128 protein-coding genes and 1 tRNA gene (1 of these 129 running past the window's edge) are annotated in these 109,166 nt (G+C 57.2%); 46 read left to right on the top strand and 83 right to left on the bottom strand.

Annotated elements, in window-relative coordinates; genetic code table 11:
* Positions 1–30: the 3' end of a hypothetical protein gene (locus tag ACR0JN_RS17660; RefSeq protein WP_480887574.1), read on the top strand. Its footprint begins 111 nt before the window's first position; the window shows 30 of its 141 coding nt (coding positions 112–141); its start codon lies off the left edge, out of view; the stop codon is at positions 28–30.
* A gap of 202 nt (positions 31–232) precedes the next feature.
* On the opposite strand, the gene ACR0JN_RS17655 is transcribed toward ACR0JN_RS17660, so the two are convergent.
* The 3 genes from ACR0JN_RS17655 to ACR0JN_RS17645 all read right to left on the bottom strand — a co-directional run bounded on the left by ACR0JN_RS17655 (position 233) and on the right by ACR0JN_RS17645 (position 1,791).
* Positions 233–871 carry a hypothetical protein gene (locus tag ACR0JN_RS17655; protein WP_480887572.1) on the bottom strand — a complete coding sequence of 213 codons (639 nt, stop codon included), beginning with the start codon at positions 869–871 and terminating at the stop codon, positions 233–235.
* 338 nt (positions 872–1,209) lie between these two features.
* Complete coding sequence (locus tag ACR0JN_RS17650; RefSeq protein ID WP_480887571.1) at positions 1,210–1,464, bottom strand: hypothetical protein; 255 nt, start codon at positions 1,462–1,464, stop codon at positions 1,210–1,212.
* 111 nt (positions 1,465–1,575) lie between these two features.
* Complete coding sequence (locus tag ACR0JN_RS17645; protein ID WP_480887570.1) at positions 1,576–1,791, bottom strand: HGGxSTG domain-containing protein; 216 nt, start codon at positions 1,789–1,791, stop codon at positions 1,576–1,578.
* Between the two features lie 55 nt (positions 1,792–1,846).
* Here ACR0JN_RS17645 and ACR0JN_RS17640 point away from each other — a divergent pair, with 55 nt between their 5' ends.
* Positions 1,847–2,044, top strand: coding sequence for a hypothetical protein (locus ACR0JN_RS17640; RefSeq protein ID WP_480887567.1), 198 nt, complete (start codon positions 1,847–1,849; stop codon positions 2,042–2,044).
* On the opposite strand, the gene ACR0JN_RS17635 is transcribed toward ACR0JN_RS17640, so the two are convergent.
* The 4 genes from ACR0JN_RS17635 to ACR0JN_RS17620 all read right to left on the bottom strand — a co-directional run bounded on the left by ACR0JN_RS17635 (position 2,010) and on the right by ACR0JN_RS17620 (position 6,674).
* Complete coding sequence (locus ACR0JN_RS17635) at positions 2,010–4,301, bottom strand: hypothetical protein (protein WP_480887565.1); 2,292 nt, start codon at positions 4,299–4,301, stop codon at positions 2,010–2,012. The two genes, ACR0JN_RS17640 and ACR0JN_RS17635, sit on opposite strands and share 35 nt — an antisense overlap.
* Positions 4,301–5,572, bottom strand: coding sequence for a hypothetical protein (locus ACR0JN_RS17630; RefSeq protein WP_480887563.1), 1,272 nt, complete (start codon positions 5,570–5,572; stop codon positions 4,301–4,303). Before ACR0JN_RS17630 ends, ACR0JN_RS17635 begins: the two co-directional genes overlap by 1 nt.
* The gene (locus tag ACR0JN_RS17625) at positions 5,569–5,787 is read right to left on the bottom strand and encodes a hypothetical protein (protein WP_480887562.1); all 219 of its coding nucleotides are present in this window, start codon (positions 5,785–5,787) and stop codon (positions 5,569–5,571) included. Before ACR0JN_RS17625 ends, ACR0JN_RS17630 begins: the two co-directional genes overlap by 4 nt.
* Before the next feature lie 209 nt (positions 5,788–5,996).
* On the bottom strand, positions 5,997–6,674 hold the full coding sequence (locus ACR0JN_RS17620; protein ID WP_480887560.1) for a hypothetical protein: 678 nt from the start codon (positions 6,672–6,674) through the stop codon (positions 5,997–5,999).
* Positions 6,675–7,295: 621 nt separating this feature from the next.
* On the opposite strand from ACR0JN_RS17620, the gene ACR0JN_RS17615 reads away from it, so the two are divergent.
* The 3 genes from ACR0JN_RS17615 (at position 7,296) to ACR0JN_RS17605 (ending at position 9,270) form a co-directional block, all read left to right on the top strand.
* Positions 7,296–7,583: a hypothetical protein gene (locus tag ACR0JN_RS17615; protein ID WP_480887558.1), complete on the top strand. Its 288-nt coding sequence runs from the start codon at positions 7,296–7,298 to the stop codon at positions 7,581–7,583.
* Between the two features lie 75 nt (positions 7,584–7,658).
* Positions 7,659–7,955, top strand: coding sequence for a hypothetical protein (locus ACR0JN_RS17610; RefSeq protein WP_480887556.1), 297 nt, complete (start codon positions 7,659–7,661; stop codon positions 7,953–7,955).
* 892 nt (positions 7,956–8,847) lie between these two features.
* Entirely contained in the window at positions 8,848–9,270 is a 423-nt protein-coding gene (locus ACR0JN_RS17605; protein WP_480887555.1) for a CAP domain-containing protein, read from the top strand.
* 313 nt (positions 9,271–9,583) lie between these two features.
* On the opposite strand, the gene ACR0JN_RS17600 is transcribed toward ACR0JN_RS17605, so the two are convergent.
* The 10 genes from ACR0JN_RS17600 to ACR0JN_RS17555 all read right to left on the bottom strand — a co-directional run bounded on the left by ACR0JN_RS17600 (position 9,584) and on the right by ACR0JN_RS17555 (position 17,045).
* A complete protein-coding gene (locus ACR0JN_RS17600; protein ID WP_480887554.1) occupies positions 9,584–10,135 on the bottom strand; it encodes a hypothetical protein in 552 nt (183 codons plus the stop codon).
* A gap of 145 nt (positions 10,136–10,280) precedes the next feature.
* Positions 10,281–10,808, bottom strand: coding sequence for a hypothetical protein (locus ACR0JN_RS17595; protein ID WP_480887553.1), 528 nt, complete (start codon positions 10,806–10,808; stop codon positions 10,281–10,283).
* A gap of 325 nt (positions 10,809–11,133) precedes the next feature.
* Positions 11,134–11,511 carry a hypothetical protein gene (locus ACR0JN_RS17590; protein ID WP_480887551.1) on the bottom strand — a complete coding sequence of 126 codons (378 nt, stop codon included), beginning with the start codon at positions 11,509–11,511 and terminating at the stop codon, positions 11,134–11,136.
* A gap of 101 nt (positions 11,512–11,612) precedes the next feature.
* Positions 11,613–11,786, bottom strand: coding sequence for a helix-turn-helix transcriptional regulator (locus tag ACR0JN_RS17585; RefSeq protein WP_480887549.1), 174 nt, complete (start codon positions 11,784–11,786; stop codon positions 11,613–11,615).
* Positions 11,787–11,843: 57 nt separating this feature from the next.
* Positions 11,844–12,545 (bottom strand): hypothetical protein, encoded by a 702-nt coding sequence (locus ACR0JN_RS17580; protein WP_480887548.1) that lies wholly within the window; start codon positions 12,543–12,545, stop codon positions 11,844–11,846.
* Positions 12,538–13,734, bottom strand: a complete 1,197-nt coding sequence (locus ACR0JN_RS17575; RefSeq protein ID WP_480887546.1) for a tyrosine-type recombinase/integrase — start codon at positions 13,732–13,734, stop codon at positions 12,538–12,540. The genes ACR0JN_RS17580 and ACR0JN_RS17575 overlap by 8 nt, the downstream gene beginning before the upstream one ends.
* 802 nt (positions 13,735–14,536) lie before the next feature.
* The gene (locus tag ACR0JN_RS17570; protein WP_480887544.1) at positions 14,537–14,764 is read right to left on the bottom strand and encodes a hypothetical protein; all 228 of its coding nucleotides are present in this window, start codon (positions 14,762–14,764) and stop codon (positions 14,537–14,539) included.
* 228 nt (positions 14,765–14,992) lie between these two features.
* A complete protein-coding gene (locus tag ACR0JN_RS17565; protein WP_480887543.1) occupies positions 14,993–15,790 on the bottom strand; it encodes a metal ABC transporter permease in 798 nt (265 codons plus the stop codon).
* The gene (locus ACR0JN_RS17560) at positions 15,790–16,530 is read right to left on the bottom strand and encodes a metal ABC transporter ATP-binding protein (RefSeq protein ID WP_480887541.1); all 741 of its coding nucleotides are present in this window, start codon (positions 16,528–16,530) and stop codon (positions 15,790–15,792) included. Before ACR0JN_RS17560 ends, ACR0JN_RS17565 begins: the two co-directional genes overlap by 1 nt.
* A complete protein-coding gene (locus ACR0JN_RS17555; protein ID WP_480887539.1) occupies positions 16,527–17,045 on the bottom strand; it encodes a transcriptional repressor in 519 nt (172 codons plus the stop codon). The genes ACR0JN_RS17560 and ACR0JN_RS17555 overlap by 4 nt, the downstream gene beginning before the upstream one ends.
* A 56-nt stretch (positions 17,046–17,101) precedes the next feature.
* Here ACR0JN_RS17555 and ACR0JN_RS17550 point away from each other — a divergent pair, with 56 nt between their 5' ends.
* Entirely contained in the window at positions 17,102–18,271 is a 1,170-nt protein-coding gene (locus ACR0JN_RS17550) for a zinc ABC transporter substrate-binding protein (protein WP_480887537.1), read from the top strand.
* 37 nt (positions 18,272–18,308) lie between these two features.
* Here ACR0JN_RS17550 and ACR0JN_RS17545 read toward each other — a convergent pair whose 3' ends face one another.
* Positions 18,309–19,199: a LysR family transcriptional regulator gene (locus ACR0JN_RS17545; RefSeq protein WP_480887535.1), complete on the bottom strand. Its 891-nt coding sequence runs from the start codon at positions 19,197–19,199 to the stop codon at positions 18,309–18,311.
* A 96-nt stretch (positions 19,200–19,295) separates the two neighbouring features.
* On the opposite strand from ACR0JN_RS17545, the gene acdA reads away from it, so the two are divergent.
* Complete coding sequence (gene acdA, locus ACR0JN_RS17540) at positions 19,296–20,525, top strand: 3-sulfinopropanoyl-CoA desulfinase (protein ID WP_480887533.1); 1,230 nt, start codon at positions 19,296–19,298, stop codon at positions 20,523–20,525.
* 336 nt (positions 20,526–20,861) lie between these two features.
* Here the strand turns inward: acdA and ACR0JN_RS17535 are convergent, their stop codons facing one another.
* Positions 20,862–21,815 (bottom strand): LysR family transcriptional regulator, encoded by a 954-nt coding sequence (locus ACR0JN_RS17535; protein ID WP_480887531.1) that lies wholly within the window; start codon positions 21,813–21,815, stop codon positions 20,862–20,864.
* 3 nt (positions 21,816–21,818) lie between these two features.
* Between ACR0JN_RS17535 and ACR0JN_RS17530 the strand changes: the two genes are divergently transcribed.
* Complete coding sequence (locus ACR0JN_RS17530; RefSeq protein ID WP_480887529.1) at positions 21,819–22,106, top strand: transposase; 288 nt, start codon at positions 21,819–21,821, stop codon at positions 22,104–22,106.
* Positions 22,103–22,948: an IS3 family transposase gene (locus ACR0JN_RS17525; RefSeq protein WP_480887721.1), complete on the top strand. Its 846-nt coding sequence runs from the start codon at positions 22,103–22,105 to the stop codon at positions 22,946–22,948. The genes ACR0JN_RS17530 and ACR0JN_RS17525 overlap by 4 nt, the downstream gene beginning before the upstream one ends.
* Here the strand turns inward: ACR0JN_RS17525 and ACR0JN_RS17520 are convergent.
* On the bottom strand, positions 22,887–24,038 hold the full coding sequence (locus ACR0JN_RS17520; protein WP_480887527.1) for a YecA family protein: 1,152 nt from the start codon (positions 24,036–24,038) through the stop codon (positions 22,887–22,889). The genes ACR0JN_RS17525 and ACR0JN_RS17520 overlap by 62 nt on opposite strands.
* Positions 24,039–24,126: 88 nt before the next feature.
* The gene (locus tag ACR0JN_RS17515; protein WP_480887526.1) at positions 24,127–24,384 is read right to left on the bottom strand and encodes a hypothetical protein; all 258 of its coding nucleotides are present in this window, start codon (positions 24,382–24,384) and stop codon (positions 24,127–24,129) included.
* A gap of 1,174 nt (positions 24,385–25,558) precedes the next feature.
* Here ACR0JN_RS17515 and ACR0JN_RS17510 point away from each other — a divergent pair.
* From ACR0JN_RS17510 to ACR0JN_RS17465, 10 genes are all read left to right on the top strand, one after another.
* The gene (locus ACR0JN_RS17510; RefSeq protein WP_480887525.1) at positions 25,559–26,617 is read left to right on the top strand and encodes an alpha/beta fold hydrolase; all 1,059 of its coding nucleotides are present in this window, start codon (positions 25,559–25,561) and stop codon (positions 26,615–26,617) included.
* Between the two features lie 98 nt (positions 26,618–26,715).
* Positions 26,716–27,303 carry a nuclear transport factor 2 family protein gene (locus tag ACR0JN_RS17505; RefSeq protein ID WP_480887523.1) on the top strand — a complete coding sequence of 196 codons (588 nt, stop codon included), beginning with the start codon at positions 26,716–26,718 and terminating at the stop codon, positions 27,301–27,303.
* Between the two features lie 4 nt (positions 27,304–27,307).
* Positions 27,308–29,209 (top strand): carboxymuconolactone decarboxylase family protein, encoded by a 1,902-nt coding sequence (locus tag ACR0JN_RS17500; RefSeq protein WP_480887522.1) that lies wholly within the window; start codon positions 27,308–27,310, stop codon positions 29,207–29,209.
* Between the two features lie 112 nt (positions 29,210–29,321).
* Positions 29,322–30,422 (top strand): hypothetical protein, encoded by a 1,101-nt coding sequence (locus tag ACR0JN_RS17495; RefSeq protein WP_480887520.1) that lies wholly within the window; start codon positions 29,322–29,324, stop codon positions 30,420–30,422.
* A gap of 118 nt (positions 30,423–30,540) precedes the next feature.
* Positions 30,541–30,918 (top strand): DoxX family protein, encoded by a 378-nt coding sequence (locus ACR0JN_RS17490; protein WP_480887518.1) that lies wholly within the window; start codon positions 30,541–30,543, stop codon positions 30,916–30,918.
* Positions 30,919–30,924: 6 nt separating this feature from the next.
* The gene (locus ACR0JN_RS17485; protein WP_480887516.1) at positions 30,925–31,521 is read left to right on the top strand and encodes an NADPH-dependent FMN reductase; all 597 of its coding nucleotides are present in this window, start codon (positions 30,925–30,927) and stop codon (positions 31,519–31,521) included.
* A 31-nt stretch (positions 31,522–31,552) separates the two neighbouring features.
* Entirely contained in the window at positions 31,553–31,966 is a 414-nt protein-coding gene (locus ACR0JN_RS17480; protein WP_480887514.1) for a DUF6640 family protein, read from the top strand.
* On the top strand, positions 31,956–32,720 hold the full coding sequence (locus ACR0JN_RS17475; RefSeq protein WP_480887512.1) for an HXXEE domain-containing protein: 765 nt from the start codon (positions 31,956–31,958) through the stop codon (positions 32,718–32,720). The genes ACR0JN_RS17480 and ACR0JN_RS17475 overlap by 11 nt, the downstream gene beginning before the upstream one ends.
* Positions 32,721–32,788: 68 nt before the next feature.
* Positions 32,789–33,793 carry an alpha/beta hydrolase gene (locus ACR0JN_RS17470; protein ID WP_480887510.1) on the top strand — a complete coding sequence of 335 codons (1,005 nt, stop codon included), beginning with the start codon at positions 32,789–32,791 and terminating at the stop codon, positions 33,791–33,793.
* A gap of 198 nt (positions 33,794–33,991) precedes the next feature.
* Positions 33,992–34,942, top strand: a complete 951-nt coding sequence (locus ACR0JN_RS17465) for a LysR family transcriptional regulator (RefSeq protein WP_480887508.1) — start codon at positions 33,992–33,994, stop codon at positions 34,940–34,942.
* 591 nt (positions 34,943–35,533) lie between these two features.
* Here the strand turns inward: ACR0JN_RS17465 and ACR0JN_RS17460 are convergent.
* On the bottom strand, positions 35,534–36,754 hold the full coding sequence (locus ACR0JN_RS17460; RefSeq protein ID WP_480887507.1) for a M20 family metallo-hydrolase: 1,221 nt from the start codon (positions 36,752–36,754) through the stop codon (positions 35,534–35,536).
* 83 nt (positions 36,755–36,837) lie between these two features.
* Here ACR0JN_RS17460 and ACR0JN_RS17455 point away from each other — a divergent pair, with 83 nt between their 5' ends.
* A complete protein-coding gene (locus ACR0JN_RS17455) occupies positions 36,838–37,599 on the top strand; it encodes a FadR/GntR family transcriptional regulator (protein ID WP_480887505.1) in 762 nt (253 codons plus the stop codon).
* Positions 37,592–38,503 carry a glutaminase gene (locus ACR0JN_RS17450; RefSeq protein ID WP_480887719.1) on the top strand — a complete coding sequence of 304 codons (912 nt, stop codon included), beginning with the start codon at positions 37,592–37,594 and terminating at the stop codon, positions 38,501–38,503. Before ACR0JN_RS17455 ends, ACR0JN_RS17450 begins: the two co-directional genes overlap by 8 nt.
* On the opposite strand, the gene ACR0JN_RS17445 is transcribed toward ACR0JN_RS17450, so the two are convergent.
* A complete protein-coding gene (locus ACR0JN_RS17445) occupies positions 38,500–39,177 on the bottom strand; it encodes a DUF1028 domain-containing protein (protein WP_480887504.1) in 678 nt (225 codons plus the stop codon). The two genes, ACR0JN_RS17450 and ACR0JN_RS17445, sit on opposite strands and share 4 nt — an antisense overlap.
* Before the next feature lie 90 nt (positions 39,178–39,267).
* Here ACR0JN_RS17445 and ACR0JN_RS17440 point away from each other — a divergent pair, with 90 nt between their 5' ends.
* The 4 genes from ACR0JN_RS17440 (at position 39,268) to ACR0JN_RS17425 (ending at position 44,724) form a co-directional block, all read left to right on the top strand.
* Positions 39,268–40,842 (top strand): ABC transporter substrate-binding protein, encoded by a 1,575-nt coding sequence (locus ACR0JN_RS17440; RefSeq protein WP_480887502.1) that lies wholly within the window; start codon positions 39,268–39,270, stop codon positions 40,840–40,842.
* Between the two features lie 95 nt (positions 40,843–40,937).
* A complete protein-coding gene (locus ACR0JN_RS17435) occupies positions 40,938–41,885 on the top strand; it encodes an ABC transporter permease (RefSeq protein ID WP_480887501.1) in 948 nt (315 codons plus the stop codon).
* A complete protein-coding gene (locus tag ACR0JN_RS17430; protein ID WP_480887716.1) occupies positions 41,885–43,768 on the top strand; it encodes a dipeptide/oligopeptide/nickel ABC transporter permease/ATP-binding protein in 1,884 nt (627 codons plus the stop codon). The genes ACR0JN_RS17435 and ACR0JN_RS17430 overlap by 1 nt, the downstream gene beginning before the upstream one ends.
* Complete coding sequence (locus ACR0JN_RS17425; protein ID WP_480887499.1) at positions 43,765–44,724, top strand: ABC transporter ATP-binding protein; 960 nt, start codon at positions 43,765–43,767, stop codon at positions 44,722–44,724. The genes ACR0JN_RS17430 and ACR0JN_RS17425 overlap by 4 nt, the downstream gene beginning before the upstream one ends.
* Positions 44,725–44,895: 171 nt before the next feature.
* Here the strand turns inward: ACR0JN_RS17425 and ACR0JN_RS17420 are convergent, their stop codons facing one another.
* The gene (locus tag ACR0JN_RS17420; protein WP_480887497.1) at positions 44,896–45,126 is read right to left on the bottom strand and encodes a hypothetical protein; all 231 of its coding nucleotides are present in this window, start codon (positions 45,124–45,126) and stop codon (positions 44,896–44,898) included.
* Between the two features lie 97 nt (positions 45,127–45,223).
* Positions 45,224–46,816 carry a tetratricopeptide repeat protein gene (locus ACR0JN_RS17415; RefSeq protein WP_480887496.1) on the bottom strand — a complete coding sequence of 531 codons (1,593 nt, stop codon included), beginning with the start codon at positions 46,814–46,816 and terminating at the stop codon, positions 45,224–45,226.
* A 163-nt stretch (positions 46,817–46,979) separates the two neighbouring features.
* On the opposite strand from ACR0JN_RS17415, the gene ACR0JN_RS17410 reads away from it, so the two are divergent.
* Positions 46,980–47,291, top strand: coding sequence for a hypothetical protein (locus ACR0JN_RS17410; RefSeq protein WP_480887494.1), 312 nt, complete (start codon positions 46,980–46,982; stop codon positions 47,289–47,291).
* A 21-nt stretch (positions 47,292–47,312) separates the two neighbouring features.
* Positions 47,313–47,912 (top strand): HdeD family acid-resistance protein, encoded by a 600-nt coding sequence (locus ACR0JN_RS17405; protein WP_480887493.1) that lies wholly within the window; start codon positions 47,313–47,315, stop codon positions 47,910–47,912.
* 270 nt (positions 47,913–48,182) lie between these two features.
* On the opposite strand, the gene ACR0JN_RS17400 is transcribed toward ACR0JN_RS17405, so the two are convergent.
* The 7 genes from ACR0JN_RS17400 to ACR0JN_RS17370 form a co-directional block, all read right to left on the bottom strand.
* Positions 48,183–49,508, bottom strand: coding sequence for an amidase (locus tag ACR0JN_RS17400; RefSeq protein ID WP_480887491.1), 1,326 nt, complete (start codon positions 49,506–49,508; stop codon positions 48,183–48,185).
* A gap of 79 nt (positions 49,509–49,587) precedes the next feature.
* The gene (locus ACR0JN_RS17395) at positions 49,588–50,169 is read right to left on the bottom strand and encodes a disulfide bond formation protein B (protein ID WP_170687411.1); all 582 of its coding nucleotides are present in this window, start codon (positions 50,167–50,169) and stop codon (positions 49,588–49,590) included.
* A 9-nt stretch (positions 50,170–50,178) separates the two neighbouring features.
* Positions 50,179–50,334: a DUF5993 family protein gene (locus ACR0JN_RS17390; RefSeq protein ID WP_480480247.1), complete on the bottom strand. Its 156-nt coding sequence runs from the start codon at positions 50,332–50,334 to the stop codon at positions 50,179–50,181.
* 371 nt (positions 50,335–50,705) lie between these two features.
* A complete protein-coding gene (locus tag ACR0JN_RS17385) occupies positions 50,706–51,284 on the bottom strand; it encodes an HdeD family acid-resistance protein (protein ID WP_480887489.1) in 579 nt (192 codons plus the stop codon).
* A gap of 19 nt (positions 51,285–51,303) precedes the next feature.
* On the bottom strand, positions 51,304–51,645 hold the full coding sequence (locus ACR0JN_RS17380) for a PRC-barrel domain-containing protein (RefSeq protein WP_480887487.1): 342 nt from the start codon (positions 51,643–51,645) through the stop codon (positions 51,304–51,306).
* 34 nt (positions 51,646–51,679) lie between these two features.
* Positions 51,680–52,075, bottom strand: coding sequence for a PRC-barrel domain-containing protein (locus ACR0JN_RS17375; protein ID WP_480887485.1), 396 nt, complete (start codon positions 52,073–52,075; stop codon positions 51,680–51,682).
* Positions 52,076–52,121: 46 nt separating this feature from the next.
* On the bottom strand, positions 52,122–52,562 hold the full coding sequence (locus ACR0JN_RS17370; RefSeq protein WP_480887483.1) for a hypothetical protein: 441 nt from the start codon (positions 52,560–52,562) through the stop codon (positions 52,122–52,124).
* Between the two features lie 154 nt (positions 52,563–52,716).
* Between ACR0JN_RS17370 and ACR0JN_RS17365 the strand changes: the two genes are divergently transcribed.
* The 7 genes from ACR0JN_RS17365 to ACR0JN_RS17335 all read left to right on the top strand — a co-directional run bounded on the left by ACR0JN_RS17365 (position 52,717) and on the right by ACR0JN_RS17335 (position 59,321).
* On the top strand, positions 52,717–54,315 hold the full coding sequence (locus tag ACR0JN_RS17365) for a tetratricopeptide repeat protein (protein ID WP_480887482.1): 1,599 nt from the start codon (positions 52,717–52,719) through the stop codon (positions 54,313–54,315).
* 83 nt (positions 54,316–54,398) lie between these two features.
* Positions 54,399–54,983, top strand: coding sequence for a hypothetical protein (locus ACR0JN_RS17360; RefSeq protein WP_480887480.1), 585 nt, complete (start codon positions 54,399–54,401; stop codon positions 54,981–54,983).
* Positions 54,984–55,049: 66 nt separating this feature from the next.
* The gene (locus tag ACR0JN_RS17355) at positions 55,050–55,754 is read left to right on the top strand and encodes a TerC family protein (protein WP_480887478.1); all 705 of its coding nucleotides are present in this window, start codon (positions 55,050–55,052) and stop codon (positions 55,752–55,754) included.
* A gap of 145 nt (positions 55,755–55,899) precedes the next feature.
* Positions 55,900–56,970 (top strand): AI-2E family transporter, encoded by a 1,071-nt coding sequence (locus tag ACR0JN_RS17350; protein ID WP_480887476.1) that lies wholly within the window; start codon positions 55,900–55,902, stop codon positions 56,968–56,970.
* A gap of 25 nt (positions 56,971–56,995) precedes the next feature.
* Entirely contained in the window at positions 56,996–57,286 is a 291-nt protein-coding gene (locus ACR0JN_RS17345) for a hypothetical protein (protein WP_480887473.1), read from the top strand.
* 14 nt (positions 57,287–57,300) lie between these two features.
* Positions 57,301–57,741, top strand: a complete 441-nt coding sequence (locus ACR0JN_RS17340; protein WP_480887472.1) for a hypothetical protein — start codon at positions 57,301–57,303, stop codon at positions 57,739–57,741.
* A gap of 8 nt (positions 57,742–57,749) precedes the next feature.
* The gene (locus ACR0JN_RS17335) at positions 57,750–59,321 is read left to right on the top strand and encodes a mechanosensitive ion channel family protein (protein WP_480887470.1); all 1,572 of its coding nucleotides are present in this window, start codon (positions 57,750–57,752) and stop codon (positions 59,319–59,321) included.
* Positions 59,322–59,720: 399 nt separating this feature from the next.
* Here the strand turns inward: ACR0JN_RS17335 and ACR0JN_RS17330 are convergent.
* From ACR0JN_RS17330 to ACR0JN_RS17315, 4 genes are all read right to left on the bottom strand, one after another.
* Positions 59,721–59,797, bottom strand: a tRNA-Arg gene (locus ACR0JN_RS17330).
* A 64-nt stretch (positions 59,798–59,861) separates the two neighbouring features.
* Positions 59,862–61,244 (bottom strand): ATP-binding protein, encoded by a 1,383-nt coding sequence (locus ACR0JN_RS17325; RefSeq protein WP_480818343.1) that lies wholly within the window; start codon positions 61,242–61,244, stop codon positions 59,862–59,864.
* Between the two features lie 19 nt (positions 61,245–61,263).
* Positions 61,264–62,682 (bottom strand): dihydrolipoyl dehydrogenase family protein, encoded by a 1,419-nt coding sequence (locus tag ACR0JN_RS17320; RefSeq protein WP_480887468.1) that lies wholly within the window; start codon positions 62,680–62,682, stop codon positions 61,264–61,266.
* 3 nt (positions 62,683–62,685) lie between these two features.
* Positions 62,686–63,417, bottom strand: a complete 732-nt coding sequence (locus ACR0JN_RS17315; protein WP_480818345.1) for a TVP38/TMEM64 family protein — start codon at positions 63,415–63,417, stop codon at positions 62,686–62,688.
* A 297-nt stretch (positions 63,418–63,714) separates the two neighbouring features.
* Here ACR0JN_RS17315 and rpmH point away from each other — a divergent pair, with 297 nt between their 5' ends.
* Genes rpmH through yidD form a run of 3 tightly spaced genes read left to right on the top strand, consistent with a single transcriptional unit; the run spans position 63,715 to position 64,528 of the window.
* Positions 63,715–63,849 (top strand): 50S ribosomal protein L34, encoded by a 135-nt coding sequence (gene rpmH / locus ACR0JN_RS17310; RefSeq protein ID WP_005980833.1) that lies wholly within the window; start codon positions 63,715–63,717, stop codon positions 63,847–63,849.
* A 26-nt stretch (positions 63,850–63,875) separates the two neighbouring features.
* Entirely contained in the window at positions 63,876–64,301 is a 426-nt protein-coding gene (gene rnpA, locus ACR0JN_RS17305; protein WP_480887467.1) for a ribonuclease P protein component, read from the top strand.
* Entirely contained in the window at positions 64,298–64,528 is a 231-nt protein-coding gene (yidD, locus tag ACR0JN_RS17300; protein WP_480887465.1) for a membrane protein insertion efficiency factor YidD, read from the top strand. The genes rnpA and yidD overlap by 4 nt, the downstream gene beginning before the upstream one ends.
* A 6-nt stretch (positions 64,529–64,534) precedes the next feature.
* Here yidD and ACR0JN_RS17295 read toward each other — a convergent pair whose 3' ends face one another.
* Positions 64,535–65,470: an alpha/beta fold hydrolase gene (locus ACR0JN_RS17295; protein ID WP_480887463.1), complete on the bottom strand. Its 936-nt coding sequence runs from the start codon at positions 65,468–65,470 to the stop codon at positions 64,535–64,537.
* 107 nt (positions 65,471–65,577) lie between these two features.
* Between ACR0JN_RS17295 and ttcA the strand changes: the two genes are divergently transcribed.
* The 8 genes from ttcA (at position 65,578) to ACR0JN_RS17255 (ending at position 73,624) form a co-directional block, all read left to right on the top strand.
* Complete coding sequence (ttcA, locus tag ACR0JN_RS17290) at positions 65,578–66,459, top strand: tRNA 2-thiocytidine(32) synthetase TtcA (RefSeq protein ID WP_480887462.1); 882 nt, start codon at positions 65,578–65,580, stop codon at positions 66,457–66,459.
* Between the two features lie 64 nt (positions 66,460–66,523).
* Positions 66,524–68,059 carry a putative bifunctional diguanylate cyclase/phosphodiesterase gene (locus ACR0JN_RS17285; RefSeq protein WP_480887461.1) on the top strand — a complete coding sequence of 512 codons (1,536 nt, stop codon included), beginning with the start codon at positions 66,524–66,526 and terminating at the stop codon, positions 68,057–68,059.
* Between the two features lie 125 nt (positions 68,060–68,184).
* Positions 68,185–70,014 (top strand): membrane protein insertase YidC, encoded by a 1,830-nt coding sequence (gene yidC, locus ACR0JN_RS17280; RefSeq protein ID WP_480887459.1) that lies wholly within the window; start codon positions 68,185–68,187, stop codon positions 70,012–70,014.
* Entirely contained in the window at positions 70,011–70,748 is a 738-nt protein-coding gene (locus ACR0JN_RS17275; RefSeq protein ID WP_480887456.1) for an MOSC domain-containing protein, read from the top strand. The genes yidC and ACR0JN_RS17275 overlap by 4 nt, the downstream gene beginning before the upstream one ends.
* Entirely contained in the window at positions 70,745–71,398 is a 654-nt protein-coding gene (gene yihA, locus ACR0JN_RS17270) for a ribosome biogenesis GTP-binding protein YihA/YsxC (RefSeq protein WP_480887454.1), read from the top strand. Before ACR0JN_RS17275 ends, yihA begins: the two co-directional genes overlap by 4 nt.
* A 162-nt stretch (positions 71,399–71,560) precedes the next feature.
* A complete protein-coding gene (gene argB / locus ACR0JN_RS17265) occupies positions 71,561–72,424 on the top strand; it encodes an acetylglutamate kinase (protein WP_480887451.1) in 864 nt (287 codons plus the stop codon).
* Positions 72,425–72,443: 19 nt separating this feature from the next.
* The gene (locus ACR0JN_RS17260; RefSeq protein ID WP_480887450.1) at positions 72,444–73,130 is read left to right on the top strand and encodes a ferredoxin; all 687 of its coding nucleotides are present in this window, start codon (positions 72,444–72,446) and stop codon (positions 73,128–73,130) included.
* A complete protein-coding gene (locus tag ACR0JN_RS17255; protein ID WP_480887448.1) occupies positions 73,127–73,624 on the top strand; it encodes a SixA phosphatase family protein in 498 nt (165 codons plus the stop codon). The genes ACR0JN_RS17260 and ACR0JN_RS17255 overlap by 4 nt, the downstream gene beginning before the upstream one ends.
* A 45-nt stretch (positions 73,625–73,669) precedes the next feature.
* Here the strand turns inward: ACR0JN_RS17255 and ACR0JN_RS17250 are convergent, their stop codons facing one another.
* From ACR0JN_RS17250 to rpsJ, 45 genes are all read right to left on the bottom strand, one after another.
* Complete coding sequence (locus ACR0JN_RS17250; protein ID WP_480887446.1) at positions 73,670–74,461, bottom strand: amino acid ABC transporter ATP-binding protein; 792 nt, start codon at positions 74,459–74,461, stop codon at positions 73,670–73,672.
* 12 nt (positions 74,462–74,473) lie between these two features.
* Positions 74,474–75,772: an amino acid ABC transporter permease gene (locus ACR0JN_RS17245; protein ID WP_480818358.1), complete on the bottom strand. Its 1,299-nt coding sequence runs from the start codon at positions 75,770–75,772 to the stop codon at positions 74,474–74,476.
* Between the two features lie 3 nt (positions 75,773–75,775).
* Positions 75,776–77,008, bottom strand: a complete 1,233-nt coding sequence (locus tag ACR0JN_RS17240) for an amino acid ABC transporter permease (RefSeq protein WP_480887445.1) — start codon at positions 77,006–77,008, stop codon at positions 75,776–75,778.
* 125 nt (positions 77,009–77,133) lie between these two features.
* Complete coding sequence (locus ACR0JN_RS17235) at positions 77,134–78,150, bottom strand: amino acid ABC transporter substrate-binding protein (protein ID WP_480818360.1); 1,017 nt, start codon at positions 78,148–78,150, stop codon at positions 77,134–77,136.
* Positions 78,151–78,357: 207 nt separating this feature from the next.
* Complete coding sequence (locus ACR0JN_RS17230) at positions 78,358–79,065, bottom strand: ATP12 family chaperone protein (protein WP_480887444.1); 708 nt, start codon at positions 79,063–79,065, stop codon at positions 78,358–78,360.
* Positions 79,066–79,069: 4 nt separating this feature from the next.
* Positions 79,070–79,741 carry an HAD-IA family hydrolase gene (locus tag ACR0JN_RS17225; protein ID WP_480887442.1) on the bottom strand — a complete coding sequence of 224 codons (672 nt, stop codon included), beginning with the start codon at positions 79,739–79,741 and terminating at the stop codon, positions 79,070–79,072.
* On the bottom strand, positions 79,738–80,781 hold the full coding sequence (locus tag ACR0JN_RS17220; RefSeq protein WP_480818363.1) for an RluA family pseudouridine synthase: 1,044 nt from the start codon (positions 80,779–80,781) through the stop codon (positions 79,738–79,740). The genes ACR0JN_RS17225 and ACR0JN_RS17220 overlap by 4 nt, the downstream gene beginning before the upstream one ends.
* 109 nt (positions 80,782–80,890) lie before the next feature.
* A complete protein-coding gene (locus ACR0JN_RS17215) occupies positions 80,891–82,204 on the bottom strand; it encodes a replication-associated recombination protein A (protein ID WP_480887441.1) in 1,314 nt (437 codons plus the stop codon).
* Between the two features lie 4 nt (positions 82,205–82,208).
* Complete coding sequence (locus ACR0JN_RS17210) at positions 82,209–83,594, bottom strand: trypsin-like peptidase domain-containing protein (protein ID WP_480887439.1); 1,386 nt, start codon at positions 83,592–83,594, stop codon at positions 82,209–82,211.
* 64 nt (positions 83,595–83,658) lie between these two features.
* Positions 83,659–84,720 carry a TauD/TfdA family dioxygenase gene (locus ACR0JN_RS17205; RefSeq protein ID WP_480887438.1) on the bottom strand — a complete coding sequence of 354 codons (1,062 nt, stop codon included), beginning with the start codon at positions 84,718–84,720 and terminating at the stop codon, positions 83,659–83,661.
* Positions 84,721–84,851: 131 nt separating this feature from the next.
* Complete coding sequence (locus tag ACR0JN_RS17200; RefSeq protein ID WP_480887435.1) at positions 84,852–85,742, bottom strand: DUF2950 family protein; 891 nt, start codon at positions 85,740–85,742, stop codon at positions 84,852–84,854.
* A 1-nt stretch (position 85,743) separates the two neighbouring features.
* Positions 85,744–87,069, bottom strand: coding sequence for a DUF3300 domain-containing protein (locus ACR0JN_RS17195; protein ID WP_480887434.1), 1,326 nt, complete (start codon positions 87,067–87,069; stop codon positions 85,744–85,746).
* Between the two features lie 142 nt (positions 87,070–87,211).
* Positions 87,212–87,631, bottom strand: a complete 420-nt coding sequence (gene rplQ / locus ACR0JN_RS17190; protein WP_170805984.1) for a 50S ribosomal protein L17 — start codon at positions 87,629–87,631, stop codon at positions 87,212–87,214.
* Between the two features lie 118 nt (positions 87,632–87,749).
* Positions 87,750–88,766, bottom strand: a complete 1,017-nt coding sequence (locus ACR0JN_RS17185; protein WP_170377644.1) for a DNA-directed RNA polymerase subunit alpha — start codon at positions 88,764–88,766, stop codon at positions 87,750–87,752.
* Positions 88,767–88,880: 114 nt separating this feature from the next.
* Positions 88,881–89,270, bottom strand: a complete 390-nt coding sequence (gene rpsK / locus ACR0JN_RS17180; protein ID WP_008757289.1) for a 30S ribosomal protein S11 — start codon at positions 89,268–89,270, stop codon at positions 88,881–88,883.
* 16 nt (positions 89,271–89,286) lie between these two features.
* Positions 89,287–89,655 (bottom strand): 30S ribosomal protein S13, encoded by a 369-nt coding sequence (gene rpsM, locus ACR0JN_RS17175; protein WP_008757392.1) that lies wholly within the window; start codon positions 89,653–89,655, stop codon positions 89,287–89,289.
* A 211-nt stretch (positions 89,656–89,866) separates the two neighbouring features.
* Positions 89,867–90,538, bottom strand: coding sequence for an adenylate kinase (locus tag ACR0JN_RS17170; RefSeq protein ID WP_480887432.1), 672 nt, complete (start codon positions 90,536–90,538; stop codon positions 89,867–89,869).
* Complete coding sequence (gene secY / locus ACR0JN_RS17165) at positions 90,535–91,899, bottom strand: preprotein translocase subunit SecY (RefSeq protein ID WP_480818370.1); 1,365 nt, start codon at positions 91,897–91,899, stop codon at positions 90,535–90,537. Before secY ends, ACR0JN_RS17170 begins: the two co-directional genes overlap by 4 nt.
* Before the next feature lie 109 nt (positions 91,900–92,008).
* On the bottom strand, positions 92,009–92,482 hold the full coding sequence (rplO, locus tag ACR0JN_RS17160; protein ID WP_480819099.1) for a 50S ribosomal protein L15: 474 nt from the start codon (positions 92,480–92,482) through the stop codon (positions 92,009–92,011).
* A gap of 206 nt (positions 92,483–92,688) precedes the next feature.
* Entirely contained in the window at positions 92,689–92,904 is a 216-nt protein-coding gene (locus ACR0JN_RS17155) for a DUF1127 domain-containing protein (RefSeq protein WP_480887431.1), read from the bottom strand.
* Positions 92,905–93,129: 225 nt separating this feature from the next.
* Entirely contained in the window at positions 93,130–93,762 is a 633-nt protein-coding gene (locus ACR0JN_RS17150) for a tetratricopeptide repeat protein (protein WP_480887428.1), read from the bottom strand.
* Between the two features lie 264 nt (positions 93,763–94,026).
* The gene (rpmD, locus tag ACR0JN_RS17145; protein WP_008757946.1) at positions 94,027–94,215 is read right to left on the bottom strand and encodes a 50S ribosomal protein L30; all 189 of its coding nucleotides are present in this window, start codon (positions 94,213–94,215) and stop codon (positions 94,027–94,029) included.
* A 13-nt stretch (positions 94,216–94,228) separates the two neighbouring features.
* Positions 94,229–94,792, bottom strand: a complete 564-nt coding sequence (gene rpsE, locus ACR0JN_RS17140; RefSeq protein ID WP_170356677.1) for a 30S ribosomal protein S5 — start codon at positions 94,790–94,792, stop codon at positions 94,229–94,231.
* Positions 94,793–94,963: 171 nt separating this feature from the next.
* On the bottom strand, positions 94,964–95,323 hold the full coding sequence (rplR, locus tag ACR0JN_RS17135) for a 50S ribosomal protein L18 (protein ID WP_170356678.1): 360 nt from the start codon (positions 95,321–95,323) through the stop codon (positions 94,964–94,966).
* 11 nt (positions 95,324–95,334) lie between these two features.
* Complete coding sequence (gene rplF / locus ACR0JN_RS17130; RefSeq protein WP_170373361.1) at positions 95,335–95,868, bottom strand: 50S ribosomal protein L6; 534 nt, start codon at positions 95,866–95,868, stop codon at positions 95,335–95,337.
* An 11-nt stretch (positions 95,869–95,879) separates the two neighbouring features.
* On the bottom strand, positions 95,880–96,272 hold the full coding sequence (rpsH, locus tag ACR0JN_RS17125) for a 30S ribosomal protein S8 (protein ID WP_068340741.1): 393 nt from the start codon (positions 96,270–96,272) through the stop codon (positions 95,880–95,882).
* 13 nt (positions 96,273–96,285) lie between these two features.
* On the bottom strand, positions 96,286–96,591 hold the full coding sequence (gene rpsN, locus ACR0JN_RS17120; protein WP_068340744.1) for a 30S ribosomal protein S14: 306 nt from the start codon (positions 96,589–96,591) through the stop codon (positions 96,286–96,288).
* Between the two features lie 19 nt (positions 96,592–96,610).
* Positions 96,611–97,171 (bottom strand): 50S ribosomal protein L5, encoded by a 561-nt coding sequence (rplE, locus tag ACR0JN_RS17115; RefSeq protein ID WP_480818375.1) that lies wholly within the window; start codon positions 97,169–97,171, stop codon positions 96,611–96,613.
* Positions 97,164–97,475, bottom strand: coding sequence for a 50S ribosomal protein L24 (gene rplX / locus ACR0JN_RS17110; RefSeq protein WP_170440482.1), 312 nt, complete (start codon positions 97,473–97,475; stop codon positions 97,164–97,166). The genes rplE and rplX overlap by 8 nt, the downstream gene beginning before the upstream one ends.
* Before the next feature lie 2 nt (positions 97,476–97,477).
* Positions 97,478–97,846 (bottom strand): 50S ribosomal protein L14, encoded by a 369-nt coding sequence (gene rplN / locus ACR0JN_RS17105; protein ID WP_008757934.1) that lies wholly within the window; start codon positions 97,844–97,846, stop codon positions 97,478–97,480.
* A gap of 76 nt (positions 97,847–97,922) precedes the next feature.
* Entirely contained in the window at positions 97,923–98,153 is a 231-nt protein-coding gene (rpsQ, locus tag ACR0JN_RS17100) for a 30S ribosomal protein S17 (protein ID WP_152459158.1), read from the bottom strand.
* Between the two features lie 4 nt (positions 98,154–98,157).
* Positions 98,158–98,364 carry a 50S ribosomal protein L29 gene (rpmC, locus tag ACR0JN_RS17095; protein ID WP_039538276.1) on the bottom strand — a complete coding sequence of 69 codons (207 nt, stop codon included), beginning with the start codon at positions 98,362–98,364 and terminating at the stop codon, positions 98,158–98,160.
* Positions 98,365–98,542: 178 nt separating this feature from the next.
* Positions 98,543–99,190, bottom strand: coding sequence for a transglycosylase domain-containing protein (locus ACR0JN_RS17090; RefSeq protein ID WP_480887426.1), 648 nt, complete (start codon positions 99,188–99,190; stop codon positions 98,543–98,545).
* Between the two features lie 67 nt (positions 99,191–99,257).
* Positions 99,258–99,878, bottom strand: coding sequence for a 2OG-Fe(II) oxygenase family protein (locus ACR0JN_RS17085; RefSeq protein ID WP_480887424.1), 621 nt, complete (start codon positions 99,876–99,878; stop codon positions 99,258–99,260).
* A gap of 40 nt (positions 99,879–99,918) precedes the next feature.
* Positions 99,919–100,560, bottom strand: coding sequence for an amino acid synthesis family protein (locus ACR0JN_RS17080; protein ID WP_480887422.1), 642 nt, complete (start codon positions 100,558–100,560; stop codon positions 99,919–99,921).
* A 67-nt stretch (positions 100,561–100,627) separates the two neighbouring features.
* Positions 100,628–101,041 carry a 50S ribosomal protein L16 gene (gene rplP / locus ACR0JN_RS17075; protein WP_010437070.1) on the bottom strand — a complete coding sequence of 138 codons (414 nt, stop codon included), beginning with the start codon at positions 101,039–101,041 and terminating at the stop codon, positions 100,628–100,630.
* A gap of 12 nt (positions 101,042–101,053) precedes the next feature.
* Positions 101,054–101,764: a 30S ribosomal protein S3 gene (rpsC, locus tag ACR0JN_RS17070; protein ID WP_008758042.1), complete on the bottom strand. Its 711-nt coding sequence runs from the start codon at positions 101,762–101,764 to the stop codon at positions 101,054–101,056.
* Positions 101,764–102,144: a 50S ribosomal protein L22 gene (gene rplV / locus ACR0JN_RS17065; RefSeq protein ID WP_039538267.1), complete on the bottom strand. Its 381-nt coding sequence runs from the start codon at positions 102,142–102,144 to the stop codon at positions 101,764–101,766. Before rplV ends, rpsC begins: the two co-directional genes overlap by 1 nt.
* 3 nt (positions 102,145–102,147) lie before the next feature.
* Positions 102,148–102,426 (bottom strand): 30S ribosomal protein S19, encoded by a 279-nt coding sequence (gene rpsS, locus ACR0JN_RS17060; RefSeq protein WP_005980699.1) that lies wholly within the window; start codon positions 102,424–102,426, stop codon positions 102,148–102,150.
* A gap of 3 nt (positions 102,427–102,429) precedes the next feature.
* Positions 102,430–103,272, bottom strand: a complete 843-nt coding sequence (gene rplB / locus ACR0JN_RS17055) for a 50S ribosomal protein L2 (protein ID WP_008757664.1) — start codon at positions 103,270–103,272, stop codon at positions 102,430–102,432.
* Between the two features lie 1,018 nt (positions 103,273–104,290).
* A complete protein-coding gene (locus tag ACR0JN_RS17050) occupies positions 104,291–105,376 on the bottom strand; it encodes an acyltransferase family protein (protein ID WP_480887420.1) in 1,086 nt (361 codons plus the stop codon).
* 151 nt (positions 105,377–105,527) lie between these two features.
* Positions 105,528–105,824 (bottom strand): 50S ribosomal protein L23, encoded by a 297-nt coding sequence (locus ACR0JN_RS17045; RefSeq protein ID WP_008757532.1) that lies wholly within the window; start codon positions 105,822–105,824, stop codon positions 105,528–105,530.
* Positions 105,821–106,438 carry a 50S ribosomal protein L4 gene (gene rplD, locus ACR0JN_RS17040; protein WP_010437039.1) on the bottom strand — a complete coding sequence of 206 codons (618 nt, stop codon included), beginning with the start codon at positions 106,436–106,438 and terminating at the stop codon, positions 105,821–105,823. The genes ACR0JN_RS17045 and rplD overlap by 4 nt, the downstream gene beginning before the upstream one ends.
* Positions 106,435–107,160: a 50S ribosomal protein L3 gene (gene rplC / locus ACR0JN_RS17035; protein ID WP_008758167.1), complete on the bottom strand. Its 726-nt coding sequence runs from the start codon at positions 107,158–107,160 to the stop codon at positions 106,435–106,437. Before rplC ends, rplD begins: the two co-directional genes overlap by 4 nt.
* Positions 107,161–107,175: 15 nt before the next feature.
* Positions 107,176–107,490 carry a 30S ribosomal protein S10 gene (rpsJ, locus tag ACR0JN_RS17030; RefSeq protein WP_008756422.1) on the bottom strand — a complete coding sequence of 105 codons (315 nt, stop codon included), beginning with the start codon at positions 107,488–107,490 and terminating at the stop codon, positions 107,176–107,178.
* A 290-nt stretch (positions 107,491–107,780) separates the two neighbouring features.
* Here rpsJ and ACR0JN_RS17025 point away from each other — a divergent pair, with 290 nt between their 5' ends.
* The gene (locus tag ACR0JN_RS17025; RefSeq protein ID WP_480887417.1) at positions 107,781–108,458 is read left to right on the top strand and encodes a DUF3800 domain-containing protein; all 678 of its coding nucleotides are present in this window, start codon (positions 107,781–107,783) and stop codon (positions 108,456–108,458) included.
* Between the two features lie 235 nt (positions 108,459–108,693).
* Here the strand turns inward: ACR0JN_RS17025 and ACR0JN_RS17020 are convergent.
* Positions 108,694–109,166: EF-Tu C-terminal domain-related protein (locus ACR0JN_RS17020; RefSeq protein WP_480885002.1), on the bottom strand; the 473-nt coding region annotated here is incomplete at its 5' end.

Below are 109,166 nucleotides of genomic sequence, written 5' to 3'. Positions count from 1 at the left end.
GAAGCCACAACGACTACGGCGACGGATTAAGCAGCGCGCTAGACCACGCTTCCGACTTTCCCAGACTCAATACACGGCCCGCTGAGCCGGTCTAACGGGTTCTGACGGCTAGTGGCTGCGCTATAACGTGCTAAATGCGCCTGACGGGCATATTTGTGCCCCTATAGCTGTGTTTGATGAGGGTTTAGACGTGGTTTGAACCGCATACACCGCATCAAACCCATCGTTATTGCTAAAACCAGCCATCACTGCACTCTTGCATGAGTGCACGAACTGAACGCACCAGTTCTTTGGCGTCCGGTCCAACTAGTTTATGGGCTTTTGTGAACGGCCCGATATTCTTCCCGTATGGACAATACTCTGTTGCCCCAAGCGAATGAAATTCACTGACTTCGTACAAATTTGCATAGTTTTCGTTGGCCGCAATCACAGCTTCCTGTCCGCGTCCATATTTTTTTCTGGCAGCTTCAAGACGCGCTACAGCGTCTTTTCTGATTTCTTCAGTTTGAATCTTCCACTCGCCGATAGGCTTCCAATCTACAAAAATCGACCACATATCACCGACGGGTTTGCCCTTGCCAATAATTTCCGCCTCGTGATGGCGAAGGTCGATGTATGTGCTGAAGGCTTGTAGAGAAGACCCGTTCTCACATGCTTCGGTGTCCTTGCGATATATCCTGATTTCACATTGCTCTACCGAGACTTCGAAACGGTCAAACCTTGATCCCGCGTAGCTCTGCTCAAGCGCGTTAGCTACTTTAACACCCGAATCCCGCACCCAAACCGGCTGAACGTAGTTGAATAGCGCGACAATCATGAATGCAGTAAACAAAACTGCGAGCCAAAATTCGTGCTTTCCAAATCTTCCCAAGAACAATCTCCATCAGAACCAGAAGCAGCATCGTACACATCGGCCAGCGAACTGCAGTCAATGAATGGTCACTTACTACTGCCGCTCAACTTGGGCAGAATTTTGAACAAGCCTGTATTCTGACTAACTTCGCTACGGCAGAGACGAACGATTTGTGCCCCTATAGACCGCCTGAAAAAAAGCGTCAGACCTTTCCATGATAACGGCAAGCGGTTGTTGATTTCGTTTGAAATTTTTCAGCCTGTTTTTGCTGCTGAACCAGCACCCAGCCTTTCCTGCAGGCATGAAACGGTTGGGTAGCTTTCCTGCATTGAGAAAGGGCAATTGTCTATTTCGCTCTACTTTAGACGCCGTTTCCGCGCCGCCATCTTGCGGCAGCCCTCCTTGCAATACTCGGCGTCGATCCGTTTCCACTCCGGCATAAGCTCACCGCAATAAGCACAGTGCCAACCTCTGGAATAGTTCTGCGCCAGCTTTACTGACCTCTGTGCAATCCGGTGTGCGTTCTGCCACGGGTGTGACGTGTAACCCATCCGCACATAGGGTGGGTCCAGTTCCTCAATCCAGATTGTCGCGTAGTCTCGGTCCGTCATTTTCTGGTGTACCTTATCCGGGAACAGGCGTTGAAATCATTGGATTTTCGGATTTAACTACCCTCGCGCGCGTATTGCGCAGAAACCCCTCTTTTTACGGTGTCCGAAAACTCAGGTTGCGGCCTGCTCCATTTCCCGCGCCAGCGCCATCAGGCGGTGAGGTTCTGCCCATAGTGCCTTAGCCCCTTCGGACTGGCGTTTCCGGCCCTCGGCAGTCTTTGCGCCTGTAGATAGCCCCCCATGCAGGCGACAGCGGGTCTTGCCCTCAACTGGTGAGTTCATGCACACGCCGTCCTTGGTCCTGGCTCCGCAAATATTGGCTTTCATGTCTAACCTCCTTGGATAACTGGACGTTGCGCGCCGGGGCGCTTAGATTGTTGCCATGAACCCAGCCGAACCCCCGTTAGCTTTAGAAGTGGCCGCAGGCATTCTGATTGCCTATCTGGTTGTGTTCTTCGCCAAGTCTGCAATTGCCCATTGGAACCGGGGCGACGGCAACATGGCGGTGATGATTGGTTTTGCCGTTGCATTCGTTGGCGGCACCCTCATTCTTGCTGGTATGGGTACAATAGGCTGGTAGCAGTATCCCCTGCGAACACGCCCGCTGCAGCGCCGGGGATTGCCCCTGTAGTCACCGGCCCAACTGGTTTACGCCCCTTGACCCTCTGACCAATCTTTGCGGCCTGTAGCCAGCCTGCACCCCTCTCTGTACCTTTAGCTGCTGCACGGCCTGCCACAGCACCCGCTGGGCCACCGGTCTTGTAGCCAATCAGGGTCAATGCACCTTCCCATGCCTTCTGGGCAATTCTGGCGTTTTCGTAACCCGTGCCCGAGTGGTTAACTGCGCCCCGTGGCGGAACCATGCGGTTAAGAGCCGTTGAAAGCCGGATCATTTGACCACGTTCCTTCGGGGTGAACAGGACATTCGCCAGAGGCTTTGTCTGCGGGCTGTTGAAGAAAGTGCGGATGTTCTCGGATACCTTCTGCGGTCCCCACGGGATCGGCCCGGTAGCGCCGGGTGTTTCAGTTCCTGGCTTTTGTGTCAGGTGACGAAACGCAGCCTGACGAACCAAGTTCCACTCATCCGAGTCCTTGCCAAGAGTGTTGCGCAGCTTCGCGGCAAGTGGCGCATTCATCCTGCCATTGCCCAGCTTCGACGCCCCGAACATCCAACGCATGACCTGATCCGGGCTGGCATCTGCGTCCATCATCTCTTGAAGGAACTTTGACCCTGCATCCTTCCCACGATATTTGGCGGAGTATTGCGCCCACAGCCTGCGGGCTTCTTTCAGATCCCCGAACCCGGCCTCGTCGCCGTCAAACAGCTTGGCAGTGACTACATCATCAACCCAGGCGTCATACTCGGATTTGATGATGGAAAGGGCGCGCTTGTCTTCTGGCTTTGCCTTGGACAATGAGGCGTTCAGGTCCTTGCGGAATGTCTCAATCAATCGAAGGGATACCCCGCCTTCACCCTCTCCGCGCTTTTCCAGGCGAGACATGTACGCACGGGCGTTCGCGTAGATATCACTGGTCAGGTCAATCTCTTCATCCGCCAAGCGACTCTGTACGCGTTGCACAATGCCCTTAGCGACATTTCCGGGCACTGACACCCCGGCGTCGTCTGCGGCCCTGTACGCGGCCTGTGCGGCGGCTTTCTCGGCCTCACTCAATCCCTGCAGTCGGTCCCTGACGGCCTGTGACGCATCTAGCTGATCCGCCCTGACACCATCGCTCAATTCTGTTGCTACATCATCCACGCCGCGCCGAACGGCCAGTTCCTGCTGATCCCCCAAGCGCTGAGCCTTCGCAACCACCGCATCCGGTCCAACGCCACGGCGGGCGCGCTCGAAATTAGCGAAGTCGTTCACGTCACCTGTGACGTTGTGTTTGAATGCCGGAATACCGAATTCTTCTATTTCGGCGGCACGGGCGGCAAGTTGCGGATCAACGCCTTCGTCAATGCCCTTGGAGAACTCGCGGGCAAAGGCATCGCTCAACTCATCTGCGTTATAGCCAAGCTGCCTCAGCGCATCCCGGCCAGCAGGTGTTATCCCGCCCTCCGGTGTGTAGTAGCGCCGATCCGACAATAGACGGGCTACGGGCTTTCCTACCTTCTGCGCAGCCCAACCCACGACTTTCGTAAGCGGCACGGCAACCGCGCCACCAATAGCTCCACCGATAAGACCGCCGGGGACGTTCTTCAATCGCCCTTTGGCCGTCTCGCCTTCTGCCGCTGCGTACACAGTCCCTGTGACCGCCCCGGTTCTGGCACCCTGCTTGACGGCCTCTCCAGTCGATGAAGCGTATGCGCCGCCCGTCGTTGTCCCCGCCACCGCAGCCTGTCCTGCCATTGGTGCGCGGGTCGCGTTGCTGAGAATAGTTGCCGGGATGGCCAAGCCCCCAGCCGCTTCTGAAGTTATGGACGTGACGGGGTATTCCCGGCGGTTTGCGTCAATCCTGGCCCGTTCATTCTCAAGCGCGAAGTTGGCCGCATCCTTACCCCGAACCAGCGACCCCAAAGCAACGGCCTCGTCGGAAAGCCCTAGGGTTGCCCCGTGTGGGGCCATGCGGGCAACGGCACCAATCCTGTCACCCGTCTGGCGGTGATGCTCGGTCAGCAACTCGCGGGACGTCATCTGTCCGGTGTCCGGGTTCGCAATCATACCTTCCGGCGGCGTTCCATAGGTGCCGTCCGGGTTCCGTTCACCCCCCTGTGGCTGGGCTTGCGGTTTAGGCGCGATGCCGAATAATTCGGACGCGTAGTCCGTCAGAGGAACCTTTGCGGTCGCCTTTTTTGTCCCGAAAATCTCGGATGCGTAGTCATATCCAGCCATCAGAAACCCACCTCTTTGCGAAGCTGCATTGAGACCTGGCGTTTAAGAACCTCCGGGTCTGTAATACCGCTGGCCTTGAGTTGGCCTTCAATCTCGGCACCACGCGCGTTTATCATCTGGTCCACGTCATCCAGCGAACCCATATCCCACGGCTTGCCCTGCCGTCCGGTTGCCAGCCACAGATTGTAGCGGGCGACGGCGCGTTGCTGCTGCACAATGGACTGCTCAAGCTTGGCTTGGAATTCTGCTGGGCTGTCCCCGTCAAAGATACCTGTTCCCACGCTCGGAAGCTGTTCAAGCAGGCGCTCCGCTTCCTGCGGTGTCACGGCGGCACCTGATAGCTCTTTCAAGCTGGTGTTGAGGTTGTTGAAAGCCTCGGTTTTGAACTGCGCAAAGTTAGCAACAAGCTCCTGTTGCTCAGGCGTTGCTTTACCAGCCTTGTCCATCCACTGACCAATCTTTGCGCCGATGCGAGTTTCGAATTCCAGATACTCCGGTTTGAACAAGGCCCGCGTGTCGTTCAGGCGACCAAGCATGGCACCCGAGTCTAGGATACGACCTTCGATTTCGTTAGTTGCCTTTTTCCCGAAGCCTGGGCCTTGCTGTCCGCCGCCATATGAAACAGTCGTTCCATCTGGAGTGGTGACACTAAAGCCCCCTCCTTTTTTGGCCTGTGCGTATTCAATCCGGCTTAGCGGAGTGCGGCCCGCCTCGGTTTCCTCCGCAACATACCGTTGATATTCGTCTGCCGGTTCGGGCGGTTGTTCCGCTTGCAAAATCTGCGCAAATTCCATGTAGCGCCTGGCGTGGGCTTGCTTGTTCTCGAACTCGCCTACAAGTTCCTGCGCTCCGAACTGGGTGACAATGGCATCCCACTGCTGGGGTGTTTGTGCGCCATACGCGGCCTTAAGGCCCGTCTGTACGCGTTCTGCTGTTGCCGCGCGCTCCGCTGCGTCCATCCTGGCAACATGTGCCTCGGCGCTTCTGCGTTCCTCTGCAGTCAGGCGAGCCTGCACTTGACGGCGCTGTGCTTGAATCTGGTGTTGCCCTTGAATTTGGACCGCTGCGCCGGGATCATGCCGGGCTAGCACATTCATCGCAGCCGGATCGCCGGCCATGATTTGCGGCCCGTGTGTCTGGTACATCTGCCGCAGTGCGTTCTGGCTTTGGTATTGGTCAGCCCGTGCGCGGGCCTCCTGGCCCTGGGCCAATGCGTTGATGATGTTTGGCTGACGGCCAGCCATGATTATCGATGCATCCATTCTGCTCATTGCATTGCCTCCGGCATGTTTTGGGTGGCAACTTGGTCCATGGCTGCGGCGGCGGCGTTGTCACCGAATTCGTCAGCCACCATGTCCACGAGGCGCGATTTCAGTTCAGGCGGCAGAGGTGTCGTTCGGTCGCCGTTCAGCCACTGATACACCTCCTGAGTATCTTGCTCAGCCTTCCGCATTGCGGCCATCATTTCCCGGATTTCTACGCTCATTTGGCTCGTCTCTGCCCGTCATCATTGCTTGCAGGACGGTAACATAATACCTCCCTTAATGCAAGAACAGGGCGTGAACATTCACCAGGAATGGAGGCGCAGATGCATCACGCACACAGCCGAAATTATCCATTGATTCCAGTGGTGGCTTTCCGTCATTGCGGAAAGGTCGATGCGTTTAATGTGAACGGTCAGGTTATTTCCGTCGCCTAAGTAAAGCGACGATACCCAAGCATTCCCAGCATAGCGCCCAAGAGCAACAACCCACTTGCAGGCAGGGGCACAGCGGCAACCTGCGACACGACAAAGTTATCCACCCTGTATTCTCCACACCAATCTAGGCACCAAACCTGACCCGGTGTGGTTATTCCAAAGTTGTCCCTCGGGGCACTTGCTGGCACCAGCAGAGAAAGCACCAGTTGATCGATTCCAGTGAATGCTGAACCAAAAGTAGTGGTTCCCCAATCTGTAGAGTACATGTTCGACGTTGAAACCAGTTGAGTTGCTACAACTTGATTTCCTATAACGCCTTGAAAGCTGAGCGCGAGCGGTGGCGCGACACCAGCGGTGTACCAGGAAGGGTCTGACTTTGGGCCGCTGCCCGTCGTGTAAATATTGCTGAATCCCAATAGATCAACGGATACTGGCGTGAAGGCATTACCATTCTGCTGGCTGATTGAAGTCGTGGTTATGCCGCCATCATCGTGAAGCGATAGATAGTTTCCAAATAGATACAAGTCGCTAAAAATATACGAGAAGCCGTTACTACTTCCGTTGTATGAACCAAAAACCGGGCCGGAGCTACCGTAGGTATGGTCAAAGGTAACGGTGGTTGCGTTGGCCGCACCAGCCAGACACACGGCTAAAGCCGATAGAAACAGTCTCATCACAATTCCCCCTCAAATTGAGTCGAGCGTAACCGGATTAAGGCGATTCTTGCAAATTCGCGATTGTAATCACCGTCTAGGCTCCGGGGAGCGGCGCGCTTTACGAAAGGAGAAGCCCGACCCAAAAGCCTTACAATCTGTCCCTCGACTTAGCCCGGCCCTAGTGGTCGGGCTTTTTTCGTTTTTTGGAGGGTTTTTCTAATCAATGAAGTTGTGCCAAGCCGTTCTTTTGATTTTTAGATCAAGGTCATACTTAGAGGAAAATGCCTTGAAGGAAGCGTAGATGTAGTTGGCGTCCAGTTTGTATATCTGTCCCTCCGTGCCCTTGGGTAAATCGTTCATCGCAACCGAGCTCAGTACCTTGATGTGCATGGTTCCGATGATCTTGATCTTTCGAGGAGTCTTAATTGTATCTTTGACTTTGGGCCCAGATGAGTTTTTTACCATAAATCTATCGCTTTCTGTAACATGTCAGTTTCGGGAGCGTATCCCACGCACCCTAATTGCATCAAGATTATCTGGAATTGCCGAGGAGGCGCTTGGTCGGAAACTATAGGCGGCAATGGTGGTATTGGGGTCATCCAGAATGGTTTTGAAGTATATTCACAATAAGGAGCAGGCATGACCCAGGACGGTTCAGTGCGCAAACAGAGATTTCAAGAAGCTCGGGAGGCGGGAAGGCTTTGGGCCAAAGATCAACTCGGTGATCCGGTGGACGAAACGAGGGTCAGCGACATTCACGATATGCAGGACTCTGCCATTGCCGCATTCATTGCGATCAAAACGGGCAGGTTGCCATCCTTAGTTTTTACTTCGATGTCAGATCATGAAGTAGATGTGGATTATGGATCGGGCTTTGCGGAAGGTGCTGCTGCGGTTCTGGAAGCCGTCGGCGAAGTTCACAATTAGCAGCGCGGTACTCCAGCGACGCTTGAGTATAACGAAACAGGAAATATGGTACACAAGCTTGCTTGATGACAGCATGTGAGCAACAAAGCGGCCATGAAAAGATGGCCCAACCGAATCCCCTTCGACCTTCACAATGAACTTGAATCCCGTCGGGTAGACGATTGGGAAGCCGCGTTGCGGGTGTGGGCAAAAGCGCATGGGCTCAGACTCAAACTGCAGTGGTGGCAACAATTGGAAATCACAATCGCGGACCTGCATTCACGCCGATACTCAGCAAAGCCGCAGGACTATTGGTCTGTCTTCAAGGAGTGGCTGGAGCGGCACTATGTTCCTGCGCCGGAAAAGCTTCCTGGGTGGCCGGAACAGAAATGACAGTGTTACTTAACGTCACCTCGACAATTAATTTGCCAGCTTATCTCCTCTTCCCCCAAAATAGTGAATGTACGCGGAGCGGCTAACAGGATGCACTTGCTCCACGCCGCCGGGGACAACCACAACTGCCTGTCACAAATGAATAGAAAGTGATGGGTGGTGTGAGGGGCTGGATGAGGGGGTCTTGGCCAGCCCCTCATAAAGTGGGGGTGTTACGGATTGGGTTAAGTGGTCCGTTGATAAAACCCTAACCTCTGATTCATGTTTCCGAAATTGGGGGTTTCCCTTAGACCCTCTATTTTCTTGTCCCAGACACAATTCCAACATTCTGCTCTGGTACCAAAGCGGTGCGGCGCGTCTTGAGGGGGTTAACGATTTCCAAGAGGGGGTATGAGTTTGGCGCGTCGCACCCCGGTCTGCCAAGAGTCAGCCATTTTTTGGCTTCATCTCAAACACCTAGTTTCCTTGGCTAACGTTTCCGCTGCTTTTGGCGTTCTTAGGCATATGGGAGCAAATTTCATCCAACCAACTCGCGTCTGCTGCTACGTTGTATGCCGTTTTGTCACCTCGCGCGAACTCTGCTCTGGTGGTGTACGTGAGGGCAACCGCGTGGCACCGCTTCTTATTCCAATATCCTTTAGGTTTTTTCGGTCCGGGCATGCAGCTTCTCCTGCGCGGATTGTGAAGGCGCAGGGTAAATTGGGATTGTGAAACTTTGCCAAATTGTTTGTTATTTTTGCCGCCCATGTCAGATTGACTGCCGAGCATGTCAGTCAAACCACCCCAATTCTGCAAACCATGTTGGCCTCTTGCCTGCTCCAAGGTGAGATGTTTCAAGTGTTCTAAACTCGCTTCGTGCTCGCCAATGAGCATTAAATTGAGAAAGAGAGAGATGGCACGCTTGTTAACTGCATTAGCGCTCCTGTTGCCCGCTCCCCTCGCGGCAAATCCCTTGGCAGAGGGCGAACTCAACACATTTCGCAATAGCCAAGGCCTTGCAGAGGTAAGCTACAATCAAAGACTGGAGAAAGCCGCCAAATCTCATGCTGAAGACATGGTGAAGGAGGGTTTCTTTTCGCATACCGGCTCCAATGGGTCTGATGTGGGCGAACGGGTTCGCAAGGCAGGCTATGAATGGTGTTTTGTGGCTGAAAACATCGCCCAAGGGCAGAACGGTCTGGACGCCGTGATGTCGGCTTGGGCGCAATCGCCTGGACACAGAGCCAACTTACTGTCACCGAAAGCCAAGGAGTTCGCGCTATCCGAGGCGGCGGGCAATACTTGGGTGATGGTAATAGCCGCCTCGTGCCGGTAGCCTTGTGCTGAGAATTAGCCAAACACGCATCAAGCACACTGCTACAACTCGCTATCGACAAGCCGTTCCAAAGCGCGAGCCAGACGCACATGCTCGTTGATATCTTTCCTCATCTCCTGAGCCTCTCGACTTCGCATGCCGTGCTTGTAAGCCGGGTTGGCCTTGCCGGGGCCGTGTCCGCCGCCTGCGCCATGCATCCGACAGACCTTCCAACCTTTCACCGCAGGATTTTTACAAGGAAGGCCTGTGCGCTTTGATTTAGCGGTGCATCGAGGGGCTTCGTGTGCCTTTTGCATGGGGTTGGAGGCACGTTTCATTTCTTGCTCCCCCCGGTCTGAACGTTGCCGACTATGGCCTGTCCGCCGCCCTCAACGTTCACGTGCTGGACCGTGACAGTCTGCTTGCCGCCATTTCGGTGCTTGCGAAGGGTTTCCACCTGAGCCGCGAATGTACGCGCGAGCTTGTTGAATCCCGTGTAGTGGAGTTGGGCTTGAGGGATTGTCTCCGTGGCACCAAGCCACCGGGCCGACCGAATTGTTGCAACATGCGTGGCCGCCATCTGGACCGCAAGCATTCTCTCAACAGCATCTCGTGGCGCAATGTCGTGGATGATGGAAATCATGAATGCCCGCTCATCGTTTACTTCGCCCGCGCTACCAGATTCCGCATTGTTCAGTGCTTTCAGGCAATGAGCCATCAAGGCACTAGCCAGTTCATCGCAGTCTGTTCCGAACACTGCCCTTAGCCCGTCGTGCTTGGTTAGCTCGACAATGTTACCTTCTTTGTTGCTGCCTTCGAATTTGACCCCGGTTTTGCTTGGCTCGCTTTTCTTGGGGGTGATGTCGCCTTTGGTGCTGTCAGTCATTGCTCATGCCTCGCTTGTTGGATTGTTGATGCAGAAGGTGTCCGTTTCCCCCAGACCCCCTGGTAGATTAAAGATGTCTTAAAAATTGAGACGTGCGAGTGCCGAAAATGGCCGTTTACGTCTTCAAAATTGCGACGTGCTGTCTTCATTTTTGAGACGTCCTTTCACGACACGTCTCAAAATCTAAGACGTCCCCGTCTTCAAAATTGAGACAGGGTTTTGTTTTCCCACCCCGGCCTTTGGGGTTGTGTGCAGCGGCTTTGTGGACGCTGAAATCATTGCCGGGTGCCCAATCGCGATACAGCCGTCTGCCGCCCCTGCAATCGCTGTGAGGAAGTTCAATTTCGGTCAATTCGTACTGCGGGGAGCGGGCCTCGCCACCAAGGCCAAGCTGAGCCGGTTTCGTGACCACCAGGAAGCCCTTAGCCTGTAGGTCATGGAAACCGCGCGCCGCTGTATTCAGTGCCACCCCCAGCACCTCTGCCGCCTGCCTGACGCTAAATTGTATCTTACCGTTGTTGTTGTTCTGTGCGCCTCGCCACTGAAGCTTGAGCCATGGATACAGTGCCTGTGCAGTGGCTGAGAGAGCCCGCCAAGCGGGCTCCTCCATTGTGTTACGGATCATCTTGGCGAAGTGCTCGCCGCGCTTCTCGTTACGCTTGTCACGCCCCATTTATTCGACCGTTGCTCTGTTGGACGCATCCAACAAAGCCCTCAGAACATATGGCAGTAACGAGGCCTCGAACATGACGCCGCGATTGGTACGGCGCAGACCTGCTTTCGTTTTGGACCAGACTCGGAAATCTACGATGTCCAATCCCGGATGGGGTTTTGCGTCTACAGGGGCGCGAGATATGCGGATTTCCTCGCGCCCGTTGCAGGGAACAACAACCATCATGACCGACACTCCCCGTAGTAGAGGGCGGCAATCAGCCGTGCAGCGGCCTCTGAGAGGCCGTGCTTGCGACGAAGGGTGTGGATTTGGAGGTCCCGGGTTCTCATGCCGCCACCTCGCGGGTCTCAATCAATTCCACTTTGCTGACGAGGAAATAGATGCCGAACTTCTGGCGTCCGGTGTCTGTATCGCCCCGATACATCTTGCATTCGATGTTCACGCCGTCATCGCGGCGCAGAGGCAGCACCTGATCCGAAAGGCGGCAGTAGCTGGCCGCGTAGAGTGGCGACCGCATCAGGCCTTCAAGAACCTGGCGCTTGTGCTTGGATGCGTAGATTTCGCGCGGTTCTTGACCCGGATCAGTGACCCGATACAGCGCTGGGGCCGTCAGGTTGGGAAGGTCTGCCCAGCGATACACGCGCAGTGCGTTTGACGGTGGGAGTTCGGTTTTGATTGTTTGGTTTTGCTCGAAAGTAACCATTTATTGTCCTTCTTTTGTTGAAAGACATCGGGCTTTCGGCTATTCTCTCAGTACCACCAAAAAGAATTCGCCTCCGCCCGTGCCTCGGGTGGGGGTTTCTTTTAGGCGGCAACCTGTTTTTCGATTGCAGCGTCGATATCGGCCTCGTTCCAATAGAGACGAGAACCGAACTTGATGGGTTCTGGGAGACGGCCCAGTTCAACGTCGCGGTAAACGCTAGAGCGGCTGCGACCGCCCAACTTGGCTTGCAGGTTTTGGAAGGAAAGTAGCTTCATGACTGTGCACCGTGTTGTTGCATTGCACGTCAAATTTGTACTTTCTGTAGCGGTGATTCATGACGGAGGTATTTTTACAAGTCCGACACCAAGCCATGATTTGGGAAACAGGTCGGCTGCAATTGGATCACGTTCAATTGCAATTCTAGTTGCTTCAACCCACTCCAAGAATTCTTGACGAAGTTCTTTGTTCTCGGGTCCGGTTCCAACACATAGTTCTTTTATTGATCGGTAGGATCGATGGTGACCGTTCATCTCCAGCCCCTGAACCAAAGCGTCACAGGCAGATTCCTGAATTTTCTGCTCGTCACCTCGGGTGAGCGTTAGTCCGAATTTTACGGCAGTAATTTTTGCCATCGTTAAAAGAAACATGTTTCGCAACCAGGTCACGCTTCGACGAGTAGTTTTGGGCCTCTTAATCAAATCCGTCATATAGAGCGCAGTGAACGTTCTAAGTGCTGGCAACAGTTCCTGTCCGCTTGCAAGTTGATGTGCAGAAATTTCTTTACACAAATCAAACGCTGAGGCGTCGTTCTCGCAAATGTTCAATAGTTTCTCGGCGGCATCATTGTCGCATACAAAAGTGCCCTCTGTTGAACTACTTACTTCAAGGTCATCAGGTACCCAGTGGATGCCAAGCTTGAGCATATGGATGTTTCTGTACGGCTCAGTTCTCGGCAAACAGATTTGGCCTTCTTTCACATACTCATTCGTCAAAATCTGCAACCAATTTACGGCGTTTTCGAATTCTCTAGACATTATGAACCTCAGCCGATGTTGGTTGAGTTCCTACTTTCAGCAATGTGCTCCACTTTTCCATCAATGCCCGCCGTTGTTCCAAGAAGTCAGTCCGTTTGTACGCCCGCTCTACGGAACCTCCGACGACGTGACCCAGACAAGTCTCAGCAACTTCGAACGAAACGCTCTGTGTCTCCGCTACCCAATCTCGGAACGATGACCGGAAGCCGTGCGGGCGCTCGACCAATCCACGCCGCTCCATGTATCTTCCCATCGTTGCATCGGAAATCACGCCCTTTCGAATGCTGGGAAAGAGAAACCCATCACGCTCAATAGGCTTAGCCTGCTCTATGACAGCAAGAGATTCATCGGACAACGGCACCCGGAAATCAGCGGTAGCATCCCTTCGACCCTTCATATTCGCCGCTGGGATCGTCCAGACATCACCGTTGATTTGTTCAATGCGCAGATTTCTCAACGGGAATGACCGCACAGCCGTAAGAATAAGAAGACGGAGCGCCAACTCAGTGACGGTGCCTTTGTTCAGGCTCTGGTAGAATTCTGGCACTTCCTGCCAAGGCACAGCCGGTATGTTCTCTGTCTTGTGTCGTTGCTTACCTAAAAGCGCCCTAGCCTTCTCCGTCGCCTGCAAGTCAACGTCCAGACCGAGCGCAGCCGCATGTCGCATGCAAATACCAAGTCTGCTAATCGCCTTCTTCGCCGTATGCGCTTTGTCATGCCAGATTGGCGCGAGGGTGTCTCGAATATCCCTCTGATCGATTTGAGAAACAGGGACTTTACCCAGTTTTGGTAGCACGTGGTTTTCCAAAGGCGAAAACCACCGCCCTGCCTCGCCATCGCCTTTGAGTTCCGCCTTGCGGCTTTCGAATGCGTCCAACGCTATGTCTTTGAGCAAATGCATGTTGAGCGCATCCTCGCGGCGTTGGCGTTCGCGTTCTTTTATAGGGTCGAGCCCTTTCCTAACCGATGCTCTCCATACGTCAGCCTGCTCTCTGGCCTCTTTGAGTGAGACGTCAGGAAATCGACCTAAACCCATTTCACGCCGTCTACCGTGGACATGAATGCGAAGAACCCACTGCGCGCCGCCATCCTGGCGTTTGTACAGCCACAGACCGCCACCATCTGAATACTTACCAGGCGGATGCGCCTTTGCAGCAGCAGCGGTCAGCTTGTTCAATGCACGGGCCAACCTGATCCCCTTTCCAATCCCCCTTCAACATATAGTATATGCTGGGGCATGATGGAACACCTTGGGACATGTTTTATAATGGCTTAGCCAAAAATCTGGAAAAACTGGAACGTGCTGAAACACCAAGATATAGTAGTTCAGTTCTCTCCAGCAGCACCATGATTTCCACATAAAACACAGAAACTTACGCCAGAACGACGCCCGACGCTCGTGGTGTTTCGCGCAACGGGTTCAGCCCTGCGTTGCCCGTACAAGATCCGACGGTTGTTCTGCTTCACCCGGCCAAACCTAACCGGGGCATCCCGTTCAGTGGGCGGGATAAACTGACGCTGCGCGCTTCTGGTCCGTAAGAAACTGCCCACAACGTGTGTATGAAATTGATGGGTGGTGTGAGGGGCTGGACGAGGGGGTATAGGCCAGCCCCTCAGTCGGAGGGGGTGTTACGGATTGGTTTAAGTGGTCCGTTGAATTCAGACTATGCGCTAAATCAAATCTCGGAAATTGGGGGTTTCCCTTAATTGGAACAAAACTTGTGAAACGCAGGGTTTCCGCAGTGGAAACGGTGAGTTTCACAATGAGTTGTGGACACATTTTCGCCATAATGCCACCTTTCTGACGTGGGCGACACGTTCGGATTTTAGCACGTACTGGTTTTCCAACTGGTTTTTGAGGGGGTTATGAGTGCAGCGTGTCGCCCCACGAATACACATCCAACAATGCGCAGCACCGATTCTGCCGCTCCTGCGGGGCCGCGCACGCGCCTCTCATACCGCTGACAGACGTCTTCTTCCCAATCTCGATATCATCCGCCAAGGTAGACGCCACTTTTGGGGCGATAGAAAATCTTCTGATCGTGGAGCCTGCCCAGAAGGTCATGCATCCGACGGACGGTGTCTTCGCGCTCGTGCATGTTAATTTTGGACTCGCCCGGCTGCTCAACCGCGTAAGAGGTCATGGCCTGACGCAGCGCTTTTTCGATCAGGTCCATATCCTCGACCGACAATTCAAACATGTCGTTGTACTGGGGCATTTCTGGTCCTCCTGCCCGATTGCACATGGGTCAGGGTGCATCGGATTTCAGGGATTTTCCACCGAAACCGTGTAAGGCGATGCTGGCCGCGTGTTATGGCGACCCGAGTTTGCGTTGAATGGCCTGGGGCCATCGCCTGCGCCGGGCTTTGGATCGAAACCCGAAATATTTTGCGGATATCGCTACGCGAGGACGCCATCGACTAAACGGGTTTGACCCGTCCTGCGATCACGTCCTGCGCTGACCGCCCCAGCCCAACAGGCTGAAACAGGCGAAAGTAGTAGCGGCCACGCAAACGATGGACGGCCCCGCTGGCGTGTCGAACACATAGGCCGCCCGCAACCCGGCGACGGCCGAGGCCGCGCCGATTGCCGCCGCGATCAACGCCATCGACTCTGGTGATCGTGCAAGACTGCGCGCGGCGGCCGCCGGGATGATCAGCATTGCCGCGATCAGCAGAACGCCAACTACCTTGATCGCAACCGCGACCGTCACCGCCAGTGATAGGGTCAGGATCAACTGCTCGCGCTTGGGATCGAAGCCGCTGGCATAAGCCAATTCCTCGTTCAGGGTGGCCGTCAGCAGTTGCGACCAGCGCCACGCGATCAGGCCGATGACCAGCGCCGCACCGCCCCAGATGACCGCCAGATCGGTGCGGGAGACGGCCAGAATATCGCCGAACAGATACGCCATCAGGTCGATGCGCACGCCGGACAGGAACGACACCGCGACCAGACCAAAGGCCAGCGCGGAATGGGCCAGAACGCCCAGCAATGTGTCCATCGCATAGCCGCGACCTGTCAGCAGTGTCACGGTGAGCGCCATTATCAATGCAACGGCCAGTGCACCGGGGAAAATCGACATCTGAAAGGTCAACGACAAAGCCACCCCCAGAATCGCCGCATGCGCGGTCGCATCCCCGAAATAGGCCATCCTCCGCCAGACCACGAAACATCCCAGCGGAGCGGCGGCAAACGCCACGCCCACGCCGGCCAAAGTCGCCCGGGTCATAAAATCATCTAGCATTACTCTGCCGCTTCCTGCGCGTTCGACCCGTGGTCGTGATGGTGGTCGTGATCATGGCGATACAGCGCCAGCGCCCCACCCGTGCCGGTCCCGAACAGGGCGCGGTATTCCGGGGCCGAGGCGACCACGGCGGGCGAGCCCTCGCAGCAGACATGGCCGTTTAGACAGATCACCCGGTCAGACGCGCTCATGACGACATGCAATTCGTGACTGATCATGATGATGGCGCAGCCGGTGTCGCGCCGCACCGTCTCGATCTGCTGGTAAAACGCGGCAGAGCCCGGCTGGTCCAGCCCCTGAGTCGCTTCGTCCAGCAGCAGTATATCGGGCCGGTTGATCAGCGCCCGAGCCAGCAGAACGCGCTGAAACTGCCCACCGGACAGTTGCGACATCTGGCGTTTCATAAGGTCCGGCACACCCGCAACCTTTAGCGCATCGGCGCAATCCTTGCGCGTCACCGGATGGGTCAGCCGCATGAACCGTTCGACGGTCATGGGCAGGGTCGGATCAATATGCAGCTTCTGCGGCACATAGCCGATTTTCAGTCCCGGCTTCCGCGTAACCCGCCCGGCCGATGGCGGCGTCGCGCCGATGATCGCACGCAGCAGGCTGGTTTTGCCCGAGCCGTTGGGGCCGACAATTGTCACGATCTCACCCGGCTCAACCGCCATGTCCACATGGCGCAGAACCGTGTTTGCGCCATAGCGCACGGTCAGGTCTTCGACACGGATCAGGGTCATTTCGACGCTTTCTGGGTGCAGGCAGGGCAGATGCCCTCGGCCTCGACCACGGTGCGCTCGATCTCGAACCCCACGGCGCGGGCCGCGGCCCCCAGCGCGCCTTTGGCAGGGGCGGATTGCGCCTCGGCCACCGCGTCGCATTTGCGGCAGATCATGAAGGCAGGCGAATGCGACGCGCCGGGATGCGCGCAGGCGACAAAGGCGTTCAAACGCTCGATCTTGTGCACAAAGCCGTTCTCGACTAGGAAATCCAGCGCCCGATAGGCCACCGGCGGCTGCGAACCAAACCCTTCGTCCCGCAAACGGTCGAGGATCGCATAGGCCCCCAGTGCCCGATGTTCCTGCAGCAGCAATTCCAACACCTTGCGCCGGACCGGGGTCAGGCGCAATCCTTCGTCGCGGCAGCGCGCCTCGGCCGTGGCAAGGGCGGTGCCGACGCAGGTGTCATGGTCATGTTTCTGAAACCCGATCAGGGCCGCATCGTCGGCGGGAACGGGGCGCGTTTCACTTGTCATATTATTACATATCATGTATGTGGCTGGCAATGTTATACAATCACATAGAGGGTCTGATGTCCAGAAAGCTTCTTCCGGTTTCGGTCACGGCGGTTTTGATGGGGGGCACTGCGTTGGCGGATGCCCCGAACGTGGCGGTTGATATCGCGCCGGTGCATTCGCTGGTCGCGCGCGTGATGGAGGGGGTCGGCACCCCGAAGCTGATTGTGCAGCCCGGTGCCTCGCCCCACGAATACAACCTGCGACCGTCCGAGGCCGCCGCGCTGCAGGACGCCGATCTGGTGTTCTGGCTGGGCGAAGATCTGACACCCTGGATGGAAGGCGCGATTGAAACCCTCGCCGATGGCGCAACCGTTACGACCTTGCTGGAATCCGATGGAACCGTCCTGCTGGATTTCCGTGAAGGCGCGTTGTTCGAAGCGCATGATCATGGCGATGAGGATGATCATGAGGACCATGCCGACGGGGACGGCCACGACGATCACGATCATGATGAGGATCATGCCAAGCATGACGAACACGGGCATGATGACGAGCATGATCATGATGAGCACGCGCATGATGACGACCACGATCATGAAGACCATGCGGACGACAAGGATCACGACGATCACGGGCACGACGACGAACACGCGCATGACGAGCATGCCGAAGACAAAGACCATGAAGATCACGCGGGTCACGATGACCACGGACACGAAGGGCACGATCACGGCGAGCACGACCCACATGCATGGCTGTCGCCTGCCAATGCCAGCACCTGGCTTAATCTGATCGCGGCACAGCTGTCCTCGGCTGATCCGGACAACGCAGGCGCTTACTTCGCCAATGCCGCTGCCGCGCGTGAAGAAATGGACGCGCTGTCCGCAGAGGTAACCGAGATGCTGAACCCCGTTCGCGGCGGCAGCTTCATCGTCTTCCATGATGCCTATCAGTATTTCGAGGATGCGTTCGAGTTTCCTGCCTCGGGTGCGATTTCCCTCAGCGACGCCTCTGACCCAAGCCCGGCTCGGGTCGCAGAAATCCAGGGGCGCATTCGCGACGAAGGCGTTGATTGCGTTCTGGCCGAACCACAATTCAATCAGGGCCTCGTCGATACTGTGATGGATGGGACAGACGCCAAAACAGGCGTAATCGATCCTCTCGGGGCCGACCTGGAGCCCGGCGCGGACCTGTATCCGCAGGTGATCCGCAACATGGCCAAAACTCTGGCTGAGTGCCTGTAGTTGCAACCCGGCTGACCCGCGCCAAATTGGCCTCGGGTCAGCCGTCTGGCCGGTCCACCTCGGGCAAGCTTTCTTTCAACAACTGTTTCAGTTCTGGCCGCCAAGACGCGGCCAACGCATCATCCCGCGTCACCAGCGAGAGGTTGCGGAACAACGGCTGCGGCCTGCAGGGCAAGATCTGAACCTGATCGCCGCCGTACCGCGCCACATCCGGGCGCGGCAAAAGCGCATACCCGATCCCGTTTCTGACGCATTGGACAATCGCTTCGATACTGTCCAGCACGATCACGTTTCCAGACGTAAGCTGCATGCGATCCCGATACCGCGCGATCAGCTTGCCAATCCCCGAGGTCGGGGCGAATTGCAGAAACGGCAGAGACGCATCTAGGTCGGCAAACCCACCGATGACGCTTGAGGACGGAACCGCGACAACCATCTCCTCTTGCCGGAGCGTTTCGCAGGCCAGTTCGACGGTGGCATCGTCGATCTCGGTCACAACGGCCGCGTCCAACTGGCCGTTTCTGACCTGATCACACAGGGCCTCCGACAGGGCCGTTGTGGCGTTGAATGCGGCCTTCGGGGCCTGCTGTGCGGCAACCCGCAAGAGCCTTGGCAGAATGCGGGCACTGGCTGACGGAACAAAGCCAATCCTGTAGGCTCCGGTCAGTTCGCTGGTCGACAGGCAGCGTGAGCGTAGCAGCGCGTAAGCTTCAACGATGGACCTCGCATCCTGCGCAACCCGTTTTCCCAGCGGCGTCAGCTTCGGTGGTCGGAACCTGCGGTCGAACAGCTCGGCCCCCAGTTCATCCTCCAACGACTTCATCTGCATGCTGACCGCAGACAGGGTCATATTGCGAATGTCCGCGGTGCGGGAGAATGAGCTGTGCTGTGCCACGGCAACCAGCGTTTCGAGGGAAGATATCTGCATTACTTCAACAAACTTCAATTTATCCATCAAGTAAATTCGTTTGTGAAAGAGATGCTCAATCTCACATAATGGTGAGAACACGAAAAGGACGGCTCAATGCTCGACCAAGGCACCAACAGCTATCAGGCAATTGCCCGCGACCTCGCCCCGGGCTTTGCAGATCGCGCCGGATATTGGGACGAAAACCGCACCTATTGCTGGGACAATGTGCGCACCCTGACCGACGCAGGCCTGATGGGCATGACGATCCCGACAAAGTTCGGAGGGTTGAGCGCTAGCTACAGCGACGTGGTTCTGGTGGTCGAGGAAATCGCCAAAGCCTGCGCCCTGACCGCCCGGATCGTGGTCGAGGCCAACATGGGCGGCATCAGCGCCATCATGGCCTATGGCACCGACGCGCAGCGCGCCTATGTCGCCCCCATCGTTCTGGCAGGGGATAAACCGGCCATTTGCATATCGGAACCCGACGCCGGCAGCGCCGCGACCGAGATGCAGACAACCGCCCGGCGTGTTGGCGACACCTACCTCATCAACGGCACCAAACACTGGATCACCGGGGGCGGTGTCTCCAAGCTATACCTCATCTTCGCGCGCGTTCTGGATGAAGACGGAACCGAACAGGGCATAACCGGCTTTCTGGTGCATTATGACCCGAGCAACGGGATCGCACCCAAAGGGTTCGAGGTCGTGCGCCACGAACGCACCATGGGCCTGTGCGGCATGCCCGAAGCCGAGCTGCGGTTTACCGATCTGCAAGTGGATGCGCGCTTCATGCTTGTCCCCCCGTCCGGGATCGGGCGCGGCTTTGCCGACCTGATGACCGCCTATAACAGCCAGCGTGTCGGCGCAGGCACGGTTGCCATGGGCATCGCCGCTGGCGCGCTGGACCATGCCAAAAGATACCTGCGCCAACGCCACCAGTTCGGCCGCCCCCTGCAAGAATTTCAGGGCTTGCAATGGATGTTCGCCGAGATGGATACAGCCGTCCATGCCTCACGCCTGATGCTGCACGAGGCGGCGGGGGCGCTTGGCCCGACCGGCTTTCCCGACATGTTGATGGCTGCGCGCGCAAAGGCCTTTGCCTCGGAACAAGCGGTGAAGGTCGTGAATGACGCGCTGCAGATGTTTGGGGCACGCGGCTACGGCGCGCAGGAACCGATTGAGCGCATGTACCGCGACGTCCGCATGTTCACCATCGGAGGCGGCACCGCCCAAGTCCTGAAAACGCAAGTCGCAGGCGCATTGCTGGGCATCAAAACGCCCCAGACACGGGACGGCTACGCGAAACTGGCAGAGGAAACCCAGGCGGCCCGGTCTACAGGCTGAAACACACGCCTGCGACGACGGCGCTGTTTTAGCGCGGAGTAAGCCATTTAAACTGCTGTAATTTAGGGGATTTTACTGTGGAACGTCACTGATATTTGACTCAATTGACACCCAAAACCTCAGCAAATCGGTAAATTCCGTCATTCAATTCTGACCCAAACGTCAAGCATTTCTGGCCCAATACCGATAGCCACCATTCAATGACACTGCGGCCAAGGTCTTGTGAGAGCCCATTTTGACCGATGCTGCACCATTCACCAATGCCAGCTTTAATGGAGAAAAGGCTTTCGGCCAGTCGAACTTCCAGAGAGGTGTCATGCAGGACCGAGCAGGTCGCTAGCCAACGACCTCTATTGTCGCGCTGGACCCCGCCAGCTTTTTCACATGGGATTTCAGTACGCCGACGAACTGGTCGCAAGCATCGCTTGGATCTGCCTGAACCGGGAATAGAAGCCCAAATGACATCCACCGTTCAGGCGTAATCGGAACGGTTCGAATGCGATCTTTGTCCACGTTGGCGGCCACAAGTTCATCCGCGATTGTTACGCCGCCTCCATCTGCGACCAAAGCACAAGCCAAAGAAGAAGAGGCGACTTCGCAAGTCTGCTTTGGGAGTAGCCCTGCTGATCGAAACATGTCATCCAGTTGATCGCGAAGGAGCAATCCGTGCATCAGCCTGACAATTGGAACGTCTGCCAGATCGTCGATGGAAATCTGCTTTAGATCGGCGAGTGGGTGATCGACAGGAACAACAGCCTGTGCTCTTACGCGCAGTAACAGCTCGGTTCGGATTTCCGGATGTTCGACGGGCAGTGCCCCAATACCGACATCATACTCGCGGCCGGCCAACCATTTTCCAGCCTCCCGTCGAGCGCGAACGTCCAGGCTAACACTGGTGTCAGGGTTGGCCCTAACAAATTGACCAACAGCAGGGGACGCGAGCGCACGGGCGATGCGGGGCATTGCAACGATCCGGAGGCTTTGTGTGCGGCCTGCCCGGATCTCAGCGGCGATGCCCGGGATTTCGTCGAGGTTGTCAAGAATACGCCCCGCTTCGCGATAAAAGGCAAGCCCCTCAGCTGTTGGCGTGAGGTTGCGACCACTTCGATCAAAGAGATCAAGTCGCAACTCGCCTTCGAGGCCCGAGATCAATCGGCTCACTGCCGGTTGGGACAGGTGCAATATGTTTGCTGCCGCTGCGAGCGATCCTTCGGACAGCGTCGCTCTGAACGCGCGTATGTCTTTGCCCCCTAAAATTGGGCCACTACTTTGGCCGAGAAGGGGGAACAAGGGATGGCTCGGAAGCGATACTCGGACGAAGACGTTCTGAAGCTGCTGCGTGAGATTGAACTGAAGCTGGCAGATGGCGATGATGTTCGGACAGCCTGTCGTGGTGTCGGTGTCAGCGATGCGACCTACTACCATTGGCGGCGTCGGTTCGGTGGCATGGGCAAGTCGCAACTGTCGGAGTTGCGCAGCCTGGAGAAAGAAAATGCCCGGCTGAAGAAGATCGTGGCCGAACTGGAGCTGGACAAGCTGATCCTCAAAGAAAGTCTGAACTACCTAAAACCGAGGGCCTGACGACGAGCCAACTTCGTCAGGCCGTCATTCATGCTCGCCAGAAGCTCGGCACATCAGAGCGTCGCACCTGCAAGGTGGTCGGCCTTGCACGCAGCTCCATGCAATACCAGGCCGTAGAGAAGAACGATGATGCTCTTCGACTGGCCATGATCCGTCTGGCCAAGAGCTACGGCCGGTATGGCTACCGTAAGGTGGCGCAGCTACTTCGGGTCGAGGGCTGGCGTGTCAATCACAAGAAGGTGGAACGGCTGTGGCGGGAGGAAGGTCTGCAACTCCCGCAGCGGCACAAGAAGAAGCGTCGCCTGTACCACAAGGACAGCTCGATCATTCGACTCCGACCGACGCATCCTAACCATGTCTGGAGCGTCGATTTCGTTCACGACAAGCTGAGCAATGGGCGGAGCTACAAGATGCTCACGGTTTTGGATGAATACACCCGCCAGGCGCTCGCAGTGGAAGTTCGGACCCGCATGGGTTCTGAAGATGTGCTGGAGGTTCTCTACGGGCTGTTCCTGCGCCACGGAAAGCCTGATTTCGTTCGAAGCGATAACGGCCCAGAGTTCTCTTCACGGGCAACCCAGAGTTGGCTCGAGAAGGTCGGTGTGAACCCGATCCGGATCTACCCGGGCTCTCCCTGGGAGAACGGATACAACGAGAGGTTCAATGGAACGCTCCGCCGCGAGGTTCTCAATTCCGAATGGTTCACAACGACCAAGCAGGCACAGATCGTGATCAATTGCTGGCTCAGGCAATACAACCACACCCGACCGCATCAGGCCCTCAACATGCGCCCACCAGTCCCCGAAACTCTAGTCCGAGATGGCCCAGAACACGGGGGCTAGACAGTTCATTGAGTTTGTCTAGCTGAACAGATTCAATCTGCAGTGCAGCTTTCTCAACCTGTTTTTGGTAAAGAAAACACTCCGCCAAGTGGACGCGGCAGATCAAGCTACCGTTCAAGCCAATGGCTTCTTCATAAGCACCAACGGCTAATTCCCACTCTTGGGCATAGCGGTAACAGTCGCCTATCTGGCGGTGTAAATCGGAACGCCCGAAGTCCGTCCATGTTTCATCCTGAAGCGATGCAGACAACTCAGATGCCGTCTGGCGAAGCAAGTGCTTGTCACCTGTAATTGCGCCAAGAGTTTCTTGAACACCAAATAGCTTTAGCCTCGCATAGGTCGATAAATCCGGAGCTTCTTCTGAAACCCCGTACTCATCCACAATACTCGATAATTGCGCCTTTGCTGCTCTTGCATCTCCATGAAGTAGGTAACCAATTGCTTTGCCGCCACGATATTGTATTTGGCTTTCTGCGGGTTCATCGAGTTCTAGTATACGGTCATAAAATGCAGTTCGTTCGGAGAATGAAGCATCGCGCAGCTCAAGGTCGACAAAGAGTTGTAGGACGTCAATATCCTCTTCAGCAGTTGTAATTGGGCCCAATTTGGCAAGCTCCTGTCTCGCCTTTGATCGGCTGCCTCCGGGCGCCAATTGAAGTAGCGCGCGATTATAAGTTATCTTCTTTGTCCACCACTCGTGATGAATATTCGCACTCAAACGCTCCAACGTTGCTGGCCAGTTTTTCCATTTACCAGTCCGAAAATACAGCCAAGAAAGCCGTTCTATGTACTCGGCAAGCGCATTAACATCGATCCGCAAAAGGGGCTCGATGCGTTCCCCGATGTGAAGCACTGGCGCAGTATTTGTTCTATGCCAAATCGTATACTGGGTCACGTCGGCACGCGCAGCGACAAGAGCGCGGCCAAATTTTTCTTCTTTGCAGGCAGCAGAATAGGCTTTTCCGATGTCGAAACCGGGGAGGCGATTCCAACAGCAATCCTTGAACTTCGCGCCTGAACCGCAGGGGCAAAGGTCGTTTTGCTTCGGTTTCCAGTACTTCCTGTGCGGTCTGCCCTGCGTCTCAACCATCGTCATTGTTCTCTTTGTTGCAGCCAATCATTTTGCACTCGAAGCTTTCTGGACCGCGTTCAGTCTGAACTCAGACCGATCAAATCGACTAGGGTTTGCCGTCGCGAACGCCTTGCAAATACGCCGCTCGCATCAGATTCACCAAGGTCGTTCGGCGTCGCCTTTGATTGTCTGTGTTGGTCGGGAACTGGTTGGCATAGTGAGCAAAGACATCTTTGTTTATCGGAATTTGAACTTCCTCGTCACCGACCGAAAGTGTGAAATCTCGTTTTTCTTCGCCTACAACCGCGATTTGTAAGGCTAGCAAATTGACCTGTACTTTGTTTATCTCGATTTTGTCCGCCATAATCTCCTCCAAGAGCATATTGCAGAGTATTTTTGCAGAACATCTTACATCAGCAATTCGGTTGCGCGAGAAGCTTTCGGTCAGAGAGCGTGCATCTGGTTGTCTTTGTTGACGGTTTTGACCAGAGAGGATGATCTGTCGACGTCCGCTTTGACAGGTCGCTTTGCGGCGAACTTGCCACTGTGTGAAAGTTGGCTTCGGGACAAACCCTCTTAACGAGAAGGATCAGATGGCACTGTCCGGCTTCATCGTCGCCAGTACCGGTCGCCCTGCGAAGTTGGGTTACTTAGAACTGTTAGACGCTTAGCAGATCTTTTTCCACCAAACGGAAAACTGTTCGCAAATGTTAAAGCAGCCTCTCGAGTGGAAAAGGTATAGGCCAAACCCGGATTTCCAGTTGTACTGAAACCGCCTTTTCGCCAGGTAGCGTAACTCCATCTGTCGTTGCCACGCCCGACAAGCCCTACCCAGGGATGCGTTTCATCGTGGTCTCGGGTTCCACCAAGCTGCTCTGGAAGTGGAAGTTGGCTGCTCATCTGGCTCACTTTTTCTTATTAGTCTAAATCTGTCTGTTCTCGGGAAATCAACTTAAATGTGGCCATCCTCATAGTGGAAGGCAAGGTATGCTCGTCCCCGCCAACCGAAAATTGGAGTGTCATCGGTCTTGCGTCTGCAGCAAATGTCTTCAAAGCGGGCTGCGACTGCAGCATACTGACTGGTCGACGAAAGGCAGCTTTGGGCCGTCCTTGGTGGTGGATTTGGTTGAGCAAGCGGTGATGCTGCGCCAGCCCCAACGACCGCGAAGAGCCCAAGGCGGTCATCGACTTTGCTCGCTGCGCGCGCTCGCAGCACGAAAATCGCTGCATCTGCTCTGTTCGTGATGCAGTGCGGCGCTTTGGAAACCGGTCACTGGAGCACGAAGCGCCGAAAACTGAGGGCTTTTGCGTTTGACCGTTGTTGTAACAGGGGTGCGATACGGTTCGGGCTGGTTGAATTGGGCTGCTCTCGCTGTACAACCACCCCACCTGCAGTCGATGCGTGTAAGACATACCTTTATGCGCTTATGAGGGGCCCATTCCTACCAACAATATCCAATATATGTAATATCCATTGGACCAATTGATTGTTTCAAACACTAATGGTGCGCGACCATGACTCGGCTAGGAGTTTTGAAATGTCGCACATAGAGCCATTCAAAAACAATCACTTAACGCTTACCCTCAAGCCAGCGAAGCGTATGCTCGCAGCATTTTTCGTGTGTTCGGGTAGTTTTGCAAACGCTGAAACAATTCGCGTACCTGCGGATTACGAACCGTATCCTTTGGCACAGATAACCGACGAGGTTCGCTATCCTGAAGCAACCCCACCAAAAGGCTCCGTTAGTCGTAACGGGGAGGTTGAATACCTCGGCCACAATGTTTTCGGATTGCATTGGTACGTAGAGGCCAATGATGCGGTATGGCATTTCGTGACGGCTGGCGACCCTAACGATGAAGTCATCCTCTTTGTCCACGGGCATCCAGATACTTGGTGGTCATGGCATGACGTTATGGCACGTCTCTCGGACGACTTTTATGTCATCGCAGTGGACACACTTGGCTACGGACAGTCTGACAAAAGACTGGATCTGGACCTCACCTATGGCGGCGTCGCCACAGGCGTGGCAAAGCTCATGACCAAGATAGGAGTCGAGGAGTTCAACCTCGTTGGCCACGATCGCGGGTCGGTTGTCGGTGACCACATGGTCGCACAAGACGACGTGAACCCGAGGATCCTTGCTTACCTGCGCATGCAGCAGTCAGCAGACCAACCGCACGGTTTTCCCAGGCCCAATCATGAGGCTATGAAGGACGTCAGCTTCCACACAACCCCGACCTTTATGCGTGATCTGTTCGAAAGTGACTATTTCTCAGTTGAGATGAGCGAAGATCACCTAGCCCGCGCGGCATGGGAATACGGGTTCGAAGGAACGGCGGAAGCGGCAGCCGTGCGCTATTCGGATGCCAGCTTTGACAAAGAGTTGGAATTTCGGTTGGCCGAGGTCTTTCCGCGCATGACAATGCCGGTGGTTTTCATGCAAGGTGCTGATGATCCAGGGCAGCGCCCCGAAGAATACTGGCGCACAGCGGAGATGGTTCCTGATGGCAAGGTTCTGATCGTGGACACCAACCACTTCATCCAGGCCGAGGACCCCGCAATTGTCGCAGAAGCTGCGCGCGACCTGTTCGATTAACACCTCCCAAAACGCAACTTTAGCCAAAGCTGACCTGATCGACCTTTGTCGAACTCAGATCGCACCAGTGTGCACACTGGCTACTGAATGAGGACCTTATGACACAAAAGCTTCTTCGGATTTGTACAGCATCTTTGCTTGCTGCCGTCCTTTCCTCTGGCATTGCCGCCCAAGAGCGAGATCCCTTTGCACCGCCGACGCGCTCGCAGGAACAGGGCTTCATCTACCGAAACTCGATACCGCAAGGGTTTGAAACCCACATATTGGTCAACAACGACGCCGATCGAGCGCGCGCTGAGCGGATTATCGAATTCTACGAGGTTCTCTCGACGCGTCCGACGATCGAGTCTGTCGGAGAGTACGTCTCAGACCAGTACATTCAACACAGCACGCAGTTGCCAAATGGGCGGCAACCGCTGGCCATGTTGTTCAAGGGTTCGGTCGATGAATACCCGGTCGCAATCGACGTTCACAAGGTGATCGTTGTCGGCGACTCGGCGATGGCCCACGTGAATTTCCGGAACCTCGACAACGATGACCCCAACGACATGGGTATGGCGGCTGTCGACATGTATCTTTTCGATGCAGAGGGGAAAATCACGGAACACTGGGACGTCCTGCAAACTGTCCCCAGCCACGCACCCAATCCGAACGGTATGTTCGTCACTTTGTTCGAGGGGGAGTAAACCAATGAAACTGAAGTCTTTGCTCGTGAGCACGGCAGTCGTCACAACTTGCTTGTTTCAGTTACCAGCTCTTGCGGAAACACCAGCTGCACCAGCTGGGGATATCAGCATCCCTTTTTACGACCGACACAAGATCGACATCAGCAACCTTCGTGACTTCTACAATGGTCTGCTGATGTCCGATGTGATGATTCACGCCGACGCAATGTTCGATGCGGAAACAAAATGGCGCCTCACATTGCGTCAAATGATTGGTGCCGGCAGCGGACATCATACTGCCCGGAGCGCATACCAACTCTCACGCATGGGCGTGTCAGTAGAAGATATCAAAGCCATCTTCGCGCCAGGCTACACGGAAACCTTGCAGGACCCACGGTTGCAGGCCGCTTTTACATTTGTGGATGTAGCGAGCAGTTATCCTAGCACGGCTTCGGCGGATCTTCATGCTCTGTTGCGCACGAACTATACGGACCGGCAAATCGCGGAACTTATGCAGCTTGTTGCGATCAACAACGCATCCGCAACGCATGATGCAGTTCTGCCGATTGCCACAGATCAGGAGACGGTGGACTGGGCCACCGCCAATCTGTCCGAGGTGGGCTGGACACTAGGGTCCAATGCGGCCAGTTCGCCAGAGGAACAACGTACAAACCCATTTGTCGGGGACGTCTTGCCTCAGGCTGTTGCAGAAATTGATGCAACCTGGCAGCGCGAAGACCTCGGAGCCGTTGATCCTGTCTTCGACACAGACTGGATAAATCACATTACTGGCTACGGTGTCCCAGTTGTCACCTTTGATGGGGACCGTGACGGCATTGAAGAACCGTATGACGCGGCACCAACGGCAGTGCTGGAGTGGGAAGCAGAGGGCCTACGGTCTGCAAACGTGCCGGGAGCGGACAGCAAGCCATTCGATGTTACCGCCTATGACTACGCTTACTTCCAAGCTACCCCTGTTTCCGAGAGCAGTGTTCCTTACAGCGACCGCAATCGCTTTGACACGTATTGGCCAAGGCAGGCCGCCTTTGGCACGCTGGCGATGGACGCCTACATTTTGCAAACCGAACGGACTTTTGATCATGACGAAGTATGGTCCATATTCTTCGTCTACCAATTGGCCAGCGGGTGCGTTCACTGCCAAGCGCATGGGGCGTTCGGTGTTTTCGATTATACCGAAGACGAATACTTCCAGGATGAAATTCCGCCAGAGGATCTGCCGGCTCTGATCCAGTACATCCAGTCTTTGATGGATTTTGAGCGATCAGAAGACGTTACACCAGCTATGAAAGCGGCGATGCGACTGGCGCGGGATGCAGCGCGCCTGCCGTCTCGCGTAACATCCGCGCATATTGAGGAGTTGCGTCGGCACTACACAAATCGTGAGATCCAAGAGATCATGGCGATCGTCGTAGTGAACGCGTGGCTGTCGAGCAGCATGCAGTCCATGGCGACAGTGACTGATCAACTTAGCATGTCCTGGGCCATACGTAATCTGGGACCGAAAGGCTGGAAACCCGGCGTTCACACCGGATTGCCCAGCGAGCAGCGTCCGTATCACATGAGTCAGTTTTTCGACAAACTCTTTGCGGATATGAACACGGGCAAAGTGCCCGATGCCGCATCAGATTGGACAGGTCTCGTCATTCCACTTGCAGTCGATCAAGACGGCGACGGTGTTGAAGATGCCTTTGATGGCTTTCCCAATGATGCCAGCCGTTGGGCTGACACCGATTTGGATGGCATCGAAGATCGTCTCGATGTCGACATTGACGGCGACGGTTTAGAAAACGCCCGTGAACTGGCGATGGGAACGTATCCGTACAAAGCTGACTCTGATGGCGACGGCGTGGATGACAAACGCGAGTTCGAAGCAGGAACAGCGCCGGTAGATCCACGCGACTTTTGACGCTTTGCCTTCAGGGCGGCGACGCCCCGGAGTGGCTGCCGACGATCACTTTGCATGCACGTAAAGAATGCATGCTTCACCAGTGCGAACGACCTCTGCGCAGATCAGGAACATGATGAACATGCTGCTGTCAAACCGCCTTTCAATTCCGCTTTGTGCTGCCATAGCTTGCCTGCCGGTTCGGGCTTTTGCGCAAGATACCGAGGCAAGCATTTTCCCGAATGTCACAGGCAACTTGATCACACGCCTTGGATACAATGGAGACTATGATCCCGAGGGCCCGATCGAAGCAACCAACGATGTCTTCCTTCAAGTCATTGCAAGCCCTGTCCTTCATTTTTCCGACCGGTTTCGGATCCGAAATGAGACACGCATCGAGACGGTTGCACCCCCAACAGCCAACCGCGCCTTCGATGACGAAGGACTGTTCGTGCGAATTTTGCGAGCGGAGTATTCGGTAACGGACACGCTCTCGTTTCACGCAGGTAAGATGACGCCGTCTTTTGCTTTGGCGTCTTTTGCGACGCCGGGCATGTTCGGAAATAGCTACAACAAAGAAATCGAACTGATCGATCGAGTTGGGGTTGGAGGCGCGTATGTTTTCGGCGGCGGCGCGAGTGGAAAACACACGCTCACATTTAACTCATTCTACAAGGACACGAGTTTTCTGTCGGATTCTTTTGGAACCAGCAGAGGTCGCACCACCTTAGAAGATGGTGGCGCAAGCAACACCGAAGGTTTGGATTCCTTCACGCTGTCTTTGGATGGCAGCGGCATGGATCGCTTCCCAGGCCTCACATACAAACTCGGATTGATTCATCAGAGCCGCGGTGTGGATGGTGTCGCGGATGAACATGGCGTGTCATTTTCCGTGGTTCAGACACGCAATACGGCGCGAGGTGATCAATGGACATTCCTTGGTGAGCTGGCCGCCTTTGAAAATTTCGAAGGAACCGCCGACGACATCGTCTATGCGAGCGCAGGCGTTGTATATCGAACGGGTCCGTGGACAGCGGTTCTGTCAGGAACTTATAGGCCCCGCGACTTAGCATCGGGTGGCAGATTCGACGACTACAGCCTCCAGACTTCCGTGGAATACAGCTTTAACAGCGGTATTTCCCTAGCGATTGCTCACGAGTTCCGCCGAGATGAGAATTTGAACAACAATCGGGTCGGTATTCGGCTGATCAAAACAATCGAGTTTGGCAAATGATGCCTCTAAGCGACCGACTAGGTTCCGCGCATCATGGGACTGTGGTGGGTACTATGGCCGTCCGCATGAACTCACATCTCCCCATAGTCGCAGCGTCACGACAGAAACAGGAGTCATAATGTTCAAGATCGATACTGTCTTTTTGGCTATCCGCCTTCTTTTGACTTTGGTTTTTGCGGCAGCAGGTGGCGCAAAGCTATTGGGCGTCGAAATGATGGTGGACTTCTTTCAAACGATCGGATGGGGGCAGTGGTTTCGCTACGTGACGGCCATCGTTGAATTGGGATCAGCGGTGCTGCTTTGGGTACCGGGAGTTCAAATTGTAGGATCAGTGTTGTTGATGATCACGATGGTATGTGGGGCGCCGTTTCACGTCTTTGTGCTCGGTCCGTCAGCGATGCCGGCCTTGGTGTTGGCGGCGCTCTCGGCGGTCGTCGCCTTTTCCTACCGAGATCAGGCGAAAGCGCTCCTGAATAACTCGACGACAAAGGAGTGAGACCCGATGAAGCAAAAAAAGAAGGTGCTCGCCTTTGGCGCAAGCAACAGCACCAGATCCATCAACAAGCAATTGAGTAGGCATGCTGCCGAAGTTCTGCGAGACGAGATGGGCGCAAATGTGGAAATCCTGACCCTGGATCTCAACGATTTCGATATGCCGATCTACAGTCCAGAACGCGAAGCCGCGGGTGTTCCCGAAGCAGCCCACAGGTTTTTTGCCATGCTTGGCAACGCTGACGGCATCATCATATCGTTTGCCGAATACAATGGGAACTATACAGCCGCTTATAAGAACGTCTTTGACTGGTGCAGCCGGATCCAAATGCGTGTCTATCAAGGCAAGCCTATGCTACTCCTTGCTACGTCCCCAGGAGAAGGGGGCGCTAAGAACGTGTTCAAGATTGCCTGCGATGCCGCGCCCTTTTTTGGTGGAAAACTCGCAGCGAGCTTCAATTTTGGGAACTATTCCAAACACGTCGACGCGAAAGGCAAGCTCGCAAACCCGACCTTAATGGGTCGATTGCGAGAGGCGCTCGTCGATTTCTACGATGCAATCGAAGTGGACACGTCGTCGGCTTTGCATTCGTCGGATGGTGCCTAGAAACATGCTGCGGCTGAGCTTGAGAGCGTACTTGAAGATTGCCATCACAGCTTTGACGTTGTTTTACGGATTGGTTCCTGCTCTCGCGGATCTCAACGAAACACATCTGTTGAACCCAATTTGGAGCGCGCATGCGCGCTTCCACACGGCATGGTTTCTTGCGTTCACAGCTGGCGTCGCTGCAACCGCATTGGCTTTGGTTTGGGCCAAAGATGAACTCATCGTTCCGACCATACTCGGGTTGTTCTTTGTGACTGGTTTTTGGGTCGCGACCCTATTTGGGCCTTCGTACGGTGGGGCGCTCGTTGATCCCAATGGCCATGTTCATACAGTTTTGGGTCTTGAGTCGAACATGTTTCTTTTTAGCGTTCTGAGCGTGCTTTTCTTCCTGCTACTCTGTCTGGCGCTTTTTGACTTAATGATGAGGTCGAAACATGAGCGATAGGCTTGCCATCCCGGCACTTATCCTTTTGTTCTCGCTGCTCTGGGTTCCAGCTGGCCAGCATCCGTTCCTGCTCGCAAACTGGGTGAAGATCGGCACAATGGCGATCCCTTTGTTGCTCTTAGCTGCATGGCGCATACGACCACAAAGAGCCGTTCTAGCAGATTCCCGCTTCGTTTCTTTGACCCTGTTGATCGCTTACAATATCCACCAGTTTGAGGAGCATTGGATTGATATTTTTGGGCGAAACTATGCGTTCAAACCTTACTTAAACACGTTCCTGTCGGACATCTCTGGCCAGGGCACTACCGCCGAGTTCATGACAGATGCATCGATTTTTGTCATCAACACATCGCTGGTTTGGCTCGTTGCAGCCTTAGCAATCTGGCAAGGCAACCGCCATATCTTCGCAACATTGTGCATGGTTGCGATTGTTGTCGAGAATGCGGTCAGCCATATCGCAGCAGGCGTCGCATCATGGACGTACAATCCCGGACTTGTCACGGCGGTGGCCATCTTTGTGCCTCTCGGCTTGGGCGCGTACGTTGTTCTCATCTACGATCAACTTGCGAGCCTGCGACTTGTTGTTGCCAGCCTCCTATGGGGATTGGTTGCACATGTGGTGATGATCTCCGGCATCTTGAGCCGGGCGTTTTTTGGTCATCCCTCAGAGCTAATCTACTTCGTGATCTTGATCACTTGGTCCGTTTTGCCAAGCTTGGTGTTTCAGTCCAAAACTGAGAAGCGACCAGTATGATGATCGGTATAAGATGGGCTGTTCTCGTCTTAACCACAGCGCTTTGTGCATGTGCGCCTCGGGGCGACTTGGAAACTGCTGACGCATTTGAAGAAGCGACGGTCAAGTCGGTTTTCGTCGCACAGTTTCGGCAGGAAACCGGACAGTTGAAGAGTTTTGGTGAGAGACGACCGAACCATCTCACCTTTCAAAGGATTGATGTGTCTATTCCTCCGACGCATGAGGTTGGCCAGATTGAATGGCCACGCGGGACACCGAATGCCGCAACGGATTTTGTGACCATCGGAGAAGAAGATTACCCAGATATAGAGAGTTTCATGAAAGCGGTGGCAGCCGCAGATCGCTCCATCGAGCAAGAGACTGTCATCCATGTACACGGCTACAACACCACTCACGGAGAGGCCGTTTACAGCGCTGCACAGGTTTCGGTTGATATGGATATTCCGGTGCCAATCGTTCTGTTTTCATGGCCTTCGGCGGCGCAAGCATCGGGCTATCTCTATGATCGTGACAGCGCTCTGATTTCACGCAGTATGCTTCACGACATAATCGTCGCATTTGCCGAACAACCTAACCGTGATGTGTTTCTGACCGGTCACTCCATGGGCGGCTACCTCTTGATGGAAACACTGCGTCAAATCGCGATCGAGGGAAGCCTTGGAGCCAGCCGAGACATCAACGGTGTCATGCTGCTGTCGCCGGACATCGATACCGAGCTGTTTCGGGAGCAGGCAGAACGGATCGGTGATCTACCTGATCCGTTTCTCATCATGGTTGCTGGCCAAGATCGTGCTTTGAGACTTTCGGGAAACTTGACAGGACGGGGCGTGCGGCTCGGGTCTCTCACCAATCCCGACGAACTCGACGGTCTTTCCGTCACTTTGGTGGACGTAAGCGCCCTGTCTGATGGCAAACGGTTCAGCCACAATGTTGCAACAACATCGCCTGCCGCGATAGCCGTTCTTAGATCTCTGAACGAGGTGACTTCCCCGGGAGATCTTCATGTGATCGACAGCATCGTTAGGGCGGACCAAGCGGAGGGCATTTTATCAAGATTGACACTAACGCCGTAGCAAGATCATGAGTGCCACAATCGTAATGTTGTCAGCGCTTTGACAAACCAAGTCGTGATGGGTCGGCATAGTTGGCATGCGGAGCATCTTGAGACGGTCGAATTCGTCCATATGCAAAAAACCAAGCTGGGCAAACAGTCAAATACATTGGTGCCGCTTCAGAGTTTGGACACATTCAAGTGAACACGTTGCTTATGATTGATCCTATTGATTTCCCGTATATCTCTCATTGCCATGAGGAATGTACGAAATACTGACCTGAACCTCCTTGTTGCGTTCGAAGCCCTGCTTTCAGAACGAAGTGTCACTGAGGCTGGCAAGCGTATTGGTCTTGCCCAACCGTCGATGAGCAATGCACTCACCCGGCTTCGCAACCTCTTTGATGATGAACTGTTTGTACGGACACCACATGGCATGATGCCCACGCAGACGGCACTCGATGCTGCAGAACATGTGCGGGCAGCGATCTTAGCTGCGGAAGAAGCCATCAATGTTGGGACGCAATTCGAGCCTCAAAATTATGAGGGCGAGGTCATCCTACTCACTCATGACTTAATCGAACTAACCGTGGTACCTAGTGTTGTGCGCGCCTTGGAACGCGCTGCACCGGGTCTTCGATTGACAACGCGTGCGATGTTGGGTGCGGACTTTGCCGAAGATTTGGATGCCGGTCGAGCCGATTTGGCCCTTTGTGTTGCCCGCAATGTGCCAAAGCGGTTTCATTACCAGTTGCTGTGTGATGAAACCTTTGCCGGGATCGCTCGCTTTGATCACCCTCTTGTACAAGGCGACGTGACACTTGATGGCTTTATGCGTGAAAAACATGCGCTTCTCACACAACGTGCGGCTGGCAAAGGGATAGTAGATCAAGTGCTCGAAAAGATGGGCCTCGTGCGCGATGTTGCAGTGAGTGTTTCCAATTTTGCCAGCTTGCCGCCCCTCGTTATTGAAACGAATGTGATTGCTGTTTTGCCGCGCCGTTTGGCTGCAAAGGCAGACAAAGAACTACCGGTGAAAATGTTTGAACTTCCCTTTGAAATGCCCACGGTCCAATCAAAACTCATTTGGGGGCGCGGTGCTGAGAGATCTCCGGTGTCTTCCTGGTTCAGGAACCTTTTGGCTGACATCGTGATGCAGGACACAAAGTAGCAGAGCGTTGTCCCGATCTGCGACCCGCCCAACCCAATGCGGTTCTCACTCAATGACAGGATTTCAAGCGAACATAACGATCGCTCCCCGTTCACCAAAGCTCACAAGCGTCGAAGGGTTGCCGAGATCCTGAGCGGATCGCAGGATTATGCGGGGGCGACTGCAAGTAACAGTTTGTGATGAGTTGGCGCTGTTAAAAGGCCGCTTCGGCGACTTGTCCTGCCTTCTGCCAACAAGTCCGCCGCATGTGCAAACAAATGCTGCGCCAGCAATAGCCGCAAATGCATTAGTCTGGTTTAGTCCGCATCTGTGAGTTCGCCCACCAACTGATTTTGCGGTTGCGGCGAATGTCGGCAATGCGGGCTGCGATCGCAGCATGGCCGAGGGTGGGTGAATGTCTGGTTAGGGCCGTCGGCGAGGCCAATCCGATTGGATAGATTTCAATCATGCCCTCTCGCAACGACGACTCGACGTCGACAATTTCTGTGGTACCGGGAAGCGCCTTGAAGTGCCGTGCGACACATGCGCGGGTCGCGATTCACCTAGCAGCGTTCTGGTTGAAAAACCGCAAATCAGCGAAGATGGTTTGCGCTACGATTTTTTGGACAATGCAATCAGTGTTTTGGCTAGAACTTCAATCGCCACGCCCATGTCTTTGGCGCTCGCATATTCCTCTGGTCGGTGACTCACCCCGTCTCGACACCTGACAAAGAGCATGGCTATGTCGCAGAGGTCAGCCATGGCGGAGGCGTCATGTGTTGCTCCAGACGGCAAAGTCATCGTTCCGTCATAGCCGGTTGCATTAATCGCCTCGGACAAAACGCCGCGCAATTCCGGTGCACACGGGACTGCAGGTTGCAGGTAGGTGCGTTCCATAGCATATCGCGCGCCGCGCCGGCGGGCACATGCCTCTGCTTTGCCGCGCATCTTTGCAGCAAAGCCTTCACGGACTGCGTCGGCCGGTGCACGGATTTCGAGGGTGAGTTCGGCTAGGTCTGGTATGCCGTTTGCCACTCCGGGACCAACGCGGCAAGCCCCTACCGTCGCACGAAGGTCGTCCACATTGAGGGCGGTATCGTGAACATCACTGATAAAGTCTGCGGCCGCAACCAATGCATCTGATCGGCCTTCCATGGGTACGGTCCCAGCATGTCCGGTTTCGCCGTAAAAGGTCACGATGTTGCGTTCGATCCCGCAGATGCCAGTGACGACGCCTACCGGTTTATCGAGCGCTTGAAGAACAGGTCCTTGTTCAATGTGCACTTCCAGATAGCAACGCACGTCGTTTGGATCGCGTTCAAGTGCCGTGACCGCATTGGCGGCGCCGCCAAATGCATCAATCGCCTCTCGAAGCAGCAACGCATCTGCATCCACCATATCGAGAACATCAGGGTCGAAAGTCCCAGCAAGGGCGCGTGGACCCAGAAGCGCTGTGGAGAAGCGCACGCCTTCTTCGTCGGCGAAGGCAAGCACTTCTACCGGGTACCCCAAAGTGACGCCCTCACTGCGCAGTTTCTCGAGCGCAAGGCAAGCAAGTGCAATGCCCATGATGCCATCATACTTTCCGGCATTCCGTACAGAGTCTTGATGAGATCCTATCATGACAGCGGCCCCTTCACCTGCTGATTGTCCAACCAGCGTACCTGCTGCATCTAGGTGCGTCTTGAGACCCGCGCCCTCCATCCAACTGCAGATAACATTCAGCGCGTCACGATGTTCGGGCGTAAATGGAAACCTCGTCACCCCCGCGCCAGGCAGACTGCAGGTTGCGATGTCTGCGAGTCGCTCTTGTGCAATCTGTCCCCAATCCATGTGTACTCCTATTTATCATGATAATTTTGTGCTACACAAAGCTCGTGGGGTTGTCTATCTCTTGGTTTGACGAAGAGGTGAGCATGGACGGCGGACAAGAGATCAAGGCCAAGCTAAAGCGCTCGCGCCCCGTACAGGTGGCGGATCAGATCAAGGCGTGGGTGGTAGAGCGAGATTTGCGCAGAGGCGACAAGCTGCCCAACGAGGCAGAGATGATTGCGCTTTTCAAAGTTTCAAAAGGGACAGTGCGGGAAGCCCTTCGCATTCTTGAGGCACAGGGGTTGATCGTCACACGGACTGGGCCCGGCGGCGGAAGCTTTGTCGGTGAGGTCTCGAAAGACCGGGCGCTGTCCTTGCTGGGGAACTACTTTTATTTCCAGGCTTTGTCGCTCGCGGATATCTATCAGATGCGCAAAGCTCTCGAACCGGAACTGGCCGCGACCCTAGCCGGACAACTTGATGCTGAGCAACTGGAAGAGTTGGCCACCCTCGTCAGCGCCCACGATACGCCCGCAAAGTCACCGGAAGAGGAAAAACAGGAACACATTGCTTCACTCGCGTTCCACGCTAAGCTCGCTGAGTTTGCGCAGAACCCGCTGATGGGTTTCATGATCGCCTTTATGGTTCGGATGCTGACCGAGATGACGGTTTATCGAAAACTGTATGATGTGCCGAACCACGAACTCTGGCGGCGTGGGAGACAGTATCAGCTGGAATTGATTGAAGCGTTGCGCATCGGCGATGGTCAGGCCGCGCGGAATACGATGGCCGCTCACATGGCATCAGCGGAGGGGTTGATGCAACATCAGGAGGCTCGGCTTGCCCGGCGGTTTTTAGCTGACTGACCTGCAAGACATCCTGGAGCGGATCGATTCCGATTTGAGGCAAGCCGCAGACTGGGGTCAGCCAGCCCAGTATATCCCTCAGCTCGCGCAGGTTGATCCTGAACAACTCGCCATTGCTGTATGTGGTGCTGACGGTCGTTGCCAAACAGCCGGTGATGCGGATGTTCGCTTTTCCATCCAAAGTGTCTCAAAGGTGTTTGCTTTGCTTGCCGCCTTGGGTCGGACGGGTGACCAGTTGTGGCGCCGAGTTGGGCGAGAGCCGTCAGGAACCTCGTTTGATTCCGTCGTTCTGCTAGAAAGCGAGAAAGGACACCCACGCAATCCATTTGTGAACGCCGGTGCTTTGGTCGTAACCGATGCTCTGTTGTCGGGGCGTGAACCCAAGATCGCGCTTGCTGAGATCTTGGGGTTGGTGCGGGCATTGGCGGAGGATGATGACATTCACATCGACGCAGATGTAGCAAGGTCAGAACAGGCGACTGGCGCACGAAACAAGGCGTTGGCGCACTACCTCGACAGCCATGGCAACTTGATGAGTGAGCCGGAGCTCGTGCTCGGCACGTATTTTCATCAATGCGCGATTGACATGACGGTCAGACAATTGGCGATGGCGGGGCGAACTCTGGCCGGTTTACCAGGTGCGCCACAGCTTGTTTCTCGTGAACGTGTGCGGCGCGTGAATGCTTTGATGATGACCTGCGGGCACTATGATGGTTCTGGCGAGTTTGCGTTTCGCGTCGGTTTGCCGGGCAAGTCAGGTGTTGGCGGCGGAATTCTAGCGATCGCTCCAGGGAAGGCTTCAATCGGGATTTGGTCTCCCGGGTTGGATCGTTACGGCAACTCTAAGGCTGGCACGGCTGCTGCCGCGCGCCTGAGCGCTGCGACAGGATGGTCTGTGTTTTAACTTTTCGCCAGGGTGCGTGGTGCCCGCGTTGGATCGGTTTTGACTGGAACTTCATCCAACCAGTCGGCATATGGGCGTGTTCTCGCGCGTTGCAGCAGGTTTTGTAAAGCGCTCAGCGGATCGTCATGATGATCAATACGAAGGTCGAGTGGCGGCACATTTGGTTCCAGAACCAGCAAGGCTGCTGACTGCAGCCCCCGCGAATCGCCTCCCGCTTCTTCAGCCCCGTTCAGGGCGGCCATGAGTCTATCCGCCATGTTTCCACTGCTTCCGATGAGTGCACTTTCCAGCGCTTGGAGAACCGGTTGACCTGCAATCATGTTGCCAGCGCAGGCGAAGGAAGGTGTCAATCTATGGCCTGCCCAAGAGACGCTCTCTGCGCCCGTGAACCCAGCCGTGGACCCATTTTGGTCCAAAGCAATGATCTGCCGGTGTGCGCGACCATCATCTAATGATACGATTGAATCTAAAGCCATTTCAGCGGATTTTCCTAGCTCCATCATCGCCAGCACCTCGTCGCGCCATAGTGTAGAAGGCGCGGTACCCTGGCTAGCGACGACCCCTGCATCGAGGCTGCCCCTCAACACCCATCCGCCAACACACAAGCTACCGGTTGCGGCAGCGGCGCCGAAAGTGCCCGTTTTTTTGTCATGTGCAAGAATCGAGAAGGTCATAACAGCCACCTTAAACATTTTTCTTGAATTTATAATGATAATTTGTCTGATTGTAATTAATCATGATAAATTAAACAGAGAGGACTGATCATGTCACTTCTTACTTTCACGCGCAGAACAGCGCTTGCGACAGGGGCGGCGATGGCGTTGGCTCTGTCAGCTGCCGGAGCAATTGCACAGACCCCTCCAGGTGTGTTGATCGTGGGGCAGATCGCTGAACCAAAGGCATTGGACCCTGCCGCAGTCACTGCAGTGAACGACTTCCGCATCTTGATGAACGTCTACGATGGCTTGGTTCGCTATAAGGACGGCACACTTGAAACCGAACCTGCGCTCGCAACCGATTGGACGATTAGTGATGACGGCACGATCTACACATTCAATCTGCGCGAGGGCGTAGCTTTTCACGATGGTAGCGCGTTCGACGCAGAAGCCGTGAAGTTCAACTTTGACCGGATGTTGGACGAAAGCCATCCTTACCATGATACCGGGCCATTCCCGCTCTCGTTCTTCTTTTCTGCGGTTGAAAGCGTAGATGTAATTGACCCGCTAACGGTTCAATTCACGCTGAACGCGCCCTACGCGCCGTTTTTATCGAACCTTGCATACCCAACAGGTTTGATTGTTTCACCCGCCGCTGTAATGGAGCATGGGGCCGACTTTGGGCGCAATCCATCGGGAACGGGCCCTTTCACCTTTGCCGAATGGCGCTCGAACGAGGCAGTGGTGGTCGAAGCCAACGCCAATTACTGGGACGGCGCGCCCGACTTGCAAGCTGTTGTGTTCCGCCCGATTACTGATGCGAACACCCGGACAGCCGAGATGCTAGCTGGAGGGATTGACCTGATGGTAGAGGTTCCTCCCGTGGCACTGAGCCAGTTCCAGGCGGATCCTTACACCGTGCACGAACAGGCTGGTCCGCACGTCTGGTTCCTGATCCTGAACGCCAAGGAAGGTCCGTTTGCGGACGTACGCGTACGTCAGGCCGCGAACTATGCGATCAATAAGGAAGCCATCGTAAACGATGTACTTGAAGGCACCGCTGAAGTGGCCGCAGGCCCAACTCCGCCCGCCTTTGCTTGGGCCTACAACCCGAACCTTGAGCCCTATCCCTACGACCCTGAGAAGGCGAAGGCCTTGATCGCCGAAGCGGGGGTCGAGGGTGCTGAACTGACCTTCTACGTCACTGAAGGTGGGTCCGGGATGCTGGATCCGGTTGCGATGGGCACTGCCATGCAAGCCGATCTTGAGGCTGTCGGTTTTGACGTGAAGATCGAAACCTATGAGTGGAACACGTTTCTTGGCAATGTGAACCCCGGCCTCGAAGGTAAGGCGGATATGGCGCAGATGGCATGGATGACGAACGATCCGGATACGTTGCCGTTCCTCGCCCTTCGCACCGCAGCCTTCCCGGATGAAGGGGGGTTTAACTCTGGCTACTATTCGAACCCAAAGGTTGACGAGCTACTCGAAGCTGCGCGAGCAGCAACAGATCAAGCAGAACGTGCCCGTCTCTATCAAGAGATGCAAACCATCGTGCAGGAAGACGCCCCGTGGGTCTTTGTGGCGAACTGGAAGCAGAACGCAGTTACATCTGACCGGGTCGAGAATTTTGCACTGCAACCCTCGTTTTTCCTGTTGCTCGACGACGTTGTGAAGAACTGATCTTTCCGGTCCCGGGCACGCCCGGGACTTGTCTGGAGGGGTATCACTAAGCACAACGCCCAGGATACTGCCCAAAGCGTGATAGGGGGCTGCTAATGGCTGGCTACATTCTCAAACGCCTGATTTCTGCGATCCCGGTCTTGTTTGGGATCTCGATCATCGTTTTTCTGATCATGGCCATGATCCCTGGCGATCCGGCAACCGCTATCCTGGGGTCTTTTGCGACGCCCGAGAATGTCGAGAAACTCAACCGAGATTTGGGCCTCGATCAAGGGTTGATACAGCGGTACTTCATATGGCTCAGTAACATGCTGCAAGGCGACTTTGGGCGGTCGTTTGCGTTGAACCGACCCGTGCTGGATGAGGTGGTAGAACGATTCAACGCAACGCTGATACTCGCGGGCACCGCCTTTGTCATTTGTTCGCTCTTGGGTGTCGCAGTAGGGGTCATTTCAGCTGCACGTCAGTATGGGTTTGCAGATAAGGCGATCACTTTTGCGGTGCTGCTTGGCATCTCCATACCGTCGTTCTTCCTGGGTATGATGATGATCCTGATCTTTTCAGTGAACCTGCGCTGGTTTCCGGTATCGGGCATGTGGCCGATTTATGGAGATCGAAACCTCGGGGCTTTGCTCGACCATTTGGTGTTGCCAGCATTGGCACTTGCTGTCGTGGCGACTGGGGTCATCGCTCGCCTCGCCCGTTCCGCGATGCTGGAGGTCCTCCGTCAGGATTTCATTCGGACCGCGCGCGCCAAAGGCGTGAAGGAAAGCCGCGTTATCTGGGGTCATGCGCTCCGCGCCGCCATGGTGTCGATCATCCCGGTTCTGGGCATCCAGGCTGGGTTTGTGCTGTCCGGTGCTGTCTACATCGAGATGGTGTTCCAGTGGCCCGGCGTCGGGCGCATGCTGGTCGACGCCATCCTGAAACGTGACATCCTGCTCGTTCAAGGCGGGGTCGTCTTCGTGGCCGCCTGCTACGTCCTCTTTAACATAGCGGTCGACGTGGCGCAGTCGATGCTCGACCCGAGGATCAAGACATGATGGCCTTTATCAAACTTCTCGCCCGAAACCGTTTGGCCCTTGGAGGGCTGATCGTGATGGGTATTGTGATAGTATTGGCGATCATTACTCCAATCTTACCACTGGCCGACCCAGATGTGACTGATACTGGCAACCGGTTCCTGCCCCCGTTCTCGGAAGGGGCGTTGCTTGGGACCGACCACCTTGGCCGCGACCTTTTGAGTCGTTTGATGTGGGGTACACGCTTGTCGCTCGCGGTTGGGTTCGCGGCGGCGATCATTGCGGCAACCGTCGGCGCTGCCATCGGGATCATCGCGGGCTTCTACGGTGGACGCACAGACAACATCATCATGCGTGGTGTCGATATGCTGATGGCGTTTCCCTACATCCTCTTAGCACTGGCCATAGTGGCAGCCCTTGGTCCAGGCTTGATGAACGCCCTGATCGCTGTCGCGGCAGTGAACATCCCGTTTTTCGCCCGGAATATTCGCGGCATAACCGTTGGCATCGCGCATAAGGAATTCGTGGATGCAGCCCGACTGTCGGGCATGAACGATGCCCGCATCATCCTGACTGAGATTTTGCCGAACGTGATCCCTGTGATCGTCATCGCGATGTCGACCACCATTGGCTGGATGATCTTGGAGACGGCGGGGCTGTCGTTCCTTGGTTTGGGCTCGCAACCACCACAAGCTGATTTGGGATCAATGCTGGGCGAGGCACGCTCTGCCCTGATCACTAATCCACATACGTCTATCGTGCCGGGGGCGATGATCCTGATCATCGTTATGGCGATCAATTTGCTGGGCGACGGGGTGCGGGACGCGCTTGATCCGCGCCTTAAATCAGGTGCGCTCGAACGGCCAATGCCGACAACCCGAGTTCAACGGACCGGCGAAGTGCCTGGAGTTGAAGGCGATGCCATACTCGCTCTGCAAGACCTGAAAACGCAGTTCCACGTCAAAAACCGCATCTACGAAGCGGTTGGAGGTGTGAGCCTAGCGGTACAACCGGGTGAGTGCTTGGGAATCATCGGCGAAAGTGGGTCAGGAAAATCAGTCACGGCGCTCAGTGTGATGGGCCTTGTCGCCTCGCCGCCGGGCGTCATCACTGGCGGCGCCGTGCGCTTCAAGGGTGAAGATTTGATCGGGGCAAACTACGAGAAACTCAGATCGCTTCGCGGCGAAAAGGTTGCCTATATCTTCCAAGACCCTCTCGCGACACTGCATCCTCTTTATACAGTTGGTCAACAGCTAATCGAGGCGGTGCAAAGCCACCACAAGACGCCAACAGATGAGGCGCGCGCGCATGCGATTGAACTCCTCAAATCCGTCCGCATCCCCAACGCCGAAAAGCGCATCGACAGCTACCCGCACGAGATGTCGGGCGGAATGCGCCAGCGTGTTGGTATTGCTATGGCACTTGCAAACGACCCGGAAGTTATCATCGCTGACGAGCCGACAACTGCGCTGGACGTGACGGTGCAGGCACAAATTCTGTCTCTTCTCAACGACCTCCGCCGCGAGCGCGGCCTGGCGATCATCTTCATCACCCACGACTTTGGTGTTGTCGCCCAACTTTGTGACCGCGTGGCGGTCATGTACGCCGGGCGGATCGTTGAACAGGGCACAACGCAAGAAATCCTCGACGCACCCGCGCATCCCTACACGGCCAAGCTGATGGAATGTGTACCCGAACTTGGTGGAGGTCGCAGACGGCTTGAAGCTATCCCTGGCCTGCCACCTGTGGTCGACAAACTGCCAGCGGGCTGTGCCTTTGCGGATCGGTGCCACAAAGTGCAGCCTGCATGCCGAGAAGGGCGGATCGATTTAATTCCGCATGACGGGGACCACCTCGTCCGCTGTCGATACCCTGAAGCCACAAGTCAGGAGGCCGCGCAATGAACGAAGCCCTGAAAGTCACGTCTCTGACGAAAACCTTCCCTGTCGGTAAGCGCCTCTTTGGTCCTCCCAAAGCGCTCGTCCGTGCTGTGCAACCGCTGACCCTGACGGTGCAAAAGGGCGAGACGCTCGGCGTCGTAGGTGAGTCGGGCTGTGGGAAGTCGACCCTGGCCCGCATGTTGGTTGGCCTCTTGCCGCCAACGTCCGGCCAAATCGAGCTGAACGGTGCACCGGTGAACAACTCAGACCCTGCAGAGTTTGGCAAGAAGATCCAATATGTTTTTCAAGATCCCATCTCGTCGCTCAATCCGCGCAAAACGATAAAAGATATCATGGAAGCTCCGTTAAAGCACTTGCACGGTATGGTAGGGCCAGCACGGATGGATCGGATTCGTGAAATCTTCGCAGCCGTGAACCTTCGTGAAGAGTTCCTCGAACGCTACCCGCACGAATTCTCAGGCGGTCAGGCGCAACGTATCGGGATTGCCCGCGCGTTGGCTGCAGATGCTCGCATTTTGATCCTCGATGAACCCGTCTCCGCCCTCGATGTCTCGGTTCAGGCACAGGTATTGAATCTATTGGCCGACCTTAAGGAAGAGTTCGAGTTGACATACCTGTTCATCAGCCATGACCTCGCTGTGGTGGAGGCGGTCAGCGACCGGGTTGCGGTTCTCTATTTTGGTGCAGTGGTAGAAGTCGGCCCGGCAGAGGACGTCTTTGCCAAACCACGCCACCCCTATACTAAATTGTTGGCGGAAAGCGCACCGGTTGTCGGCCGCGCGCTCAAGGCACCTGAAGGCCGCGAAACCGAACTGCCTGACCCATTGAACCCGCCCTCTGGCTGCGCCTTCGCAGCACGATGCGCTTTCGCAACAGACATATGTCGCGAAGAAACGCCAAGCCTCAAAGGCGCGAATGTGTCGACGCAGGTGGCCTGTTTCAATCCACTTTCGAATTGATATTAGAGGAAACTCGAAAGTCTGCTTTCGGAAAGCTGCACTACGGCGACGAAGACATAGACGAATGGCAAGTTTGGGCCGCGATCGCTTTAGATGGTTGTTTGAACGGTAAGCAAGCACGCGAGATCCTGACGCTAAGCGGCGTCGCTTGCGTTTGTGACGACGGGTCGACTATTCCAGAAAACCGTCAATGGTCGAGGCGACATCAACCGCGGTTTTTACATCGGACATGCTGGTGTTCTCAAAGGCGCTGCCGCTTTCAACACCTGGCCTGAGCCGCTCAAAAATGGTCAGGATTTCCTCTTCCAGTTTCGCCGGCTTTTCTTCGGACCAGCCGGCCTTGGTCTTGGCAATGTCCGTTGCGAGTTTCATAAGATCAAGGCGCTGAGGCAGAGTTAGCATTGGTCGTTTCCGGGTTTTGCTGCGATGTCGGGTCCTTCCTACGCGCAGAGGTGGAACGGGCAGAGTGAGTCACCGTTAAATCCCTGAAGGCCGGACCTCAGTCCAGCGCCCCGGTTGTGCGCAGCGCCTCGGTCATTTTCCGTGAGATGTCAGATGGCACATGCCAGATCGCGTAGAGCGTCCGGATAAACCGGTCTACATCGGGAATGTTGGTCTTCAGGGCCAACAGGGTTGAATCCAGGTCGGCGTCCGGTTCGGTGTAAGGGACGCACATAAGCTCAAGCACTTCATAGCCATTCCACATGCCACCACCGATCTTGCGCGCCGCTGATCGCGCGCCGCTGTAGTCGCCCTTCATGAAACAGATCAGGAACGTGCTTGCGTGGTACCAGCCGGGCGGGTTGGGGCTCAGCTCGATCGCACGGGCGCTGAGTCTCGTGGCCTGATCGAGATCGCCGCGCAGGGCAAAGCAGGCCGCCAGATCGGCCAACATGTCCGGGTAGTTCGGGTTGGCCCGCAATGCTTTAGCAGCGGCTTCTTCAAAACTTTCGAACTCTCCACGATGAAAGTGGGTCAAAAACAATGCGTGCTGACCGGTGGCATTCAGCGGATCCAGAGCGACTGAACGCTGCGCGGCCTCCAGCGCGCGATCAAAGGGCGGGGGGGACTTGCGAAAATTGAACCCGCCGCGCACCTCGTCCCCGTAGACAATCGCAAGCATTCCCCAGGCTCCGGCATATTCAGGATCAATCTCAACGGCGCGCTCCAGCAGATCGCGGACCTTCTTGTGTTTTTCGGCCGTAGGTTCACGCCAGTATTCGCTGGCTAGTAACCTACACTGATAGGCATCCAGCGTGTGCGTCTGCGCCCTGCGCTGCACGGCACCCGTTCGATGGATCACTCCGTGGGGTTCCGCGATTTCCGTAGCGATCCGCGCGGCGATGTCGTCCTGAATTTCAAACAGGCTGTCCGCGCTCAGATCACGATCATACGTCTCGGCGGAAACCTGTTGGCCGGTTTCCGCATCAATCAGCTGGGCGGTTACGCGTAGCTTGTTGTTCCAATGACGTACGCTGCCTTCGACCAGATATTGGACTTCCAGTTCGCCACCGACGGCGCGCGGATCGCGGCCGCGCCCGCGAAAGCGAAATGTTACGTGCCGAGACAGCACGCTCACCTCGCGAAACCGGGCGATGGCCGAGATGACCTCTTCGGTAAACCCATCCGCCAGATACTCCTGAGACGGGTCTCCGCTCAGGTTGTCAAAGGGCATCACCGCCACTGCAATCCGGCTTGTTGTTGCTGGGGGCGGGTTGGTATCCGCCCGGCGTTCGGGATCAAATGCGATCTCAAACACCGGGGCGTAAGAACCTTTGGGAATGTGAATCCTCACCGGGTCTTCGCGCCCTTCCTGTGCGTAGTAGAGATCCAGTCGACTGCGCATTTTGTTGGCCTGAACCCGGACGATCGTGTCGATTGTTGGGTCGAAATCCTCGGGCTTGTCGAACACGTCAATGCCGATTGCGTAGCCTTTCAGCGCCTCGGATCGGCCGGCCAGCGCCTCGTTGACAATATGCGACAGAAAGCGGTTCAGGCGCGTGGTGTCCGCGAAATGCGGACTGACGAGGATGCGCTTCAGCTGTTCCTGAATAGCGCTTGGATCGATGGTTGAGCTTACTTCGGCAAGCATGTTTCCCTCCGTCGCTCAACTTTGTCCGATGACGGGCCGTGTCACAAGACAGCGCGGTGGTTTAACCGTGACTCACTCGGATGCGGGCCGGGGATTTGCGAGGGTCCGGGTCATGGCGCTCAAACGGGCCCAGAAAACATATGACCCATGAAAGGACTGAACCATGACAACATTCTCCGAATTCGTACAGAAAGCCAAGGACGACTATGCCCGTGTCGAGGACGAGCTGAAATCGTTCGAACAGAAGGTCAAGGACGCGGGCGACGCGACCGACAAGTGGACCCAGGAGCAGGTAACAAAGCTGCAATCCGATCTCCAGGAAGCAAAAGACAAGGTCACCGACCTGGCTGACCGCATCCAGCAAGAAGGCGAAGACGCCGTCACGGATACACATGATCAGGCAAAGAACCATTGGGAGGCCCTGCACGCCGCCGTTGCCGCCTATCGCGATCACCTCGACAAGTCGGTTGCCTGAGCCCTGATTCCGGAGGTCGAAATGACTGATTCAGTTACTGATACCGCACCGAAACCCACCCTGATGGAAGAGGCCGCCGGTTGGCAGCCGCGACCGGTCTGGCTGATCGTGCTTGGCGTATCCATGCTCTGCGTCGGGTTGTGCGCCATTGCCTTCCCGCTGATGTCCACGCTCGCTGTCGAGGCCTTTATCGGCGTGACCTTGTTGGTTGGAGGCATTGTTACGGCGATTCAAGCATTTGCGGAAAAGGCGTGGAAAGGGTTCTTTTGGCTATTGGCCATCGGCGTTCTGAACGCGATCGCGGGTCTTGTCCTGTTGCTTGATCCGTTCGGTGGCGTTCTGGCACTGACCCTTGCGCTTGGCACGGTCTTCCTGGCCGAAGGCGTTTTGCGGATCGTGATCGCTATTCGGTCGCGTCAGGAACGGCCTATGGCGCTGATGATTGCGTCCGGCGCTATGGCCATCCTGCTTGGCGGCCTGATCCTGACCGGTATCGTCAACGGCTCGTCCCTGGTTATGCTGGGGGTTCTTGCCGGCCTGAATCTGATATTCGCCGGTGTGTCCCTGATGTCTTTGGGCCTGTCGCAACGGTCCTCGGTGCATGAGGGCCTACAAACTTAAGCCTGTCCAGACGGACCCAGAATGGCAGGGGCATTTGATGCTCCTGCTTTCCGTTTTCATCGGGCTGGGCGGTTGGGCGCGTTGCGTGGGCGAGCAAATCCTGCAACAGAAAAGTCCGAATATCCAACGTCGGAAAAGTTCGCGATCTGTGACTTCGTGCAGCGGCAAAATTTGCACTTGCAGCGAATGACCGGAATGCGGGCTGCAACCGCAGCATTTCGGCATACCGCCGAGTGACCGCTAAGGGCCGGCAATCCAACCACCCAAGCCTCAGACCGGTGGGCGCAGCTCGTGCCAATGAGTAAGTTTTTGAAACACGTCTGCAAGCTTCAGCAGTGAGGTCTCTTTATAATGGTGTCCCACTATTTGCAGTCCAATCGGCATACCCTTTTGTGTCTGGCCACAGGGCAGACTAATTGCTGGGTGGCCTGTAAGATTAAACCCGCATGTAAAGGGTATCAAACTTGCCAGTTCCTGTGTTGGGTCGAAGTCTGCCAGAGGCATCGCAGGGCGTGGTGTTGTCGGTGTCAGCAAAGCCTGCGCGTCAGCTTCCTTGAGTGCGTGAGTTAGTTCCTGCCGCAACTGCGATCGGATTTCTATAGCGCTCAGCAATTGATCCTCGGGAATTTCCAGACCAGAATCGATCATTTCCGCGACCGCTGGCGAGAAATCATCTCGACGCTTCATTAGAGCGTCAGCATTGGCACATGCCAGCTCTGTCGCAAAGAATGTGACGATTGCGTCCACAGCCAATGGCAGCGTTGGAACGTCAATTTCAACAACTTCCGCGCCTGTTTGGTGGAAAACGTTGCACGCCGCTGAAAATGCGGCTTTGGTTTCCGAGTCGAGGTCGTAGGCTTGGGCAATCGCCTCTAGTGTCGCCGTTCCAAGAACTGCGATATTGTCTGCGGGGCGTGGTGTATCGCCATATGCCGCTCGGCTCTGCAAGGTTGCTTTATCCCAAGGATCTGGCCCTGCAAGTATGGGCAGAATCCGGGTGATTTCGGCGGCGGACCTGGCGATGATGCCAACATGGTCAATCGATGGGGCTGACGCCTGACGCATTACGCCCTGAGAGCTGATCAAGCCCCAGGTTGGCTTCAGGCCCGTTGTTCCTGTCATGGCTGCCGGTATGCGAACAGAACCTGCAGCATCGGTGCCAAGCGCAAAGCGGGCAGATCCAACGGCCACCGAGACGCCCGCGCCTGCACTCGATCCACCGGGATAGCAGGTTAGGTCCCATGGGTTACGTGTTGGTGGCTGATCCAGTCCGCAAGTCAACTCGTGCGCGATTTGCGTTCCGACCAGTATACCTCCTGCGGCGCGAAGCCGTTCAACCACTGCAGCGTCTTTTGAGGGAACACGGTGTTCATAAGCTTTTGAACCTCCGGATGTAACCACGCCCGTCACGTCGAACACCTCTTTTACCGCGAATGGCCATCCTTCAATCTGGGGCTCTTGAGGGCCAACATGGATGTCAGCCGCACCGGCCTGAGCGCCAGAAATCAGCAGATGTCTGTATGCGTGTACTTTGTCATCAGTGCGAGCCAATGCGTCCAGTGCGTCTGAGAGCTGTCTGCTGGTGGTAACGGACATGGGTTTTCCACAGCTCCTTGTTGGCAATCAATTCAGTTACTAAGCAAATCGCTATTCGGTCCTAAGTCTATGTAGGCGCTTATGAATCAGCCGTGCCTTCAAGCTCATCCAGCAGCTTGTAATCTGTTGGCGGATCGTCACAAATGCCCGGTCCACATTCCAGAAGCGCTGAACCGACGTTGAGCGCAGCCAAAAGTAGGATCAGGAAAAACACCGCTTTGGCCAACTGGCTGCCGCCGAACCTTTCGGTTGCTCTCACGTCCGACGCTAGGTCGTATTGCTTTTCGAAAACCAGCATGATCGCGGTGCCAAGGATCACCAGACCAAAGGCTATTCCGGCCCATGTATAGAAATGTAAACCAAGTACAGGCGAGCCATAGTGACCTGTGCCTGGGACTATATGCAGCAGAATCTGGCGGATCGAAACGCTAATGCCGAAGATCGCCGCGACAAGAACTATTCCATAGTTTCTTGCGCGCGTACCCCACAACAGGTTCAGCCCCAGACCAAACCCGACGGCCACAAACCCAACACGTTGCAACAAACACAGTGGACAAGGCAGCTCGTACAATACGAGTTGAAAATAAAATGCAAGAACCAAAACAAGGCAAACCGCAAGGGCACCAAGCGCGTTCATGTTTCGAGCAAACTCAGGTGACATGCAAAGACCTCACAGTTGGATAGAAAGTGGGGTCGTAGCGTGAAACTTAAGCCAGTACGTGCTTATCAAAAGTGCAAGCACGAAGATGGCGTATGACGACCTTACAAGCTTGAAATACGCAAGTGCCATCGCGCTGGCAAAAAGTGCAAAAAGCAAAGCAATCATTAGATGCTCCTTACCGGATCGAAGGTGTCCGTGGTGACCAATGTCTATGAACTGAACCGGTTCCAGAGATTTAATCAAGCCTGTAGCGATCGTTTGAGTCGCACTATATTATCGACACTGACTACGCGTTGAAATTGCAATCTCAGCGAATGACCGCAAAGCAGGTTGCAACCGCAGCATCTATGAGTAAGGACGAGTGACCGGTTTGGGCCGATCGCTCTCTGCCGCTCCGTTTGTGGGGAGAGTGCACAGTGCTAGGGAAGCTGTGAGAACAAGCCTCTTGGCTCCGATGTTCTGAGAAGACATGGTGATGAATGGTCCATTCAAAAGGAAACCGGGGCCGCTGAGCGGCCCCGGAAGTGGTTTCAGTTTCAGGCAGTTTGCTCTTTGGGTTCTTCGACTTCGTCGGACGCGTCCGGTTGTGCGCTCCCCAACGCGACGAAAGATGCGCCCGCGAAGATGAAGTTGATGCCGAGAAGCAATCCGATGAAGCCCAGCGACGCGCCAGTCGCAAAGCCACCGAAGACGAGGATGGCCAGTAGCAGGGACATTGCGCCTGACGCAACAACCCAGCCCCAGTTTCGCTCACTGCGCATCTGGAAGCCCATGATGATGCGTGCGATGCCCTCGACGAGGAAGACGGCCCCCATAATGACGGTCAGCGCGATCACTCCACCGAATGGATTGACGAGGAAGACAATACCGCCAGCCATGTAGATTAAGCCGACGGCAAGCTGCCAAAACACGCCGCCCCACTCTTTCTCTTGAAAGGCATGGAAGAGTGTAGCGATGCCACCCACAAGGAACGTGGCGCCCACGAGCAACTCGACGGAAAGCGCGGCGATCAACGGGAAGGTGAACGCACCAATGCCCGTCAGGATCATGATCACACCAAGGGCGATGAACCACCCATTGCCGCGATGCTCTTCAAGGTTGGAAGAAGGTGTCATTTGATGTCCCCCTTTCCAACTATTGCGCGTAGCGGAAGGAAGGCATCTTGGTCAGCTCTTCCTCGGTCGCTTTCGGCAGAACGAAGTGACCGCCCTCGTCAGGCTCGAACATATCAGCGGGCACGGCGACCCACTTGCTGTCGATACCGATGAAGCCGCCGACTTCCATGATCGCGAGGCTGACGTCGCCTTTGGGAGCGATGATCAGATCGTGGACGGCGCCGACGCGGGCACCTGTCTCATTCTGAACATCTGTACCGATCAGAGCATTGGCGCTGTAACCAGCGGCGCGGACCTTGGCGACGTTGACTTCGACGCCCAGGATGGTCTCACCCGCCATCGGGGGGGATGAAGTAGTCATTGGAAAACTCCTTGTTGACGAATGCGCTGACAGATCAGCCCTTGTACTTGAACTCGGGAATCTTCTTCAACTCGGCTTCGGTGGCTTTCGGCAGGATCACAATGTTGGCTTTGCTGCCGGGCTCGAACATCTCTGCAGGAACAGCGACCCACTTCGAGCCGAGACCCAGGAAACCGCCGACTTCGACGATGGCGAGGCTCAGTTCCCCACTGGGGGCGAGGATGAGGTCGTGGACGTATCCGATGCTCTTGTCCTGCGAGTTGTGGACGTTCGCGCCGATCAGCTTGTTGGCGCTGAAGCCTTCAGTCACAACTTTGGCGACGTTGACTTCGATACCGAGCACGGTCTCGCCAACGGTCTGAGCTGTGGCTGCGGTGGCACCCGTCAGGATGAGGGCACCAGCGGCAAGCATTTTGATGGTCGTTTTCATTGGTAATTCCTTTCAATTTGGTAGAGGTTCCCGTCTGGACGACGGCTTAGGTATCGGCCACCTGGTCGAGGTGATCGCGATAGGCTTTGACGGCCGCCTGAAGGGCTTCGTAGTGGCGTTCTGCCGTTTCCTTGGCGTCTTGAACGGCCTCTTCGCCCTCGGTCTTGGCGCGGTCGGCGATATTTTCCATGTCTTCTTTGGCCTGGCTCCAGTCTTCTTTGAGTTTTTCGACCTGCGCCTGCGACCAGTCGTCCGCACGATCTCCGGCGGCTTTTGCCTTTTGCTCCAGTTCGCTGAGCTCGGCACCGATGTCGTCAATGCAGGCTTTGGCTTTCTCGACGAACTTTGACGTTTCAGTTGTTGTGGTGGTTTCCATGTGATTTGGCCTCAGATTGAGTTGGCTTGTTTCGATGACCTGAGACTGCAGCACCTTGACGTTCGACATGAGTGAGTCACCGTGAACCCCCAGGCGTTCACGGCGCGACATCTGGTCCCAGAGTGCGAGCTAACGTAAGGTAAGAAAAAATTAGTAATTGAAGGCGCCGGCACCGATCTGCTGAGGTTTTGGCGCGCCAAACTAGAAAGCTGTTGCCAGTAGGGCCTTTGACGCCAAAACGCCTTTTCTAACTGGGGGTAAAACCATGACCGCAATCGCATCGGCCCCGATGGAGCCCGGAGTCATTCAACAGCAGCTGGAGCGCATTCTTTCCAGCAGCCAGTTTGTAGATACGACCCGACTGGCGCGCTTCTTGAAGTACCTGGTCGATCAGACTTTGGCGGGAAATGAAGAGGCGCTGAAAGGCTACTCGATCGGACTAGATGTCTTCGACAAGCCGGATGATTTCGATCCCGCGATCGACACGATAGTGCGCGTCCAGGCTAGCAAACTTCGTAGTCGCCTCGATCTCTACTACGCAACCGGCGGCGCCGAAGATCCGCTGCGCATCCTTGTCCCGAAAGGGTCCTACGTGCCGGTCTTTCAGGTGGCCTTCGATCCTGTGGCCAACGAAAGCACACCCACCAGTGACACCGCGCAGCACCGCTACAGCATCGCCGTCATGCCCTTTGACAACCTCAGTGGTAGCCCGGATCAGGAGTTTCTGGCGGACGGATTCACCGAGGAGATTTTGAACGCTCTCGCCCGGTTCCGCGAATTTCGTGTGGCGGCACGGCATTCGACGTTCCGGTACAAGAACACCAAGGGCGATGCTCGTGAAATCGGGGCGGAGCTGGGGGTGCGCTATATCCTGGAAGGCAGTGTCCGGCGTTGGAAGGACCAGATCCGGGTCACGTCACAGCTCATCGACACGTCTACCGGTGCACATATGCTGAGCGAGGCTTATGACGACGACATGAGCGTTGAGAGCCTCTTTGATATCCAAGAAACCATTGCTTCGCAGATAGCGGCCGAGATTGCCGAACCGCATGGCGTCATTCACAAGACGGGTGCGGCGTACAGGAGAGAGGCCACGGACAACCTGGATGCTTACGAGGCGCGGTTGCTGGCCAGCGAGTACTGGCGCAACCCCCGACCTGAAACACACGAAACGACGATCAAGCACCTTGAGCGCGCCGTCGGTCTTGACCCGAATTATTCCGGGGCGTGGGCGATGCTTGCAATCCTTTACGGAGATGAGGTTCGGTTTGGATTTGCACGGGCAAGCAACAGGCCACCGCTGGATCGCGCATTGGAAGCGGCAAAGCGTGCTGTAGAGACCGACCCCAAGGATGCCGCCGGATACCACGCGCTGTTCATGACGCATTTCCATCGGGGTGAAATGTCAGCGTTCGAATCCGCTGCCAAACGGGCGCTGACGCTCAACCCGAACTACCCGGATATGGTCGCCGACTATGGCTGCTGCAAAGGGCTTTCCGGCGACTACGAACTAGGGCTGAGCTATATCTCTAGGGCCACCGATCTTAGTCCGGACCCACCAGGCTGGTACAAGCTCAACACCGCAGTCATGCGGTACTTTAGGAAAGACTACGTGGCGGCGTTGTCCGTCATCGAGGGTGCCAAACTAGGCTCCGCGCATTGGGGCAATTTCGCTAGGGCCATGATCCACGCGCAGCTCGGGAATGAAACCGAGGCACGTTTGTATCTGAAACGTGGCTTGGAGCGTCTGCCGGAGTTCCCAAACATCGCCTACGAGGCGCTGAAAATATGGAACATCCAAGCCAGGGACATCGATCATATGATCGACGGATGGCGGAAAGCGGGAATGCCCGAGCCTGCGTGATGCGCGGGTTACCGTGACTCACTCACATTGAATGGCGCACCTATGCATTTTGTCGGAGCCTGACCAAGCGAAGGAGCCGCCCCATGTCGTCCGAAACTGTCATGACAGCGGAAAGAGAGGCCGAAACACGCGCCTTCATGCTGTCGTCCATTGCCATTTCCACCAGCGTTTTTGGCATCGCGTTCTTTTATGGCGTGTTCGGCACGATCTTCTTCGAGCACCTGTTTTATGTCTGGGTGGCCTCGACCGTCGCAATGATCGCCAGCCTATTTGTGCCGCCCGTCGATGGCCTGCCCGCGCTCGTATCCTGGCGGGGACGGTTCGTGTTGCTGATGCCGTCAGTACTGATGGCCTGGCTTTTTCTCAGCGAGAACCCGTCGCTCGACATCGCCAGCACCGGATGGTTCGAATGGGGTCTGGCTCTTGTGGTAGTCGGCCTTTCCCTGCCTTATCTGCTGCTCGTCCTCATCATCGTCGCCATTCCAGATGTCGAGCAACTCAAACAGCCAAAACTAAAGGTGGCCATCCTCGGCATCTGCCTGGCAACAGTCGTAGCCGGATATGTCATCGGCACGCATCACAATCGCTTCATCACATGCCACGACTTCGCGGTGTCCGGGAATTTCGTCCCTGATAACTGCCAGAAGGACGCAGGGGCTTCACAGTAAATCACTCATGCTGTGGCACGGAGACCGGCAGTCTTGGGTCATCAATTCAGATGAAGGATGTCCCCTATGCTTGACCAACTCCCGCAATTCCTTTGGCTCGGGCTGGTTGCCACCACGCTCGATGTCGACAACGCGCTCTACATGACCTCGTCCATTCAAGGACGAGACGAGAAAGAGCAGAAACGCCTGATTCTCTGGGGCCTCATTGCCGAGTACGTAGCCCGCTTCGCGCTTGTGCTTGTGGCATTCTATCTGGCCACCGGGAAAGAAGTTTTGTTCTCGGTTGCCAGTTTTGACGTCACACCGCAAACCGTCGCACTTCTCGGCGCCGGGCTTTTCCTGTTCTATTCCAGTTCCAAGGATCTGTTTGCCTTCTACGCGGGCGAAGAAGAGATCGACAGCGCCGATAAGGCCGTCGCGAAAGCCGTTTTCGGGACGGTCCTTCTGCAAATGACAGTGGTCAATACTGTCTTGTCCATTGACACGGTGATCGCGGTTGCGGGCATGACCAAGCTCTTGTTTGGTGCCTCAGTCATTCTTGGCGTGTCAGCTGTAATCCGGTTTCTGTTCGTCCGCCAGATCGCAGGGTTCCTCTCGGATCATCCGGAAACCAAGATCGTGATCTACACATTCCTGATGCTGATCGGGCTGAAACTGGTGCTGCAATCGGTGAACGACAATGTGCCAGAAAGCGCATTCAACATAATCATGCTGATCGCCATCGCTGTCGCCCTGTTCGCGCGGCGCAACAAGGTGAGCACATCGGCTTAACGGTGACTCACTCCTGAGACCGGTTGATACGACGCAAAGTCGGTCTCGGAAACACCCTCCCGTTTCCACCACCCTGGGGTCCTCCCACCGCCCACTCCTCCCTGTCCCGGCAGGCGGGAGGACCGCCCAAACCTGAGGAAAGACAATGAATACGCTCGCCATCTCCGGCGCCGACCGGACCCAGAACAACAGCTTACTGACAGCCACGCTGACAATGGGGCTGATCCTGATGACGGTCTTTGCTCTGATTGCTGGAAAATCCGTCTTGGTACCCTTCGCCATGGCGATCCTACTGTGGTTCATCATAAACGCTCTGGCGCGCCGTCTGGCGAAACTGGGAGGCAACGAAGGTGAACCTGGGCTTGGATCTCTCGGCGCATCCATCCTGATCGTGATGGCCATCTGCATCGGAGTTGCGGAAGTCGTTGCGTCAAACGTAGCTGCGATGGTCGAGCGAGCCCCATCTTATCTGGCCAATATCGACACTCTAACCGGAAAACTTTCGGGCATGATCGGTCTGAAGGCGTTCGGCGAACTCACGGCGGCAATCGAATCATTCGACTTTGACGGGGTGCTCATATCGCTTGTCAATGGAGCCGCCGGTGTCGCGGGCAGTTTCGGCACCGTCGTCCTCTACATCGCGTTCCTGCTGGCCGAACAGCACTTCATGGGCAAGAAGCTTCGGGCCATGGCCGCCGACGATGTGCGTCATGCCAAGATCAGCGCAGTTCTCGCCGAAGTCGGTCAACGTGTGCGCACCTACCTTTTCACAAAGAGCCTGACGAGCGCTGCCATGGCCGCGATGGTCTGGATCGCGCTCGAAATCGCGGGTGTCGACTTTGCTGGCTTCTGGGCCTTCCTAGTCTTCGTTCTGAACTTCATCCCTGTGGTAGGCGGTATCATCAGTGGCGTCTTCCCGGCCGCCCTCGCTCTGGTGCAATTTCCGACGCTGACACCCTTCATCATCGTCATTGTAGGCGTGGGCCTTTCCCATCTGGTGATCGGCAACATCGTCGAGCCGCGCTTCGTTGGAAGCTCGGTCAACCTCAGCCCTCTCGTGGTGATCCTCGCGCTGTCCATTTGGGGTTTCATCTGGGGCGTCGCTGGCATGTTCCTCTGCGTCCCCATCACCGTTATCGGAATGATCATTTTCTCGGAGTTTCGCTCCACCCGACCCATTGCCATCGCCCTTTCGGAAAATGGCGAAATCGACTGATCCAACTCAAAACAAGGAGACTGACATGACCAAACATTCCACCGCTGCCAAAGTCGAAGACCTAGCCCAAGAGGCTGCAAGCCTTCCTGCCAATGATGGCAAAACCCTGTCTGACGAAGTGACTGATCTTCTCGCCCGCCTCGCCAAAGAAAACGATGCGATGAAGGAAGAGATGCACGCCATTAAGAAAAACGTCCAGCACACCATGAAGATGGGCAAGGACGAGTTGAAATCCGAGATCACGCATCACCCAATCCAGTCGGTCGCCACGGCCTTTGCGCTTGGCTTCATCGCCTCGCTCTGCGTGCGGCGCTAAGGGACAAAGGGCTCATGGTCAACTCAACCACCTTCCGTCGCCTGGCCCTTCTAGGGCGCATCAAATCGATGCGTCTCAGGATCGCTGCGCTACATGGGGCGAAACAGGCATCCATCGTCGCTTTTGCTCTGCTGCTCGCTCTGGGCGGCATCGGGTTTCTGATGTTCTGCCTCTTCACCGCGTTAGCCGCAGAATTTGGCGTCATTGTCGGGGCACTGACAGCCGGCGTGCTGCTACTTGCCTTTGCGGGCATTGCACTCGCTGCCGCGTTTAACCTGAAGCCGTCTGCCGAAGCCAAGATGTTGGATACTGTCGAGCAAACACTCGTCGGCGAAATCTCGGCTGAACTTGCAGAGCTTGAGAATGGATTCAAACGCTTGGAAAGCGGCACCTCGGCATTGTTTAAGGGCGACTACTTGACGGCTGTCGCCAATTTCGCAGGCGCAACTAAGTAGAGCATCACATGAATTGGAAGACGATTGCGATCACGGCATTCGCCGCCGTATTGGCGGCGATCCCCGCGCAGACGCTGGCGCAGGCAGCGGACTCGGGGCAGATTGCTACAGCTGATCCTTACGGTCGGACAACGCCGCGCGGGACTGTTGATGGATATCTCAAAGCCATGCGGGAAGCGGACCCGGCGAAGGCTGCACTTTTCCTTGACCTTCGCAATCTGCCCGATGCACAAGGGCCTCAGCGCGCCATGCAGTTGAAGCACCTGCTGGACGATGGCGGATACTTCTTTTTGACAGACGAGATCTCGGCGAGCCCTGAGGGCAACCTCAGCGACGAGATGAGCGCCGATCTCGAAGAAGTGGGCGCGCTTCGAGCCGGTGTGCAAGAGTGGCCGCTCACTCTTCAACGAATGCGGGGTGCGGAGGGACAGTTCATCTGGCTTTTCTCGCGCACCATAGTCGACGCACTACCGGAACTGCACAAGCGTGCAGGCGAAAGTCCGCTCGACCGACTGCTGCCCGACGATCTCAGGGCGCACAAGCTGCTGACAGTTCCTATCGGCCATTGGCTTGCAATTGTGCTGATCGCTGCTCTTGCCAGTCTGGTTGGTATGATGCTGGCTCGCCTTGTACTGAGGTCGCTAGATTGGCTTTTCATCGCTAAGACCGGAACGTCCCTGAACGTGCGGTCGATTGTCATACCCCTCGCAACCGTGATCGCAGTCGCGCTCTATCGGGAGGCGGTCATTCTAATCGGTGTCCAGGTCGTGGCACGTGGCGCGACCGACTGGCTTGCTGTCACGTTACTTTGGCTGGCGGTGGCATTTCTCTGCCTGAAGCTCGTCGATCTGATCGCCGACGTTCTACGGAACGCCTTACAACCGGACGAACACCGCACATCGATCGCGGCCCTGATCTTGCTGCGCAAGGTCGTGAAAGCCGTCATCCTGGCCGTTTTGACCATCCAAGTTCTGGAGATCCTCGGCTTCGACGTGACCACGGCGATCGCAGCTCTAGGTATCGGCGGGCTGGCACTTGCGCTCGGTGCACAAAAAACAGTTGAGAACCTGGTTGGGTCCGTCAACGTTGTGGCAGACCGGCCAGTCGAGGTAGGCGATTTCTGTAAGTTCGGCGACATCTCGGGTACGGTTGAGGACATTGGTATTCGCTCGACCAAGATCAGAACGCCCGCACGTACCATCGTGACAGTGCCGAACGGCACGTTTGCATCAATGCAGATCGAGAACTTCTCCGTCCGCGATCAGTTCCTTTTCAATACGGTTTTATCGCTCAGGAGTGACACGACAGCCGACCAAGTGAACGAGATACTCCAGACCATCCGGCGCAAGCTTGAGCCAGCCGACAACATCGCACCGGGCGCACGCGTAAACCTAATTGAACTGACCCGCTCATCCCTTGACATAGAGATATTTAGCTATGTCATCGCGCCCGACTACTTGGCGTTCCTGAATGCTCGCGAAGCCTTGCTTCTGTTTCTGCTGAAAACGGTTTCCGCGAGTGGCTCAGTACTGGCGTTTCCTCCGACGCTGGTGAAGGTCTCATCCGCGCTCCAGGCTTGACGCCAATGCAACGAACCGCATTTCTTCGTGCTTTTCGCAACCTCGCGAAGCGCTCAACACCGCCCTTGGCGTGCAGAAATGGAACGGCTACTTTGTCCGCCCTGAAGATATTAAGAGCCTTCGAGGTTGAGCAGTCGCCGCGAATGTCGGCAATGCGGGCTGCTGTTGCAGCAACAAAAGGTCATGTTCAAGGTCGGCTCTGGGCCGCGAGTAACAGCTAACCGACACCCAAAAAGTTGGAATAATCTCTAGCTCCAGCAACAGATCTGCAGCTCAGGAACTGTTTTCATTTCTAATAGGAGAATCTTTGGGCTGTCTTCCAGTGTCGAACGTTCACCTTATTTCTGGTCCAACTGTGACGGTTGGGTCAGGTTCGTGTGACGTTCAACATTTACCAAGTGGCGGACCGAGGAGGATTCGAACCCCCGACCCCTTGATTCGTAGTCAAGTACTCTATCCAGCTGAGCTATCGGTCCGCGTTGGTGAGGCGCTATTTAGACCCGGGATCAGGCACGTGCAAGCCGATTCTTCAAAAAATCTTCAAAAAGTCACGTCCCCGCGCGGCAGCCTTATTTCAAAGGTGGTTCCCTCGGGGCCAGTGTCTTTCAGCAGCAGATCGCCGCCATGCCCACGGACAAGTTCCTGCGAGATTGCCAGCCCCAAACCAGAGCCGCCCTTGCGCACACCGCCCTGAAACGGGGTGAACAGGTTTTCGCGGGCTTTGGGGGGCAGGCCGGGGCCGGTATCCCGAATTTCGATGCACCAGCTGTTGTCATACTCGCAACCCGCGATGGTAATTCGCCCGGGTTTGCCCGAAGCCACCAGCGCCTGACGCGCATTGCGCACCAGGTTCATGATCACTCGGAACATCTGTTCCGGATCGGCGCGGGCCACCAGATCTTCGGGCAGGTCGTTTGCGATCTCGACGCAGGCATCGGCCAAGGCAAGCCGTTCATTGGCGGCCACGTCCTCGGCGATGTCGCGCAGGTGCACCATGGTCAGCGTCGGCGCAGGCTCCTCGGCGCGGCCGAAGGCCAGCGTGCTTTCGCATAAGGAAACCGCCCGCGTGATCGAGTTGACCAGCTTGGGTGCCATACGGCGGACCAGCGGGTCGTCGCTTGCCTCGATCCTGTCGGTGAACAGTTGTGCCGAGGTCAGAATATTGCGCAGATCATGGCTGACCTTGGCCACCGCACCGCCCAATTGCGCCAGACGCTCCCGTTGCTTCAGGGCTTGGGTCAGATCTGTCTGCAGTTGCTGCAGGGCCTCTTCGGCCTCACGCAGTTCGGTCACTTTGGAATTGGGTGAGATGATGCCCCGCGCATCCTCGGGCGCGCTGGCGTAGCGCTGCATATAGCCGACCACGCCTTTGATCGGTTTCACCAGCACAACGCGCACGGCCAGAAACAGGAAAAAGGCCGTGATGATCGAGATCACGAAGGACAGGCCCAGAATGCGCAGGCCGTAATCGGTCATGGCCATGCGCAAGGGCATGCTGTCAGTTGTCACCTCGATCAAAAGGCCCGCGCTTTTGACCGGTTCGCCAATCACGCGGATCACCTCGTTCTCGGGCGTCAGCAGCCGGGAGATCGCATCGCGGATCAGAACCCACGGGCCGGCGTCGCGCAGGTCGTAGGTCTTGGTGATCTGCTCGGGGATGGGTGATGACAGCATCAGCTGGCGCACTTCGTCGCGGCGCAGCACGACGTTATAGACACCCGCATTGGCCAACAGCTCGGTCTCAAGATCGTCGGCCAGCATGTCGTCGGCCAACAGCGCTAATGAGGCGATCTGGGCGCGTTCCAGCCGGTTCAGCAGGAAATCCTCGCGAAAGCGCGCGATCGAGGGGACAAAGATCAGAATCTCGGCCAACATGACGAAGACCGTGGTCAGGATCAGAAATCGGCCTGACAGCGAGTTCACTCTGCTCTCCCTTTTTCGGTCAGGGTATCCAGCGCTGGACGAACCTGACCATTCGTTTAACCGTTTGATTCTCAAACAGCCTTGGCGAGAAATAAGCACCCGCGACGCGTTTGTTAAGCTCTCCGATCGTCGGATAGGGGGAAACCATCGCGGCGATCTGCCCCATCTTCAGGTTATTGGCCAGCGCCAGCGACCACAAGTTGATCAGTTCGCCTGCCTGATGCCCAACGATTGTAGCCCCCACGGGTCGGCCTTTTACGACCATGACCTTAATGAAGCCTTTCGTTTTACGCTCAGAGATTGCGCGGTCGTTGTGGTGGTAGTCAAACCGCGCGATCTCCATCCTGTCACCGTGTTGAGCACGAGCCTGCGCCTCGGTCAGGCCGACTTGAGCCAGTTCGGGGTCGGTATAGGTGGCCCACGGAATATGCGCGGTTTTGGCCTTGGACGGCAGGCCAAACAGGGCCGAGCGGATGATGATGCCCGCGTGATAGCCCGCGACATGGGTGAATTGCATCCCTCCCGCCACATCGCCGATGGCATAGACCTTGCGGTTCGTGGTGCGCAGCGTCTCATCGACCTTGATGCCAGTGCGGGTGGGCTCGATTCCGGCGGCCTCAAGGTTCAGCCGGTCGATATTGGCCTTGCGCCCCGCCGCCAGAAGCAGATGCGTGCCCGCGTAAATCTGGCCGGTCTCGGTCACCACCTCGACCTTACTGCCCGAGCCGCGAATCTGGGCGACCATGGCCTGTTCGTGGATTTCGACACCTTCGGTGCGCAGGGTGTCCAGAACAATCGCGGCGGCCTCGGGGTCATCCTTGCCCAGCGCCTGCATGCCTTCGATCACAGTGACCTTGCAGCCCAGCCGGATATGGGCCTGCGCCATCTCCATGCCAATGGGACCACCGCCGATGATCAGCAGATGCTCGGGCTTGTCGCGCAGGTCAAAGATCGTCTCGTTGGTATAATAGGGCACCTGATCCAGACCGGGGATCGGCGGCACCAGAGGGGACGAACCGGTCGCAATCACCACGCGGCGCGCGGTGATCAGCGTGTCGCCCGCCTGCACCTGCGTTGGCGAGACAAAGCTGCCGTATTCGCGGATCACCTTGACGCCGAAGCCCTCGAACCGGTCCTGACTGTCCATCGGCTCGATCTGTGCGATGACATCCTGCACGTGGTCCTTGGCGGCGGCATAATCGACATTGGGCACCACATCCGCCACGCCCAGTGCCGAGGCATGCGCCTGCCCATAAGCCGCCTTGCCGCTGGCGATCAGGGCTTTCGAGGGCACACAGCCGAAATTCAAACAATCGCCACCCATCTTGTGGCCTTCCAGCAGGACCACATCGGCGCCCATCTGACTGGCCCCGGCGGCAACCGACAGGCCTCCGGACCCGGCTCCGATCACCAGGATATCGGTTTTCACTTCGGTCATGGATCAGCTGTCCTTTTTGCCGCGCAGGGCTTTGATCGCAATCGGCAGCGCGGCCAGAAGGCACAGACCAAGGATCGGGCCGATCACGAACGGTTCCCACAGCAGCGAGACATCCGGCGTTTCACCCCGGTCGAACACGCCGCCCAGACCGACGCCGATCCAGGTGTAGACGATGCCTCCGGGAATGATGCCCAGCGCGGTGGTCAGCAGAAAGTTGCGGAACTTCACCCCAACCAGCGCGGGTACCAGATTGGCCACGAAAAACGGCACGACAGGCACGAGACGCAACAGGAACAGCACCGAAATCTCGTTTTCGCGCAGGCCGTCCTTCAGCTTCTTAACCGTGCCCTCCGAGGATTCCAGCCGCGCGGTCAGCGACTCGCCCAATCCCCAGCGTGCCGCCAGAAAGATCGCCGATGCGCCAATGGTGGCGGCGACAACGTTAAAGACAGTGCCCGCGAACAGGCCGAACAGGAACCCTCCGGTCATCGAGGCGACGGCCGCGCCGGGCAGGGAAAAGGCTACGATCACGATGTAGATACCGACAAAAGCCGCAGCCATCGCCCAGTAATGTCCATCGCGCCAAGCCAAAAGCGCCTCGCGGTTGTCGCGCAGGGTCTCGAAGGTCAGGTAATCCCCAAGGGTGAAGAACCCGACGGCGGCGACCGTCAGGATAATCAGCAAGGGAATATGGCGCGCAATCCCGCTGCGCGGCGCCTGGGTGGTATCGCTCATGTCGCCGTCCGGCTTTGTCAGTTTCATCTCCACCACAAGATGCGCCGCCTGGGCATCAAGCAACAGAGGCTTCACGCGGCCTTGATCCATGTGTCGGTTAATGTGAGCGTTTCTGTGTGGAACACCCGGATTCTGAAATCTTTTGGCCTGCCCGGTTACAGAATTGTTGCAAATAGCGACAAAACCCCCACCTAGGGGTTTGACTTACCCTGCCCTTAGCAGTAGAGGACGGGCTTCGAACACTAGGGCCAGGCGAATCCGCGCCGCACCCCACCGCTATAGATTGGAGACGGAGCGATGAAACGCACCTATCAGCCTTCGAACCTGGTTCGCAAACGCCGCCACGGTTTCCGCGCGCGCATGGCCACCAAGGCCGGCCGCAAAATCCTGAACGCGCGCCGCGCACGTGGTCGCAAGTCGCTGAGCGCATAAGCCTCTCGACCTTTCAGGTTATGAACATGACGCCGCCGGAGGCCCCTGAGGATGGTAAAAACCAGCCGAGGGTAAAGCCCCCGGCGGCGTCCGTTTGTGCGCGTGACACTCTGACCGTTCTGCAGAAACGGTCGGATTTCCTGAAAGCTGCGCGTGCGCGCAGGCAGGGCACATCCTCGATGATGGTACAGGCCCGCAAACGTGCACCCGATGAGGCCCCGGGCATTCGTGTGGGGTTCACCTGTTCCAAGAAAGTCGGCAACGCAGTCGCCCGCAACCGCGCCAAACGCCGGTTGCGCGAGGCCGCGCGGGCCGCTCTGCCCGCGCACGGGCTGGACGGCTGGGATTACGTACTGATCGGCCGGGCCGAGGTCACGGCTAACCGCCCCTTTGACGCCCTGCTCGGCGATCTGAAATACGCGCTGCGCAAGCTGCACGACACCGGGAAATGACGCCGTTTGCCCATATCCTTGCCCTACCTGTCCGGGCCTATCGGCTGATCTTCAGCCCCTGGGTCGGGTTCAATTGCCGCTACCAGCCCACATGTTCCGCCTATGCGCTGGAGGCCCTGGAGAAACACGGCCCCATCAAAGGCGCATGGTTGGCCGCTCGCAGGATAGGGCGCTGCCACCCTTGGGGCGGCGATGGCTATGATCCGGTGCCGGATCGCAAGGACTGAACCGCCTCAGACCAGCGCCAGATTGCCGCGATCCGTGCGCGCCCGGGTCGGAATGACCTCACGGTCCAGACTACCCATAAAGGTGTGATACAGGTCTTCGTAGAACCTCGGCGCATCGAAGTACCAGCTATGCGAGGCGGATTTCCCGTCCGGATAACTGTCTTTGGTCTTCTTGTAGAACGCGCCGCAATACAGGTTCACAGCCTTGTCTGCACGGTCCTCGGGCAAACCGACCCGCCCGGCCCGGCGCGAGACGCCGATCCGTTTGATTTCCGAAACCGACAGCGCCTCATCAAACGGGCTGTAATAGCAAGTCAATCGTATACTGCGGCGCAACAGGGATGAGGTTTTGGGGTTCCCGTCCCGGAAGGATTTCGACGACACATCCGCCGCCACAAAGGCGACCTGGCTGGTGGTCCAACTGGTCTGCGCCGTAGCGTGGTCGTCATCGGCATAATCCATCGCCTCGCGTACCAGATAGGTGCCCATGGAATGGGCCAGCACGTGAATGTTGTACCGGCAATCCGCTGTCTGCATGCGGGACAACCGGTTGATACCGTGCACAAACAGCTTGTCCGCCGACCGCCGCGCCTCGGCCCGGTCCGAGTTATAGCCCAAGACAGATCCGTCGCTAGGCCAGTCATAGCTGATAACGACGCCCTTGAAACCGTGCGCCTCAAGCCCTTTGCGGATTTTGCGGTGGCGTTCCAGCATCTCGAACTGCTCAGTATTGAAGCCATGCACAAAGACGACGATATGGCCCTTGTCCTCGTCGGTTGCCCCCGCCGCGGCCTGAACATCGCGAAGCCAGTCCGAGACCCGGACCTCGTGTTTTCGCGCGGGCTGTTTCGCAGTACCGGGGATGGCCAGATACCGCGCCGCGCCCAGTTTGTTCGAATACCCATCGCCCCTGCGGGCACGGACGGAAAAGAAATAGTCCATGAATTCGCTCCTGCCTGAAATGCGGGTGTCCTACCACATCCGGCGCACATCCCCAAACCGGCACCATCGGCCTTGCCCGTTCCGCCCATGCGCTGTAACCACGGCCCATGTTTGATGAAGCAAACGATATCCACCCGCTGTTTGCCGGCGCGCCCTCGACCACCGAGTTCAAGAAGCTGCGCAAGCGCATCGTGCGTCAGACCCGTGAGGCCATCGAGCAGTACGGGATGATCGAACGCGGTGAGGGAAAACCGCCGCGCTGGCTGGTCTGCCTGTCGGGCGGCAAGGACAGCTACACCCTGCTGGCCGTACTGCATGAGTTGAAATGGCGCGGATTGCTGCCGGTCGATCTGCTGGCCTGCAATTTGGATCAGGGCCAGCCAGGCTTTCCGGCAACCATCCTGCCCGAGTTTCTGGAGCGCATGGGCGTGCGCCATCGCATCGAATATCAGGACACCTATTCAGTCGTCATGGACAAGGTCCCGCAGGGCCGGACCTATTGCGCGCTCTGCTCGCGCCTGCGGCGGGGCAACCTGTACCGCATTGCGCGGGAAGAGGGCTGTTCGGCGGTCGTGCTGGGCCATCACCGCGACGATATCCTTGAGACGTTCTTCATGAACCTGTTCCACGGCGGGCGTCTGGCCACCATGCCGCCCAAACTGGTGAACGAAGAGGGCGATCTGTTCGTCTACCGCCCGTTGGCCCATGTGGCCGAGGCCGATTGCGAGAAATTCGCCAACGCGATGAACTATCCCATTATCCCCTGCGATCTGTGTGGCAGTCAGGACGGGTTGCAGCGCCAGCAGGTGAAACAGATTCTGGATCAGTGGGAAAAGAACAGCCCCGGACGGCGGCAGGTCATGTTCCGGGCGCTGACAAATGCGCGGCCATCCCATCTGCTGGACCCGAAACTGTTCGATTTCGCCAATCTTGCGCTGAAATCCGGTGAAATCGACGAAAATTCAGAAGAAATTCCGCGCTTGCGTTAACGACTGACTCAGAGAGGTTTCCTAGGGTCTGCCTTGTGCGATGTCAGCCAAGGCCCGGAAACTGATGCGAAATTCCCTATTTTTTCGACGATTGGTTCGATCCCTCTCAGGTGTGTTCGACAGCCCTTCCGCGCTGGCCTTTGTGCCCGCGATCAGCCTCGGGGCCTTCTGGATAGGCGGAGAACGGGCGCTGGTGGCGGTCGCGCTGGGGCTGCCGCTGATATGGGCGGGCTCGGGCATAGCGGGGTCCCGGCCCAGAGCAACCGGTCGTGGATCATCGGGCGGGCTGCTGCCGAATGATGGCTTTGATACCGCCCTTGGGGATGTGTTCGCGGCTGCCAATCGCAGCGGTGAAACCTCAGCGTGTATTGCGCTGGCGCTGGACAGCCACAGCCAAATCATCGACCTGCACGGTCAGGCCGCCGCCGAGCATATCAACCAGCAGGTTTGCGCCCGCGTCCTTTCGGTGATCAGAACCGGGGATTTCGTGACCCGGCTGGACGGGCACAGGATCTTGATCGGTCTCAGCCTTGCGCAGCACCTGGATCTGGAGACCTGTATCCAGTTGACCGGGCGCATCCAGTCCGCGGTCGAAACCCCGGTGATGCTGAACGAAGCGGGCGTGTACCTGTCCTGCTCGATCGGGTTCTGCCTCAGCACCAACGCCACGGACGGCACGGCCAGCGACTGGAAAGAAGCCGCATTCAGCGCGTTGTTTGAGGCGCAGCAAAATGGCCCCTCGACCATTCGGGCCTACTCCGCCGAGATCAGCCGCCGGTCGAAAATCAGGACCAACTTGCGCAAGGAATTTGACTCCGCGTTGAACAACGGGGAAATCCGCCCTTGGCTCCAGCCGCAGATCTCGACCGATACAGGGCAAGTGACGGGTTTTGAGGCGCTGGCCCGCTGGGAACACGCCAGTAAGGGCGTCCTAGGGCCGCATCTGTTCCTGCCCTTTGCCGAGCAGGCCGGGCTGATGGAGCGGTTTGGCCAGGCCATCCGCGAACATGCCTTTGCCGCCATGCGCGACTGGGACCGCGCCGGAATGATCGTGCCTCGGATCGGGATCAATTTCTCATCGGACGAGTTGCGCGATCCCAGCCTGATTGACCGCCTGAAATGGGAGCTGGATCAATTCGACCTGACCCCGGACCGGCTGGCGGTTGAGGTGTTGGAAACCGTGTTCTCGCACCGTCCCGATGACGTGATCACCCGCAACGTCTCGGGTCTGGCGGCCTTGGGATGTTGCATTGATCTGGACGATTTCGGAACCGGCCACGCGTCAATTGCGTCGATCAAACGGTTCAAGGTGTGCCGGATCAAAATCGACCGCTCTTTCGTCACCAAGTCCGATCAGGACCCCAGCCAGCAGCAGCTGGCCAACGCCATTCTGACCATGGCCGACAAGTTGAATCTTGAGACCCTGGCTGAGGGGGTCGAGACATCGGGCGAACACGCTTTGATGGCCCAGTTGGGCTGCAACCATGTTCAGGGGTTCGGGATCGGCAAACCCATGCCCGTCGAAAAAACCATCGACTGGATCACTGCCCATCGCAATAAAATCGGGGGCGTCCCCAAAATCGGTCGGCAAACCGGGTAGCGGGGCGGAATTGCATCACGGAAAGCCTGTACAAGGCGAATTTACGGGCGATTCCGCTTGACCTTTGGGCCTGCACTCTGTTGAACCCTGCGGGTGTCTTTCACTGCTCAAGGTGGCTGTCCCAGATGGACGATCAGAACAAGAATCTAATCCTCGCAACCGCGCTCAGCTTCATGGTGATCCTGGTTTGGTTCGTCCTGTTCCCTCCGCCGGAACCGGCACCTACAACCGAACAGGCCGAGATCGCTGCTGTCGAGGACACCGATGTTCAGACGCCCAGCGCCTCGGGAACCGGCACTGTGGGCGAGGCAACGACTGCCGCGGAAGAAACTCTGCCCGAAGAACAGGCCCCGCGTGTGCAGATCGACACGCCGCGCCTGAAAGGCAGCCTGTCGCTGTCGGGCGGCCGCATCGACGAGCTGTTCCTGAAAGATTACAAGGTTTCCATTGATGAAGGCGCGCCCATCGTTGAGCTGCTTGCGCCGGTGGACTCCGAATCCGCCTATTACGCCCTTTACGGCTGGGCACCCGGTGCAGGGCTGGAAGGCGCAGATGTGCCCGGCCCCAACACCCTGTGGACCCTGGAACAGGGTGAAGCCTTGGGCGTGGACAGCCCCATCACCCTGCGTTGGGATAACGGCAACGGCCTGACCTTCCGCCGCACGATTTCGGTGGACGCGGATTATATGTTCTCGGTCACGCAATCCGTTGAAAACGGCACACAGGCCGAAGTTGGGATGGCACCGTATGGCATTCTCGCCCGCCATGGGATCGGCGAGGATGGCGATCTGCCGGGTCTGAAAAACTTCTTCATTCTGCATGAAGGCGTGATCGGCATGGCCGATGGCACCCTGTCCGAGGTCGACTACGGCGACGTGCGCGATTTCGACATCGACCCGAACGAACGCGCCCAGGCCGAGGTGTATCAGGTCAAGCAGGATGGCTGGATCGGCTTCACCGATCACTACTGGATGACCACGCTGATCCCCGAACCGGGCTCGGCCTTCAAGGCGGCGGCCAAATACGACTCGCGCCGCAAAATTTACCAGACCGAAACCGTTCTGCCGACGCTGACCGTCGCCCCCGGCGCTACGGAAGAGGTCACGACACGCCTGTTTGCCGGTGCCAAAGAATGGGAGACCATTCGCGAATACCAGAAGGAAGGCGTGCAGAAATTCATCGACAGCATCGACTGGGGCTGGTTCTTCTTCCTGACCAAGCCGATCTTCTGGCTGCTGCACAACATCAACGCCCTTATTGGCAACATGGGCTGGTCGATCATCGGCCTGACTCTAATCATCAAGGCAATCCTGTTCCCGCTGGCGTTCAAATCCTACGTCTCGATGGCGAAGATGAAGGAACTGCAACCGCAGATGGAGGCCCTGAAAGAGGCCGCTGGCGACGACCGCCAGAAGATGCAGCAGGGCATGATGGAACTGTACAAGAAGGAAAAGGTGAACCCCGCCGCGGGCTGTTTGCCGATCCTGATGCAGATTCCGATCTTCTTTTCGCTGTATAAGGTGATCTTCGTCACCATCGAACTGCGTCAGGCCCCGTGGTTTGGCCCGTTCCAGGACCTGAGTGCGCCCGACCCGACCTCAATCTTCAACTTCTTCGGCTTGTTGCCCTGGGCAGCCCCGCAGCCTGAAAGCTTCATGGCGCTGATCTTCATCGGGATCCTGCCGTTGCTCTTGGGTATCTCGATGTGGCTGCAGCAAAAGCTGAACCCGGCGCCAACTGATCCGACGCAGGCGATGATCTTTGCCTGGATGCCGTGGGTCTTCATGTTCATGCTGGGTGGTTTTGCCAGCGGTCTGGTGGTGTACTGGATTGCGAACAACACGATCACCTTCACCCAGCAATACCTGATCATGCGCAGTCAGGGCTATACGCCTGATGTGTTCGGCAACATCAAGTCGGGCTTCAAGAAAACGCCAAAGACGGATGACAAATGAGCGGCGCGGTCACCAGCCTGTGGCGGCACCCGATCAAAAGCCACGGGCGCGAAAGCCTTGATCACGTCACCATGACCCCCGGGCAGACCATGCCCGGGGATCGTGTTTGGGCCGTCGCGCATGAGGCTTCGAAAGCCGATGGCTCGGAATGGGTGCCCTGCGCCAATTTCAGCCGGGGGGCCAAGGCACCCCAGCTGATGGCAATCTCGGCGCAGTTGCAGGGCGATACGGTGACGCTGCGCCACCCTGACCGCCCCGACCTGAGCTTTGAGCCGGACACCCAGCAGGATGCGTTTCTAGGTTGGGTCAAACCCTTGATGCCTGCCGATCGCGCGGCCTCGGCCCGCATCGTCCGCGTCCCCGGACGGGGTATGACGGACAGCGATTTCCCTTCGATCAGCTTGTGTAACATGGCCTCACACCGGGCAGTTGAACAGAGGCTGGGCCGCGATCTGTCCATTGTACGCTGGCGCGGCAATATCTGGTTCGACGGCCTGCCGCTTTGGGAAGAGTTCGACTGGCTGGGCCGCGACATCCGCATCGGAGAGGCCGTGTTCCGCGTCCGCGAGCGCATCACGCGCTGTCTGGCGACCACTGCCAACCCCGATACGGGTGATCGCGATGCCGACACACTGGGCGCTTTGAACAGCTGGGACCATCAGGATTTCGGCGTCTATGCCGAAGTGCTGGAGGGCGGAGTAATCCGAACCGGCGACAAGGTGCAGGTGCTATGACCCCGCTTCCGTTTCCCTTGGCCGAAGACCCCGACGAGCTGGCCAAAGAAACCGGTCGCAAGCTGTTTGCAGGCGAATCCGAATTCGTCAAAGGTGTCGTCGCCTTGGACGGCCTGCCCGCCCCCGACCGGTTGGAGGTCTGCTTTGCAGGGCGTTCGAACGTGGGCAAATCCAGCCTGATCAACGCGCTGACCGGCACCAAAGGATTGGCGCGCGCCTCGAACACGCCGGGCCGCACGCAAGAGATCAACTTTTTCACCCAAGGTCCTGAACTGTATCTGGTCGACCTGCCCGGCTATGGCTACGCCAATGCGCCGGTGAAGGTGGTCGAGAAATGGCAGCGGCTGCTGAAACAATACCTGAGCGGGCGCCAGACCCTGCGCCGGGCCTTTGTCCTGATTGATGCCCGCCACGGGGTGAAACCGGTGGATGATGAGATCATGAAGCTGCTGGACACCAGCGCTGTGACCTTTCAAGCCGTGCTGACCAAGGCCGACAAGGTGAAAGCCAAGGATCGCGCGAAAGTGCTGGATCAGGTGCGCGGCGCGTTGTCCAAACACCCGGCGGCCTTCCCCGAGATCGTGCTGACCTCATCCGAGAAAGGCGACGGCATTCCGACCCTGCGTTCAATAATCGCGCATCTGGAATAGTCACGCCAGTTCCGGTTCTCATTAAAAAGATTGATCGCCAATGTCCCGAGAACGCCGAAGGCGAGTCAGGGCATTGGCGATTCTAGGTAAACCGGAACTGCTTTAGGCTCTTGGCAGTGCCGCGCAAAGGTCCTAACACGGACTGTCAGAGGGACCTTAGCCATGAAGACACGTGAAATGAACCGGGACTGGATCGCCACCGCCGCAACCCTGAACAGCGCATTGCCCTATCTGCAACGCTATGATGGCGCGATTGTCGTCATCAAGCTGGGCGGCCACGCCATGGGTAGTGACGAGGCGATGGACAGTTTCGCACGCGACGTGGTGCTGATGCGTCAGGTCGGCGTGAACCCGGTGGTCGTGCATGGCGGCGGGCCGATGATCAACGCAATGCTGGACAAGCTGGAGATTCAATCCGAGTTCGTGAACGGCAAGCGCGTCACCGACAAGGCGACGGTGGAAGTGGTCGAGATGGTCCTGTCGGGCCTTGTGAACAAGCGCATCGTGCAGGCGATCAACCGGCAGGGCGGTACGGCGGTCGGGTTGTCGGGCAAGGATGCAAATCTGATGACTTGCGATCAGGCTGACCCGTCGTTGGGCTTTGTTGGCTCGCCCTCAGAAATGAACCCCAAGGTTCTGCACAACCTGTTCGCCCATGACGTTATTCCGGTGATTGCCCCACTGGGCGCGGGCCGGGACGGTGAGACCTTCAACATCAACGGCGACACTGCTGCCGGGGCCATTGCCTCGGCGCTAAAGGCGGACCGCCTGTTGCTGCTGACCGATGTCTCGGGCGTCAAGAACGCCGCCGGTGAGGTTGTGACCGAGCTGAAAGCCGGTCAGATCCGCGAGATGACGATGGACGGCACCATTGCAGGCGGCATGATCCCCAAGACCGAAACGGCGCTGGACGCGTTGCACAGCGGCGTGCGGGCGGTGGTCATTCTGGACGGGCGCGCGCCCAACGCGGTTCTGCTGGAGCTGTTCACCGAACACGGCGCGGGTTCGCTGATCCGGCCCGACTGATCTGATCTGCGGAGGAGAGATGACCGGACATCCCCCACCCTCCTCTTACATGGCGGCAATCAGCTACGGCTGGGTGGGACGCGCCGCGCATCAGGCCGGTCTGATCGTCATGGGCGCGACCCATCCGCGTATCAGCGGTGCCAAGGGGCTGGACGGGGGGACCCTCGTCCTTCTGGGCGCGGGATCGGCGTTTTGGCCCGTTCTGAAAGCCTCGCCCGAATGGCAAGGCCCCGATCCGGTGGACCGCTGGTCCAGCCGTGTTGTTGGCGGCATGGCGCAAACGCTGGGCGCGCAGGCCCATTTCCCCTTTGGCGGGCCGCCTTACGCTCCGTTCATCGACTGGGCACTAAAATCCGGACGCACGTTCAGTAGTCCGGTTGGCGCGTTGGTGCATGACACGGTCGGCATGATGATCTCATACCGGGGCGCGCTGCATTTTACGCAAGAGTTCGACATTCCCGAACCGGTGGCCCAATCGCCCTGCACGGGCTGCCCGGCCCCCTGCACGACAGCCTGCCCGGTTGGGGCGTTGAATGCCGAGGCTTTTTACAGCGTCGACGCCTGCCACGACCATCTTAACACACCCGAGGGGCAAAGCTGCATGACTGGCGGTTGCCTGGCCCGGCTGGCCTGCCCGCTCAGCGCCGGGGCGGGCCGCGATCCGGAACAATCCGCCCACCATATGAAAGCGTTCCACCCGACATGACCCGCACGCTGATCCTGACTCGCCACGCAAAATCCAGTTGGGACGCCCCGGTTGCCAGCGACCATGACCGCCCGCTGAACAAGCGTGGGCGCAAGTCGGCCCCGGCCATCGGCGCGTGGCTGAAACAGAATGGCTGCCTGCCCGATGAGGTCATCAGTTCAACCTCTGCCCGGACGCGCGAGACATGGGACAGGATGGACCTGCAGGCCGCTAAGGTCAGCTTTACGCGCAATCTGTACCATGCCGGACCGGACGAGATGCTCGCCGTTCTGTCAGGCGCGGCCGGCGAAACGGTGCTGATGCTGGGGCACAATCCCGGAATCGCGGCTTTCGCACAGCACATTGTGCAGCAAGGTCCCGATCACGCTAGATTCTATGACTACCCCACCTGTGCGACCACAGTGATCCAGTTCGACATCGCGAATTGGGCGGAGGTTACATGGCACAGCGGGACGGTACTGGGGTTCGCCATCCCGCGTGAGTTGCTGGAATAGAAAAAGGCGAGGCCAAAGCCCCGCCTTCACTCGATTTCAATCGGATCAGTGGCCCAGAATCTGGCTCAGGAACAGCTTGGTCCGGTCGCTCTGCGGGTTGTTGAAGAACTCTTCCGGTTCGTTCTGTTCCACGATCTGACCAGCATCCATAAAGATCACGCGGTTGGCGACCTGACGGGCAAAGCCCATCTCGTGGGTCACGCACAGCATGGTCATACCTTCCTCGGCCAGTTCGATCATGGTGTCGAGCACCTCTTTGATCATCTCGGGGTCAAGGGCTGAGGTCGGTTCATCGAACAGCATGATGCGCGGCATCATGCACAGCGAACGGGCAATCGCCACACGCTGCTGCTGACCGCCAGACAGCATGCCCGGATACTTGTCCGCCTGTTCCGGGATTTTCACCTTTTCCAGGAAGTGCATCGCGCGCTCTTCGGCCTCTTTCTTGGGCGTCTTGCGCACCCAGATCGGGGCCAGTGTGCAGTTTTCCAGAATGGTCAGGTGCGGGAACAGGTTGAAGTGCTGGAACACCATGCCAACCTCGGACCGGATCTTGTCGATGTTCTTGAGGTCATTCGACAGCTCAATCCCATCGACGACAATCGTGCCCTGCTGGTGTTCCTCCAGCGCGTTCAGGCAGCGGATCAGGGTGGATTTCCCCGAGCCCGACGGGCCTGCAATAACGATCCGTTCGCCCTGATTGACGGTCAGATTGATGTCGCGCAGCACGTGGAACGAGCCGTACCACTTGTTCATGCCGTTGATTTCGATGGCGACCTCGTCGCTCACCTGCATTTTTGAGCGGTCGATTTCGCGTTCTACTGCAAGTTCAGACATGTGTTGAACTCCTTAACGATGATCTGTGGCAAGGCGACGCTCGAGCCACTGAGAATATTGAGAGATGCCGTAGCAGACGACGAAGAACAGAAGCGCGGCAAAGCCAAAAAGCTCCCAGTAAATGCCTTGCCATTCGGTCGACGCCAGGATGGGACCCCGGATCATGCCCACCAGATCGAACATCGAAATGACCGAAACCAGTGTGGTGTCCTTGAACAGGCCAACGGCCACGTTCACGATCCCGGGGATCGAGATCTTCAGAGCCTGCGGCAGGATGATCAGACGCATGGCCTGCGGGTAATCCAGACCCAGACTGTCTGCTGCCTCGTACTGCCCACGCGGAAGCGCTGCCAGACCGCCTCGGATCACCTCGGCGATATAGGCGGCCGAGAACATGGTGATCATGATCACGACGCGCAGGAACAGGTCGACCGTGCTGTCAGGCGGGAAGAAATAGGCCAGCATCACCGAAGCCACGAACAGCAGCGTGATCAGAGGTACGCCACGGATGAATTCGATGAAGATGACGCAGACCCACTTGATCAGCGGCATGCTGGACTGACGACCCAGCGCCAGCGCGATACCCAGCGGCACCGACAGCGACACACAAGTCACACCCAGCATCATGTTCAGCATGAAACCGCCCAGGTCACGGCTGGGAACGTAGGTCAACCAGGCGTTTTCTGACGCGCCTTCGGGGATCAGTGCCGCGCCGACATTCCAGATTATCAGTGCAATGACGATGGCACCAAAGAACCCGGCGGCAAAGCTGTTCTTACCCAGTTTCTGGAACACCGCACCCGCAGCGATACAGCCCACCAGCGCAACCAATGGCGCAAGGATCGTACCGCCCCAGATCAGCCAGAAGGCGATGAACGGGTAAAGCGCGGTAAAGATCAGCAGCTTGCGCGGTAGATCGAAGAACAGCACAGGGGCAAAGGCCACCAACATCAGCACAAAGGCCAGATTCGGGCGCCAATATTCCTCGGACGGGTATTTGAAGCCATAGATCAGTTGCGGCCAACGCTCGGTCAGAACGGCGAAACAGGCCCCCGTCTTACCTGCCAGAATCTCGCGGCATTCCGCCAGCGAGTTCGCATTCCAAACTCCATTCAGAATCCACGGTAGCGTGTTTTTCAGAATGAGGTAGATCAGGATCAGCGAGATCACCGTCAGGATCGTGTTGGCTACGCCCGAGAACAAGTTCTCGCGCATCCACTTGACCACACCGACCTCGTTTGCCGGGGGCGGTGAAGGGGGGATTGTGCCTTCTGCCACGAAGGCGATCGAATTCGTCGTTTGATCACTCATGGCTCAGCGCTCCTTCAACTTGACGGACGCGTTGTAGATGTTCATCACCATCGAAATCAGCAGCGAGGCCGTCAGGTAGAACAGCATCAGCAGCAGAACACACTCAATCGCGCGACCGGTCTGGTTCAGCGTGATACCACCCAATGTTGCGGTGATATCGGCATAGCCAACGGCAATCGCCAGCGACGAGTTCTTGGTGATGTTCAGGTACTGCGAGATCAGCGGCGGGATGATCACCCGCAGCGCCTGCGGCAGGATCACAAGGTTCATAATCCGTCCGGGACGTAGACCCAGCGCTGCGGCGGCCTCGGTCTGACCCTTGTTGATCGCCTGAATACCCGCGCGCACGTTTTCGGCGATGAAGGCACCGGTGTAGATCGACAGGGCGAACCATAGTGCGATTAGTGGTGCACCGATTTGAAGACCCCCGCGCAGATTAAAGCGGTTTGCCAAAGGATCAGGCAGGTTCCATGACAGTCCCAACAAAAACAGAACAACGATCAGCGGCAAGACCCAAATCGCGGCGTTTACCAATAGGGTATTTGGTCTGACGCCTGTTTCCTCTTGCTTAATCTGGGCGTTTTTATTCACAAACCGCGTAGAGAAATAGGACGCGACCAACACTGCAATTACAAGCAACCAGTTCGCAACGCCGCCAAAACCGCCTGTAAAGTATGGAAGCGGTACGTAAATTCCCCGGTTGGTAAAGGCAAAGAGTCCGAGCACCATTCCACGCTCGGCATCCTCACCCAAATAGGCCCTTGGTGCGGGCATCGCAGCGGTGATGATGAAGAAGATGATAAGAATCCAGATCAGAACCGGAATATTCCGGAAGATCTCGACATAAAACGCCATCAGCTTTGAGATTAGCCAGTTGTTGGACAAGCGTAGAACGCCGGCGATCACGCCAAACACGGTTGCTGTGATACAGGCCAAAAAGGCCACCAGCAGAGTGTTCAGAATGCCGACAACAGCCGCACGTCCATGCGAGGATTGGCTGTCATATTCAATGAGGCGTTGGTTGATATCGTAACCGGACGGATCGCCCAGGAACGAATAGGAAATGTTAAGGCCAGCGGCCCTGAGGTTCTGGATCAGGTTGTTGCCCAGATACCAGATACTAAGCGCAATAACGATTGCCGCAATCACCTGAAATGTCATCGAGCGATAGCGGGTATCGTTTATGAGCATCGACAACCGAAAATCAGCTTTCGGCGGGTCTGTCATAGTCGACATATTTTGGAATCCCCGTAGCCTGTGGACTGCTTTACCCCGGCGAGGTTGTCCCCGCTCTGCACCCGTCCACAGCAGTTATTAGTGAAGAGGGCGCAGGTTGCCCCGCGCCCTCTCCGGTGGATGTCTTAGCGGAACGGCGGCGAGTACAGCAGGCCGCCATCGGTCCACTGCGCGTTCAGGCCGCGTGCCAGACCGATCGGGGTTTCTTCGCCGATATTCGTGGCAAACACTTCGCCGTAGTTGCCACCCGCTTTGATCGCCTTGGCAGCCCAGTCGGCATCCAGACCCAGCATCTCGCCCAGCGTACCTTCGGTACCCAGCAGGCGGTTCACTTCCGGGTTGTCGGTGCCCGACTTCAGCTCGTCGATATTCGCCGAGGTCACGCCCAGCTCTTCAGCCGAGATCAGCGCGTTCAGGGTCCAGCGGACAACATCGCCCCACTCGTGATCGCCGTGACGGACCAGCGGGCCCAGCGGCTCTTTCGAGATGATTTCAGGCAGCAGGACGTGATCACCGGGGTTTTCGAACGTGGCGCGGGTTGCGGCCAGGCCGGAAGCGTCGGTGGTGTAAACGTCACATGCGCCAGCCAGATACTGCTGCTGCGCTTCGGCGTTGGTTTCGATCGGAACCGGCTCGTAGCTGATATTGTTGGCACGGAAGAAATCGGCCAGGTTCAGCTCGGTGGTGGTGCCGGTCTGGATGCAGACGGTTGCCCCGTCCAGTTCCTTGGCCGAGCTGACGCCCAGAGCCTTGGGAACCATGAAACCCTGACCGTCATAATAGTTGACGCCCACGAATTCGAACTTCAGGTCTACGTCGCGGCTGAAGGTCCAGGTGGTGTTCCGAGCCAGCATGTCGATCTCACCCGAAGCCAGCGCGGTGAAGCGTGTTTTGCCGGTGGTGGGCACAAACTCTACCGCATTCGCGTCACCCAGAACGGCAGCGGCCACGGCACGGCACAGATCTACGTCAAAGCCTTGCCATTCACCATTTGCGTCAGGTGCAGCAAAGCCGACCAGACCGGTGGTCACACCGCAGTTCAGCGTACCCCGTGCCTTGACGTCGTCCACAGTACCCGCCACGGCTGCGCCAGCGGCCAGACCGGCAACTGTTGCCGCGCCCAAGATTACGGATTTTTTCATTTTTACCTCTTCCTGATTTTCCGCCCTCACAAAGGAACGGTTCTACCCGGCGATTGAACACCGGAAAGGTTTCCCCAAAGGTGTCTCCCCTTTAGTGGGCTTGAGTTTGGGCGCATTCATAAACAAACGTCAAGGGCCGGATCAGAGAAAACGATGGGTCCGGCCAACAGGTTTTGGCAGGCCGGTCCCAATTTCTGGGGTAAAGGATCAGACAGATACGTCGAAGAAGCGTTTGGCGTGCAAAAAAGCGGCTTTCTTTGTTTCCGCCGCCGCATGGGCCTCGTCGTCGTGGCCCCATTGTTCGATCTGCCAGCGTTCGTCCAGCCGCGAAATTTCCCAGATGACCTCGGCTTCGCGCCAGTTCATCGCTGTTGCAAAGCCCAGAACCAGCGAGCCCGAAAGGCTGACAAGATCGTGGAAGGCAGCCAGTTGAAAGGCATCCATCGCGTGCACCCGGCGGCACAAGACGATCAGGGCCTCCTGAGGTTGCGGCTGGTGCAACACCCCGGCGACCGGCAACAGCCGGGCGGAAAGCACCTCGGCCGCCCAGTCTAGCGCCGGGTCCCACTCATCGGCCTGCCGGTTCTGCAATTCCTGCGGGTGGGTCGCGCGGTAGCACAGCAAATCCGAATCGCCGTAATCGGCCAGCATATCGGCCACTTCGACATGCTGTATCCGCACCTTGTCGATCGCCGCATTGGCCGAGCGGGTAAAAGGCATCGAGGCCGGGTCAACCTCGGTCTCCTGCGCGTCCCATTCGGCGGCCACGGCCTCGGCCATGGCGCGAGTCGGCAGGATCAGTGCGGTCTTTGCGGGGGTTTTCACCCGGCGTCCGTCCAGTTCGACGGTATGGCCGCCCTCGGCCTCGACCACGGCGCTGGTTTTCCAGAAGCGTTTCGGTTTCCAGTCGCTCATGTCGTCAGGTCCAGAGATTTGCCAGCGCACCGGGCAACTGGTCGAAGGTTTCAATCATACAAGTGGCCGAGGTCAGGGCCGTCGGGTCGTGATAGCCCCAAGACACGCCGATCCCCTGCACCCCGGCAGCGGCGGCCATATCCATGTCATAGCTAGTATCGCCGATCATCACCGCATTTGCGGCCTCGACGCCGGTTTCCGCCAATGCGGTTTCCACCATCGAAGGATGCGGTTTCGACGGGTGATGATCCGCGACCTGCCGGGTCACAAAGTACCGCTCCAGCCCGTGCGCCTCGATCAATGCGTCCAGGCCTCGTTGGGATTTGCCGGTGGCAACGCCCAGCAGGATCTCCGGTACAGCGTGCAAGGCTTCGATCACCTCGCGCGCGCCGGGATAAAGCGGTGAGCTGCCAGCGCCCAGTTCCAACCGGTAGGCATGGAAGGCCTCTTTGTAGCCTTGGACCAAACGCGCTTGCGCCGCAGCAGAGTGTTCCGGCGCTAGCCGTGCAATGGCCTGTGGCAGGGACAGCCCCACAATCGACAGGATCGCGTCACGAGACGGTACCTCGACCGAGGACGCCTGAAAGCTGGTTGTCATGCAATGGACGATGCTGCCCTGACTGTCGACCAGCGTGCCATCGACGTCGAACAGGACCAGCCGCAAAGGCTCGCTCATTGCAGGTCCTCGAACGGGTCGTCTGCGGCCAGATCCTCGGTCCAGCCGAAGGTGTCCCAACTGTGTTTCATATGCTCAGGCAAGGGCGCGACCACGGTGACGGATTTGCGCGTCATCGGGTGCTGAAAAGACGCGCGCCGCGCGTGCAGATGCAGCTTCTTGCTGATGATGCCGCCCAATTGCGCACCCCAGCCATCGCCAAGGTTCTCCTGACCCGATCCACCGTACTTTCCATCGCCGATGATCGGATGCCCGATCGCGGCCATATGCGCCCGTAACTGATGGGTGCGCCCGGTGATCGGCTCCATCGCCACCCAGGCCGCCCGTCCCGCAACGCGGTAGAGCGTGGCATAGTGGGTATGCGCGCGTTTTGCGCCCGGCGTGCTGTCGATCTCATCCATATGTACGGGGATCATCTTTTCCCCTTCGCCGTGCTTGCCGTGACCGGGGGCTTTGACAAGGCCCGTCTTGATCTCACCCAGATACGGCGTGGGCACCCCTGCGACCAAAGCCCAGTAAATCTTGCGGGTATCGCGGTGACGGAAGGCGGCGGTCAGGCCCTTGGCGGCCTCGCGCGTGCGGGCCAGCAACAGGACGCCGGAGGTATCCTTGTCCAGCCGATGCACAAGACGCGGGTTTTCGTCGTAACCAAACCGCAGCGCCTCGGACAGGCTGTCCACATGCCGGGTTTGTCCGCTGCCGCCCTGCACCGGTAAGCCTTGCGGTTTGTTCAGCGCCAGAACATGATCGTCGCGATAGATCACGCAAGACTGGATCATCTTGGCGTCAGCATCGGAAATCCGGCGCTTTACCTCGGCCGGTTTGTGATCCGCATCCGGCAGCGGCGGCACCCGCACAACCTGCCCGGCCTCAAGCCGGGTCGAGGCTTTGGCACGGCTGCCATCGACACGCAATTCGCCCTTGCGGCACATCTTTTCGATGCGGCCCTGACTGACATGGGGAAACAGGCGGCGCAGCCAGCGATCGACACGCTGGTCTCCGTCCCCTTCAGCAACTGTAATCATCTGCACGCCACTCATGCCATTGCCCCTTGTACCGTGCGGCTGACCCGCCCGGATTGCACCCTTGTCAGTGTCCCAGAAAACATGCGCGTCTGTCGCGCGCATCGCGCCAAGAGTCAAGCCAGCCCTAGCGCGCGGTTCGCTGCGCCCGCAGTTTCGAGAAATACTCCTGCCGCTTTTTCAATTCACGCTCGAAGCCGCGTTCGACCGGTTGATACAACGTCGGGCGCTCCATCCCATCGGGAAAGTAGTTCTGGCCTGAAAAGCCGTCCTCGGCATCATGGTCATAGGCATAGCCCTTGCCATAACCCTGTTCCTTCATCAGCGTGGTCGGCGCGTTCAGGATATGCTTGGGCGGCGGTTCGCTGCCGGACTGACGCGCCAGTTCGCGCGCCGCCTTGTACCCGGCATAGGCCCCATTCGATTTTGGAGCCAGCGCCAGATACACTACCGCCTGTGCCAGCGCCAGTTCGCCCTCGGGGCTTCCGATCCGCTCGTAGACCTCCCAGGCGTGCAGGGCCAGCGCCTGCGCCTGCGGGTCGGCCAGGCTGATATCCTCGACCGCCATGATCGTCAGGCGGCGCGCGATGAAACGCGGGTCTTCGCCGCCTTCCAGCATTCGCGCGAACCAATACAGCGCCGCGTCCGGGTCTGACCCGCGCACCGATTTGTGCAGGGCCGAGATCAGGTTGTAGTGCTCATCCCCCGACTTGTCGTATTTTGCCGCCCGCCGCATCAGGCGCTTGCCCAGCGTTTCCGGGTCAAGCGGCGTATCTGCCGTCCAGGCACCGACCTGCTCGATCAGGTTCAGAAGCGCTCGCCCGTCGCCATCCGCCATCTCGTGCAGCGCATCCCGCGCCGCCGGGGTCAGCGGCAGGGCGCGGCCCAGCTCTTTCTCGGCGCGCTGGGTCAGGCGCTCCAGATCAGCAAGGTTGAGCCGTTCCAGCACCAGCACCTGCGCCCGGCTGAGCACAGCGGCGTTCAACTCGAACGAGGGGTTCTCGGTCGTGGCCCCGACCAGCAGGATCGTCCCATCCTCCATATGCGGCAGAAAACCGTCCTGCTGTGCCTTGTTGAACCGGTGGATTTCGTCCACGAACAGCAGCGTGCCCTGCCCGTTCTGGCGCCGGATCTTCGCCGCCTCGAACACCTTTTTCAGATCGGGCACACCGGTGAAAATGGCGCTGATCTGCACGAAATGCAGGTCCGTTTCCTCCGCCAGCAGACGCGCGATGGTGGTCTTGCCAACCCCCGGCGGGCCCCAGAAAATCAGGCTGGACAGGCTGCCCGAGGCCAGCATGACGCCCAAAGGCGCATCCGGGCCCAGCACCTGATCCTGCCCGATGACCTCAGCCAGCGTTTGCGGACGCAAGCGGTCAGCCAGCGGGCGGTGCGGGGCTGGCGCAGGCTCGGTGGCCCCGGTATCGAACAGATCGCTCACGGGATCACAAACGGAACCGCAGCGAAACGGTGCGCCCGCCGCGCTGAATATCCATCTGAACCCTGCGGCCCGGATCGGTCAGCGCATTCACCACATCGGCAGGGCGCTGCATCTGTTCGCCGTTGATGGCGCTCAGCACGTCCCCCGCCCGAAGCCCTGCGCGCGCGCCATAGGGGCCGGGATCGACAACGACAACACCGGTTTGTGACAACAGCAGCCCGAGGCGGCTAATCACCGCCGGATTGACGCCCGATACGGTCAGTTCCGGTAGCACGGTTTGATCATCCAGCGTCGTTTCCTCGGCCTCCGGGGTTTCCGGTGCCTTGATCAGCGCGACCTCAACCTCGTCACTCTGCTCGCCGCGCAGCCGGGTCAGGACCGAGGTTCCGCCGACCCCGGCAACCGACATGCGAAACTTCATTTCAGCGGGCGAGTTGACCTCATCCCCGTCCACATGCGTGACCACATCGCCTACTCGCAGGCCCGCATCGGCCAGCGGGCTGAGGTCGTGCAGATCGGAAATCACCACGCCAAGCGGGATGACCAAACCCAGCGACTCGGCAATATCGGCGCTCATGTGCTGGCCCGACATCCCGGCCCAGGGGCTGACGAAATCCTCATTGCCCGCTTGCGCCTGCCGCAGGAATTCGGCCACCAGATTGGCGGGGATGGCGAACCCGATCCCGTTCGACCCGCCCGAACGTGTGAGGATTGAGGTGTTGATCCCGATCAGATCGCCGTTCACGTCAATCAGCGCCCCGCCGGAATTGCCGGGATTGATCGCCGCGTCAGTCTGAATGAAATACCCCCGCGCATTCCCGGTCGCTGTTCCCGTGCGCGCCAGACCCGAGATGATGCCCGAGGATACCGTCTGTCCCACCCCAAACGGGTTGCCGATGGCCAGCGCCAGTTCGCCGACCTCAACCTGATCTGAATCGCGCAAGGTCAGGTAAGGCAGATCGTCCGCCTCTTCCAGACGCAGAATGGCAATGTCGCTTTCCTCATGCCCTAGAACGACCCGGGCGGAAAATTCGCGGCGGTCGGTCGTCACAACACGAATCTCGGTCGCCGATCCCACCACGTGATAGTTGGACACAACATAACCGTCCTCGGACAGGATCACGCCCGAGCCTAACGAGTTCTGCACCCGTTGCTGCGGCTCGCCAAACCCTCGGCCAAAGAAATCGCGAAAGAACGGGTCCGAGAACAAAGGCCGCGCGCGGCCCTGTCGGACGATCTTGGAGTAGATGTTCACGACCGCAGGCGCAGCTTGTTTTACCACCGGGGCAAAACCCAGCGAAATCTCAGCTTGTGACTGAGGCACCCGGGTTTCCGCATAGGCGAGGGATGCGCAAGCGAGGGAAAAGGCGAAAAGGGTCGCGCGGAACATTCAGACCTCAAACTTCTAAGTCCTGTTGGATATGCGTCCACACGATCCGTAATGCAATGGTGGTTTACCCATCCAGCGGCGCGTGCAGGCGGGTGCCTTTGGTGATGATGCCACCCCGGTTGCCGATCTCGATGGTGCCATAGCGCTGTTTGAACACCTCGGGCAACTCCCGGTCACCGTCCGGGGACAGCCACAAGCGCAACAGATGCCGCCGCTGGGCCGGGTCGGGCCAGTCGACAAAGCCGGTCCGGTCATGCAGTTGCGCGTGGTTGTATACAAACTGCATGTCCCCGGGTTGCAGCCGCATCAACAGGTACAGCTCGGGATTGTTGGCCAGTGAGTCGAACCTGTCTAGCGCGGCCACGTGATCCGAGGTCAGGCGCATCGCCTCGGGGAACCTTTGCGCGCTGTCGATATATTGCCGCTGGTAGAACACGGTCAGCTTGCCCTCATGCCAGGAGAAGGGAGGAATGGTCATGAAGGGCTGCATCCCTTCGGGCACCTCTCCCCTCCGATCGGTGGCAATCGGTTCGAACAGGCGGGCCAGCAGGTCCGGGCATTCGGCGCGCATCCGGTTATAAATCGCCTCGGCACTAACCAGCAGCGAGTCGCCGCCTTCCTTGGCCTCGCGCAGGCACAGCAGCCCGACGATGTCGGCGCTGTCCGTGTGGAAGGTCTGGCGCTCGTGGGTCTGGTAGATGCGCGTATTCGGATCACTGGCATCCGCGCCGATATCGCGCACATGGCCCAGAATATGGCCCTGCGCATTCTGGGATCGGGCGGAGCCCAGATGCGCACCCAAGCCGCAAAAGATCGTTGCCGCCATTTCCTGTGTGTAGCGCTGAACCGGCAATCCCCTGATTACCTCGAAACCGATGCCATTGATCAGCTTGTCGCGCAGGGTTTCCAGATGCTTACCAAAGTCTGCCAATGGAAAATCGGCCTTGGCAATTTCCCCGATGTCGCGCCCCAAAGTCAAATAGTGCCGGGCGGCCTGCTCCAGATCCTCGATATCGCTCTGGGTCAGATCGACAATCCACTCACCCTGCCGCGCGGCCATCTCGCGCCCGGTCCAGACGGACGGGCCCGTCAGTTCGACTGGGATTTTCGAAAGCACATCTGTCATATCGCCCTCCTCGTTTGCAGTTCAGGGTCGCGCCGGGAGGGGCGGGTTTCATCATCTCAAATCATCGGAAATCGCCCAAAACCGACATGAGCGCCAGCAATTGGGCGACCCTGACGAACGCGCAAAGCAAGTCACTCGGCCACGGACCAGTCCGGGCCGGGGTCGTATTCTGAAATCTCCGCCGTGCGGTCGAGCGTTTCAGGGCCAAAGTCGGCCTCGTAAATGATCCCGTTTTCGCCGATCAGGAACGTGTGGATGCCGGTCTCGCCATATTCCGCCGGAACCGCCAGCAAGGCATGCCCGGCCACCATGTGATCACCCGCAAAATAGGAATGCGCGCCGCCGGGCGCGTTGGCACCCTGCCCCTGCAGGATGGTGTAGTAATAGCCCAGGAAGGGTTCCGGTTCGTAATCCTGTTCGCCGTCGCTCCACCCCGAGGCCGCAGCCCGCGCTAAGGCAGCCCCGACAAGGCTGTCCTCGCCCGGCCAGAACAGCCCATCGCGGGTGTCGGGACCCGAGATGATCGTGCGCGCGAACTCCATCACCCCGTCGCCATTGTGATCGACCTGCCGGAATGCGGCCTGCAGATCGACATAGGCGTCGAGCAGGTCCATGACATCCAGTTCATTCAACCCGATCTCGCGCGCGGCAAGCTCTTCTATCCCGGCGTCCAGATCGAATTGCCATTGCGCACCGTCCCGAGTGATCGGGATCGGGAAGGGCCAGCTATCTTCGCCCATCAAGAGGATGACGCCGTTTTCCTCGGGCTGAAAGCGATAGCCTTCGGCATACATGGCCAGAACCTCTTGCCGGCGGGACTGATCTTCCTCCGGGTCGCCGGTTGCCAACAGGTCTTCGGCCTCGGGCCCGAAAATCTCCAGCAGTTTGCCCTGATCTTCCGTCTCCAACGCGCCGATGAACGCGTCCAAAGCCGATTGCGGTGTGTCAAAGCGCGCACCGTCTGACAACGCTGGCACAACAGTTGCGAAAACGAAAGCGGATGAAATCAAAAACTTGCGCATCTTACCGTCTCCGCTTTCCTTTGGACGCATGGCCCCGCTTCGAGGCCGAGTGCGTTTTGTGACCCGAGGCTTTCTTCTTCATAGCCTGCCCTTTTTGGGCCGAGGGCTTACGCTGCGCCGTGGCCTTCTTGGCCTGAGGCTTCTTGGCCGTCTGCGCATTGCGTTTGACAGGCTTCTTTGTCGTGTCTGGCCGTTGCTTGGTGCGGTCTATTGCATTTTGCTTGGCTACGGCCTTGTCCCGATCCACGCCACCGGGATTGAGCGGTGGCAGCTGCTTTTTCGCGCCGTCACGATTGGCCAGCGCGCCACCCGCGACCGCACCGGCCCCAGCGCCTGCGGCCAAAGCAGCGGCACCCGACCTATCCCTGCTGATATCTGCGGCACCGGAATCCCGGCTGAGTTTGGCGCGCAACTCGTCCGTGCGCCCGTCCGGTCGGGTCACGGGCAGATCGCCACGACCGCCTTCGGGCCGTTTGTGATCTGCGATCTTGTTGCGGGCATCCTCTTTCCGTCCGGGGTCCGGTTTCCAGCCAATATCGGTCCGGTCGCCCAGATCGATCTCGTTGCCGATATTGACGTTGCCATCCACATCGATGTCGATATCGGGGTTTCGAACGATGGGATTGCCATTCCAGCCGCCGCAATTCCGGCAACCCCAGTAATCGTACCAATCGTCGTCATCGTCGAAAATCTCGTCAATCAGCGCCACGGTGCCAAAGGTCAGCAGAGCCGCACCGATCACGTCGCCGGTCGAAGGGCCGGTGTAGACCGTCTGGTAGTCATATTGCGGCACATAGACGGTTTCGGGATTTGTCGGAACAATCGTGACGGTATCATCTTCGGCCACTTCAACGGTCTGTTCCTCGCCCGAGATAAGCGCACCGCTGTCGATCGCCTGATCCCGCATGACCTGAACCGCATCCATCACGTCGTCGGATTGGGCCAGCATTGCGGTGCCCATCGTCTCGGTCCAGTCGATATGGGTTGCCATCTGGCCCACAATCTCGGGGAAGGCTGTCGCCAGCACGGTAACCGAGGGGTCCCAGCCCATTGCGTCGATCTCGGACTCAAGCTCTGCCGGGTCACGATCCGCGTTGTCCAGCAAGTACCGCTCGGCCTTAACGATTTCCAGCGGCTGCGTGGCCGCGACGAAAATCTGGATCAGCAGCGTGTCGGGGTATAGGGCGACCGGTGCAACCAGCGTTTGCAGTTCGGCATCGGTGAGAAGATCAGCAGATGCATCCTCGGTCGTCTCGCCGGACGTGTCCTGCGCGTAAAGCGCGCCGCCTGCGCCGATCAGAAGCGCAAAAATCATATATCTAAACATATTGCGATCCTTCAATTTCTTTAAAGATCGCCGAAGTCTACGATTCTGGCAACACAGAGCCGAACACGCCGTGCCGCGCGCAAAAGAAAACCCCCACGCCGCAGGGCGTGAGGGTTTCGAATTTTACTGACTCAGACCAGTCTTATTCTTCTGCGGCCTCTTCGGCGGCAACGCGGGCTTTGTCAGCCGCGCCTTTGGCGTCGACGTCACGATCCACGAATTCGATGATCGCCATCGGGGCCATGTCACCATAGCGGAAGCCGGCTTTCAGGATGCGGACGTAACCGCCCTGACGTTCGGCATAGCGGGGGCCCAGAACTTCGAACAGCTTGGCGACGTCTTTGTCTTCTTTCAGCTGCGATGCTGCCTGACGGCGTGCGTGCAGGTCGCCGCGCTTGCCCAGAGTGACCAGTTTTTCGATGATCGGGCGCAGTTCTTTTGCCTTGGGCAGAGTCGTTTTGATTTGCTCATGTTCGATGAGCGAGCCAGCCATGTTCGCAAACAGAGCCTTACGGTGCTCATGAGTACGGTTCAGGCGGCGGTAACCACGTGCGTGACGCATTTTCTAGTTCCTTCTTTCGCGTTTTGCTTTGTCTGGCCGGCGATGCGTGTCACCGGCTCTCCTTGGGGCGGAAGTGCCCATAAAGTCCCCGGCAGCCCGGGCATTGGGGAAGACGCGTTTAAAACGCGTCTTCGAATTTCTTGGCCAGATCTTCGATGTTGTCGGGCGGCCAGTCCTCGACATCCATGCCGAGGTGCAGACCCATGCCGGACAGCACTTCTTTGATCTCGTTCAGCGACTTGCGGCCGAAGTTCGGGGTGCGCAGCATCTCAGCTTCGGTCTTCTGGATCAGGTCACCGATATAGACGATGTTGTCGTTCTTCAGGCAGTTTGCCGAACGGACCGACAGTTCCAGCTCGTCTACTTTCTTCAGCAACAGCGGGTTGAATTCCAGACCATCGTCCTCGTCCTGGCGGCCAGCCGATTCCGGCTCGTCGAAGTTGACGAAGATCGACAGCTGGTCCTGCAGAATACGAGCGGCATAGGCCAGCGCGTCTTCCGGCGTGATCGAACCGTCGGTTTCGATCTTCAGGGTCAGCTTGTCATAGTCCAGAACCTGACCTTCGCGGGTCGGCTGAACGTCATAGGCAACCTTTTTGACCGGCGAATAGATCGCGTCGATCGGGATCAGGCCGATGGGTGCATCTTCGGGCTTGTTCTTCTCAGCCGAGACATAGCCTTTGCCAGTGTTGACGGTCAGTTCCATGAACAGGTCGGCGCCATCGTCCAGGTGGCAGATGACGTGATCGCGGTTCAGAACCTCGATACCAGCGCTTTCGCTGATGTCACCAGCGGTAACAACGGCTGGGCCTTTGGCATTGATCGACAGGCGCTTGGGGCCTTCGACTTCCATACGCAGCGACACACCTTTGAGGTTCAGGATGATGTCGGTGACGTCTTCACGCACGCCCGCGACCGAAGAGAACTCGTGCAGCACGTTGTCGATCTGAACGCTGGTGATGGCCGCGCCTTGCAGCGAGCTCATCAGAACGCGGCGCAGCGCGTTGCCCAGGGTCAGACCAAAGCCACGCTCCAGCGGTTCAGCGACCAGAGTTGCCTGACGCGCAGGGTCGTTGCCCGGCTTGCCGTCCAGTTGGGTCGGCTTGATCAATTCTGCCCAATTCTTGTGGATCATGTAATCCCTCCATTCCTGTCCGCGCCCCATGACCAACAAGGTGCAGACGCCCGAGGTTCAAAATGACGTGCTGGGGCCGTGCAAAAACACAGCCCCAGCCAAATTCGAAATCGCTTAGACGCGGCGGCGCTTCGGCGGGCGGCAGCCGTTGTGAGCGATCGGGGTCACGTCGCGGATCGACGTGATGTTGAAGCCCACGGCAGCCAGCGCACGCAGAGCCGATTCACGACCCGAACCGGGGCCCTGAACTTCGACTTCCAGCGTCTTGACGCCATGTTCCTGCGCCTTCTTGCCTGCGTCTTCTGCAGCCATCTGAGCGGCGTAGGGGGTCGATTTCCGCGAACCCTTAAAGCCCATGGTACCGGCAGACGACCACGAGATGGCGTTGCCCTGTACGTCCGAGATCAGGATCTTGGTGTTGTTGAAGGTCGAGTTCACATGGGCAACGCCCGATGCGATGTTCTTACGCTCTTTGCGCTTAACGCGAGTCTTGTCACGTGCCATCGTTCAGACCCCCCTCTTATTTCTTCTTACCGGCAATGGCCTTTGCGGGGCCTTTGCGGGTACGAGCATTGGTGTGGGTACGCTGACCGCGAACCGGCAGGTTGCGGCGGTGACGCAGACCGCGATAGCAGCCCAGGTCCATCAGGCGCTTGACGTTCATCTGAACTTCACGACGCAAGTCACCTTCGACGGTGAAGTTTGCATCGATGTGCTCGCGGATGGCCAGAACTTCGGCGTCGGACAGTTCGTTGACGCGACGGTGCGCTTCAATGCCTACGGCTTCGCAGATCGCTTTGGCCGAGGTGTTTCCGATACCGGTGATATATGTGAGGGCGATAGGTACCCGCTTTGCAGTCGGGATGTTTACGCCGGCAATACGTGCCACGTGTCACTTTCCTTTTCGTTGCGGTTCCGTAACTCCAGAACCTTTTTTCACAACGCCTAACCGTGGCAGTGTCGCCAGAGGGCTCAGCATTATTCGAGGTGGTCGGGGCGGTTGGGACGAATCCCGCACGCGGTCTTGATTCCCTTTAGGGATGGGGGTCGATATGGGCTTTTGGCACTGCCGTCAAGCCCATTCCTTCGTTGCTGGAAACTCAGCCGTTTCCGGTCGCATCGCCACCCTTATCCAGGACGGCGGCGATGGAGCTTTGAACCTCGTCAATCTCGCCCAGACCATCGACCCAGGACAGGTTGCCCTTGGCGTGGTAATAGCCGATCAGCATCGAGGTTTTCTTGTAATACTCCATCAGACGGGTCTTGAGGCTTTCCTCATTGTCGTCCGCACGGCGTTTGAAGTCGTTTTCCTTGCCACAATTGGTGCATTTACCATCCGCCGGGATCGGTTTGGTGATGTCGTTATAGACCTCGCCACAACCACCACAGGTCGATCGAGCTGTGATGCGCGAGACCAAAGCGTCGTCATCCACCTCCATCGCAACGACTGCGTCCAGCGTCTCGCCAGTGCTGTCGAGCAAATCTCCCAGCGCATCCGCCTGCGCCAAGGTACGTGGGAAGCCGTCAAAGATGAAACCGCCCTTGGCACCCTGTTCCAGCTTTTCGCGGATCAGACCGATAACGATTTCATCGGTCACCAGTTCACCCTTAGCCATCACCTCGGCCACACGGTTGCCCATTTCGGTGCCGCTGTCCTTGGCCTCGCGCAACATGTCACCAGTGCTCAGCTGCACCATGCCCCGGGTTTCAACCAAATGCCGCGCTTGCGTGCCTTTGCCTGCCCCCGGGGGGCCAAGAAGAATGATGTTCATCGACGAGCAGCTCCCTTTCTGCCGCGTTTCTTGCTTTTGCCGCGCAGTTGGGACTTTTCGATCAGCCCTTCATATTGATGCGCCAGCAGGTGGCTCTGGACCTGTTGGATCGTGTCCATGGTCACCGAGACGATAATCAGAACCGACGTACCGCCGAAATAGAACGGAATGGCAAACTGGCCCCGCAGAATCTCGGGCAGCAGGCAGACGGCGGCCAGATAGGCCGAGCCCAGAACCAGCACGCGGTTGACCACGTATTCCAGATATTCAGCGGTTTTTTTGCCCGGACGGATACCCGGCACAAAACCGTTCTGCTTTTTCAGGTTGTCCGCCACATCGTCCGGTTTGAACGACACGTTGAACGTGTAGAAATAGGCGAAGAACACGATCATCGAGGCGAAGAACAGCAGGTAGAGCGGCTGTCCGGGGCCAAAATTGGCGAGCAACCACGACATCACCGGCCCGTTTGCAGCCCCCGACGAGAAGGTCGAGATTGTCACGGGCAACAGCAGCAGTGAACTGGCGAAGATCGCCGGGATCACGCCCGCCGGGTTCACTTTGACCGGCAAATGGCTGGAGCCGCCTTCATAGACCTTCATACCGGCCTGACGGCGTGGGTACTGGATATGGATCTTGCGCAGGGCACGCTCCATGAAGACCACGAAGGTAATCACAGCGATAACCATGACAATCACGCCAACGATCACGGCGGGGCTGATTGCACCGGAACGGCCAGAGGCGAAGAACTGGGCCAGCGCCGCCGGAACCTCGGCGATGATGCCGACGAAAATGATCAGAGAGATGCCGTTGCCGATGCCGCGTGCGGTGATCTGTTCGCCCAGCCACATCAGGAACATGGTGCCCCCAACCAGCGTGATCATGGTCGACATGCGGAAATACAGTCCTGGGTCGGTCGCCAGATCGCCCGATTCCAGCGAAACCGCCAGACCGTAGGCCTGAACGGTGGCCAGCGCCACGGTGCCGAAACGGGTATATTGGTTGATCTTCTTGCGACCCTGCTCGCCCTCTTTCTTGAGCTGTTCGAGCGCGGGCACCATCGAAGTCAGCAGCTGCACGATGATCGAGGCCGAGATGTAGGGCATGATGCCGAGGGCAAATATACCCATCCGCCCTAGCGCACCGCCGGTGAACATCGAAACCATGCCGCCGATGCCCTGCCCCGCTTGTTCCATGAACTCACGCAATGCCTGCCCGTCAATGCCCGGCACCGGAATGAAGGTGCCCAGACGATAGACGATCAGCAAGGCCAGCGTGAACAGGATGCGGTTGCGCAGATCGGTGGCTTTGCCCAAAGCAGCCCAGCTTGTGTTGGCTGCCATTTGTTCTGCTGCTGATACCATAAATCGGTCTCTCTTATGCAAACACCGCCCGGAACCGTTTTCCGGCTCGGGCGGCGTCTTGGAAAACTCTGAGGTCTATGTAAGCGGGTCTTGGCCCGCTCACAAGCGCTTACTCTGCCGCAGCGGCTTTTGTGACCGTCAGTGAACCGCCCGCTTTTTCGACTGCCTCTACGGCAGACTTCGAAGCGCCAGTAACTTCCAGGTTTACTTTGGCGGTAATCTCACCTTTGGCCAGAACGCGGATACCGTCCAGCTTGCGGCGCACCAGACCGGACGCAACCAGTGCGTCCTCGGTGATCGCAGCCTTGGCGTCCAGCTTGCCGGCGTCGACGAATTTCTGGATCAGGCCCAGGTTAATAACGGCAAACGCCTTGCGGTTCGGCTTGTTGAAGCCACGCTTGGGCAGGCGCTGATACAGCGGCATCTGGCCGCCTTCATAGCCATTGATGGCCACACCCGAACGGGATTTCTGGCCTTTGATACCACGGCCACCCATTTTACCCTTGCCCGAGCCGGGACCACGGCCAACGCGGGTCCGTTTCGGTGCGGCGCCGGGATTGTCGCGCAGTTCATTCAGTTTCATGTCGCTTCTCCTTCGCCGGAAATGACCCCGAAGCGTGATGGGTCAGACACGGCATTTCTTGGTTTTGATTCTCGTGGACGGAAATCCACCGGAGCGCCTTACAGCGTTGCGCATCCCGTTGCAAGCTCTGTTACGAGCAGCGCTGCCTCAAACGTAAAAGAGGTGCCGCATTGGGCACCTCTTTTTTACGTGAGTGGTGGGTCGTCTTACGAGCGATAAGCATGCTCGCGTGCGATATCGGCGATATCGCAACGGCGGATGCCGATATCGTCCAGCTCGCGATTGCTCAGATTCTGCAGTTCCGAATAGGTGTGGTGGTATTCGGCCGCACGGGCGCGGGCTTCCTTGAACCGCTCGACCAGCGAGGCAATCCGGGCGCTGAAGTTAAAACCATTGTGTGTCAGAGTAGCTGCGTGTGCCATATCTCATTTCCTTTCTGTGTCAGGGCGTATTCCCCGACGATCTCTATTGGCGTTCCTTGTTTGGACAAGGATGAAATAGGCCTTTACGATACCGCTAACAACTGGGGTTTTGGGTCTAGCCGTTATGCGTTTTGAGAATGGCGCAGGCATAGCGTGACAAAAGAAGGCAGCACCCGCTTTGCCGCCAATAGCGCATTGACCAACCTGTGCGCAAAACCTGAACTGCTATATCTCTTCCGAATTCAGCCAGGCCTGCGCCAGTGCCTCTGCCCGCGCTATTTCATTCGGGGTCATCGTCTTCGACAGGTTGTAAAGATGCTTGGCCATGAGCCCGGCTTGCTGCTCGGACGCAATTCTGAGCCACTTATAGGCCTGAATTTTGTCCTTGGGCACGCCGGTTCCGTTCAGATGCATATAGGCCAGATCATGCTGCGCGAATGCATGGCCGCGCTGCGCTGCGCGCTCATACCACTGTGCGGCCAGGCCGGGGTCGCGGGGGACGCCCCAGCCGTTGTCGTGGAAAACGCCCAATCTGTATTGCGCTTCCGTCATATTTTGCTCGGCTGCTTTCTTGTACCAGCTCGCGGCCTCTGCATCATCGCGGTCCAATCCATGCCCGTACTCGTACATCACACCCAAAGCGTGCTGTGCATCCCGATCTCCGGCCTGTGCAAGGGGCTGCCATTCGTCCAGCGCTTGCTGCATTTCCCCGGCGCGGAAGGCCTTGAGCCCGGTTTCGAAATCACCCGCCAAAACGGGGGCGGAAGTGGAGATCAATGCAGCGGCTATGAGCGATACCGCTTTGTAGCGTAGTCCCGGGCAAGCATTCACAAGGCTTTTCTTCACCGCTGGCAGCACTTTATCCCCTCCGCTTTTTTGGTCCGGCAATGGGTCAAGGAGTGTCCCCAACCATAGGACAGCGCCCCTCACATAGGAAATCACGAATACTGGCGCATGGTTTGGACGGGTTGCGGGGCTGCCAGACCGGGTTGGCACACTGCCCGAAAAAGCAGCGGGTCGTCCCTCCACAGAAAACGGTGACAAACAGAATAACCGCCACTCCGAAACGAAAAACGCCCCCGACCAAGTCGGAGGCGTTTCAAATTCTCGTCGAAGTCGCGCTTAGCCGCGTTCTTCGATGATCTCGACCAGATGCGGGATCTTGTTGACCATGCCGCGGACCGAAGGGGTGTCTTCCAGTTCGCGGGTCTTGTGCATCTTGTTCAGGCCCAGGCCGATCAGGGTTGCGCGCTGTTCGGCGGGGCGGCGGATCGGGGAGCCGATCTGCTTGACGACGATGGTTTTTGCCATTGTTCGCTACTCCTTACGCTTCGGCTTCAGCCGGTGCTTCGTCCCGCTTGGGCAGGATGTCGGCAACTTTTTTACCACGACGTGCGGCAACCGAACGGGGGCTCTGCTCTTTCTGCAGGCCGTTGATGGTGGCGCGGATCATGTTGTACGGGTTCTGCGAGCCCAGCGACTTGGACACAACGTCTTTCACGCCCAGCATTTCGAACACAGCACGCATCGGACCACCGGCGATGATACCGGTACCTTCAGGTGCGGTGCGCATAACCACTTTACCGGCGCCATGACGGCCCTCGATGTCGTGGTGCAGGGTCCGACCTTCGCGCAGTTGCACGCGGATCATCTGACGCTTGGCTTGTTCAGTCGCCTTGCGGATGGCCTCGGGTACTTCTTTCGCTTTACCTTTGCCAAAGCCCACGCGGCCTTTCTGATCGCCGACAACCACCAGAGCGGCGAAGCCAAAGCGCTTACCGCCTTTTACGGTTTTCGACACGCGGTTGATTGCGACCAGGCGATCTGCAAATTCCGGTGCTTCTTCACGATCGCGGCCACGGCCCCGACGGTTTTCACGTTCTGCCATTTGGCATCCCTTTTCTCATGTGGCGTTGTGACGCCGTTTTCTCAATCGAAGTGGGCCGGAAAGCCCCCCGATCATCGAGGCGGGCGGACCCGCCTTCAAAGCAAGATGGGTGCAAGCACCCATCCTACGGTTCTTGGTCATGTAGGATGGGTGCTCGCACCCATCGCCACATCAGATCTTCAGACCACCTTCACGCGCGGCGTCGGCAACTGCCTTCACCTTGCCGTGGAACAGGAAGCCACCACGATCGAAATAGGCCTCTTCGACGCCTGCCTTCTTGGCACGCTCGGCGATGGCCGCGCCCACTTTGGTGGCCGCTTCGACGTTGTTCTTGCCAACCACGCCCAGATCTTTTTCCAAGGTCGAGGCTGCGGCCAGGGTCACGCCACGAACGTCGTCGATCAGCTGAACGCTGATGTTCTTGTTCGAACGGTGAACCGACAGGCGCACGCGGCCCGCGTTGACTTTGCGAAGTTTGTTCCGAACGCGCAGGCGGCGCTTCAGAAACAGGGTTCTTTTGCTGTTTGCCATTGTCTGCGTCCTTACTTCTTCTTGCCTTCCTTGCGGAAGATGAACTCGCCCTTATAGCGGATGCCCTTGCCTTTATACGGCTCGGGACGGCGCCATTCGCGGATTTTCGCCGCGACTTCGCCCACCTGCTGCTGGTCGATACCTTCCACAACGATCTCGGTCTGCTTCGGCGCGGTGATGGTGACACCTTCCGGAGCAGTGAAATCAACATCGTGGCTGTAGCCCAGGTTCAGCTTCAGGGTGTTGCCCTGCATCTGAGCTCGGTAACCAACACCCTGGATCTCCAGCTCTTTTTTGAAGCCTTCAGTCACACCGGTTACCAGGTTGGCAACCATGGTGCGGCTCATGCCCCACTGCTGGCGGGCACGCTTGGACATGCCACGGGGGTCGATCTTGACCACGTTGTCTTCAACCGACAGCGTCACGTCGTCGGTGGCGGTGAAGCTGCGGGTGCCTTTCGGACCTTTGACTTCGATGGTCTGACCCGACACAGAGGCGGTAACGCCGCTGGGCAGCTCGACCGGTTTTTTACCAATACGAGACATTGCAGACCTCCTTAGAAGACGGTGCAGAGCACTTCGCCGCCAACATTGTTGGAGCGAGCGTTTGCGTCCGACATCACACCTTTCGGAGTGCTGACAATCGACACGCCCAGACCCTGACGGACCTGTGGGATGTCATTGACGCCCATGTAGACGCGACGACCGGGCTTCGAGACCCGCTTCAGTTCGCGAATGACAGGGGTGCCTTCGTAGTATTTCAGGCTGATTTCGATGGCCGGATGACCGTTTTCACCGGTCGTCTTTTCATAGCCACGGATGTAGCCTTCGTCCGCCAGCACGTCCAGAACCCAACCGCGCAGCTTGGATGCGGGGGTGGAAACGGTGGACTTGCCGCGCATTTGCGCGTTGCGGATACGGGTGAGCATATCGCCGATAGGATCATTCATATCTATGTCTCCCTTACCAGCTCGATTTCACCATGCCGGGGATCTGACCAGCAGAACCCAGCTCGCGCAGCGCGATACGGCTGACCTTCAGCTTACGGTAGTAAGCGTGGGGACGACCGGTCAGCTGACAACGGTTGTGCAGACGGGTAGCCGAGCTGTTGCGCGGCAGTTTCGCCAGTTTCAGACGCGCTTTGAAACGCTCTTCCATCGGGCGGCTCTCGTCATTCGCGATTTCTTTCAGCTCGGCACGCTTTGCGGCATATTTGGCCACCAGGCGTTCGCGCTTCTTCTCGCGTTCGATCATTGCTTTTTTAGCCATGTCTCTATCCTTCCAGCGCTTATGCGTTGAAGGGCATGTTGAATGCTTTCAACAGTGCCTTTGCTTCAGCGTCGGTGTTCGCTGTGGTGGTGATTACGATATCCAGGCCCCAGACCTCGTCGACCTTGTCGAAGTCGATCTCGGGGAACACGATGTGCTCTTTCATGCCCATGGCAAAGTTGCCACGACCATCGAACGAGGGTTTCACACCGCGGAAGTCACGGATACGCGGCATCGCGATGGTGATCAGACGATCCAGGAATTCGTACATCCGGTCACCGCGCAGGGTCACTTTGGCACCCAGCGGCATGTCTTCACGGACGCGGAAACCCGCGATCGACTTTTTCGCCAGCGTTGCAACGGCCTTCTGGCCTGCGATCACGGTCAGATCCTCGACAGCGGCTTTCGCCTTCTTCGAGTCTTTGACAGCCTCGGCACCACATCCGATGTTCAGAACGATTTTTTCCAGCTTGGGCAGCTGCATGTCGTTCTTATAGCCGAACTCTTCTTTCAGAGCGGCCCGGATGGTTTCAGCGTACTGAGCTTTCAGACGCGGGGTATAGGTTGCGGTATCAAGCATCGATCACGTCCCCCGTGGTCTTGGCGAAACGCACCTTCTTGTCGCCTTCCATGCGGAAGCCAACGCGGGTTGCTTTGCCGTTCTTGTCCAGCAGCGCCAGGTTCGACAGCTCGATCGGGTTTGCCTGAGGCAAACGGCCGCCCTGGCTGTTCTGGGTCTGGCGGGTGTGACGGATGGCGATGTTGATGCCATCGACAACAGCTTTACCGGCTTTGGGGTCAACAGAGGTAATGGTCCCCTCTTTGCCCTTGTCCTTGCCGGCCAGCACGACGACCTTGTCGCCTTTGCGGAGTTTAGCAGCCATGATTACAGCACCTCCGGAGCCAGCGAGATGATTTTCATGAAGTTCTTGCCGCGCAGTTCGCGAACAACGGGGCCAAAGATACGGGTACCTACGGGCTCGTTGTTGTTGTTCAGGATGACGGCGGCGTTGCGATCGAAACGGATCGCGGTGCCGTCTTCGCGACGGACTTCTTTGGCGGTGCGTACGACGACGGCCTTACGGACGTCCCCTTTCTTTACGCGGCCGCGCGGGATGGCTTCCTTCACCGAGACGACAATAATGTCGCCGACGGAGGCGTATTTACGCTTGGAACCACCCAGGACCTTGATGCACTGAACTCGGCGTGCGCCGGAGTTGTCAGCGACATCCAGATTGGTCTGCATCTGGATCATGTGGTTTCTCCCGACCTGTGGGGGCTGGTCTTGTTAAATCCCCCAGGGTTTCGACAAATGGAAAAATCCCGGAAGCTTACGCTTCCAGAACTTCCCAACGTTTCGTCTTCGATTTCGGCGCGCATTCGATGATGCGAACGGTGTCACCAACCTTGAAGGCGTTCTTTTCGTCATGAGCCCGGTATTTCTTGGACTTACGAACGGTTTTGTGCAGCAGCGGGTGTTTGAAGCGGCGTTCGACCGAAACGGTCACGGTCTGCTCGTTGGCGTCGCTGGTTACTACTCCGGACAGGATACGCTTGGGCATCTGATTACTCCTCGGATGCCGCGGCAGCGGCCTTTTGGTTCAGGATGGTTTTGACGCGGGCAGCATTGCGGCGGGCCGCTTTGATGCCAGCGGTGTTTTCCAGCTGACCGGTTGCCTGTTGAAAGCGCAGGTTAAAGCTTTCTTTCTTCAGGTTGGCCAGTTCCTCGCGGAGCTGGTCCGGGGTCTTGTCACGCAGTTCTTGGGCGTTCATCGCCTTTTTCCTTTGCTCAAAACACCAGAAGGCCCCGTACACGGGTCACCTTTGACCTGGTGGATGAATGATAGACATACGAATCGCCCGACAACGCCGGGAGACCGCAGGATGCCGCCGTATAAGGGTTTGAGGGGTGGGTGGCAAGAGGAAGTTGGAGTGATCCGGCGAGAGAAACTCAACGCTCTCTTGGTCTGTCGCACTTTCCTAGCGGATTAGCGAAGTTTAGATCTTCAAGAACTGCGCCAGCTATTTCATCTTTGGAGAAAAACATAGTCTTCGCGAGTTCATCTAGTGTCCTATTTCGGCGCTCAATTGCGCGATCAGGGTAGCGATCAGGATCGAAGTTGGAGGGTGCCATGACTATCCCCACAAGATAAGCGATCTCTCCTAGCGAAAGATCGTCAATTTCCTTGCCAAAATACACAAGGGCGGCATCATTTGGTCGATAACAGCTTCGGCCCCAATACAGAGTGTTTGTGTACCAAATTACTATCTCTTCGCGAGACAGAGTATCGGACACCAAAAATGCTGTTGCAAGCACTCCCATTTTTCGGACTTCTCTTACTGAACGAACTCGTTCAGAGGTCTTTAGAGTTGTTCTTGAGTATTGTGGTAACTCAGTACTGAAAAACTCTGGATCGTAAACGCCGACCATAACCTTCTGTAGAAGTACCGGAACCGGCGCACGTCCATTTGTGTCGGCCGTGTAAAGCTCAACAATTTCCTCTGAGCTTGGCAGCCCTGTGCCAGAAGTTTGACTGTAGCCAGAACTGGCAGCTACCAGCGCGGTGAATAAGATAACTATCGAGAACCAACGACCCATTCATAAGCTCTAACTGAAGTTGTTTGCGAATATGTGCTCGAAAGGTAGCCTCTTGGCCTCGTTCTCATCAATCCCAACGGTAATTAAAACTCACCGAAATCCGCTCGTCTTCGGCCATGTTCATCGGCACCTCGTGGCGCAGCCAGCTTTCCCAGAGCAGGACGTCGCCCACCTGCGGTTTCATATAGATGAACGGCTGCAAATCCCGCCGCCCGCCTTTCAACCGCGTCGGCGCGGCCATCATCCGACCCGAACGCGGGTCTTCCAGCTTCAACGCGCTCGCACCTTCGGGCATGGCCACATAAGTCGTGCCCGAGATCACGCTGTGCGGGTGCAGGTGGCTGGAATGCATGCCGCCTTCGGGCAGGATGTTGATCCAGAGGTCCTCCAGCTTTAGCTCGCCCTCGCCCAGATCGAACTCCAGATCCTTGGCAAAGGCCGCCACGTGCTGATCCAGCGCCGAGACCAGATCGGCGAAGATCGGAAACCGCCAGGGCAGATCGGTCAGCGAGGCATAGCTGGTATAGCCGGGATAGCCGTTTTCCTCGCACCAGTCCTGCCCGGCCTCATCATCCTGAGCGATGACAAGGCAGGAGCTTTCCAATTCGCCCGCATCGATCTTGGGATCGAACTCGGACAAGGCGGCGCGGTAGAGACGGGTAACGAAGAGTGATTCAATCTGTGCCATGGGCCGGGCATACCCCAGCCCTTTCGGCAAGGCCAGACGCTTAGGTCTTGATGGGCCCTTTGCCACAGCGCGGGATCGGACGACCGCCATCGGCATAGGCGAGACACAGCACGATCTCATCCGGTTTCGGCGCGTCCGGAATGTTCAGCGTCATCGTGTCGAAATGGTCGAACGACCACGGATTGTCCTTATGCCCCAGCGGCAGATCAATCGCGCAACCCGGCGCGCCCAGCTTGGCATTCGAGGGGATCACCGCCTCTCCCCCGCCCGCTGCCGCGCGCATGGGTGCGCCCAGTTTGGGGTGGATCACCGCCCCGCCCTGCTCGAGGTCGCCGTTCATGCCGACAATCGCGGCTTTGCCATACGACACCGGCGCGCCATCCAATTGCGAGATTGCCTCGGCTGCGAGGTCCGGGCCCAGAAGGGCTCCGATCTCGAACAGCTCGGACAGATCATCCGCATGACGCCCGGCCAGAGGGTTCTGTATCACGGCCAGCGCGGCAACCCGGCTGATCGGCTCGCACGGCTGGCCCAACTGATCGGTGGTTATGACTTCTTTGACGAACATCTTTTTGCGTAGCGGCACCATAGGGGTCTCCCATTCCTGCAGGTTAACGTAGGGGCGGCGCGGTGAGACGTCGACTGTTTTGACCAGCTGGCAGATCACAAGTGGTCGATCCAAAAGAAAAACCCCCGCCGGTGTCCCGACGGGGGCTTCAAATCGTAGGGTGGGGTTTTACCCCACCGCCTTACCAGTCTTCGCGGATCACGACGCGGGTCTTGATCGGCAGCTTCATCGCGGCCAGGCGCAGGGCCTCGCGGGCGATGTCGTCATTGACGCCGTCGATCTCGAACATCACGCGACCGGGCTTGACTTTGCAGGCCCAGCGGTCGACCGAACCTTTACCTTTACCCATACGAACTTCGATCGGCTTGGCCGTGACCGGAGTGTCGGGGAAGATGCGGATCCAGACGCGGCCCTGACGCTTCATGTGACGCGTCATGGCACGACGTGCAGCTTCGATCTGGCGCGCGGTTACACGCTCAGGCTCGAGAGCTTTCAGGCCGTAGGTGCCAAAGTTCAGATCAGAGCCGCCCTTGGCGAGACCCTTGATCCGGCCTTTGTGCATCTTGCGGAATTTAGTACGCTTTGGTTGAAGCATATCTTTCCCTCCTTAGCGACGACCGCCACCAGCACCACGAGGTGCAGGGCCGTCCTGGAGTTCCTGTGCTTTACGGTCACGTGCCTGCGGATCGTGCTCCATGATCTCACCTTTGAAGATCCAGACCTTGATCCCGATGATCCCGTAGGGGGTCATCGCTTCGGCATGTGCGTAATCTATGTCGGCACGCAGGGTGTGCAGAGGCACGCGGCCTTCGCGGTACCACTCGGTCCGTGCGATTTCGGCGCCGCCCAGACGACCAGCGACGTTCACCCGGATACCCAGGGCGCCCATGCGCATGGCGTTCTGAACCGACCGCTTCATCGCGCGGCGGAACGAGACGCGGCGCTCCAGCTGCTGAGCGATGGACTCGGCAACCAGCTGCGCGTCAAGCTCGGGCTTGCGCACTTCGACGATGTTCAGGTGCAGTTCGCTGTCGGTCATCCGCGCAAGCTTTTTGCGCAGAACTTCGATGTCTGCACCTTTCTTGCCGATGATGACACCGGGACGCGCGGTGTGGATCGTAACGCGGCACTTTTTGTGCGGACGTTCGATGATCACACGGGCAACACCGGCCTGCTTGCACTCTTTGTTGATGAACTCACGGATCTTGAGGTCTTCCAGCAGAAGATCACCGTAGTCCTTGGTGTCGGCGTACCAGCGGCTGTCCCAGGTGCGGTTGACCTGCAGGCGCATGCCGATCGGATTTACTTTATGACCCATTAGGCTTGCTCCTCAACTTGACGCACCTTGATGGTGATCTCCGAGAACGGCTTCATGATCTTGCCGAAACGGCCACGGGCCCGCGGGCGACCGCGCTTCATGACCAGGTTCTTGCCAACCCATGCTTCGGCGACGATCAGCTCATCAACGTCCAGATTGTGGTTGTTTTCGGCATTCGCGATTGCGGACTGCAGGCACTTCTTGACGTCCTGCGCGACACGCTTGTTGCTGAAAGTCAGATCGGTAAGGGCCTTTTCGACTTTCTTGCCGCGGATCATTTGCGCAACCAGGTTCAGTTTCTGCGGGCTGGTGCGAAGCATGCGCGTTTTCGCCATTGCTTCGTTTTCAGCCACGCGGCGGGGGTTCTTTTCCTTGCCCATGACTTACTTCCGCTTCGCTTTTTTGTCTGCGGCGTGGCCATAATAGGTCCGGGTCGGCGAGTATTCACCGAACTTCTGACCGATCATGTCTTCCGAGACGTTGACGGGAATATGCTTCTGGCCGTTGTATACACCAAAGGTCAGACCCACGAACTGGGGCAGAATGGTGGAACGACGCGACCAGATTTTGATGACTTCGTTGCGGCCCGACTCGCGCGCTGCTTCGGCTTTTTTCAGCACGTAAGCATCGACGAAAGGACCCTTCCAAACAGAGCGAGACATGAATTAACGTCCCTTCTTCTTGGCGTGCCGCGAGCGGATGATCAGCTTCTGGGACGCTTTGTTCTTGTTGCGGGTACGCTTACCCTTGGTGTCCTTGCCCCACGGTGTAACCGGCGTGCGGCCACCCGAGGTACGACCTTCACCACCACCGTGCGGGTGATCGATCGGGTTCATAGCAACACCACGAACCGACGGACGAACGCCTTTGTGGCGCATACGACCGGCTTTACCGAGGTTCTGGTTGCTGTTGTCGGGGTTGGACACGGCACCAACGGTGGCCATGCATTCCTGACGGACCATGCGCAGCTCACCCGAGCTCAGACGGATCTGAGCGTAGCCGCCATCGCGACCAACGAACTGAGCGTAAGTACCGGCCGCACGTGCGATCTGACCGCCTTTACCAGGCTTCATCTCGATGTTGTGGACGATGGTACCGATGGGCATGCCCGAAAACGGCATTGCGTTGCCCGGCTTGATGTCGGCCTTGGCGGATGCCACGACTTTGTCACCAACAGCCAGACGCTGCGGAGCCAGGATATACGCCTGCTCGCCGTCTTCGTATTTTACCAGTGCGATGAATGCGGTCCGGTTCGGGTCATATTCGATCCGCTCGACGGTTGCCGCGACATCAAATTTGTTCCGTTTGAAGTCAACGATCCGGTATAGACGCTTTGCGCCACCGCCGCGGCGGCGTGAAGTGATCCGTCCGGTGTTGTTCCGGCCGCCCGATTTGGTCAAACCCTCAGTGAGAGACTTGACCGGACGTCCTTTCCAAAGCTCCGAACGGTCGATCAGCACCAGCCCGCGCTGGCCCGGCGTCGTCGGCTTGTACGACTTGAGTGCCATGCTTTCTGTCTTCCGTTTAGCAAGTGCAGGGGGTTTCCCTGCTATGTGATAGGCCCCCGTAGGTGCCCGAGGTGAAGGGCCCCGAAGGTCCCCGGTTACAAATATCAGAGGCCCCGGAACGAATCCGAGGCCGCAAGATTGGGAGCGTGTAACAGGGTTGGGGGTGGGTGTCTATAGGGAACAAAATGGATTTCGGAAACTTCGCCGCCCAATCTCTCACCCTAAATTGGACTTCTCGATTCTCGACGCTTCTTCCGAAACTTGTTAGCAGCCAAACCCGACTTCCTAAATCGAAAATCGCTATGTTCAGGGCCGATCAAAACACGTCACAACACAAGACTAGTATGGAATTTCGGCAACACACACCATTATTTACGCCACGCCTGTTGATGACAGAGCCCATAGGATTAATCGCTTGCACCAACGTACTAAAAGGGAACAATAGATGCCAAAAGCTATTTTCTACGGTTTTGCGATCTGCGGAATTGCGTTCGTCTCAGCGTGCAGCACAGGGGACGTGCCGGAGGCTCCGGAACGCCAATCGACACTTGTGAAATCAAAGGAAGCCATTGTGCTGGAATGTGCCGCGAAAGCAGGTATCAGATCGTCGTTTCAAGTCACAAGAGGTATATACGGTGGACGCAGAGGTTACTCCATCAACCCTTCGAATACCGTTACCGATCAACAAGCCGCTGACGCCAACACTTGCATCAGGCTAAGCGGTGCCAGCTTACTGGCTATCTAAGCGTACCGATTGAGAGCATGCTCGGCTTCTAAGGAGGCTCAGGTCTCGCTTGTGCATCGTTGCAACGAGCGGAGAACTAAAGGCTGGTGCCCGCGATCGTGGTGTCGACCTGTTTCACCGTCACGCGAGATCGTTGACGCTCTTGCAAAAGTTCAAAACAGCGCGGAAGCAAGGCCGCCGCGCGGGCCACTGCCAGTCCCGGCGAGCTGGCGCTTTGGGGACGTTTGCGCCTCGCTATGAGTTAGGATGAATTCGGCATCTTAAAGCGCCCTACTAGGATTGAAGCCTGGCCAAACGGGTATCTTCGGCCTGGTACGGAAGTTTCCACGCCATAGGTGGCAACTCGATCGACTTGAAACTTGAATACGCAACGGGTGCGAACGCAAGGAAAGCCAGAATCGAAACGCCTATTGTGACCAGTGGATTGGTGAGTTCGAGAATGTTCTCATCGATATAGCTGGCCGCGTCAAAGACGACGAAGAAATGCAGGATGTAGATCGAGTAGGAGCAGGCCCCAATTTTAGCAACCAGGCCCGAAAGGCCTTGGCTTCTGAATTTGAACGAGCCGTCGTACCACGCGACAAGAAATGCAAAGGCCGCTCCGACGATAGTAGGGTAGACAATCCAAATTGGATTGCCAGTCGGGTATCCACCGATGCCATAAAATCCGCCCAACGTGTCGAAGTACCAGATGAAGGAAAGTATCAGCGCACAAACAATGGCTGCCAGAGCGTGCTTTCCACGTATTAGGCTGCGGCAGTTGAAGGCAAATATGCCAAAAACAAACTGATCGATGCCGCCCACGATGGTCCAATATGCAAGTGTTTGCACCTGGCCGACCTCTTGCCAATAGATGTAGCGCCCCAGAAGGAAGACCAGGACAACCAAGAGGATCATTTGCGGCCGCTTCGCCGAAATACTGAGGAGAAGCGGCAAAATAAGATAGAAATGCAACTCGACAGCGATTGACCAGCCACCGTTAGGCCAGACGGGGAAAACGAACCCGCGCAGCAACTGAACCAAATACGGCAGCATTGGCAAACCGCTACTCCAACGGGTCAACCCCTCGATCAGGAAAGCGACTATCAACAGCGGAAAAAGCCTTAGGGCTCTGTTCCAGATGAATGCGGAAAAAATGATACGCCGCCCATTAAGCAGTTTTGCAAATAAGTACCCGCTCAAAGTCATGAACAAGGCGACCCCCACATGACCTTCAAGCAGAACCGAAAAGGGAAACATGGGCGATGATGTCAGGTGACCATCATTGACGTGAGAGAAGTGCCACGTGAACACAAGAAAAGCCGCCAAAGCTCGAACGTGGTCGAGCCCAACGAAGTACTCTCCGGTCGACGATTTCAAAGGCTATCTCCAAGTCAATTCGTTGAAGCGCGCGGATAACGTTTGCGGCGCGGTGCTTTGTACATGACACCGCCAAATTTCATGCCGCAAAAACGAATTCGGCCCCGGTGATAACATTCACCGGGGCCGAAAAAAGTGCAATCATATCCGATCAGAGACCGGTGGATACGTCGATTGTGTTGCCCTCTTCCAGGGTCACGTATGCTTTTTTGACGTCTTTCCGGCGGCCCAGCTGGCCGCGGAACCGCTTGACCTTGCCTTTGGTCACAGTGGTGTTCACCGCTTTGACCTTCACACCAAACAGCGCCTCAACGGCCTCTTTGATCTGCGGCTTGTTGCTGTCGATCGCCACTTCAAAGACAACCGCGCCGTTCTCGGACGCCATGGTCGACTTCTCAGTAATGATCGGCTTGCGGATCACGTCGTAATGTTCTGCCTTCGCGCTCATTTCAGACGAGCCTCCAGTGCTTCGACAGCCGCTTTGGTGAGCACCAGAGTGTCACGCTTGAGGATGTCATAGACGTTTGCGCCCATCGACGGCAGGATATCCAGACCTTCGATGTTCTTGGACGCTTTCAGGAACCCTTCGTTCACCGTCGCGCCGTCGATGACCAGAGCGCGTTTCCAGCCCAGGTTTGCAACCTGTTTGGCCAGAGCAGCGGTCTTGCCTTCGGCTTCGGCGTTTTCGATCACAACCAGTTCACCTGCCTTGGCTTTGGCCGACAGAGCGTGGCGCAGGCCAAGCTTGCGGAACTTCTTGGGCAGGTCGTGGCCGTGCGAACGAACGACGGGGCCTTTGTAGATACCACCACCACGGAAGATCGGCGCGTTGCGGTCACCATGGCGTGCGCCACCGGTGCCCTTCTGGCGATAGATCTTCTTGGTCGAGTAGCTGGTTTCCGAGCGGGTCTTGACCTTGTGGGTGCCGGCCTGCGCGTTGTTGCGCTGCCAACGGACCACACGGTGCAGGATGTCCGCGCGCGGCTCGAGGCCGAACAGGTCTGCATCCAGCTCGATGTTGCCGGCTTTGCCGCCGTCCAGTTTGATTACATCAAGTTTCATGCTTCACCACCTTCCGCGGGAGCTTCTTCCGCCGGTGCTTCGGTTGCAGCCGATTTCACAGCAGCCGGGAAAGGCAGGCCTTCCGGTGCTTTCTTCTTTACGGCGTCCTTGACGGTGACCCAGCCTGATTTCGGTCCGGGAACGGCGCCTTTGATGAAGACCAGGTTCCGGTCGGCGTCGGTTTTGACGACTTCCAGGTTCTGGGTGGTTACACGAGCAGCGCCCATGTGACCGGCCATCTTCTTGCCTTTGAAAACCTTACCCGGATCCTGACACTGACCCGTTGAGCCGTGCGAACGGTGGCTGATCGAAACACCGTGCGAGGCACGCAGACCACCAAAGTTCCAACGCTTCATCGCACCGGCAAAGCCTTTACCGATCGAGGTGCCCGAAACGTCAACTTTCTGACCTTCCAGGAAGTGTTCTGCCGAAATCTCGGCGCCCACATCGATCAGGCCATCTTCAGAGACGCGAAACTCGGCCAGCTTACGCTTGGGCTCAACCTTGGCAGCGGCGTAGTGACCGCGCATGGCTTTCGAGGTGCGTTTTGCCTTGGCAGCACCGGCGCCCAGCTGAACGGCGGTGTAGCCGTCTTTGTCAGCGGTGCGCTGTGCAACAACCTGCAGGTTGTCCAGGTGAAGAACGGTCACAGGAATCTGCTTGCCGTCTTCCATGAACAGGCGGGTCATGCCAACTTTTTTTGCGATAATACCAGAGCGCATTCTCATACCCTCCGATTACGACTGCAGCTTGATCTCGACATCCACACCAGCAGCGAGGTCGAGCTTCATCAGCGCGTCAACGGTCTGGGGGGTCGGATCAACGATGTCGAGAAGGCGCTTGTGCGTGCGGATCTCGAACTGGTCGCGGGATTTCTTGTCAACGTGAGGGCCACGGAGAACCGTGAACTTCTCAATCTTGTTCGGCAGCGGGATCGGGCCGCGCACGTTCGCGCCGGTCCGCTTGGCAGTGTTGACGATCTCTTGCGTACTGGCGTCCAGAACGCGATAGTCAAATGCCTTCAGCCGAATGCGGATATTTTGGCTTTGCATAGATACAGCCTTTTATCAGGCGTTGAGGTTGAGAGGAGGACAGACGCGCATCGCCAACCCTCATCGAACCCAAAAGGCGGGAATCACCCCGCCTCGACGTTCTTGTTGAGAACTCGCGCGTATTAGTGGGGTTGGTGGGGTTTGGCAAGGGGGAAGTTGGCATGCTTAGACTTGGTCAACATAGTTTCAGCCTAAACCGCCAATATCTTAAATTGGAGACGGAGTGTTCTCTTCTCGACACAACCAATGAGATACGTCACAAGAAGAAGAAACACTTTTAGGAGCAGGCATTGGAAGATCTCTCAACGCTGTACGTTTTTCTCGATGAGGGTGGAAATTTCGATTTTTCTAAAAATGGAACGAAGTTCTTCAGCATCACTTCAGTCAGTATGCGGAGACCGTTCCGGCTTCATACAAGTTTGGATACATACAAGTACGACTTAATCGAACACAGAATCCAACCTCGTATAGAGCTTCAGCATTTTCATTGTGCTGACGACAATACTCACGTGAGACGTCGTATTTTTGGGATGTTGGCCGAAGGACTGACCGAAAATTCAGTCGATACCGTTCTGGTGGAAAAGTCGAAGACTGGACCCGCGCTGCAAGTCCCAGAAAAGTTCTATCCTCGCATGCTTGGCTATCTGCTGAGGTACGTTGTTGAAAACACGCGGGAAGGAATCGGTGAAATAGTGGTTATTACCGACTCTATTCCTGTCGCACGCAAGCGCAGAGCAATAGAAAAAGGGTTAAAAACAATTCTCAAGGAAATGCTTCCTTCCGACACGCCCTATCGAGTCATGCACCACGCTTCAAAGGCGCACTATGGCCTACAAGTCGCAGATTATCTAAATTGGGCGATTTATAGAAAGTGGGAACACGGAGATACTGCTGCATATGATGCAATCCGCCACTTGATTCAGAGCGAATTCAATATTTTTCGAACCGGAAAGCGCCATTATTATTAGAAAATTTGACCCCCCCAACTACCAAACGGAGAACCCCTTGGGTTCTTATCATCGGGGGGGAACCTTTAGTTCGAATATAGCGAACAAACTATAAAGTGCAAGTTAATCGCTCCGCCGCACCTTCGAGTAGAATGATTGTGCATCATTCAAAAGGCCGCCCCTGCGGGACGGCCTTCTTTAATCTCACCGGTTGGGTCCGAGATTATTCGACGAATAATCTCAAAACCGCCCCCGATTACTCGATGATTTTCGACACAACGCCTGCACCGACGGTACGACCACCTTCGCGGATCGCGAAGCGCAGACCGTTTTCCATCGCGATCGGTGCAATCAGCTCAACGCCGAACGACACGTTGTCGCCGGGCATAACCATCTCAGTGCCTTCGGCCAGGGTCACGGTGCCGGTCACGTCCGTTGTACGGAAGTAGAACTGCGGACGGTAGTTCGCGAAGAACGGAGTGTGACGGCCGCCTTCTTCCTTGGTCAGGATGTAGGCTTCGGCTTCGAACTTGGTGTGCGGTGTAACCGAACCCGGCTTACACAGAACCTGACCACGCTCAACGCCGTCACGATCCACACCACGCAGCAGCGCGCCGATGTTGTCGCCCGCTTCACCACGGTCCAGCAGCTTGCGGAACATCTCAACACCGGTGCAGGTGGTTTTCGAAGTGTCGCGGATGCCGACGATTTCGATCTCGTCACCAACGT

Source organism: Ruegeria sp. G12 (assembly GCF_056533565.1).
This window is presented reverse-complemented; position numbering and strand designations above follow the sequence as displayed.

Bases quoted from the DNA above. Each gene is read 5' to 3' on its own strand.
- argB (WP_480887451.1), top strand. From the start codon at position 71,561: ATGAAGACACGTGAAATGAACCGGGACTGGATCGCCACCGCCGCAACC.
- rplV (WP_039538267.1), bottom strand. From the start codon at position 102,144: ATGGGCAAGGAAAAGAACCCCCGCCGCGTGGCTGAAAACGAAGCAATG.
- ACR0JN_RS17590 (WP_480887551.1), bottom strand. From the start codon at position 11,511: ATGGTTACTTTCGAGCAAAACCAAACAATCAAAACCGAACTCCCACCG.
- rplO (WP_480819099.1), bottom strand. From the start codon at position 92,482: ATGAAACTGAATGAACTGCGCGACAATCCCGGCGCCGCACCGAAACGG.
- ACR0JN_RS17275 (WP_480887456.1), top strand. From the start codon at position 70,011: ATGAGCGGCGCGGTCACCAGCCTGTGGCGGCACCCGATCAAAAGCCAC.
- ACR0JN_RS17410 (WP_480887494.1), top strand. From the start codon at position 46,980: ATGACAACATTCTCCGAATTCGTACAGAAAGCCAAGGACGACTATGCC.
- ACR0JN_RS17595 (WP_480887553.1), bottom strand. From the start codon at position 10,808: ATGGGGCGTGACAAGCGTAACGAGAAGCGCGGCGAGCACTTCGCCAAG.
- ACR0JN_RS17320 (WP_480887468.1), bottom strand. From the start codon at position 62,682: ATGACCGAAGTGAAAACCGATATCCTGGTGATCGGAGCCGGGTCCGGA.
- yihA (WP_480887454.1), top strand. From the start codon at position 70,745: ATGACCCCGCTTCCGTTTCCCTTGGCCGAAGACCCCGACGAGCTGGCC.
- rpsJ (WP_008756422.1), bottom strand. From the start codon at position 107,490: ATGCAAAGCCAAAATATCCGCATTCGGCTGAAGGCATTTGACTATCGC.
- ACR0JN_RS17235 (WP_480818360.1), bottom strand. From the start codon at position 78,150: ATGAAAAAATCCGTAATCTTGGGCGCGGCAACAGTTGCCGGTCTGGCC.
- ACR0JN_RS17250 (WP_480887446.1), bottom strand. From the start codon at position 74,461: ATGTCTGAACTTGCAGTAGAACGCGAAATCGACCGCTCAAAAATGCAG.
- rpsS (WP_005980699.1), bottom strand. From the start codon at position 102,426: ATGTCTCGCTCTGTTTGGAAGGGTCCTTTCGTCGATGCTTACGTGCTG.
- ACR0JN_RS17625 (WP_480887562.1), bottom strand. From the start codon at position 5,787: ATGAGCGTAGAAATCCGGGAAATGATGGCCGCAATGCGGAAGGCTGAG.
- ACR0JN_RS17605 (WP_480887555.1), top strand. From the start codon at position 8,848: ATGGCACGCTTGTTAACTGCATTAGCGCTCCTGTTGCCCGCTCCCCTC.
- ACR0JN_RS17085 (WP_480887424.1), bottom strand. From the start codon at position 99,878: ATGGCACAGATTGAATCACTCTTCGTTACCCGTCTCTACCGCGCCGCC.
- rplR (WP_170356678.1), bottom strand. From the start codon at position 95,323: ATGGCAAACAGCAAAAGAACCCTGTTTCTGAAGCGCCGCCTGCGCGTT.
- ACR0JN_RS17350 (WP_480887476.1), top strand. From the start codon at position 55,900: ATGAATACGCTCGCCATCTCCGGCGCCGACCGGACCCAGAACAACAGC.
- ACR0JN_RS17335 (WP_480887470.1), top strand. From the start codon at position 57,750: ATGAATTGGAAGACGATTGCGATCACGGCATTCGCCGCCGTATTGGCG.
- ACR0JN_RS17505 (WP_480887523.1), top strand. From the start codon at position 26,716: ATGACACAAAAGCTTCTTCGGATTTGTACAGCATCTTTGCTTGCTGCC.
- ACR0JN_RS17650 (WP_480887571.1), bottom strand. From the start codon at position 1,464: ATGACGGACCGAGACTACGCGACAATCTGGATTGAGGAACTGGACCCA.
- rpmH (WP_005980833.1), top strand. From the start codon at position 63,715: ATGAAACGCACCTATCAGCCTTCGAACCTGGTTCGCAAACGCCGCCAC.
- rplN (WP_008757934.1), bottom strand. From the start codon at position 97,846: ATGATCCAGATGCAGACCAATCTGGATGTCGCTGACAACTCCGGCGCA.
- rpsK (WP_008757289.1), bottom strand. From the start codon at position 89,270: ATGGCACGTGACAAGACTCGCGTTAAGCGCAAAGAGCGTAAGAACATC.
- rpsE (WP_170356677.1), bottom strand. From the start codon at position 94,792: ATGGCAGAACGTGAAAACCGTCGGGGCCGTGGCCGCGATCGTGAAGAA.
- ACR0JN_RS17045 (WP_008757532.1), bottom strand. From the start codon at position 105,824: ATGAGCGCGAAGGCAGAACATTACGACGTGATCCGCAAGCCGATCATT.
- rpmC (WP_039538276.1), bottom strand. From the start codon at position 98,364: ATGAACGCCCAAGAACTGCGTGACAAGACCCCGGACCAGCTCCGCGAG.
- rplQ (WP_170805984.1), bottom strand. From the start codon at position 87,631: ATGCGTCACGCACGTGGTTACCGCCGCCTGAACCGTACTCATGAGCAC.
- ACR0JN_RS17245 (WP_480818358.1), bottom strand. From the start codon at position 75,772: ATGAGTGATCAAACGACGAATTCGATCGCCTTCGTGGCAGAAGGCACA.
- ACR0JN_RS17390 (WP_480480247.1), bottom strand. From the start codon at position 50,334: ATGATTGCTTTGCTTTTTGCACTTTTTGCCAGCGCGATGGCACTTGCG.
- ACR0JN_RS17170 (WP_480887432.1), bottom strand. From the start codon at position 90,538: ATGAACATCATTCTTCTTGGCCCCCCGGGGGCAGGCAAAGGCACGCAA.
- rplP (WP_010437070.1), bottom strand. From the start codon at position 101,041: ATGCTTCAACCAAAGCGTACTAAATTCCGCAAGATGCACAAAGGCCGG.
- ACR0JN_RS17155 (WP_480887431.1), bottom strand. From the start codon at position 92,904: ATGGCACACGCAGCTACTCTGACACACAATGGTTTTAACTTCAGCGCC.
- ACR0JN_RS17630 (WP_480887563.1), bottom strand. From the start codon at position 5,572: ATGAGCAGAATGGATGCATCGATAATCATGGCTGGCCGTCAGCCAAAC.
- ACR0JN_RS17315 (WP_480818345.1), bottom strand. From the start codon at position 63,417: ATGAGCGATACCACCCAGGCGCCGCGCAGCGGGATTGCGCGCCATATT.
- acdA (WP_480887533.1), top strand. From the start codon at position 19,296: ATGCTCGACCAAGGCACCAACAGCTATCAGGCAATTGCCCGCGACCTC.
- ACR0JN_RS17420 (WP_480887497.1), bottom strand. From the start codon at position 45,126: ATGCTAACTCTGCCTCAGCGCCTTGATCTTATGAAACTCGCAACGGAC.
- ACR0JN_RS17500 (WP_480887522.1), top strand. From the start codon at position 27,308: ATGAAACTGAAGTCTTTGCTCGTGAGCACGGCAGTCGTCACAACTTGC.
- ACR0JN_RS17585 (WP_480887549.1), bottom strand. From the start codon at position 11,786: ATGAAGCTACTTTCCTTCCAAAACCTGCAAGCCAAGTTGGGCGGTCGC.
- ttcA (WP_480887462.1), top strand. From the start codon at position 65,578: ATGTTTGATGAAGCAAACGATATCCACCCGCTGTTTGCCGGCGCGCCC.
- ACR0JN_RS17395 (WP_170687411.1), bottom strand. From the start codon at position 50,169: ATGTCACCTGAGTTTGCTCGAAACATGAACGCGCTTGGTGCCCTTGCG.
- ACR0JN_RS17455 (WP_480887505.1), top strand. From the start codon at position 36,838: ATGGACGGCGGACAAGAGATCAAGGCCAAGCTAAAGCGCTCGCGCCCC.
- rpsC (WP_008758042.1), bottom strand. From the start codon at position 101,764: ATGGGTCATAAAGTAAATCCGATCGGCATGCGCCTGCAGGTCAACCGC.
- ACR0JN_RS17205 (WP_480887438.1), bottom strand. From the start codon at position 84,720: ATGACAGATGTGCTTTCGAAAATCCCAGTCGAACTGACGGGCCCGTCC.
- rpmD (WP_008757946.1), bottom strand. From the start codon at position 94,215: ATGGCAAAAACCATCGTCGTCAAGCAGATCGGCTCCCCGATCCGCCGC.
- rpsH (WP_068340741.1), bottom strand. From the start codon at position 96,272: ATGAATGATCCTATCGGCGATATGCTCACCCGTATCCGCAACGCGCAA.
- ACR0JN_RS17475 (WP_480887512.1), top strand. From the start codon at position 31,956: ATGAGCGATAGGCTTGCCATCCCGGCACTTATCCTTTTGTTCTCGCTG.
- ACR0JN_RS17510 (WP_480887525.1), top strand. From the start codon at position 25,559: ATGTCGCACATAGAGCCATTCAAAAACAATCACTTAACGCTTACCCTC.
- ACR0JN_RS17370 (WP_480887483.1), bottom strand. From the start codon at position 52,562: ATGTCGCGCCGTGAACGCCTGGGGGTTCACGGTGACTCACTCATGTCG.
- ACR0JN_RS17435 (WP_480887501.1), top strand. From the start codon at position 40,938: ATGGCTGGCTACATTCTCAAACGCCTGATTTCTGCGATCCCGGTCTTG.
- ACR0JN_RS17405 (WP_480887493.1), top strand. From the start codon at position 47,313: ATGACTGATTCAGTTACTGATACCGCACCGAAACCCACCCTGATGGAA.
- ACR0JN_RS17565 (WP_480887543.1), bottom strand. From the start codon at position 15,790: ATGCTAGATGATTTTATGACCCGGGCGACTTTGGCCGGCGTGGGCGTG.
- ACR0JN_RS17570 (WP_480887544.1), bottom strand. From the start codon at position 14,764: ATGCCCCAGTACAACGACATGTTTGAATTGTCGGTCGAGGATATGGAC.
- ACR0JN_RS17440 (WP_480887502.1), top strand. From the start codon at position 39,268: ATGTCACTTCTTACTTTCACGCGCAGAACAGCGCTTGCGACAGGGGCG.
- ACR0JN_RS17520 (WP_480887527.1), bottom strand. From the start codon at position 24,038: ATGGTTGAGACGCAGGGCAGACCGCACAGGAAGTACTGGAAACCGAAG.
- ACR0JN_RS17580 (WP_480887548.1), bottom strand. From the start codon at position 12,545: ATGTCTAGAGAATTCGAAAACGCCGTAAATTGGTTGCAGATTTTGACG.
- rplF (WP_170373361.1), bottom strand. From the start codon at position 95,868: ATGTCTCGTATTGGTAAAAAACCGGTCGAGCTGCCCAGCGGCGTTACC.
- ACR0JN_RS17430 (WP_480887716.1), top strand. From the start codon at position 41,885: ATGGCCTTTATCAAACTTCTCGCCCGAAACCGTTTGGCCCTTGGAGGG.
- ACR0JN_RS17530 (WP_480887529.1), top strand. From the start codon at position 21,819: ATGGCTCGGAAGCGATACTCGGACGAAGACGTTCTGAAGCTGCTGCGT.
- ACR0JN_RS17460 (WP_480887507.1), bottom strand. From the start codon at position 36,754: ATGGATTGGGGACAGATTGCACAAGAGCGACTCGCAGACATCGCAACC.
- ACR0JN_RS17620 (WP_480887560.1), bottom strand. From the start codon at position 6,674: ATGAGACTGTTTCTATCGGCTTTAGCCGTGTGTCTGGCTGGTGCGGCC.
- ACR0JN_RS17240 (WP_480887445.1), bottom strand. From the start codon at position 77,008: ATGTCGACTATGACAGACCCGCCGAAAGCTGATTTTCGGTTGTCGATG.
- rplC (WP_008758167.1), bottom strand. From the start codon at position 107,160: ATGCGCTCTGGTATTATCGCAAAAAAAGTTGGCATGACCCGCCTGTTC.
- ACR0JN_RS17255 (WP_480887448.1), top strand. From the start codon at position 73,127: ATGACCCGCACGCTGATCCTGACTCGCCACGCAAAATCCAGTTGGGAC.
- ACR0JN_RS17425 (WP_480887499.1), top strand. From the start codon at position 43,765: ATGAACGAAGCCCTGAAAGTCACGTCTCTGACGAAAACCTTCCCTGTC.
- ACR0JN_RS17185 (WP_170377644.1), bottom strand. From the start codon at position 88,766: ATGATCCACAAGAATTGGGCAGAATTGATCAAGCCGACCCAACTGGAC.
- ACR0JN_RS17230 (WP_480887444.1), bottom strand. From the start codon at position 79,065: ATGAGCGACTGGAAACCGAAACGCTTCTGGAAAACCAGCGCCGTGGTC.
- ACR0JN_RS17380 (WP_480887487.1), bottom strand. From the start codon at position 51,645: ATGACTACTTCATCCCCCCCGATGGCGGGTGAGACCATCCTGGGCGTC.
- rplE (WP_480818375.1), bottom strand. From the start codon at position 97,171: ATGCTTGATACCGCAACCTATACCCCGCGTCTGAAAGCTCAGTACGCT.
- ACR0JN_RS17225 (WP_480887442.1), bottom strand. From the start codon at position 79,741: ATGAGCGAGCCTTTGCGGCTGGTCCTGTTCGACGTCGATGGCACGCTG.
- ACR0JN_RS17600 (WP_480887554.1), bottom strand. From the start codon at position 10,135: ATGACTGACAGCACCAAAGGCGACATCACCCCCAAGAAAAGCGAGCCA.
- rplB (WP_008757664.1), bottom strand. From the start codon at position 103,272: ATGGCACTCAAGTCGTACAAGCCGACGACGCCGGGCCAGCGCGGGCTG.
- ACR0JN_RS17340 (WP_480887472.1), top strand. From the start codon at position 57,301: ATGGTCAACTCAACCACCTTCCGTCGCCTGGCCCTTCTAGGGCGCATC.
- rplD (WP_010437039.1), bottom strand. From the start codon at position 106,438: ATGAAACTTGATGTAATCAAACTGGACGGCGGCAAAGCCGGCAACATC.
- ACR0JN_RS17495 (WP_480887520.1), top strand. From the start codon at position 29,322: ATGATGAACATGCTGCTGTCAAACCGCCTTTCAATTCCGCTTTGTGCT.
- ACR0JN_RS17365 (WP_480887482.1), top strand. From the start codon at position 52,717: ATGACCGCAATCGCATCGGCCCCGATGGAGCCCGGAGTCATTCAACAG.
- ACR0JN_RS17550 (WP_480887537.1), top strand. From the start codon at position 17,102: ATGTCCAGAAAGCTTCTTCCGGTTTCGGTCACGGCGGTTTTGATGGGG.
- ACR0JN_RS17345 (WP_480887473.1), top strand. From the start codon at position 56,996: ATGACCAAACATTCCACCGCTGCCAAAGTCGAAGACCTAGCCCAAGAG.
- rpsQ (WP_152459158.1), bottom strand. From the start codon at position 98,153: ATGCCCAAGCGTATCCTGTCCGGAGTAGTAACCAGCGACGCCAACGAG.
- ACR0JN_RS17090 (WP_480887426.1), bottom strand. From the start codon at position 99,190: ATGGGTCGTTGGTTCTCGATAGTTATCTTATTCACCGCGCTGGTAGCT.
- rpsN (WP_068340744.1), bottom strand. From the start codon at position 96,591: ATGGCTAAAAAAGCAATGATCGAACGCGAGAAGAAGCGCGAACGCCTG.
- rnpA (WP_480887467.1), top strand. From the start codon at position 63,876: ATGACGCCGCCGGAGGCCCCTGAGGATGGTAAAAACCAGCCGAGGGTA.
- ACR0JN_RS17210 (WP_480887439.1), bottom strand. From the start codon at position 83,594: ATGTTCCGCGCGACCCTTTTCGCCTTTTCCCTCGCTTGCGCATCCCTC.
- ACR0JN_RS17200 (WP_480887435.1), bottom strand. From the start codon at position 85,742: ATGCGCAAGTTTTTGATTTCATCCGCTTTCGTTTTCGCAACTGTTGTG.
- ACR0JN_RS17485 (WP_480887516.1), top strand. From the start codon at position 30,925: ATGAAGCAAAAAAAGAAGGTGCTCGCCTTTGGCGCAAGCAACAGCACC.
- ACR0JN_RS17445 (WP_480887504.1), bottom strand. From the start codon at position 39,177: ATGACCTTCTCGATTCTTGCACATGACAAAAAAACGGGCACTTTCGGC.
- ACR0JN_RS17220 (WP_480818363.1), bottom strand. From the start codon at position 80,781: ATGAGTGGCGTGCAGATGATTACAGTTGCTGAAGGGGACGGAGACCAG.
- ACR0JN_RS17555 (WP_480887539.1), bottom strand. From the start codon at position 17,045: ATGACAAGTGAAACGCGCCCCGTTCCCGCCGACGATGCGGCCCTGATC.
- ACR0JN_RS17545 (WP_480887535.1), bottom strand. From the start codon at position 19,199: ATGCAGATATCTTCCCTCGAAACGCTGGTTGCCGTGGCACAGCACAGC.
- ACR0JN_RS17615 (WP_480887558.1), top strand. From the start codon at position 7,296: ATGACCCAGGACGGTTCAGTGCGCAAACAGAGATTTCAAGAAGCTCGG.
- ACR0JN_RS17355 (WP_480887478.1), top strand. From the start codon at position 55,050: ATGCTTGACCAACTCCCGCAATTCCTTTGGCTCGGGCTGGTTGCCACC.
- ACR0JN_RS17515 (WP_480887526.1), bottom strand. From the start codon at position 24,384: ATGGCGGACAAAATCGAGATAAACAAAGTACAGGTCAATTTGCTAGCC.
- ACR0JN_RS17560 (WP_480887541.1), bottom strand. From the start codon at position 16,530: ATGACCCTGATCCGTGTCGAAGACCTGACCGTGCGCTATGGCGCAAAC.
- ACR0JN_RS17645 (WP_480887570.1), bottom strand. From the start codon at position 1,791: ATGAAAGCCAATATTTGCGGAGCCAGGACCAAGGACGGCGTGTGCATG.
- ACR0JN_RS17385 (WP_480887489.1), bottom strand. From the start codon at position 51,284: ATGACACCTTCTTCCAACCTTGAAGAGCATCGCGGCAATGGGTGGTTC.
- yidC (WP_480887459.1), top strand. From the start codon at position 68,185: ATGGACGATCAGAACAAGAATCTAATCCTCGCAACCGCGCTCAGCTTC.
- ACR0JN_RS17400 (WP_480887491.1), bottom strand. From the start codon at position 49,508: ATGTCCGTTACCACCAGCAGACAGCTCTCAGACGCACTGGACGCATTG.
- ACR0JN_RS17295 (WP_480887463.1), bottom strand. From the start codon at position 65,470: ATGGACTATTTCTTTTCCGTCCGTGCCCGCAGGGGCGATGGGTATTCG.
- ACR0JN_RS17260 (WP_480887450.1), top strand. From the start codon at position 72,444: ATGACCGGACATCCCCCACCCTCCTCTTACATGGCGGCAATCAGCTAC.
- ACR0JN_RS17635 (WP_480887565.1), bottom strand. From the start codon at position 4,301: ATGGCTGGATATGACTACGCATCCGAGATTTTCGGGACAAAAAAGGCG.
- yidD (WP_480887465.1), top strand. From the start codon at position 64,298: ATGACGCCGTTTGCCCATATCCTTGCCCTACCTGTCCGGGCCTATCGG.
- ACR0JN_RS17375 (WP_480887485.1), bottom strand. From the start codon at position 52,075: ATGAAAACGACCATCAAAATGCTTGCCGCTGGTGCCCTCATCCTGACG.
- ACR0JN_RS17490 (WP_480887518.1), top strand. From the start codon at position 30,541: ATGTTCAAGATCGATACTGTCTTTTTGGCTATCCGCCTTCTTTTGACT.
- secY (WP_480818370.1), bottom strand. From the start codon at position 91,899: ATGGTATCAGCAGCAGAACAAATGGCAGCCAACACAAGCTGGGCTGCT.
- ACR0JN_RS17285 (WP_480887461.1), top strand. From the start codon at position 66,524: ATGCGAAATTCCCTATTTTTTCGACGATTGGTTCGATCCCTCTCAGGT.
- ACR0JN_RS17640 (WP_480887567.1), top strand. From the start codon at position 1,847: ATGAACCCAGCCGAACCCCCGTTAGCTTTAGAAGTGGCCGCAGGCATT.
- rplX (WP_170440482.1), bottom strand. From the start codon at position 97,475: ATGGCTGCTAAACTCCGCAAAGGCGACAAGGTCGTCGTGCTGGCCGGC.
- ACR0JN_RS17195 (WP_480887434.1), bottom strand. From the start codon at position 87,069: ATGTTTAGATATATGATTTTTGCGCTTCTGATCGGCGCAGGCGGCGCG.
- ACR0JN_RS17360 (WP_480887480.1), top strand. From the start codon at position 54,399: ATGTCGTCCGAAACTGTCATGACAGCGGAAAGAGAGGCCGAAACACGC.
- ACR0JN_RS17415 (WP_480887496.1), bottom strand. From the start codon at position 46,816: ATGCTTGCCGAAGTAAGCTCAACCATCGATCCAAGCGCTATTCAGGAA.